The following is a 115,343-nucleotide window of genomic DNA, read 5'->3' as shown; positions in this document are numbered from 1 at the left end:
TGTATTTTGCTTGCCGATGTGCTCAGAGAGAGAATTATAGATATCTCACGTGTTTAGTTGGTAAGAGCCCTTGCTGAGGAACAACTGATTTTGAGAGTTCGCAGCTGACAGTGTGCTTCCTTGGTTTGTTTTACAGCTTTAGTAATTTCTTTTGCTTTGCTTTCCGATACACCAAGCATGCAAGAAAGTTTTAGAGGATTGTTTTCTTGTATAGCTCTATGCTCTTCTGAGGAGAGACGATTCTGTAGTTGGCGCGCAAAAGTATGGAGTTGTTTTTGCAGTGTAGGAGAATGAGACAGGACTTCTCTTTGTTGTTCTGGTGAGAGGGTAAAAAGCTGTTGCAAATCTCTTCCTGGTTTTTCCACAGAGTGTGCTATGCGTCTTTGTTCTCTTTGGTGCTGCTCTATGAGGTTCTCCATTGTATGTTGTGCCATATCAGCATAACTTTTAAGGGCTTCACAGAGCTGTGGAACAGCCTCTTCGGCACGCCTGCGACTTGGACTTCTTATGCCTAATATTTTCCTCCCCGCAAGTTTACAAAATGATTTAGGATTTTGAGCAATTTGATCGGCAAACTCTGCGCCTAAGCTTGGATCTATATTGATCGACTCTATCATTTCGTTGAGTGCTTGTGACTTGCCATAAACACGTTTTGATAAATGTTCGACTTCTTGGCGGTATGATTCAACACCGCAATTATCTGTGAACCTTTTGGCAAGTTCTTCATTGGTGAGAGGGGGCAAGGTCTCTTTTGGAATCAATATTTCTTTCAGATCGAGAACATTGCTTTTTTCAAAGACTATGCGATCACCGTTCTGTAATGTTTTGACTTGTTCTGGCGTAAGATCATCTTTGTGGCCGACAACAAAACCATCTTCTAATTCTATGACAAAACCTTCTGCAGCACAACCTTTATAGATGCCATCATACTTTACACCTTCTTTTGCTACGACAACAATATGTTCGTTGATTTCCTCAAGTCCGCTATTTCTCATTTGAGAGATGAATTCCTTTAAAAGAAGGAATTTTTGCGGGTGGGTGATATCCTCAAAAAGATCTTTCATGGGTTGTGTGTTGCCATGTTGCATTGCGGCAATACTAGCTTGGGTGAGGCGCTCTTTTGTGATAAAAGAAAAGTCAATCTTATAGCCTGCTGCTTGTCCAAGCTTTTCCATAAATATTCTTTGCGCGCGCCCATTGCCTTTTCTGAAAGGATGCGCGTGGTCGAGAGTCATAAAAACTTCCGCAGCACTTTCAGCAAACTCTTGGCGTGATAAGCCTTGTAAGTTATTCTTTGCGGTAAGTTTTCTCTCTAATTGTTTAAGTTCTTTTTGAATCTGTGGACCAACGGCAAAAGGAACCCTATGACCTTTTGGGCGCATAGCTGGCATACGGGCGGTGCTACCATCTTCAAATGTAAAGGGCTCATCACGAGTATGACCCGCCCATTCAAAACTCCTATGGAAGAGGGTCCAATGGATCAATTTCAAATAAGCGAGACCAAATCTTTGTGGGGGTGGTTCAAAGCGAAGATTCATAACCTCTCTGGCTGTATCATGGGCACAGCGCTCATACAGTCTTTGCGGGTCTTTTATGCCATATTTATTTTTCAGTGTGTTGCTGTTTTTATACAGATAATTATGCTCTAACATATATTTTCTCCTTGAGAGAGGTGTGTGGTTTATGAGAATGTTAAAATTTTCATGTGAAAAGTCCCCTTTCGCGTATTTTGTTGGGATTTCGAACATTTTTTTTCAGGGAAGAACGCTTCCTGAAAAACATGAAGACTGATAGATGATGAGAACATGTGTGCTGAAGGATGTATCAACCGTTTCATTGTGTTTTTTTAATTCTTCTGGTATAAAAACTGCAAAACAGTCCGTTTGGGTTTTTTCATGCAGATTTCTTTCCTTTTTTCATTTTGTGGAAAGCTTTTTTGGTATGTATTCCCCCTTTGTGTATCATTTTCATAAATGATAATTTTTCCTAGCTTTTAATAAAGTTGTTTTCATAAAGCCCGCCTTCTGGGTGTTTAAATAAGGGACTCTTCCATATGGACATGGTGCGTATCATTGTCATTGACCGCTTGTGCGTTTAGGGACTCTTTACGAAGAGTGCGCGTGTTGGTAAGCCCATGCAAAACAGCATTGCTCAAAGATCTTTTTTCATCTTATTTTTCTTGCTGGATCATGCGGAAATTCCTTGTTTATATGCTTTTATGAAACAGAACCTTTGCTTTTATCCTTTGATGTTGTTGTTTTTGTTTTGATACATGGTCTCCATAAGAGGATGGTTTTTAGTTTTTCTGTGCTTTGGGGGCAAAACAGTTCTTTTCAGCAGTTGCTAACATTTTTTTCCTTCTAAAATAGATCGTGCAACCACATCGTAAAGGGGGATGTTCTTGCATGAGAATAATTTATTCATTTTGGCGCGTTTTTCGGGGAGGTAAAATGAGCGCCCTTTTAAAATATTCCTATAACCATGAAGGTCCACTTCATCTAAGATAAACAACACACGCTTTTTGTAGTTTCCGTCAGCTGTAATCCTGGCGTTTAAAAAGGTACTCATAATCATCCGCCCAATTAATCTGGATATGATGTCTATGCTATTTGCAAAATTAGTAATAGGGCGCTTAAGTGCTCTGTTCTTTCATGGGTGTGGGAATATTAAAACATTTCTTCCACATGGGTGTTCAGATTAAGCAACAAGGCCTCATATTTTTTAGCTGGCAATAGCAAGCGTATTTGAGCGAGTGATTGCGTGTGTGTAGACTTGTTTATGTAACTCTCTGGCTTTTTGAACAGTATTGGTAATCTCTCGTGCTGTCTGTTCTGATACACCGATACTTTGAGCAAGTGTTTCATAATCTTTGTTTTTGATCGCACTCCACTCGTTTGATGAGAGACGATGCTCTACACAGCATATAAAAGTACGGAGCTCTTGGTATAATTGAGGAGATTGAGACAAGATTTCTCTTTGTTGTTCCGGTGATAAGGCAAAAAGGTTTTGCAAGTTTTGACTGGGCTTTTCTACTGTTTTACCAAGGCGTTCTTGTTCAATTTGATGTTTTTGAGTGATTACATGATATGTATGTTCTACAATATGTGCATAATTTGCAACTGTAGTAGCGAGTGCATCAAGATGATTTCGAGCGTTTGCACGTGCCGGATTTTGTAAACCGCATAGACTGAAACCTGCAAGAGGAGAAAGAGAGTGCGGTGTTTGTCTAATCTGATCGGCGAGCAGTTGACCTAATTCTGGATTTTTAGTAATCTCTTCTATTTGTTCGTTTAATGTGTTTGCATTGCCATAAACAATTTTTGAGTGTTGCCGGACTTTCTTTTGAGCTGTGAGGACATGGCTAGTTTGCGCAACCGTTCTGGCACATTCACTTTTTGTTAGAGGCGCTAATGTCTCTTTTGGAATGAGCGTGTTTTCAAGCTCTTTGTTTTTGGGGGCGATAAAGGTAATTGTATCACCAGGTTTTAATGATTTTAATCGTTCTGGTGTGAGATCATCTTTTTTGCCGATGATGTAAGTCCCTTGCATATCGAGCACAAAAGCTTCTGAATAACAACCTTGATAGGTTCCTCTGTAGGTTTCTCCTGCCTTTGTCACCATAACAAGGCAATCATTCACGTTGCGTCCTGTATTGTTGATGTTGTTCATAAAGTCTTTTAAAAGACGTATTTTTTCTGGATTGGAGATATCTTCAAAAAGATCTTTCATCAGTTGTGTATCGCCATATTGCATTGCTTCGCTACAGACTGCCATCATGCGTTTTTGTGTGACAAGCGAAAAGTCAAGTTGATGTCCGGCGGCTTTGGCGAGATTTTCAAAAAAGAATTGTTCTGTGTGTTCATTGCCATCTATGAATGGGTGGATTTTGTGAAGAGAATAAAATAGCTCCGTTGCTTGCTTGATAAACTCTTCGCGTGTTAAGCCTTGCAAATTGTCTTTTTCGGCAAGCTCTTGATCTAATTTTTGTAAAAGTTCGGGGATTTTTTCACTTTTTGCAAAATCTTTGCCCCATTCTGTTCTTTTCATTTCTGGCATGGCGGCAATGCTACCATCTGCAAATGTGAAGGGAGTGTGGCGGAGATGGCCAGCCCATTCAAAGGTTTTTTGAAACAATTGTTGGTGGATATAGCATAGATAAGCGCAATCAAAATATTCTGGTAGGGATTCTGCACGCAGATTCATCATTGCTTGTTCCCTATCATGTAAGCATTTTTCCAGAAGGAGTTTTAAATCTGTTTCTCCATATTTATTTTTGAGTATTTGGGTACCAGGATAGATATAATTATGGGGAGAAGCGGTGGAGATATTTTTTGCTTTTGCTTTTGGCATTGTTAACTCCTTATCATGTCGCACTGTCCATGAGAGTGTTAAATTCTTCTCATGAAATATTCCCCCTCGCATGTTCTTTTGAGATTTCAAGCTTTGAACGAGGGAAGAGGGATCCCTCAAATTCATGAGTGTTTTTGCTTGTACCAATCCTTATCTTGGTGCTTTTTTCTTTTTTTAAGAGAGAAGGATCGGTCTTTGTTGTTTTCATGAATGGTGTCTTTTTATTTTTTGTGAAAAATTTTTCTAGGCGATTTTCCTGTAAAAGAGCTTTCTTCAAAAGTTTCTTGAGAGGTATCTTAAGATAGATATGATTGGTACGCATTGTTTGGTGATGAGGAGAGCGCTTCATAAAGAGTGCTGGCATTGGTAAGCCCGTGAAAAACAACACTGCTCAAAGGTCTTTTTTCACCATGTTTTTCTTGTTGGGTCATGTGAAAATTCCTTTTTAAGACGTTTTTATAAAACAAGAATCTCTGATTTTTTTATTGTATGCTGTTCTTCTTGTTTTGAGGCTTAAGAGCAGCCGTCAGAGGGTGCTTTTTCAGCTTTTCTTTGCTTGTGGGGCAAAGCGGTTTTTTTCAGTAGCTGCTAACATCTCTTTCCTTCTAAAATAGATCGCTCGACCGCATCGTAAAGGGGGGTGCCCTTGCATAAGAATAATTTGTTCATCTTGGCGCATCTCTTGAATAATCTCGTGGGGTAAAATCAGTGCTCTTTGTTGATAGTTGATGTTTTGAGAACCTTTTGTTAAAGACAAACCTCTCGATTTGCTCGTTCCAGTTACTTCAATGGTCATTTGACCACAGCGTTCCGAAATGTCTTTGGCTGTTTGGAGATCTTTAATGGCGGCGTAACTCACAAAAGAGCAGCTTTCAAACCATGAACGCGCTCCTGCTTCTCCAAAGTGATTAACCAACTGACCAGAGGATTGATAAAAAAGCATCAAGGATGTGCCGTACTTACGCCCACGATCACGTGCTTCTTCTAAAATATTCATATAACCAAGAAGATCGACTTCATCCAAGACAAACAAAACACGCTTTTTATAGTTTCCATCTGCTGTAACCATCGCATTTAAAAAAGCGCCAATGATCACGCGGCCAATCGCTGGATAACTGTTCAAAATACTGGCAGGAAGATTAAGAAAAACATCTGTTTTTCCGTTTGCAATATCCGAGGATGCAAAATCATTCCCACAAACAAGATCAGCGTAATTTGACAAAGAAAGCCATTGGGTGTCTTTGGAGGCAGTTGTGTAGACCCCTGAAAAGGTTTGATCTGCCATTTCCGTGAAAATACCAACCATTTCACGAATAAAAGGAGACGGTGTTGTTTCTTGAATCATACGTAATTGATTGACAACAGCTGTTTCTGACTGAGAGAGGATCGCGCGTAATGTTTTGAGATTACGCTCACTGTCTTCATATTTATCAGAGAAGATTACATGTGCAAGAAGTGCGGTTAAAAGATTATGCGCTTGTGTTGAAAAATATTCTGCTGAAGAATTTTCTGATTTTTTCTCTGAGAGAAGCAGTTTGGAAAAGCTCACAATATTGGCTTCACGCCTTGTGCGCGGTATATTTTCGTCTAAAAGCCAATCGAGCACATTAAAATTTTTTGTTAAGAGCGAATTGGGATCGAGAATAATAACATTTCTATTGCCCATTTTTTTGCGCGCAAACTTGACCATGGGTGCAATTTCTGTTGAAGGATCAAGGCAAACAATAGGGCCTGTGTAGGTTAGACAGGTTGGAACCACTGTGCTTGTTGTTTTATATCCACCAGAACCGGCGAAAAAAATCATGTGCGTTGAACCAAAATCAAGATTAAAGGTCAGCAAAGGGGCTGTTCCACCCTTGCCCCATGTTGTTTTATTGCCTGGTGCAAAGGGAATGTTGCGAACATTATCTTGATCAACACGGTATCTTTCGCCAATAACAATTTGGCCATTGGAGGGAAAAATTCTTGCCGCTTCTTTTAAATTCATCCATGCGGCGTCACCAAAAATTCCTTTTTTGGCACGTTTGACATTGCTCGTGCGTGGAGAGGTGATTATGACTTGGATTGCTAAAAGAACAAAGCCTAAAATGACGCCGAAAACAACCATCGGATCCATGAATTTTAAAGCATAGCCCCAGGTTATCCCCTGTTGTCCAACATAGGGATTTAAGCGTTTTATTTCACTGCCGATATAGTAAAGAGCAGTGATGCAAAAAAAGGCCGTTGAGACGAATGTGATCGCTTTGCGCAAGTGCAGCTTTTGTGAGAGAGTATAAAATAATGATACAGCAGCAACCAGCATCAGCGTTAATAAGGGTTCTGAACGGACATACCAATAGATTTGGTTGGTTTTCAGATCATTTATCACAAATGACAACATATGAGGAACAAGAAATATCGTTAAAGCACCTGAAGCGATTGGCATGGAAATGAGTGCCAGTTGCGTCTTTGTATATTTCATCGTGTCTTACTTTCGGTTTTATCGGAATATGCCGTAAAGGCTTCTTGTTAAAATCGGTAATAAAGCGCTGAACGCTTTTTTATGGGCAGCACAGCATAACATTCCATTTCCCCTGAAGATTCAAAAGGAAGGTGCAAAAATTTGCAATTTTGAGCAAACTCTTTAGCTAGCCATGGCAAGCGTTTTTGAGTGACTGACTGTGCGTGTTTGCGATTTTTGCTGTACTTCTCTGGCTTTCATAACAGTTTTTGTAATTTCCTTTGCTTTCTGTTCTGAAACACCAAGATTTTTCGCCAGTGTCTCATGATTATTTTCTCTAAGTGCTCTTTGTTCACTTGAGGAGAGACGGCTATTGACTTTTTGTAAAAGACTCGTGAGCTCTTTTTGAAGCAGAGGAGAGACCCCTAAGGCTTTTTGCTGGAACTCTTTTGGCAGGGAAAGAAGATCTTGCAAACTTTGACTTGGCATAGGGACCTCTTGTCTAAGGCGGTTTTGTTCTGCTTGATGTTCTTTTGTGATTTCTTGTCTTGCATGTTTTACTGCATGGGTAAAATTTGCAACTGCACAACTGAGGAGTGCAACATGCTTTTCAGCACGTACCCGTGCCCCAGTTTTAAAGCAAATGAGGTCAAAACCTGCAAGACTATGAACAGAGTAAGGTGTTCTTTCAATTTGTGTGGCGAGTTGCTGACCCTTGCTTGGATTTTTAATGATTTCTATTATGTTTTTATTCAAAACACCTTGGCTGCCATAAACAATTTTTGATAGACTGCAAATTTGGTCTCGACATGTGTGGACAAAAGCATCTTCTGCAACCATTTCAGCTATTTCAAGTTTTGTCAAAGGAACTAATGTCTCTTTTGGGATGAGTGTTTTTTTTAATTCTTCGGCTTTTGGAGCTGTAAAGGTAATTTTATCACCAGGTTTTAATATTTTTAGTTGTTCTGGTGGGAGGTGGTCTATATTGCCGATAATGTAAGCACCTTTTACATTGAGTGCAAAACCTTCAAGACCAGCACCTCTATAGGTGCCCGTGTAAGTTTCCCCTTCCTTTGCAACCATAACAGGACGATCATTAACATTGCGCCCAGTATTTTTCATGGTGTGCATAAATTCTTTTAAAAGACGAATTTTTTCTGGATTGGAGATATCCTCAAACAAATGTTGCATAGGTTCTAGGTCACCATTTTCTGCTACCGCAACACTGGCAACCATCATGCGTTCTTTTGTGATAAGCGAGAAGTTAAGCTGATGTCCTGCTGCTTTGGCAAGATTTTCAAAAAATAGCCGTTGTGTTCGTCCATTCCCTTCTCTGAATGGGTGGAGTTGGTTGAGAGAATTAAACAGTTCTATTGCTTCAGAGTTAAATTCTTCGCGCGTTAAACCTTGTAAATTGTTTTTTTCGGCAAGTGTTTGATCTAATCTTTGCAAGCCTTCTTGGATCTCATCACCAATTGCAAAAGCATTTTTCCAACCCGTTCTTTTCATTTCTGGCATGGCGGCTGTGGTGCCATCTGCAAATGTGAAGGGGATATGGCGAAGGTATCCAGCCCATTCAAATGTATTTTTAAACAACTGTTGATGAATATGGCATAGATAGGCGGTATCAAAATATTCTGGTAAGGATTCTTCACGCAGATTGATCATTGCTTTGGCTGTATCATGCGAGCATTTTTCCAGAAAAGCATTTAAGTTTTTTATTCCATATTTATTTTTGAGTGTTGTGGTGTTAGGATAGACATAATGATGGGGGGAAATAATTTCTGTATTTTTCGTTTTTGCTTTTGCCTTTGGCATAACGACCTCCTTATAATTTAGCGTTGTCCATAAGCGTGTTAAATTCTTCTAGTGAGGTATTTCCTCTCGCATATCCTTCTAAAATTTTGAGCGTTTTGGGATGAAGCGCTATACCTTCAAGTGCATGGGTACTGATCACTGCATCAACCGCTTCACGGCGCTTTTTCAATTCTTCCAGTGTGATTGACAAAAGATTCTCCGTCGCCTCTACTGTCACTTATTTCTCCTTTTCTGCTTTTCAAGAGTTGCCTTAAAAAAGCCTTTTAGAGCAGGGGCATTTTCCTTTAATTCCCACCAAAGATGTTTCTTTGTTTAAAGGGATCATAATAAATTTCTGTGACCTTAAATTTTCCCTCAATCCGTTTACATTGAATGATGATATCAATCATTGAAATCAACAGCCCTCGAATATCGTCACGCTCTAAGTCTCCTCCACCCTCACTTTCTTTCACCAAAAGGGTCATTTGCTCAAAGGCAGCAAGTGCTGTTGAGGCATGAACCGTGGTAATTGAACCTGGATGTCCTGAATTAACATTGCGGATATAATAAAAGGCGGTACCATCTCGTAGCTCTTGTAAAAGAATGCGGTCAGGACGCATGCGTAAAGCAGATTCAAGCAGTTCTTTTGGACCAACAGAGGCTAAACCTTGACCATCTTTTGAATAGATCATAGAAACATAATTAGGCTGTGGAACGACCAATTCTGGTGTATCTTCAATGGTGATAATACGTTCATCATCGGGAATTTTGGCGATTAATGCCTTTGAAAGCGTTGTTTTACCCGAGCCGGTTTTTCCGGCAATCAAAATGTTTTTTTGGCATTGTACAGCCTGATTTAAAAAGAAGACAAAATCCTTCTTTGCATAAGCACGGACTAAGTCATGATCAATATGTTTGAGTTCACTCAAATGTGAGAGATAATTATTCAAGGGCGTGAAGGAAACTTGTTCACACACCGAAAAGAGCCCTTTATTTGCCAGATCTTCGAGGGAAAAACTCCGTGATGAGGGTTTGCGAATTGTCATACTGATGGTGTTTTTTTCTACCGCAGGGGGAATAACAATTTGAATACGCTCATTGCCTGGTAAGGTGGCTGATAATATTGGATTTTTTTCCGATATATTTTGCTTAGAATAAGACGCTACAACTTTAGCAATTCCCATAAGCTCATTAAATGACAGAGCTGGTGTTTCTATGGTTTTCCATCCCTCAACCCCTTCTGTCATTACTTGATAGGGACGATTGATGACAATTTCAAAAAGATTTTCATCTTTTAGAAAGGTACTGATAGGTTCTAGTTTTGTTAAAACAATCGCGACGGTTTCATCGCTCAATGTGTGCAAGTTTTGGTTCATTGCAAATTACCGCAGAATTTTTATAAAAGTTTCTCGAAAGAGCCCGATTGACAATCTGTTTTTTGTTTTCGATCACTTTCAATTTATAAACATTGGAAAAATCTAAATCGCGAGCCACAAAAACATTGACCATTTCCCCTTGGTTCTTGGACAGGGTAGGGGGAATATTGGCGTAATTTTCTACGGCAATATTTGCAATGTTTTGTCCTGAAGAAATTGTTTCAGAATTGTTCTTATCTTGGTCTTTTGGCAAGCGGCCTTTCACATAGTTTGTTGCATCTTTGACAATCGATACAAGAAGCGCAGAGCCAATTCTCTCTAACCAATGGTTATCAATATCTCCATCCATACCAGAACGTCCTAAGGCATCTGTTGCCGGTGAAGCTAAGGTGATAATGATACCATTTGGTGTTTTGGCTCTATTCCATAGAACAAAGAGACGCTTTTGTCCTTTTTTTAATCCAGCACGATACTCGCCAACGATTTGGGTGCCTTTATCAAGAAGAACAACGCGGCCATTATCAGACAAGATATCTCGTGAGACAATACAGCTGGCAAATCCTTGTTGGTCACTACTGATCGCGGTTTCTAAGATACACGGAATGGAAGCGCCCATTGCGATGATGTAATTTCGATTGCCAAGTTTTGCAGCACGAATGCCTTCAAGGGTTGTTGGTTTGAGAAGATGATTAAAGCGTTGCGCTGTTTCATCAGGCTTGGCTTCAGGTTGGTTCGCGCTTATGTCTTTGTTTTTTTCTGTGCTCCCTTGGCCTTTTTGTGTGTTGGCATAGGCTAAGACAGGAGCACGTTGTGCTGCTTCTAAGAGTGAATCATCAGAATTGGTTGTTTTTTTGGGGGGAGTTGGTAGTTCAACCTTAGGCAACAGAACGTTATTTTTTTCTATCGTTGGCTCCAGGGATACAGGTTTGGGTGGGGCTGGACGGAAAAGTTCCGTTTGCTTAATAATTCCTTCTTTTTGAACTTCAACCGGTTGTTGTTTCTCTGTGAAAAGCGTTGAATACGCTAAATAAAGACAAACACCAAAAAGAATAACAAGAGCAGCCGCTTTACTTGTATTGGGACGTTGCTTTTTTCCGTGACCGTCTTTTATCATATCGCGATCATTTAGCAGGTTGTTTTCATCCATTGGATCATTCATAACCGTTTCCTATGTTCACTTTACGTTGTACAGATGGTGATGTCGTACCAGTTTCAGGGTTAACCCCTGCAGGCACAAATCTTTTATTGAAGATACACAGCACGTCATTCCCGCGGCGCAGAGTGAATTGTGCAGCTGTGGCATGAACAATGACCTTATTTCCTTTAATCGTTTTGGGAACGAGAGCTTCTTGTCCATCTAATGAGACAAGATAAATGGCAGGGATTTCAGTATTGCCTAAAAATGTAAAGGTTGTTGTTTTTCCGTTATCATAGACAGAAGCAGGTTCAATGAGGGGTGAGCCTTGCGCTTCATAAGCCCAATTGCGTGGTCCAAAATCTTCATGCGTGTTAAAAATATCATTGACAAAATTTTCTTCACGTTGTGCCGCTTTCGCTGCTTCGGCTAATTTTTTACGCAAGGCTTCATCTTCTGGATAACGAAACTTTACCAGAAAATATGTATCATTGCCCGCTGAAACATCCCCTTCACGCACTTGTAGTTCAAATTGATAAGAGCGTTTTGTGCCGTCTTGGCGGCTTGTAACAATTTGTAAATTGGTAACAGGTTGAACTTCGCGTGGTTTTAGAAATACAAAGTGGCCAGCCGGTGCAACTTGCCAAGCAACGGAATTGCCAATCCCTACATAGGTTACTTCTTCATCATCGGCAAATTCAAGTTGAACAGAAGAACGAATGGAGCCAATGATTTTTGTCACATTATAGGGGTCATAATTGACAAATCTGATGCGATTGTCTTTGCGTGCACTCACAGGTGCTGTTTCAGCAAATGAGGGGGTCGTATAGCAACTTATTGCAGCTATGAAAGCTAAAAAGAGTGTTTTTAAAATCCTCATCATTGTATCACCTCTGGATCAGATCTATATTCCGACACTTGAAAGCCAAGCGGGTTAATTAATCGGTCCTGTGTTGAAATTTGTGCATTAATGTAGGAAAAATTTAAGATCGAAACCCAATGGGAAATATTTTCTTTGTCATTCAATTCTCTGACCGTCTTATAATAACGAACTTGAATAAGATCCTTGCTTAAAAAAGAGATTGATTTGATTGTGACTGTAGCAATCATGTTTTGGTAGATATTTTGTGGACTTTCTGGATTGTTGCCTGCATACCATTTCGCAAAACGGCTTTGTTCTTCTGGGGAAGATAAAAGAGAGACTAAGCGAAAATTATGTTCCGCCTCTGATAATTGAAAACCTTCACGGGCACGAACATATTTGCTGGCAAAATAGCGTGTTATCGCTTCATCATAGTCGTTTGGCGTTTCTTTTAAGGCACTCACAGTTTCAATAATGCCCGTTGAATTATCAACGCGGATCACAAAGGGCTCTACTGTTTTTAAGGGTGTTAAGGCTGCTACAGCTAAGGCCAAGGCGATTGTCATTAATCCAAAAAGTACCGTTAAAGCCATGGCAATTCTCATGCGTTGTCGCATGCCATGCATGCGATCAATATCAAAGGAACGTGCTTCTTTTATATATTCATTAAATTCATTAATTTTCACGCGCAATCTCCATAGTGTTCTCAGGGAGTGTTTCACGAGTTATGGAATTCAATGAATTTTCCTTCAACGTCACGGTCGCTGTTGCTTTTTCGTTTTCCAGCGTGTTGAGGATGATAGGAGTCCTGACAGGCTTTACATTTTTTTCTTGTAGGATGAGGTTTTTATTGTCCCAATCCCATTTATCTCTATTTAAAGCGCGGGTAACTTTGCCATTACATCTTGGTGGTTTTTTGGGGCCAGTAAGAGAGGCGCAGCCTGTAAGGGCAATTATCAGGATCATAACAAAAGTTATTTTTTGTTTCATTTTTTTAAACTCATAGATACTTTTAAATACAACGCATGAACTCATAGGGAGTGCATGGGGGATCTTGTTCTGAATACATCTTACAAAATGCACCATGAAACATTTTGATTGGTCTTGTGAAACGGTGGTATCAACTGTTTCATGCAATATACACGGTGTGTGCGCATAACAGCGCACACACCGTGAAGATAAGAACTAGGGTTCTTTTAGGAGGTGTCTGTCATTAAAATCGACCACGACCATTCCCTCCTATTTTTGCCGCTTTGGTTGCGGTTCCTGCTGCACCAGAAAGTGTTGATGCTGCACTTTTTGCCGCGTTTCTTCCCGTTTTAGCGCCGCTGGAGAGCATCGTGAAAATCTGTCCTCCTGAAGATATACCAGCGTTAAAGTATGGACCTCCACTGGAGAGTGCAGAGGCAATGCCAGGAAGCGCACGGAAAAGAATAGCGCCTACTATGGAGATAACGACGACAGGGGGAAACAGAAAATAAATTGACTCATATGTTCCATCGAGAACATACAGAATAATTTTGCACATAATCGTCCCAAGCATGATCACCAAAACTTGCAAAATGGTAAAATTGACCAGTGTCGTAATCCACGCATCGGTAAATTTTCTGGTTGCATTGAACAAATAGAGGCTAATGAAAAGAGGTCCAAGACCTATAATCATCACAAGTGCAACCTGTGCAAACATTTGCACGATAAAACCACCTATACAAAAGACAATAACGGCCATAATCATTAAAGATCCAAGAAGACCAACCATGATCTTTTCAAGGAACCAAGCCGCTGCCAAAACCTCTTGATAGCGGGCACTTGTCTTTAACAGAATATAATCAAAAACATTGGCACTAGAGGGATTACTGTTGAGGGCATTCCCAATAGCATTTGCTAAATCGCCAAAGAAAATATTTTTAACATAGGTATTAAATGTATCCGCGTTGGTTGCCATTGTCGTCACAATGACGATTTTTACAACATTGTTGAGAAGACTATTCATCGAAAGGGCAACGCGACCGGTCATAACATTATAACCATACAGAAAAATAAAAATGATCGAGGCAAGATTTAAAGGGGCTGAAATAGCAGAAGACAAACCACTCACTGTTGTGTTCATTACATTATTGAGTGGTTGTAAAATATATCCAGAAATGCTCTCAAACGGGGAAAAACTAAAGTCGGACATCAGATTTCTCAAGTTTTTCTTTTAATTGTTTTTGAAGATCTTCATGCTTTTTTTGTGTTTGCTCTTCACGCAATTCTTCTTTTGTTTTCGTATCTTTTGCTTGAATCATAGCAAGAGACTGGATTTTTAAAGTATCCGCTTGCAGCTGTGCCTGGAGAAGAGTCAGCTCTATTTGCAGGGCTTGCAATTGTTCAGGTTTAGTCTTTGTATCTGCTTTAAGATTTGCAAGTTGATTGTTTATGTCCTTAATTTTGTTTGCAGTTTGTGTTGCAGATTCATAAATAGACTCAGCTGTTTGTGATTTTGCAACGTCTAATTTTTGCGTGTTTTCTAAGGCTTTTTTATAATATTCATCAGTAAGGGTTGCTGTTTGTGCTTTTGCATGAGAGATGCAAAATAAAGATAACAATGTGACTAAGCTATATTTTTTCATTGATTTTCTCTCCTTTGATGAAATATAGGCAGCCATATGTCTGGGTCTGCTCCATATTCGCTGATAATTTGGTTCACCAGTTCAATATTCTTTGTTGTACCGCTTAAGACGGCGATCTCATCATTCATTCCACGTAAGTTAAGTTCTGCAACAACGGAACTTTGTCCCTGTTTGATGAGAAAACGACGGGATTCTCGACTTAATTCTGATTGTATCAGCTCAAATTCTCGCTCAGTCAGTTTGAAATCTTCAACATAATCTTTATAATTTGCTTTTTGATTTGGAAAAAATATTTGGGTGGGGCATTGCTCAATAATGGTGTGTGCAATTGTTGAATTTAAAGCATCTTTTGGGCTTTGTGTTGCAAAGAGCATCATACCATTTTGTTTACGGATCGTTTTAAGGCGATCTTGCGCAAACGCTTTGAAGGAATCATCTTCAAGCGCTTTCCAGAATTCATCAATGACAATAATAATACGTCGCCCATCAATAAGATCGAGAATTCGGTTAAACAGGTACATCATCAAGGGACGCCGAATTTCTTCATTGTCTAAGAAATCGGTCATGTCATAACCAATGAATTGAGAGTCTAAATTGAGATCGTCTTGATCGTTGTCAAAAACCCAGCCTAAGTCATTGCCTTTGAGCCAGCGTTGTAAGCGTATGGCAATGCCTTCTTTTGATGTGTTATCAAAAAACAATTGGAGGGCACTAAGAGAACGTTGTGCATGGGGGAGATTTCCCAAGGCATCAATGGCTTTGGCAATATCTTGTCGTTCTTCTTCTGTCACCGTTTGTCCTTCAGCTGTCACCAGCTTTAAGACCCAATTACGAAGAAAAACTTTGTTTTTTTCTGTGTATTCCATGCCCTTTAAGGGGGCAATGCCCGTAGGTTGTCCATTTTTCAAAGGCTTATATTTTCCTCCGCCAGCACGGACAAAAATTTCTGCACCCTGATCTTTGTCGAAAAAGACCATTGTCGGGTTGTGTTTTTGGAGTTGTGCAAGAAGAAAATTAACAATCACCGTTTTTCCAGATCCTGAGGGACCGCAAACAAAGGTATTGCCCAAGTCCCCATAATGAAAATTAAAATAATAAGGAGATCCCGCTTGTGTTTTTAGTAATGCCACAGCAGTTCCCCATACATTGCCTTCCAGTTTACCAATGGGAAAGGAATGAAAGGGAGATAAAGCTGCAAAATTTCTGCTGGTAATGGCTCCTGATCGCGCACGATAACTGAAATTGCCAGGAAGTTGCGCCCACCATGCTGCTTCCAATCCTAAATCTTCTCTCGCGATAACGGCTCCTCCATTGGTTAAGTGAGCACGTGCTTTTGAGAGATATTCAGCCAAGGCCTTTGGGTGGTTCGCAAAAACGGCTAGAGAAAGATGATGTTCGCCCAAAACAAAACGATTTGATTCTAAATCATCAAGTGCTTCATCAAGTGCTTCAATTTGTGAGCTGGCACGATCGGCCGCATTTATCATTTGATTTTGTTTGCGACCCATAATGACACTAGCCGCTGCTTTACTCTTAAAGACAAAGGATTGTGTTAAGATAAATTCAAACGGTGCTGTGAGTAAACCATCAGTCATCCCTGGTCGGGTTTTAGAGGGATATTCTTTCCAGCCAAACATGCCAGCAAAGCGTTCATTGCTTTCATGGCGAATTTCAATCGTTTCTTTGCCAAAAATGACACGGTCTGAGTAAATCGTTGAGGCAATAGTGCCAAATGTGAGAGGAATGCGTTCACGCCTTCCTCCCACTAACTGGTGGAGAAATTCACTTTGTTCGGAAAATAAAATGCCTCCATGTGCATAGACTGACAAAAGCCGCGCTCCATAGCTTTCCAATCCTTCTATAAGATCTTGGCTTAACTCTTCAATTTTACGAATGGCTTCCTGATCGGGTTCAGATTGTGTTTTCTTCGCTTTTGCTAAGCGCTGAAAAAATGAAGCAAGCTGTTCAGTCTTATCTGATGCCGGATTCCAAAGCAGTGAAACAAAGAGATCATTTCTATACAACTCTTGTGAAACCATTTTCTTTTTGTATTTTTCATCTAATGTTGCTGCAAAAGAGGAAAAAAACTGACTCTCTGGATAAATCGTTTCACGCCGACGGATGATGTGAGAATATAAAGCAACCCGTTCATCGGCGATATTTTTCAAAAGTGTGTTTAACTGGTTGTGTAAGGAATTTAACTGGTCGATATCTGCAGTGTCAAAATTTACACCTTCAACAACCATCACAGTCATTAAGCAGCGGGAGTTTAATGCAATAACATGTTGGTTGATGTGGCGTATGTAGGGAATATAGTCTTCAGGCAAAGATTCCCGTTTCATCATTGACATCTGTTTCACCTGTTTAGTTCCTCATAAGTACGGATAAGGCGGAGGGGGGACGTTGAACCACCCCCCCATCTGTTCAGATTTTTTTGTTTCCCTCGGGTATTGAGCCAAGCAAATAATACGCGAAATTGGTTATGGTCATGTTTGGTTATTTCACGCAAAACAAAGTGCAACCCAATACCAAGACCAATCATTGTAAAACCGCTGGTTAAAATAAAGAGAATGGATGTTGCCATGACATTAAACGCCATCGCTTCCATTGTAACACCGGCAAACATGGCCGGTCTTGTACAGGCAAGGAAAAGAGGATCTTCGTTCATTTATGATGCACTCGTTAATTTACTAACCAGAGCGGAAGCTCCAAAAACAATCCCAATGCCAATTAGACAGTAAGCGGCTTTGCGTAGATCAATAAAGCCGTACATCCAGCCAATACCTACAGCAGCAACACATATTGTCGCAATCAGCTTTGCCGTTGTTCCTGTCATCATCGTAACAATACTTTGTAAAACATTATCAACATTCCCCAGACCACTGGCACTACCCGTAGCAGCAGCAGCATAAGAAGGGTCTGATACAACGAGCGCTGTTAACAGCAGCATGATGATGATAAAAATGATGTTCCTGGATATAGTGTCTGTCATTTTACCTCTCTTTAAAAAGAATCTTTCTTACTCTTTTGAAATCTTTTTGCCTCTCAAGGACAAAAACCCCTCTGGTCTTAGACTTCACGCGCCTAAGTTCCCCTCGATTTTTCTGGTTTTCTTAAAAGTCTTGATCGTGGACTTTGCTGACCGTCAAAATTCTCTCTCCCAGAGAGCAGATTTTACAGTTGCGCTAATTTAATTAAGCAACTAATAGTTGTACTATTTTTATCAAAATGACAATATCTAAAATGTAAAAAAGAATATTTTCCTCGCAAAATGTGGTTAATTTGCAACACATCCTGCTTAGAACTTTCTCTTAAAAAGTAGGAGGTTGTTCATAAAAATACGAAAGGGCAATGAAACAATGAAGTTTTTAAGCAAATATGTTAAGCGAATGCGATTTAAATTGATTGTTATTCTCTACATTGTGGGTTCTATGTTATGGGGGGTAAGCCAATATAAAGATAAAATAGATTTCAGTTTTCTCACGCCATTGAGAATGCAAGATATCCAAGATATTGTTGAGATGCCTTTGGAAGAAAAAAAAACAACTGAATCTATCACTAAACAGCAATTCACAAAAAATGAACCGGTTTTCAATTTGCAAAAGAGTATTTCACCAAACAGTGTAGTTATTTTTCATGGGAGAGCGTCGGTGACGAGTGGTGTCACATTTAAATTGGTTACTCCTGTGGCGCAATCTTGGCGTAAGCATATCACGCGCAATATTCATCTTTATGGTGTGGATACGTGTGCACCACGTCAAAAAGCAAAATTAGACGATCAAGAATGGCCATGTGGCGCAGTTACAACAGCTTGGTTGGTTACCAAAACACTTGGTCAGGATTTATCGTGTAAACAGGCTCTTATGCGCAATGGTATTTATTATGCGCAATGTTTTGTTCAAGGTGTTGATTTAGCTGAAGCAGGCCTTGCAGAAGGGATGTTGGTGCTTTCACAAGGGGATAAAAATCCTGCTCCAGCACACTATCGTAGTGTTGAAGAAGTCGCGCGTAACAAAAAGGTTGGTTTGTGGTCAAGTGATTTTATCGAGCCTTTACAGTGGCGGAAGGATCATGGAGCTTACAATCCATTTGCAAACTTGTGATTGCTATTTGTGGATTTCTAATTTGTGTAACGGAGAGATCCACGCAATCTTTGGAGTGACCAATTCCTCAATAAAATTGAAAGGAATCAGAGAAATTTTTATGTATATTTTTGTATGGAGGGAGACTCATTGTACCATAAACGGCAGTGTGGACACTGCAGTGATGTTTAATTTTTGCGTCTTCAGAGGGCAGAGGGGCTTCTTTTGGTTTGGCAGTGAGCGGTATTGGCACTTGGAAATTTTGATGGCATGCATTGTAGGCATTAAGTGGTATTCCAAAAAGCGCTCGATTTAGTAAGCATCAGAAATAAGTCTGCTTTTATTTTAGCCTTTGAGCTGCATCCAAGAAGTTTTTTCAATGCTCAGTTCCCGTTGATCGCTTAACAGAGGCTTCCGAAAAAGCTGAAGTTTTTAAAATTCTTGGCTTTGTGCCATTATTATTGAGAATTCTCTAGTAGCGCATGCAAGTGGTTGATATCAAGCATGCGTATTCGGTCATATTTTGCATGAGGCTCATTTGTTTTCTCATCCTCTTTATCTAAGCATTTGGAAATCACTCATTTATCCATTTAAGCATGGTGTCATGTTAAGAGTTTTGCTCTGCTTTTCGTTTATTGCTGCTTGATGGTTCTCACAATTGTCGAGTTCTCTGTTATGAAGCATGGATTTATATTACTGTATGGGTTAGAGTTTCTTCATGGATGTGAGATATAACCACAAGGATATTCCGTTATGCTGTATCTCTTAGTGTAAAACTCTTCAATAATAAATAAGTCACTCATTTTGCAAATGTCGCAGTATAGGATATTTTCAGTCTTCTCTCGGCACATTACTAAGAGAATTTTATTGGAATTTATAGAAATTGGTTTGCTCAAAACTGTCTTCATTATAAAAGTTTATAGATATCATAGAATATGATGACATCATGGTTTTTTTTATTTTTCTAAGACTTTATCGGACATCATTGTTGGCATAAGCAAGAGTGGTCGTTCAGCTGTTGCAGTGATGGCGGGTACTGCGGTGCAGTCTCTGGAATAGCAGTTGGAGGAATGATTGGGAATGGTATTGGTTTATTGGTAGCGTAAGAGCTTTTGATTTGAAAACTATAGGAAGGATAGGTGATAGTTTGGGTCGTCGTATGAGAGATATATGCTTCTCAAATGACAGATAATCCTTTCATTAAGAGAGAGCGAGAGCACAAGTGAGTGAAAATTCATCTATAACTGGAGGGGGAAAGCTTTTACAGAGACTTGTGACTAAAGCGTCTTCTTCTTTTGTTCAAAAGAAAATATTGCCAATATTGGTTTAGACACTATAGGAATTATTGCCGCTCTTTCAAAGTCTAGAATAAAAATGCAATAAATCTTATTTCATGCTTCCTCCAACATCATCAGAAAATAAAGTTATACCGTTTTCTGGTGATTATCATTCCTCAATCTGAGGAAGTTGCAAGAAATAATATTCTTGCAAATCTCATTTTTAGAGCACTCTCTAAAATAGAAATAAGATGTTGATTTATAATGATAATTCATTATCCTTCAACCTGAAGGAGAGCATCGAATATCGTAAGATTCTCTCGTTTCAAATCTGTTTATGGTGAATCAATCAAAATCATTTTCTTGCACATCATGGGGGTGGCGTGTGGGTAAAAACTGTTAAGACAAGGAGGAAAAATGCCTCTTATGAATTGTCTTAAGTACCAAGGGTTATCGCAACATTTTGAGCTGGTATAAGAGTATGATGGTACTAGCTTGCTCCTTCTCAAGCGTAAAAATGATGATGCACAATGGTTATCGTTATACCATTTACGGATGCCGTCGTGAGAATGATGAATTTTTTTGATAAAAATGAAGAAAGAGGCTACAGAGATATCTCTTTACGTGGGGGAGTAATCTCTTCCTTTGATGATTTATAAATTACACTTTATTGGTTTAACAATAGTGTTTAACACTGCGTTTGTTAAAAACTATGTTCACGCTTTGTAGAGACAGGTTTTTGTGAGAAAAATATTTCATTATCGGCTTGTAGTAAATTTTGACAATTTTTTGATGACTTAATAGCGTTCTCAATTAAACATTTCTTTCCCCACGCGTCCCTCAATTTCTCATTTTTTTTGAATTCTTCTACGCTATGGATTTTTTCACAACCAGCGACGGTTAATGCAAGTAATGCAGCTCTGCATAATAAAATAATTTTTTTCATTTTTATCCTCTTTTAATCCCCCCCTAAGAGGGATTTTGATTTTCATCCTGTATCTAGGATACAGCTTTAGCTTTATGATTGCTTGCTCTTTCAATGAGTGCTATGAGTGGAATACTAAGAAGAATTTACGACAGACGCCGTATGAATTTTTTATCGTAGCATAATAGAATGAGAACAAAAGAACTAAAACTGATTACGAAAGAGAATATCATAAAGTATACCAATTCTTTTATCCAATTGTCCACTGAGATCGATGCTACAAGAGGTATTTTTATGCGTTCTAGAAAACCTATGATCCTTATGATTTCTCGTAGCATTCTGTATTGAGCAATACATTGATTTATAATAATTTACTATTATTCAATATACAAATAATAAATTATTGTTATAAGTCAGTACCTTTTACAATATGATATGAAGCCATGAAAGAAAAGCTTATCATGTTTTTTATCACTCAAGTGGTGAGAGATTTCACTGTATTATACTGTTTTGTGGCTAAAAGACTTTCCTCTTTTTATTTGTGGGTATTTTGGTCATTGATTTTCCCCCTTTCATATTATGGCTATTCTTCTCATGATTCCTTACGCTTTATTGTTTTCAGACTCTGTAAAAGATAATGAACCTTTTAAGTTATCAATTTGAGGAGTTATCCTGTGAAATCTTCAAATTCGATTTGGTCTCCATTATTTGGAAGCGCTGATTGGATAGAATATGATTTTAGATCACATTTTACTTATAAATCCTACAGATTAATCCTCTTTGAAGAACAGTGTGCTATTGATTTCATACTGCTTGCGCAACTTTGATTGCAAAAAAACTCTCGATACGGATTCTTTTAAGCTGTTAGGAAACCCCTTATTTATGCATATCACGCTTCATACTCTTTAAATCCTTATTACGCCAAATTAAGAGAATGTTTTTTGTTGATTAAATAAGGTCGTATATTCCTCAAACTTTAAAAAAATACGATATTTTATACGGCTTTAGATTAAAAATTGTTCGAATGTCATCTCAGAATGCTCTTTTAAGCTTAAAAATTAATGTACTATATAAGCAATGTTTTATATTTCCTGTGCTGCGTATTCTCTTTATTTCTCGGGAAGTGGGACTTTTTCTTCTCGTTTTTTTTTCATGAAAATATTTATTCGTACGTTTTCAAAATAAGAACTTGAATGATTCAGATGATAAACTGTATCAATACAATCGCTTTTAGAATTGAAGTTCTCATTATTGTAGTTTTATTCGTTTTTGATGGGAAACATTTTAGAATTTCGCATAGTTATAATAGCTTATTTATTTTATTATTTCTCATGGTTTATAGATGCAATATGAAGCGATGAAGGGATAAAAAACAATGTTGAAAAAGCGGATGACAGAAGACTACTCTTTCGATAAGTCGTTTTGAAGTAAAAGACAGTTTGAGAAATGGCAAAGATATAAATAGGTGTAACATGAATGAACTGACCCATATTGATACTGTTATAGAGGATTATGATGCTGTTTTTTGCGATGTGTGGGGTGTGGTGCATAACGGTGTACATGCATTTGAACCGGCTTTGAAAGTATTACACAAAATTCGAAAGATGGGAAAAAATGTCATTTTTTTGACCAATTCACCTCGTCCACGTGAAAATATCGTTGATCAATTACAAAGTATGAATGTACATAGCGATTGTTATGATGCCATTATCACTTCAGGGGATGTGACGCGTGATCTCATTCGGGCTGCACCGCGTAGAGTTTTTTTTATTGGTCAGCAACGTGATTTAGTTTTGTTTGAAGGGTTGGATTGTGAATTGGTTGAAGAGTGGGAGGCCTCGGTGGTGGTTTGCAGTGGCTTTCTTGAAGGTTTTGAGGAAAAACCTTCCGCTTATGAGGATATGTTTCACCGTATGCGAGCGCGGAATTTACCATTTATTTGTGCCAACCCCGATGTCATTGTTCATTATGGAAATCAGCAGTTTTGGTGTGCTGGTGCCCTAGCGCGTCTTTACCAACAATTAGGGGGTGAGGTGCGCATCGCCGGTAAACCTCATGCGCCTATTTATGAGTGTGCCTTTGAAAAACTTCAAAAAATTCGCGGTGCAGTAGAAAAAAGTCAAATTCTCGCTATTGGCGATGGTCTTTTGACCGATGTTAAAGGCGCTGTTCATTTTGGTCTTGATGTGCTTTATATCATGGGGGGGATTCATCGTTACGATTATTTGCAAAATGGTATGGTCGATAAGCAAGCTTTGCACTCTTTTCTTGAACATCATGGCTATAAGCCACAAGCGGTAATGTGGGCACTGCAGTAATGTCTGATTTTTTGCGTCTTCAAGGGATTGATATGCTTCCTTTGGTTTGGAAAGGGGCGGTATTGGCACTTGGAAATTTTGATGGTGTGCATTGTGGTCATCAGGTGGTACTTCAAAAAGCGCTCGATTTAGCACGCATGAGAAATAAGCCAGCTCTTGTTTTAACCTTTGAGCCGCATCCAAGAAGTTTTTTTCAACACTCAGCTCCCATTGATCGCTTAACAGAGGCTCCTGAAAAAGCTGAAATTTTTAAAATCCTCGGCTTTAATGGTGTGATTGAACAGCCTTTTGATGCACATTTTGCTGCTCTTTCAGCAGATGAATTTATCAATGTGATTTTAAAAAAAGCTTTCGAGGTTTCGGTTGTGGTAACGGGTGAAAATTTTCAATTTGGTCGTCAGAAAAGTGGAAATTCACGTCTTCTTTGTCAAAAGGGAGAAGAATGGGGATTTGAAGTTGTGCAAATTCCTTGTGTTTCGAGCGCACCAAATTCACAATCAGTGATCATTTCCTCTAGTGTTATTCGTAAGCTTCTCTCACAAGGTCAGGTGGAAAAAGCAGCCCGTTTATTGGGCTATCATTATCGGGTGCGCTCAAATATTATTCAGGGCGAACAACTTGGTCGCCTTCTAGGGTTTCCTACTGCTAACCAGATTCTTCCTCCTCAAGCCAGTTTAGCGTATGGTGTTTATGCAGTACGATTGCGTCGTGCTAACGGTGTTTTGTATGATGGAGTTGCAAGTTTTGGTTGTCGTCCAACAGTTGTGAAAAATGCAGCACCGTTTCTAGAAACCTATTTATTTGATTTTAACGGTGACCTTTATGGAGAAAACTGCACTGTTTCTTTCTTCCAGTTTTTACGAAAACAAGAAAAATTTGATGGGCTTGAGCCTTTAATTGCCCAAATGCATCATGACAAAAAAAAAGCAAAAGCCATTTTGGCGGCAGTACAGCCATTGTCGCAGCTTGATCAGCTGCTTACTTTTAAAAATAGGACTTAAATTGATCTGTAAAGGATATGAGAGCAGCAAAAATAGCGCTTAAATTGATGATAATGACAAAAATATATTCTAGAACATCGTGAAATATATGAAGTTTTCGTTGTTGGGAGGGTGAAATGAATGTTTGCAGATCTGATTTCATCATTGTCTTCTCTTTTGTGTTTTCATAGCCTTATGAAATCTTGCGGTTTTTATTATGATTTGAAAGTTTACCGCTTGTTCCTTTCTTGTTGGTTAAGATTAAGTGCTTAAAGACGCGCTAAACGATAAAGATGCATTGAGCGTGTGCCTTGGTGACAATAAGCGAGAAGGGGCAAAGATGCTGTTTTTAAAATTGTTTTCATGATTTCAATATCTGATTTTTTTATGGTCGGTGGCACGATAGGAATGTGATAGGCCTTTATGCCATATTTGCACGCTTCTCCTTGAATGATGGAAAAATCAGGTTGATGGGGATCTTCTTGATCAGGGCGGTTGCAAATGATCGTTTTAAAACCAGTTTGCGCCAATGTTTCGATGTTTTCAACGCTGATTTGGGTGCTGATAAAAATATCAGAGTCAATTTGTTGTAAATTCATCCTTGTTCATTTCCTATATGGTACATCTTCATGCTGTTTTTTGTTTGTTATCCAAAAGAGCAATTATGACAGTGAGGTTTTATAAGAGAATATCTTAACAGAAATGCTTCCTCTGTCGAGAAGAATGGATATGGTTAGAAAAATTGATATGCGCTATGCAAAATATCTTATGCGTAAGATTTATTCCTTGTTTTGTCTTATGATGTCGTTTCTTTCTGCTGCTGGTGGCAAAGTTTAATATGTTTGCATGATGTTGTTTGTGGGCGAGGGGATTACAAAGGAATTTTGTGATGCTGTTCAAGTAAGAGAGATTACTCATTTCTAAAGGATTCTTCTCACTTTCGGGGTTGTGATGTATTGGCTGAGTTTTTGCATCAAAGGCCTTGTTCGAGGGATTTGGAATCGCGAGTTTAAATGCACAGATCCCTTAGAGAGGGCTTTGCCCCATGAAAATTGCGCGGTGTTTCCTTTTTTGCTTTTCATGTTCTTTAATGGCATGGCGCTTTTCACGAAGAACAGCAGGCCATTGCATTGCTTATTTTATGCACTTGTTTTAAGAAGACATTTTACTTTGCTCCCAATTTTCTCTTCCGATAACCATTTGTGAAGAGGATAATGCATGATTTATTGCAATATCACAGCCTTTATGCTTTGAAGTATAGCTTGCTACCGTCTATTCTATTTACCAGTTTAGTTTCTATGGTTGGTTTTGATGGTTGATAAGAGGCATATACCATTCTTTTTCAAATGGTTTTTATTTATACATTGTTTTCTCTTATGATGTGCAGGCGAATGTTTTTTCTGTTTCTAAAATACGAGGGGATGATATATGAAAAACTTTCTGTCTTCTTTGTATTCATTCAATCTGAAAATGACGAACGCTTCTTATAAATAAGGTATGATCTCAATGAGATGGAACAAGTTTTTTTCTTTTGGTTGATTGTATCGGCTATGCAGAAGTGGGCATTTTAAGAACTCAATGGGGGTTGATCTATGCTACAACTTTTGTTGTGAAATGTAAGAGGGAATTGTTTTGAAACTCTCAGATGCTTCTTGTCTGCTTTGTTATTTTCTGTATAATCGTAAAAACGATAAAGCTGAAAGGCATCATGAATGATCATTGGACTTTTGAATCAAAAAGGGGGTGTAGGAAAAACCACTTTGAGTGTGAATCTTGCTGCTAGCTTTGCACGCACAGGAGCGCGTGTGTTGCTTATTGATGTTGATCCGCAAGGTAGTGCATTAGATTGGGCAGCTGCTCGAGAAGGTGCTCCTTTGTTTCCAGTCGTCGGTTTGCCGCGCGCAACGGTTCATAAAGAAATTACACAGATTGGTCATAACTATGATCATATCATTATCGACGGTCCTCCACGTGTAACTGATCTTGCACGCAGTGCTCTTATGGCTTCGGACTTCGTGCTTATTCCAGTGCAACCTAGCCCATATGATATTTGGGCGGCTGATGGGATTGTAAAGCTTATTGACGAAGCACGTGTTTATAAAGAAAATCTGAAATCTGCTTTTGTTATTAATCGTAAAATAGTCAATACAGCAATAGGGCGTGATGTAGGTGAAGCCCTTGGAGTGTATCCAGTGCATGTGCTTTCTGCTAATGTTGCCCAGCGCGTGATTTTTGCAGAAGCTGCAACACAGGGGAAGACTGTTTATGAAGTCGATAAGCAAGGGCTAGCAGCAGCAGAGATTGAAGCTGTTGCAGCAGAAATCAAGGAGTTAGCACAATGAACAAAAAAATTAAGATTGGTACGAAACCAACCAATAAATCAATTCCTTTAACAGCTGATGCATGGGTAGGAAACCATAAAGGGTGCAGAGATGGAGGTATGAAACGTCTCACAATTGATGTGCCGGAAAACTTGCATCGTTTAATTAAGATGAGTTGCGCAAGTCGTGGAACAAAAATAGCAGATGAGGTGCGCGAATTACTTTCACAGAAATACGGAAAAGTGTAAAAAATGATATACGATAATACGGTTTCATTGATTGAATTTCATCTTCTTTAAGAAGTTATCATAAATGTAAAACTTGGTGGGGCTGTATGTGATTGCGCATTATACCCGATTGCTCTGTTCCTTTGTATTCTTTCAAAAAGCTAGATTGAGTGAAATCTAAGAGGAGCTCGTCATTTCGATATTGGATGAAAATCGTCATATACCTACATGATCATGAGAGGATGAATTTTGGATCGTATGAATTAAAGTGTCTGCTCTCTTGTGTGATAGATATTACTGGTGAAAGTAAATAGGAAGGCGATTATGATATTGAAACAGATCAGGATGAGCATATCTGATTTCATCCGTCTAAAGTCCATCCGCGGAATTTTACTATCATATTTTCTGTAAGCTCCAAGTGCATCAACCCTCTCAAAAAATACTGCGATAATTGCAGAATGAATTTGTTTAATGATGTATTTGTTTGAAGGGGATATCGATTGCTTTTGACAGGATGCTATGGGATGATAAAAGCACCTGTCTTTTGTCACTCTGGCTGTTTAAATTCCATTGCGTGATGCAAATTGCCAGATTTTACAGTATTTAACATCATACAATTGACTATGACGAATAATTTTTTCTTCATCCTTCCTTTACAAGTATGATCAGTTTAAAAGTAAAATCGTTTGTTAATGGGATAGAATAGTAGGATTTCTTTATAGAATTGTATTTATAATGTTTCTCAATGTAAAGTTATTGCTTGTTTATTTTATTATAAAAATGCTCATCTTATATTTAAAAAATAACTTTCAGCTCTACAGTCTTTTATTAAAATTTGTTAAATTTCAGAGGAGGCTGAAGAGAAGTCATTATTTCACTGATATTAGTGCTTTGTAGAATTTACTCTTCCTCAAAAACACAAAAAATTGCTTTGTTATTCTCTTGATATGTTTTTTGCTTTTGTGCTGTTTTAGGGATTTACATTATTTGATGCAACTGTAATGGTTTTCGGGTGCATCGCTCAATTTCTTTGTTCTGTTGAGCTGTGTAAGATTGTTTTTGAGTATTTCTATCGGTATTGTTGTAAGTACATGGGAAGTTAAATTATATCAAAACTTTCTTTGCTTTCTGGCGATGTAAGAATGATGAGAGTGCAATCAGTAAATTGAAGAGATGTTGTTTTTGTTTGCTGGCAAATTGCAATGATTACAGGCATTGCAAATGCTTATAATGAAGATATTCGTGTTATTTTATATCTTATTGTAAAATGACTTTTGATAGAAAAAAAGCGATTAAAAATCTTCTTGAATAGTGCAAAGGTGTAACAATTGCTTCTCAATTATAAGAACTTCACACACAATGAGAAGCTGTGCAGACAATGTTACAAATGCAAGTTACTCTCTTGATTCAATATGTTTTTGCTTTGAAGCTGCAGATCTTCGTTAGAGGGATGTATTTCAAGCGCGATATGAAAGATTATGTGAAACAATTCTGTAGTTAAAAATATAAAATAAGAGAGGGATAAAATCGTGAATAAAGCCACAATACTGTTTCTTTGTATACTGGACTGTTACTGGTTGCGAAAAAACTTATAGCGTAGAAGAGTTTAAAAAAAATTGAAAATTATTCGATGAATGGGGGGAAAATGTGAAAAAAACAGAGCCATCTGTACGGTTGTTGCCTCAATCGAAAAATTTTCAGAACTTATTAAAAGCCGCTCGTGAACTTCTTAGAAGGATGAGATAAGGCATAAAAGAAATAAGATTCAAACTTTTCTGAAGTTGAAAAAGAGCAAGAGAGCAGTGACATTATAAACAAAAATAAGTGGACAATGTTGTTTTTCTTTTTCAAGTGAGAGATCATTTTAATTTGAATATGATATGGGTTTCAATAATTGAAAATTTCCTCTCTGTTGTGGAGGTTTTCTCTCTTGTAGATTTAAGAAGCAGCTCTTATGAAAAAAAACAGATTTGCATCTAAAAGAATATAAACACAAGCTGCACGACTTCATATATCTCATTGAAAGCCAACGGAGTTCAGGTTTTTTTGTTTTCTGCTTTTTAAGAGAGAGAAGATGACAAAATTATTCAGAACGGAATAATGATGATTCAAGGAAAAGTGAAACATTAAGCCTCATTGTTTAAAATGCATACAAAAAGTAAAGATCGACACAAAAAGAGTTGGGAACCCTTTGGAATTGATGCATGATTTAACGGCTGCTTTACAATCCTTTCTTGAGTTTACGAGAATCTACGGCACTTGTTTGCGCAAAGTCACAAAAAAACTAAGAGAAGTATACCTAATGCGTCTCTATTACGAGAGCTAAGACAACGACAAACGCATTGATGGTGATAATCAATGTTGAATAAAGCATAGCGGTTTTTATTATATCAGCCATAAGAACCTCTTTTTGTGCTTTGTGGTATCCATTTTTGAGTAACATATTATTACAGTTTGTAATATATGTTGATATAACATACTCGGCAAGCTTAAAATTTTTCTTTTAATTTTATGAGAAATAGAGAGATTTGCGAACTGTGGAGCATGAAAAAAGGAAAAGTTTGTTGTCTTTCTTTATTTTTTTGAATGTGCTGGTCTTGCGTGTCAAAAAACTTTTTTTCATCAAACCTTCTAATTCATGAAACCTTCTAATTCATGTTACACCACAAAGTGTTTAAAGCTGCTTTTTATGAAGGGGGGTGTGTTAATATCTTTTGTGGAAAGGGAAACACTAGATCACCTTTTAAGTTTCGTAAGCTGTGCTTCATTAGGGAAGGATGTGAGTATATTAAGCAGCTAGGGTGTTCGTTTTAGAAGAAGCTGGCATTAAAAAAAGCGGAATAGCGTTTGGGTTCCATAAAGGGCTCTGCGTTGAAGGTAATATCCAATAAGATCATAAATACTCTTGCAAGAGAAGAGTAACAGGAAAGTTCAATCCTCAATATTAGAAGTCAGGATGGGTTTCTCGGTAGAAGCTTTGTTTTTGCAGGGTGGATCATTTTTCCTATAATTTCTTGTCTGTATGGGGAGAAAAAGAAGCGGTCTCAAGAGCAAATTTTGCGTTATTTGAGGATATGTAAGAGAATTATTTTGCAAACAACAGTATGAAAACGTTTCTATGAGATAGATTTAAGAGTTTATGATATGGCGTTTTACGTTTTTTCAGGAACTCTTGAAAGGATTAAAAAAATCCTATAGTATAACTCTTGCAAAGAAAAGCGAATGATAATTGAAAAAGGGAAATCTTGAGCTATTTAGCTGTTTTCGACTATCTTTTTTGAGATTATTGTGTGGTTTATTCAGAGAGTGTTCTTCGTGTGTTCTGTGATCTGCAGAACAGGACATGTGAGGAGAGTGGGGCTTTCTGGAGTGTGCAAGCTGATCTTGTATGATGCCAAATAGTGTGCAGAGGGTGTGCCCAAATGGTGTGCAGAGTCAGATGCATAAGAAGCCAAAAGCTATGGAGGGTAAAATGCTGAAATCTTTAAAGAATCTCAATCTTTTTATGCGACAAATTTTTGTTAAACAGATTAGTCAACGTTTTATCGTTTTTTGTCAAAGATTGATAATTCATGATATCCGCAGCGTATTAGTTTGAGAATTTGTGACGTTTTATAGAATTGGTATTATACCAATGGCGGTTTTGGAGCGAATATGAAATAAGAAAAATAAAAAATATATTTCATATAATAGAATAATTTGAATAGATATACGCTTTTAAGGACCGTTTTGCTGTTGAGGCCAATATTCGCACAATAAACTCACTTGAGTGTATCAAAGCATTAACGCGAGTGTATCAGCATTAAAGAAAAGCTGTTTAATCTTCCTCATTTGAGATCGAGACTGAACAACAATACTGTTGAAGGGGAAATAAAATGTCTGTAGTGCAATATGGTGATGATAGTTTTGCATCAAAAGCAAAAGTCTTTAATAACGATCTTATTGATCGTGATTGGGCAATGACAAAATTTGTAGCTGCCGTTAAAAATTTGGCACAAGTGATTGATTATGAAAGCAACATGCTAGAAAATAGTGGTGTTCCAGATTATGAAGAAATAAATGTATGTAAAACACGTGGCTTAAGTGATCTTAATAAATCTATAGGCGATATAAAACGCTATATGAATGAAGATATTGAAAATGAGGTCGAAAGCTTGTTATCGGATTTACAGGAAAAATTACGTCGTAATAGTGAATTGCTTAAAATCCACTTGGATGCAGTGAATGATCTTTCGTACGCTATGCAAACAGCTTCTTGTACAAAAGAAATGGATGAAATAAGTGATCCCATTTTGCTCAATATTGGGCGTTCTAAGTGATTCATAAAATAAATGCCTAGGGTTGTGGATTTGTTTTGCAGCCTTGGGTCTTTAGACTTTGAATATTTTAATCTCTTGTGTGGCAATTTGTGCGCTTTTGATTTTCACATTGCAAAAAAAATCTGCTTCTTGAGAGAGTGTGCTCGTTGAGGGAAGGAGGCAGTGTCGTAATTCTTATTTAGGTTGTGGGATTGCTCTTTTGGTTGATTGAAGAGAATTTCTCCTTGGAAAAAAGAGAAGGTTGCTAGGAAGAGAAAGAGGCGGCTGCTTTGTTTTCCAGGAGGGAGATGGCTTTTTGTCTCATATGAGGTGTACATTCTTTTTTATGGAGTATTTTATACAAAATGCCGTTCTTTATGAGGAATGTTGTTTGTATTTGTGTATGATAGAGAAAATTTACGAGTAAACGATAGGGAAATTCGGTGGATGGATGATATCTTTATTATTGAGGGTGGATATTTTCTCTTATCTTTAGAATCATACTTAAAAGTTTTGGCGGTATTGAGTTATCTTTTGAAAGTATTTTTATATCGTGATAGGTGTGTTTGAGATAATCCCACGCAAGAGTCCTTGATGAGCTCTTTGCACACTGTAAGGGTACTACTTGCTTTCTTGACTACTCACTAAAGTTTGCAAGTTACGCTTAAGTGGGAAATCACGTCAGGGGGCTAAAACAATCAGAATGTTGGTTTAGAAGAAGCAACCCTGTAAGGAAAGCGTAACAGTTCACTGGTTTTAAGAAGAAAGCCTGCGTCCAAGAGCAAACAGCATGTCACTGGGTTTCTCATTCACTTATTTGCTTTAAAGAAACATCTTTCCTTGTTGTCAATCATATTTTACGAGGCTGATGGGTAATTGGTATAATGGGTAATCTATTGAAAACTACCATCTTTACATTTATGAAGGTATAAACTCGTCATTCTTTTTGTCAGCTCAAAATCTTACGACTGTTTTTGCATTGAGATGGTTCGTAAGAGCGTATTTACTTCTTATCTTAAAGGGTCTTTTATTCGCACGTTATTTTCTCTTGTGACATGCAAGAAAATGATTTTTTGATGATTTTGAATCAGAAAAGGAAAAATGACAAAAATTCCCTGTCTTTAGGGAGCTATTCGATATGCAAAAGGATGAATTATCTTTATACGTTCATTGAAAAGCTCTCTCTTTTTAAAGAGGGGGCCATGTGTGAGATATTGATAAACACGTTGCACTTATGGCTTAACACCTATTCCTTAACATCAACAGAATTTTCTGAAAGTACCTGATACGAAATCATCATTTTGAATACATTAATATAATATTTATTGTTTTTTCAAATTGTATAATACATTGATTTATAATGGATAATTTATCATTTTGCACTTTGAATCAGAGAGCTTAACATCGTAGAGTTTTCTCATTTCAAATCTGTTTATGTTGAATCAATGAACACCATCCCTTTGTATATGTCATCAGTGGGATGAGTGTGTGGAAAAAAACTCTTCAAGGAACGAGTAAAAATGCTTTTTATGAACGCTCTTAATGCAAGGATTACCGCAACATTGGATAGAGAGATCTTCTTTGGTTACTCAATTTTTAGAAGTAGATGTCAGTTTTTGAAGATTGATATTGGTTATATTCTTTGCACTAGCGGATCATTTTTTAGCATTTTTGTATCAAAATTTTTGTTGAGAAAGAAAGATTGCATAAACAAAAGGCAACACACCGTGCTGCCTTTTAACAAAATTATATATTGTTTTTTTTAAAAGTGATAACGTATTCCACCAGAAAAATTGGTGCCAGATACACCGGCTTTTTGGAGCTTATGTCGATAACTAATATCACCATGGAGTACAACTTTTTGAGCGATGTGCGCATTAACACCAACGCCTCCTTCAATTGAGGAACCAGTAGGATCAAGATAAAAACTCTCACCAATTTGTATTGCTCCACCGTCTCCAAAAGTTCTGAGAACATTCAACTTCCCATAGAAGGAAACAGCATGATCATTATCCTCCTCAGTGGTGGTGAGATTTTTTGTTAAACGTCCACCAATACGTACCAACCATTGATGCGGATTGTCCATATCAACTTTCAAACCATCAGCATCTGAAAGTACATCTAGCATGAGGTTTTGATAAATAAACTGTGCTTGTGGCTCAAACATGAGCCCTTGAAGACCGGTTGTTAATTTCTGACCAAGGGTCGCAGAGAGAGTTAATGTTTTAGTGCCATCTAATTTTGCAGCAGTTCCAATGAGAGCCGTGGTCACATTCCCTTTTAGGACTCCGTAGGAAAGGAGCGCGTTCATGTATAGACCCATGCTATGTTGGATGCCGCTATAAGCGGTGAGCGACCATTTATCAAGTTTTGTCTTTTCAGAATCTTGCATATCCTTTGGGGTAAAAGAAAGTTTTCCATATGTTCCTAAAAGACCAAATTGTGTGTTGATATTTTTACCTTCCAGAGCATTCATGATGATGCCTAATTGTACAGCATCATAGTTTATATCAGCTCCGTAGCCATAGTGCAGCGGATCACGATTGGAGGATAAAGTGACTTTTTCATTATAGTAGGATAAGAATATGCCATTCTTGTTATGATTTTCCGCTCCAAACATTGTTGTGCGCATATTGTTTAACAGCATGTTTTGATTATTCACCTCAGAAAATCCAGCAGAAAATACTGCATTGGGTATAACCAGATAGTTTGCTACCTGAGGCAAAAGTGCTCTGACCTTCTTATCACTATCTACATAGGCACTCTGCAACCGAAAATCCCAGAAATTTTGATCATTCTTACCAAAGAGGTTTTGGCTTGCATCGGATGTACCAGGTGCATAGGCAGTGAGCACATATTTATAAGGTGTTCCCCCCATTGTAAGATAGCCCTTCTCTAGTTTGAAAGAATTCTTATCAGCGTTCCCAGAAACCTGAATGAGTGAAATTCCATGTGCTGTTGAAGAGGTAGAAACCATCTCTTCTTTCCAAACAGCAGTGCTTTTGGTTCCTTTGTTACCACTTTCCAAGAAGTTGATATGAACGATTGTGCTGCCTGATACATCACCATTAATTATAACCCTATCAGTTTTCTGTTTATGCATTGGAGAATTGTTGCTCCACTCAGAGTTCAAATGGATCTCAGCGGCACCTGTTGCCTTATAAACTATCGGGTTATTAGGAGTTTGGTCTGCTTCCTGCGATTGAGACCCAACAAACAAGGTTTGATAATGTCCATCTGTTGACGTACCAAACACAATGCTACTTTCCGTGAGACTTATTCCCGAAAGGTTAGAGTGTAATTTTTCATCAATGTCATGTCCATGAGATGGGTCGTTATTGCTCTCTCTTTTTCTAGGAGCTGTTAACAACCATGTTGAATTGTTGTTTAAATTAAGGAATGTTTTGTTATCTGCTAATGTTTTTACGCCGCCTTCTAAAATAGAATGATCTGCATTTAATGTAAGGATATGTGCCGGAGCTTCAATATTTTTCTCATTTTTTGATAACATATCGGCACGGATCTCTGAATCTTTAAGGGTGACTTCACCGCTTGCGTGTGCTCCATAAACACCAATACCAATACCGTTTTGAACGAGAATTTTTGTATTGGTGAGCATAACTTTATTGCGCATATCTTTTTCGTGGTGAACATTTCCTTCTCTTCCAGCATTTTGTGCTTGTTGATTTCCAGAGGGATTTTGCATGCCTCTTAAAACGATACCATGTGTTTTGTCATTGCCCGTAACATTTACGGTCGAATCCTTAAGGATGATTGTGCCATTTGTGTTTAGCAAACCAACAGATGTTACTGTTGTAGTGATATTTGTTGCATCAATAGTTCCACCCGCTAGTGTACTCAGCCCAATAAAATTTGAACTCACCGATCCCCCTATAATCTTTACTTTCGAATTTGCTTCTTGTGCATGGACGGCAACATAATTATCGTGAATTTTAACATTCTGCTTTGTCACAGTTGTGCCGTTTTCAACCTCAATTTTTGTAGATTGATCCTCGTCAACTTGTGCTGAGTTCGCAGGTTTTATAGATGCTGGTGAACGAGAAGGGGATTCGCTGGTGGGATTTGTAGGAGAAGATTCTAAAATTGGACGTTTTCTCGATTTTGCAGATTTTACAGGGATTGAGAGGGAAGCTCCTGCAGAAGACTCTTCAGCTCCAGAGCGTTTTCTCTTCTTAGATACAAACGTTCGAGATGCAGGCTCTCCAAGTTGCTCAGCTTTTAAATTATTATTCTTATTTTTTTTCAGTGAATAATTTACAAAGAGAGGTTGTAAATCAGTGCTCGCAAGGGCATAAGATAGACTCGGGTAAGAGAAAAGGAGAACTCCAGAAACGGTGTATAGTAGAAAACTTTTTTTCATATGAATATATTCCTATACGCATTTCCCCTCTCATAAAGATAAAATTTTTTAATTCATTACGTTACTTTATAAATAACAAAACGAAACATAGAGGACGTTGCTTACATTTCAAGATATCAAGCAAAGTATTTTTATAAGCGGTAACCAATTATCGCTGGTAAAGTTTATTCCTGAGACTGCAGTTTTTTAAGTTTATATCGATAAGGCAAATCACTATAAAGCGCGATCTTTTGCAATAAGTGCGCGTGAAGACTAAGACCATCTTTGATCGAAGATCCTTCGAACCGAAAATCCTATAGATATAAGTTAAAAACTCTCACCAATTTGTATGGAATTATGATCAAAGTTTTGATCATATTCAGTTTAGCATAGAAAGAAATGGTATAGCTTTCGTTTTATGGTAAATGCTTACCAATTCCTCGTAACTCTTGAGAAGGATTGTTCATATTAACTTTAAAGCCAGCGATATCTCTTAAACTTCAAGTATGAGATGCTGATGATACAAGTTGTCCTTATGGTGCAAACGGTTACTTCTGTAACAGTGTTTGTCAATTGCTAACCAATGGTGATTGAGGTTGCCAGTATTTTTATCTCATTGATTTTTTCGGATGTTTTTGATGGAAGCTGTGATGGTATTTTCCTTGAAAATTCTATCAGAGAAGAATGATTTGCATACACGCTTCTGTTATGCTGGGTATTGTCAGATTTGGTGTATGATAATTTCTTTAAGCGTATTCTTTTGAGAGCTGTTTCTGTCTTTTGGGGTAAAAACTCATTGTGCTTCTGTATCCAAAAGAGTACAATTTCTAAGATTTTGCTCTTTTTGTGTTCCTTATTGACGCTGACTTGCAATGGAGTTGCGAATATTAGCATCAAAGCTATCTTGTAGTCGATGAAGACTTTCAAGATAATATGAACCTATTTCCGTAAGTAGGAGAGAAGGAATCCCTTTCTTTTTATGATCTTTTGATTCAAAAATTGTTATTCGCATATTGTTTAATATTCTATTTTAATTGTTCATATTAAAAAATCTAATGATCGAATATCGCGTTTGGCATTACCAAGTAGTCTTACCACTTGTAGTGTAAGAGCTTGATTTTGCCTCACACTCAAGAGTGGCATGTGATAAAATCGGGGTTTTTTTATCATCTGCAAATTTAGACGGTTTTCTTGTATCAACGGTAGTTTGTTCAGCAATATTAATCTTTAAAGGCAAATTCAGTTGAACTTTTGGTGATGTGTTCAAAGTCATTTTTGAGGCTGAGGCAATAGCATTGTGCGGTAGTTTATGCCTCTCAATCCAGGTTGTGAATTTACATGAACTTTACGCTGTAGAATAATTACACGGATTGTTATTGGTGATACATTCTCTTTACGTTGTGGTATAATGCGAGGCGTTTTGGTATAATATGAGCCAAGTGGGAGTGTCTCAACAGAATGTTCTTCCTCTTTTCTATGGGCAATGAGAGGGGGATAATTTCTAGAGGAAGAAGAAAATTCCTTCGAGGTTTTCCTTCTCTTTCCACTTTTGTTATCGCATTGGTGTCTCAAATATTTGGACGCTGTGTCTCAAGATTGAACTCCGCTTGTACAAGACTTTCGGAAAGTGTTTTGTCTTTTTAAGGCATGTTTGCTGTTTTCAAAAGGTTCTGATTGTATTGATCGAGGAGGGCATTGGAGTTTAACATGTATTGTGGCTACAATTATACGGATTAACTTATGATATGTTCGTGATTATCTTTATTCTTTAGCACTTTTGCGTTCTGTGTATAAAAATTATGACATTACTTGAAATGGAAGCTTTTACACGGTTTAAGCTTTTTTGAAGCGTTTTACTGAAATATGAATTCTTCTCTTTATTCTGTTACGAGAAGCCATCGTTTCAAAGGCTTTTACTTTTGCTCTTTTGATGTTGATGGAAACAGCACGATAGTATTCTTGAGTTTAAGATGTTTGCGTATATAAGGTTAAGTTTGTCCCTCAAGGCTTTTTGATATGCAGCAGATTCATCATGATTAATAACAGCAGAAATGCTGTTAACGCTCAATGCATATATGATTTAGGCTCTCTTCTAATTGTTTGATTGAAATATGGCTGCTATCCAAGCATCGCAATAGAATTCTCCATTCTAAGGTTATTTGCATTTGCCGTGGAGTTATTCGTGTAATTTACTTGCAAAAAGGGAATGAAGATTTGTGCGTTTGATAATTGAGATCAGAATTTCTGTTTAGAGTGAAGTTAAAATGAGAAAAAACAAAGCACAAGCAGAGATAGATAATACTAAATTCTTTTTATATATCGAAATGCTTCTTCATATATTTTTCTTTTTTGATAAAAATATACGCTTGATACATCACGTTTTTTGCAATGCACAAAAACAAGCAACGCTGCTTACATTTCAGCGTTGCTTAGATTTCAAAAAGAAAGATCAAAGACTCTTAAAATTGATAGCGTATTCCAGCAGAGAAGTTTATTCCAGATACACCTGCTTTTTGGAGCTTGTGTTGATAATTAATATCCGCATGAAGGGCAAAATTTTGAGAGAGTTGCGCATTCACACCAAGCCCGCCTTCAACAGAATCTCCCATAGCATCAAGATAGAAAGTATCTCCAATCTGTACTGTACTCTTGTTACTAAAAGCTTTCATAAGGTTCAGCTTACCGTAGAAAGAAGTGGCATAGCCTTTTTCATCAGAAGGTATCGTTTGTGTCAGACGCCCACCAATACGCAGCAACCATTGATGAGGCTTACCCATATTCACGTTAAAGCCATCGATATCTGAGAGGGTTCCAAGCATGAGGCGTTGATAAAGGAGTTGTGCTTGTGGTTCAAAGACCAATCCTTTAGCATCGGTTTCTAGTTTATGTCCGATGGTCGCTGATGCACTTACAGTATGAGAACCATCCAATTTTGCAGTGTTCCCAATGAGGGCTGTGGTGATATTTCCTTTGAAAGCTCCGTAGGAGAACAGTGCATTAACATAGATGCCATCGTTATGCTGGATGTTTCCATATGCAGCAAGTGACCATTTATCGAGTGTACTCTTATCAGCACCTTCCATGCCCTTTGGAGTGAAAGAGAGTTGTCCGTATGTCCCCAAAAGACCAAAATGTGTGGTGCTATTTTGACCTTCTAATGCTGCTAATGTCATGCCTGCTTGTATTGCAGTATAGTGAACATCAGCACCATAGCCATAGTGTAGAGGACTACGGTTAGAAGACAATGTGATCTTGTGGCCATAGGAGGATAAGAAGATCCCACTCTTTTTGTTATCTTCTTTTTTATCCTTTGCTTCAAAGAGTGTTGTCCGCATATTCTCTAACAGTATATTCTGATTATTCAGCTCAGCCAATCCAGCGGAAAATAAAGCGTTAGGCATGACCAAATAACTGGCTACTTGTGGTACAAGAGCTCGGATCTCCCCTTCATCGTCAAGGGTAGCACTTTGTAAACGGAAATCCCAAAAATTCTTATTTTCTCCTCCGAGACTTTGCTCAGCATTCGCTTTTCCACGGTTGGATGTTGGTCCATAGGCATTGAGCATATATTTATAAGGTAAGCCACCCATTGTGGTGTAGCCATTTGCTAGCTTGAAGGAGTTTTCCTCTGCTTTTCCAAAGACTTGAACGAGCGAGACACCACGCGTGTTTAAAGGAACAGCACTTTCTTCTTTTGTTTCCTCATTCTTTGAAAGATTCTTGAAATAGAGTGTTGTCGTACCGGATACATTCCCATGGACAAAAAGACGATCAGTTTTTTGCTGTTCTTTTTCTAGACCATCACTCCATTCGGTATTGAAATAAATTTTTGCATCGCCTATTGCATTGTAAACGGTTGCTAGATTGGAAGTCCTATTTTCCTGTAGTCTAGAATCCTCAGCTGTTTGTATCTTTCCTACATGCAAGGTTTGATAATGGCCATTTACCAATTTATGTGGTGCACTAAACACGATAGAGCTATTATGAAGGTTTAATACTGAAACGATAGATTGTGCCCGCTGCTTAATATCAAGCAGTTTGTAATCAAATAGGCTAAAATCATCCTCCATTTCAAATAGACTAATCTTTAGGTACCACTTGCTGTTATTATTCAGATTAAAAACCGTTTTATTTTGGGGGAATGTTTTTACTCTTCCTTCTATAATCGAATTGTCAGCGTTTAATGTAAAAGTTGCAGGTTCAGTATTGCCGGGTGCGGTTTTATTTTTTAACAACATATCAGAACGAATTTCTGAGTTTTTAAGGTGCACCTCATTACTAACAGCTTTTGAGTAGTAAGGCCCTACAATACCAACACCGTCTCTTACAAGAAGTTTTGTATTGTTAAGAATTGCCTTATTTACAACTTCTTCACCCTCTTTTATTTTGGAGCTAAGAATGTAATCAAAAATGATACCATAGCCTTTCCCGTGTTCTGTAACGTTTATGATTGAATCTTCAACATTAATTATACCGTTTGTAAGTGATAAACCACGCTCTTTCGTCTTTCCTATAATTCCTTTCGCATTAAGCCGTCCGCCTGCTACTCCAGCAAGCAAAGTGCCATCTGAGTGCATTATTGAGTTTGTAATGATAATACGACCTGTATTAGCGATCGCTGCATTATATTCACCGCGAACAAAAACATTATTAAGTTTTTTTTCTTCTCCATTAGTTGTACGAACGGTAGGGATTTCATGGTGTAATAGTGTCTTTGCATGAGTTGAACCGAAATGAGAGAAAATCAAAGTTCCAGCAATTGTACATAACAAAAAATTTTTCTTATTAGATTTTTTACACATAAATATGCCTTTAGTATTGGTATGCCTTTGATGCTTACTTCATTCCCCTGATGGCGCAAGTACCGGGGCGGTTTTATATCATTATGTTTTTTGTGTAAAGAACAAAACGAAATGATGCATAGTGCTTTCTATCGTTCGAAAAGTTGCGTCAAAAAAGTTTCTAAAAGGATCATGTAAACCAATGCATCATGCAAACCAGTTGCACATGGATTGCAGAAAAATGCGCTTGTTAAGTTGCTGTTTAGTCAACGTTATGAAACAGGATATTTTGAAAGATTATCTCTTGAGAAAAGCTTGTTGTTATGGATATTTCGACAGAGTTGGGGAAAAAGATAGTTATGCCCTTTTAAAAAGCTTTCAGTAGCTTTTCTTGTATAGAGAAGAATAAAGAATTCATGATGTTTTTTAATATAAGATAAAGGATTTAAATTATTTTTTTACATTGATAAAAGAGAGAAGGAGGTTGTGGTAAGATAATTCGATTTCATAAAACAAAAAGGCAACTTTCTTGAGAATTTGGCATTCATGGGGGTCATTCTCTTCACATGAAGAACAGAATGCTGTTGTGGTGCACATTTACGCGCTTGTTTTAAAGCGGCATCTCTTCATGCTTCCAATCCACTTTCACGACGGTGTTTGTGAAGGGGATAGGGTAAAAGCCATTGGGAACCACCCTCTTTACGCTTATGAAGGTGTAAGCTGGGATCATCATTTTCTTTGCCTGCTCACAATGTTGCGATAATCTTTTCATTGAGACTGTTGGGGCATTTTTACTTTTTTCTTGAAGAATTTTTATCTACAAGCCAACCTTGTTTATGAGAAGAAAATAACCTTGAAATGCGGGATTCTATTGCAATGCATGGACAGAAGCCATATTTCAATCATGTAAGGGAATGATTTTGATTGATTGAGTATAAGAAGATTTGAAATGAAAGAATCTTACGATATTAGGGACTTCATTTAGTATGCAAAACGATGAATTATTCTTATAAACCAATACGATGCCTCAATTTGGAGATGAAGCATTTTGTTACATTTGGTTTGAGAGAAATGAACTTTTTCAAAACCGTTTGTCTCAAGAGACAGTCCCCAGCAGTATAAATCAATAAATCTTTATAGATGACGTAGTGGGGGTATATACAAAAAGCAGTTCTTCGACCGATCTTTCTATGACAGAGTATCAAAAGTTAAAAGGCAGTGTACTGTGCTGCCTTTTTGTGAAAGTGAACGGAATAAAACAACGTTTGTTTTTATAGTCTTAAGTTACACTTTCATGATTTTATATTAAAATTGATAGCGCATTCCAGCAGAGAAGTTTATTCCAGATACACCTGCTTTTTGGAGCTTGTGTTGATAATTAATATCTGCATGAAGGGCAAAATTTTGAGAGAGTTGCGCATTCACACCAAGCCCGCCTTCAACAGAATCTCCCATAGCATCAAGATAGAAAGTATCTCCAATCTGTACTGTACTCTTGTTACTAAAAGCTTTCATAAGGTTCAGCTTACCGTAGAAAGAAGTGGCATAGCCTTTTTCATCAGAAGGTATCGTTTGTGTCAGACGCCCACCAATACGCAGCAACCATTGATGAGGCTTACCCATATTCACGTTAAAACCATCGATATCTGAGAGGGTGTCAAACATGAGGCGTTGATAAAGGAGTTGTGCTTGTGGTTCAAAGACCAATCCTTTAGCATCGGTTTCTAGTTTATGTCCGATGGTCGCTGATGCACTTACAGTATGAGAACCATCCAATTTTGCAGTGTTCCCAATGAGGGCTGTGGTGATATTTCCTTTGAAAGCTCCGTAGGAGAACAGTGCATTAACATAGATGCCATCGTTATGCTGGATGTTTCCATATGCAGCAAGTGACCATTTATCGAGTGTACTCTTATCAGCACCTTCCATGCCCTTTGGAGTGAAAGAGAGTTTTCCGTATGTCCCCAAAAGACCAAAATGTGTGGTGCTATTTTGACCTTCTAATGCTGCTAATGTCACGCCTGCTTGTATTGCAGTATAGTGAACATCAGCACCATAGCCATAGTGTAGAGGACTACGGTTAGAAGACAATGTGATCTTGTGGCCATAGGAGGATAAGAAGATCCCACTCTTTTTGTTATCTTCTTTTTTATCCTTTGCTTCAAAGAGTGTTGTCCGCATATTCTCTAACAGTATATTCTGATTATTCAGCTCAGCCAATCCAGCGGAAAATAAAGCGTTAGGCATGACCAAATAACTGGCTACTTGTGGTACAAGAGCTCGGATCTCCCCTTCATCGTCAAGGGTAGCACTTTGTAAACGGAAATCCCAAAAATTCTTATTTTCTCCTCCGAGACTTTGCTCAGCATTCGCTTTCCCACGGTTGGATGTTGGTTCACCTTTTATATCTTGCTCAATTTCCACAACCACGCCCCCTAATACAAGGTGGTTAGTGTTGGTTACAGGAGCATTTTCTTTTGATTCTTGAGATACTTCTCCCAAACGGCTTTGCTCAGCATTCGCTTTCCCACGGTTGGATGTTGGTCCATAGGCATTGAGCGTATATTTATAAGGTAAGCCACCTATTGTGGTGTAGCCATTTGCTAGTTTGAAGGAGTTTTCCTCTGCTTTTCCAGAGACTTGAACAATTGAGAGACCACGTGTATTTAAGGGAATAGAATCTTTTGATCTGGTTATTTCACCTTTTGAAAGATTATTGATATGGATTGTTGTGGTACCTGAAACATTCCCATGAATAAGCAAACGGTCAGCTTTTTGTTTTTCTTTTGGTAGACCATCACTCCATTCGGTATTGAAATAAATTTTTGCATTGCCTGTTGCATTGTAAACGGTTGCTAGACTGGAATCCCTATTTTCCTGTAGTCTAGAATCCTCAGCTGTTTGTATCTTTCCTACACTCAAGGTTTGATAATGGCCATTTGCCAGTGCATGTGGCGCATTAAACACGATAGAGCTATTATGAAGGTTTAATACTGAAACGGTAGAAAGTGCTCGTTGTTGAATATCATGAAGAGCATAGTTAAATACACTAGAGTCACGATCTACGTCGTATTGACTCACATTTAAATACCACTTACTGTTATTGCTTAAATTAAAAACTGTCGTATTTACTTGCAAGGTTCTTGCTCTTCCTTCCATAATCGAATTATCAGCGGTTAATATAAGAGTAACAGGATGAGGGTCTGAATCTGTTGCCTTTTTTAGATGATTTTTTAGTAATACATCGGAACGAATTTCCGAATTTCTAAGTTGAACTTCAGCAACAGATTTTGAAGACAAAGGTCCTACAATACCAACACCGTCTCTTACAAGAAGTTTTGTATTGTTAAGAATTGCCTTATTTACAACTTCTTCACCCTCTTTTACAAAAAAATCTAGAATTTTGTGAAAAATGATACCAGATTCTTTTTTAGCTTCTATGATTGAATCTTGAACATTAATTATACCGTTTGTAATTGATAGACCACCCTGCAGGACATTTGCTTCAATTTCCTTAGCATTAACGCGCCCACCTGTTGATACAGCAAGTGCAAACGAATTTGCGTGTATTGTTGCTTTTGTAACTGTAGCGACTGCTTTTTTAGTAGCATACACTCCAGAAGATCCAGTACGTATAAAAACATTATCAAAAGCCTTTTCTTTTCCATCTGTCACTTGAATCTCAGGAATTTCATGTATTGTTTCTTTTGTAACTGTAGCGACTGCTTTTTTAGTAGCATGCACTCCAGAAGATCCAGTGTGTATAAAAACATTATTAAGTTTTTTTTCTTCTCCATTAGTTGTACGAACGGTAGGGATTTCATGGTGTAATAGTGTCTTTGCATGAGTTGAACCGAAATGAGAGAAAATCAAAGTTCCAGCAATTGTACATAACAAAAAATTTTTCTTATTAGATTTTTTACACATAAATATGCCTTTAGTATTGGTATGCCTTTGATGCTTACTTCATTCCCCTGATGGCGCAAGTACCGGGGCGGTTTTATATCATTATGTTTTTTGTGTAAAGAACAAAACGAAATGATGCATAGTGCTTTCTATCGTTCGAAAAGTTGCGTCAAAAAAGTTTCTAAAAGGATCATGTAAACCAATGCATCATGCAAACCAGTTGCACATGGATTGCAGAAAAATGCGCTTGTTAAGTTGCTGTTTAGTCAACGTTATGAAACAGGATATTTTGAAAGATTATCTCTTGAGAAAAGCTTGTTGTTATGGATATTTCGACAGAGTTGGGGAAAAAGATAGTTATGCCCTTTTAAAAAGCTTTCAGTAGCTTTTCTTGTATAGAGAAGAATAAAGAATTCATGATGTTTTTTAATATAAGATAAAGGATTTAAATTATTTTTTTACATTGATAAAAGAGAGAAGGAGGTTGTGGTAAGATAATTCGATTTCATAAAACAAAAAGGCAACTTTCTTGAGAATTTGGCATTCATGGGGGTCATTCTCTTCACATGAAGAACAGAATGCTGTTGTGGTGCACATTTACGCGCTTGTTTTAAAGCGGCATCTCTTCATGCTTCCAAGCCACTTTCACGACGGTGTTTGTGAAGGGGATAGGGTAAAAGCCATTGGGCATCACCCTCTTTACGCTTATGAAGGTGTAAGCTGGGATCATCATTTTCTTTGCCCGCTCACAATGTTGCGATAATTTTTTCATTGAGACTGTTGGGGCATTTTTACTTTTTTCTTGAAGAATTTTTATCTACAAGCCAACCTTGTTTATGAGAAGAAAATAACCTTGAAATGCGGGATTCTATTGCAATGCATGGACAGAAGCCATATTTCAATCATGTAAGGGAATGATTTTGATTGATTGAGTATAAGAAGATTTGAAATGAAAGAATCTTACGATATTAGGGACTTCATTTAGTATGCAAAACGATGAATTATTCTTATAAACCAATACGATGCCTCAATTTGGAGATGAAGCATTTTGTTACATTTGGTTTGAGAGAAATGAACTTTTTCAAAACCGTTTGTCTCAAGAGACAGTCCCCAGCAGTATAAATCAATAAATCTTTATAGATGACGTAGTGGGGGTATACACAAAAAGCAGTTCTTCGACCGATCTTTCTATGACAGAGTATCAAAAGTTAAAAGGCAGTGTACTGTGCTGCCTTTTTGTGAAAGTGAACGGAATAAAACAACGTTTGTTTTTATAGTCTTAAGTTACACTTTCATGATTTTATATTAAAATTGATAGCGCATTCCAGCAGAGAAGTTTATTCCAGATACACCTGCTTTTTGGAGCTTGTGTTGATAATTAATATCCGCATGAAGGGCAAAATTTTGAGAGAGTTGCGCATTCACACCAAGCCCGCCTTCAACAGAATCTCCCATAGCATCAAGATAGAAAGTATCTCCAATCTGTACTGTACTCTTGTTACTAAAAGCTTTCATAAGGTTCAGCTTACCGTAGAAAGAAGTGGCATAGCCTTTTTCATCAGAAGGTATTGTTTGTGTCAGACGCCCACCAATACGCAGCAACCATTGATGAGGCTTACCCATATTCACGTTAAAGCCATCGATATCTGAGAGGGTTCCAAGCATGAGGCGTTGATAAAGGAGTTGTGCTTGTGGTTCAAAGACCAATCCTTTAGCATCGGTTTCTAGTTTATGTCCGATGGTCGCTGATGCACTTACAGTATGAGAACCATCCAATTTTGCAGTGTTCCCAATGAGGGCTGTGGTGATATTTCCTTTGAAAGCTCCGTAGGAGAACAGTGCATTAACATAGATGCCATCGTTATGCTGGATGTTTCCATATGCAGCAAGTGACCATTTATCGAGTGTACTCTTATCAGCACCTTCCATGCCCTTTGGAGTGAAAGAGAGTTGTCCGTATGTCCCCAAAAGACCAAAATGTGTGGTGCTATTTTGACCTTCTAATGCTGCTAATGTCATGCCTGCTTGTATTGCAGTATAGTGAACATCAGCACCATAGCCATAGTGTAGAGGACTACGGTTAGAAGACAATGTGATCTTGTGGCCATAGGAGGATAAGAAGATCCCACTCTTTTTGTTATCTTCTTTTTTATCCTTTGCTTCAAAGAGTGTTGTCCGCATATTCTCTAACAGTATATTCTGATTATTCAGCTCAGCCAATCCAGCGGAAAATAAAGCGTTAGGCATGACCAAATAACTGGCTACTTGTGGTACAAGAGCTCTTACTTTTCCTTTAGCATTAAGACAGGCAGCTTTTTTAGAATAAAGGGGAGTTGTTTCCCCATCATTAAGAGAGGCAGTTTCCTCAGTGTTAAGAGGGGTTATTTCTTCAGAATCAAAAAAGTTTGTTTCTTGAGTATCAGACGAGATAGTTTCTTCAGCATCAGGAGAGGCAGCTTTTTTAGAATAAAGGGGAGTTGTTTCCCCATCATTAAGAGAGGCAGTTTCCTCAGTGTTAAGAGGGGTTATTTCTTCAGAATCAAAAAAGTTTGTTTCTTGAGTATCAGGTGAGATAGTTTCTTCAGCATCAGGAGAGGCAGCTTTTTTAGAATAAAGGGGAGTTGTTTCCCCATCATTAAGAGAGGCAGTTTCCTCAGTATTAAGAGGGGTTATTTCTTCAGAATTAAAAAAGTTTGTTTCTTGAGTATCAGACGAGATAGTTTCTTCAGCATCAGGAGAGGCAGCTTTTTTAGAATAAAGGGGAGTTGTTTCCCCATCATTAAGAGAGGCAGTTTCCTCAGTATTAAGAGGGGTTATTTCTTCAGAATCAAAAAAGTTTGTTTCTTGAGTATCAGGTGAGATAGTTTCTTCAGCATCAGGAGAGGCAGCTTTTTTAGAATAAAGGGGAGTTGTTTCCCCATCATTAAGAGAGGCAGTTTCCTCAGTGTTAAGAGGGGTTATTTCTTCAGAATTAAAAAAGTTTGTTTCTTGAGTATCAGACGAGATAGTTTCTTCAGCATCAGGAGAGGCAGCTTTTTTAGAATAAAGGGGAGTTGTTTCCCCATCATTAAGAGAGGCAGTTTCCTCAGTGTTAAGAGGGGTTATTTCTTCAGAATTAAAAAAGTTTGTTTCTTGAGTATCAGACGAGATAGTTTCTTCAGCATCAGGAGAGGCAGCTTTTTTAGAATAAAGGGGAGTTGTTTCCCCATCATTAAGAGAGGCAGTTTCCTCAGTATTAAGAGGGGTTATTTCTTCAGAATTAAAAAAGTTTGTTTCTTGAGTATCAGGTGAGATAGTTTCTTCAGCATCAAGAATGGCATTTTGTAAGCGGAAATCCCAAAAATCTTCTTCTTCTCCCACGAAGCTTTGCTCAATACTCGCTTTCCCGCGGCTTGATGTTGGTCCATAGGCATTGAGTGTGTATTTATAAGGCAACCCCTTTATTGTAGTATAGCCATTTGCAAGTTTGAAGGAATTTTCCTCTGCTTTTCCAGAGACTTGAACGAGTGAGAGCCCACGCGTATTTACGGGACCAGTATTCTTTTCTTTTGTTTTTTTACCTTTTAAAAGATTCCTAAAATGGATTGTTGTGATGCCTGACACATCACCATGAATAAGAAGTCGATCAGTTTTTTGTTGTTCTTTTGGTACCTCATTATTCCATTCAGTATTGAAATAAATCTTTGCATCGCCTGTTGCATTGTAGACTGTTTTGTGCGTTGTGTTGTTGTTTGTGAGGTGAGGTGATTTATTGCCTATATGTAATGTTTGATATTGATCTTCTCTTGGTGTCCTAAAAACAATGGTACTATTGTTGAGATTAAGCTTAAAAACTTCAGAATGTAACTTTTTGATTAGATCAAGTTTTTGGATTTTATGGCTTTGCATATTCGCCTTTAAATACCACGTTGTGCCATTGATTAAACTAAAGATTATTTGGGTAGGTTTTCTTTCGGAATTTCTTGCTCCTCCTTCTAAGATAGAGTGGTCGGCAATCACGTTAGCTTCGCCATTATCATCTTCATCATTAGGCTTTCCTACTAATAGAATATTGGCACGTACTTCCGAATCTTTGAGCGTGATCTTTGATTCTCTGCCCCGTACTGCTAGCCCATTACTATCCGTATGTAATTGAGCATCCAGAAGATCAATCTGTCCGCCACATGTTACAAAGATGGCAGCTCGCGGTCCAGTTTTGATAAGTTTTCCTCCTCTCATGGTAATTTTTGATTGCTTATCCTGTGCTTGGAGCGCGATATCCTTAGTTTTAATAACAACATCATTGAGATCAATCTCTCCACCAGATCCAGCTAAAACTGCAGGATTCATACCCGTTGTAGTAATCGATCCTCTTGTCATAACAATTTTTGACTGTTCGGCTTGTGCTTGTAGTCCAACATTGTGCACTTTCATGGGAACATTAGTGAGATCGATTTGTCCGCCAGACCCAGCTAAAACTGCAGGATTCAAACCAGTTGTGGTAATCGATCCTCTTATCATGGTGATTTTTGATTGTGCATATTGTGCTTGTAGACCTTGTGTTGTTAATGGAGCCTCTTTCCTCTCTAATTCTAATTTTTGCGTTTGTGTTTCATTGTCATCAATGTGCATAACAATATCGGTAAGATCATCAATATGTACAACAACATTAATAAGGTTAATTTCTCCACCAGACCCGGCTAAGACGGCCGGTTGTAAACCAGCTGTAATCAGTTTCCCTCCTTGCATGGTAATTTTTGAGTGCAGACCGTTTGCAGAAAGTCCATGGTCATTCGATAAAACTTCAACATCATTTTTTAGAGTTATTACGCTCTCTTTTTCAACATTTATTCCCGTATGATTTCCTTGAATTAAGCCGCCTGATATTGTTATTTCAGAACTATCACTTGCATGTATGCTGGTTCTTGCGTGCCTAATGGTTACTTGATTCAAAGTGACTTTGCTTGTTTTGATGACTCTTATTCCTATGCTCTCTTTCGTGGCATTTGCAAGATTCGTGATGTTAATTTTTACATTTTCTAGTTTGTTTTTATCACTACTGCTCTCTTCTAAAGTAATGCCTAAATAGTTGGATTTAATGGAACCACCAGTCATACTCAATGTTCCACCACTCTTTAAGCTTGCTCCAGTTCCATCTCCTATTCCTGTTTCATCTATTGTCTTTATACTTTGCTCTTGATTGCTTGCGTCAATCTCTACATTATTTAAGATGATGGCACCATTTGATACGGCTGCTATACCGATTGGTGTTTGTATATGCACTTTTTTCACCTGAATGGAGCCGTCGTTCATTTTAATTGTACCGCTTTCTTTTGCCAACAAGCCGATTGAGACATTTTTTATCGTTGTGTCTCCCTCTAGTTCAATCATGCTTCCAAATTTTCTGGCTTCTACACCGCTTATGTCTGTTATGATTGATTCTTCTTGGGTTGAGGGGCCGATTATCTTGAGATCTTTGCCATGAATTTTACCACCATCTAGAGCATAAATATTTTCATAGCTTTCTTGAGTTGGAGCGGTTTTGTTTTCGCCTTCACCAGAAAAAAGGGATATAGCGTATGCGTTGGAATGGATATTGAACAATATTATAGCAGCTGTGGTTGTGTATGATAAAAGAATTTTTTTAGACATCTCATATCATCTTGACTTATAAGTTACGTATAAGTTTATATTTTATACTTCTTTCGAAAACTTAAAAAATAATATTTAACTTATATTAAATTTATGTAAACTATAAAATTAATATAAATATTAAAAATAAAATACTTTATTTAAATGAATTATGACGTTTTGTAAATATTAATATTTATTATATATTCTTAATGAATATTATTATTTGAATGTTATATTCTCTTTGAGAAATTATTTTCATAAAAGCTTTTTAGTTGAGATAAAAACGTTTTTTACTTTTAAATAAAGGAATATGAATTGATATTCGAGAAAATTTTATTTTTTCTGTTTTCTGAAGGTTCGGTACTACCATATAGTAACTGTAGAGGAGGAAGATTTTACTTTATCGTATTAATATTCATTATTTTTCCATTATAAAAATCTATGAAATGCTATAAAAATTCGTATTTATACTTTTTATTTTTTGGAAGAGATTTCTGATTTTGGTAAAAATCATGAAAAAATTAATTTTTAAAAGCTTCAGATTATAATATAAACTCGTAATATTTTTCTGATGTATTTCAATATAATCAATAAGAACATTATTGCCCGCTTTTTCTGTTCTAGAAACACAGAGTAATTTTTTTTGGTAAATGAGCGTTTAAAACATGTATTAAGGGCTGGATTCTGAGAGAGATTTAGAAATAAAATATATAATTTCTTGATTATGTTTATTTTTTTATAATACTAAAGTTCAGTTTAATATGTTAAAGCTTTATAATATAGTGAAATAAGAAAAGCTGTTTTTGATCAAAATTTTATTTTTTAGAGAAAACAGTATTACTTTCAGCTACGATAATTTATATAAGAGTGCTTTTTCTTTCTGCATTGAAAGTAAAAGAGGGGACTACGATTAAGAAATTTGAATTGATAAATCGAAAAGGCAACATCCTATGCTGCCTTTTGTTAAAATAGACGGGCTATTATAACGCGTGTTTTTATAGTTTTGTCTTAAAACTGATAGCGTATTCCACCTGAAAAACTCGCTCCCGATATACCGGTTTTTTGAAGCTTTTGTTGATAATTGACATCGCCATGAAGCGAGATATCTGGTGATAATTGCGCACTGATACCAAGCTCGCCTTCAAGGAAAGAGCCCATAGGATCAAGTTTATAGTCTTTATCAATATGGATTGTCTGATCTTCGCCAAAAGTTTTAGTTGCATTTACTTTTCCATAGAAGGAAAAAGAACGTCCATTTTCAGTGGTGGTAACGGTTTTGGTTAAACGCCCACCAACACGGATCATCCATTGATGAGGATTGTTCATATCAACTTTAAAGCCATCAGCATCTGCAAAAGTGTCAAACATATCAAATGTTGATAGGCAAGTTGTGCTTGTGGTTCGAATGTTACCTTTTCCATACCGGTTGCAAATTGTTTGCTAATGGTGGTAGAGATGCTCCATATCTTTGCATTTTTCACTTTTGCGGTTTTGCCAATGATGGCATTGTTGATATCTCCTTTTAGGATTCCATAGAACAACAACGTATCAAGATAGAAACCCCTGTCATCCTGCATACTGCCATAAGCTGTGAGGGACCACTTATCCACCGTGTTCTTACTTACATCTTGCATATCCTTTGGAATGAAGGACAGTTGTCCATAGGTTCCGATAAGGCCGAAATATGTGCTGGTATTTTGCCCTTCTAGCGCTGCGAAGTTAACACCTCCTTGGAGAGCAGTGTAGTGAAGATGAGTACCGCTATAACCATATTGACGAGGAGCACTTTCAGAGGAGAAGTTTCCTGTACTTCCATAGGTGTGTATAAGAAGAAACCGCTCTGTTTTTCTTGCTCTTTTCCCAAGAGAGATATTCTTCTATTGGCTAATAGCACATTCTGTTTAGCCATATCGGTCAATCCTGTATAGAAGAGGGCATTTGGCATAACAAAATAGCTTGCCATTTGTAGTGCAATGGCATGCACATGTAATCCAGGACTGGGGTTAGGACCAGGATTAGAGCCAGAGTTTGGATTAGAATTAAGAAATTCAGGTTGCAAACTGAAATTCCAGAAATTTTCATCATTGTTATCAAACAGGTTTTGTTCAATATTGGCTTTGCCATGGCTTGATTCTGGTCCATAGGCATGTAGCCATATACTTATCAGGTGATCCATTGATTGTGGTATAATCATTTACCAATTTGAAGGAGTCTTCTTCGGCTTTTCCAGAAACTTGAATCAATGAAATGCCGCGTGTATTTAAAGGATCAGAGGTATTTACAACACTATTTTTATCTCTGAAATCGCTTTTGATATAAACTGTTGTGGAACCTTTTAAATCTCCATGGATGAGAAGACAATCAGTTTTTTGATTGGCTATTGGCTTATCATCATTCCATGCAGTGTTGAAATAAATTTTTGCATCCCCAGAGGCATTATAAACTGCTGTGGTGTTTGGCTTTCCAGAGCCTATATGCAATGTTTGGATAATGATCCTCTGTTGGTGAATCAAAAATAATAGAGCTGTTATTGAGATTAAGTACAGACACTTCAGAGTGTGCTCTTTGAGCAATATCAAGCAAATTGCCATCATCATCTTTTTCTTTTGTGCTGGTTTTTAGGATCCATTGTGTGTCTTTTTCAGGTCAAAGAGTACGTTTCTTTCTTGTGCAATGTTTGCTCTGCCTTCTAAAATGGAATGATCTGCATTTAATGTAAAGGTGCCATTGGGTATTGCTTTTGTATCTATATGGTCCCATAACTCTTTGTCTCTCACAAAAGTACCGTTTCTTAATAAAACATCAGCATGGATTTCTAAATTTATGAGATTGGCTGTACCTATTGATAGATTTACAATATTTCTAATGGTATTATCAGTAAAAGTTTCAATGAGAATCCAGTACCATTGTCAACATGAATCTTCGTATTGGTTAAATTGATCTCACTGTTTTGATAATTTTGAGGATCATTTAATTCATCTGGAATAATATAAAGAAGGGACATGAACTGCAAACCACCGATTTTCGCTGTTGCGGAAACGTTTGTGATATCAATATCCTCACCATTGTCAGTGTATAATGCACCTTTTTTTGCATTTACTGTACCTTCTATCATTTTAATCTTAGATTGTCGACCATTTGCATGTAATCCACTCCCATTAGATGAGATAATTTCAGCTTTGTCTTTTACAGTAATGACGCTGCCACTCTCAGTATATACTCTTGTGGTTTTCGTAGAAACTAATCTTTTTGATACTGTTACTTGAGAATTACTCTTAGCGAATATGCCGTCCTCTGCTTGAGTAATGGTTACATTTTCCAAAGAGAGTTTGCTATTGTAGGCTACATACATCCTTTCGTGTAAGAGTGTATCGTCGTTATAGCTTGATATTATCACATCTTTCAGTTTATTTTCATCTTTTTTATTTCCACTGAAATTGGTTCCATTAATGTAAGCCATAATAGAACCTCCGGTCATTTTGATTATGCCATCTTTATTTACTACAAGACCGGTTGAAACATTTTTAATCGTTGTATTTCCATGTAATGTAATTATGCTGCCAGTACCATTGGAATATACGCTATATCCGTTATCATTTTCATCTATTGTTGTTATGGCAACATCCTTGATATCAATATGATCGCCGTTTTCTGCAGATAATGCAGAAAAAGCTCCACTTACTGTTCCTCCTGTCATTGTAATCTCGGATTGTGAACCATCTGCAAGTAACCCAATATCGATATATGTTGTAATTTTAGCATTATCTTTTATAGTGATGGTGCTACCATTCAAAACATATATTCCCTCGATTCCCCTATCAAATGATCCTCCTGATATCGTTATTTGAGAATGATCATCTGCTTCTAGAATAGAAAAAGCATGAAGGACTATGTTTTTTAAAGTAAGATTGCTTTCCTTGGTAACTATTCCTAAGGACATTTGCAGTTCATCATTTGCGTCTGATATGAATACATTTTTTAGGGTATTTCGTTGTCTTTACTGTTATTGAAAGAAGCACCAATGTGAGAAGTTATGATGGAACCTCCATTCATTTTGATTGTAGCACCGTCTTTTACGTCAAGACCTAAAAAAGGCTCAGATCCTTGATCTTTGTATTATCACCTAGTAATTCAATTGCACTGTTAAGCCCTTCAGCTATTATAGCACTGTTTGAGTCTCAATGTATTATTTCTAAATCTTTGCCAATAATTTTGCTACCTTTTTGCATGAAGTGTATCATAGGTTTTTCCAGATACGGTTACTGTTTCTCCCTCAGAAACTTTGAGAGTTTCAGCATGTACATTGAATTGAATATTAAACAGCACGATAGCTGCTGTTGCCATAGATGACAGAAGGAATTTTTATACACAAGCATTCTCATTTTAAAGCCCCCAATATTCATTTCCCCGCACTCTTCAAAAGAGGAATAGAAAATAGATACTGTTTTTATTTTTAACAGTTCAGCATTTTGATAATTTATTTTGCTTTCTCTGTCAAAATTAGACTTTAATTTTTAAAATATAAACTTAATTTCATAATGTGTTCATTTAATTTAAATATTATTTAAAGTAATATTATGATATATTAAGACATTGATAGAGAAAAGATGACGCTCATACTTTTCATTATTTCTGCATTATTTGTAAGAAGTCTTTTATTAAAGGTGCTTGATCTTTATGCAAAAAGGAGTCTGTTCTTTAAAACATATGGCAAAATGCTAGTTTTTTTACGCTTTTCTCTATTGGGGATATGTAGAATATATACAATACTTCCAAGATTTTTTATAAGAGAAAGGTTTTTGATAAATGGTTGTCTTATAGAGAGCATTTAAGATCGGTATATCTCAAATTAAAAAACTTAACCAATGAAATGCTTCAAGGTAAAAGTCTAAAACCAACAATGCTTTTCTATCATCAAATTGTGCCCTCATTGAAGCCTTTTTGTTTTCATTATTTTGAACTTTTGACACATTCTTGACAAAAAAGTTGAAAAGAATGATTCCGCGGGATTTATACAACACAAATATATAATCGTTTTTGGATGATGGGTCTATGGGATATAAGATTGAATATATGGCAGTTATTATGGCTGCTGTTGCTCTGTCTGGTTGCTTTAATTTTGATTCTGAAAGGACAAAAAGAGAAGAAAGGCTTCATAGTGCATTCATGGATTGGGCCATGAGAGAGAAGTCTCTTGCAAAAAATTATACTGCGATCATTATGGCTGATCCGCAACCATGGCGTTTGAACTCTGGTGATGCTAATGGACTGTCGAATAGGAAACCTTGGTTAAAGATAAATGAGCAAGTTGCCAGTGTTATAAAAGCGCATAAGGCTGCATTCCATATTGTTAATGGTGATTTGACAGAGTTTGGTCAACAAAAAAACTATGACGATTATAAAAGTGTTTATAAAAACCTTGGCTCTCCTGTTTATGAGGGGTTAGGTAATCATGATTATGCAAATAATGTTGGAAATTGTACAGAGCCTGAAACATTTAATTTTTATAAAGATGCGTGCGCTATAAGCGCGGTTTCAAGAATGGTCTCAGAAATCAAAAAATATCGTAGTCAATTATCTCATTTTAATGCGGATATTGCTGAAAGTTCAATTCCTATGCCAAGCGGAGATATGCACGTCATCGAAGGGAGTTTGAGTTATTCTTGGGATTATGGAGATATTCACTATGTGCAGCTTCACAATTATCCAAGCTATAGAGTTCGTTTGAAAGGACAGTCTATGGAGGTGCATATCAATGCATCTTTGGATTGGCTTAGAGAAGATTTAGCTGCTGCTGATGCGAGGGGTAAAATTACAATTATTAATTTTCATGATGGTCGTGCGGCTTCTATTGATGGTGAATCTTTCTTTATTCGTAAAAAGAATGCTAAAGATTTATCGCTGTTTAAGTCAATTATTACTTCTCATAATGTCAAAGCAATATTTGTGGGGCATACACATTATCAGTCCTATTGCCGTGCAAAAAATGATAAGGTCTTTGGAAATATTCCTGTTTATACAGCTGGTGCACTCTTTAATGGGGATTATTACTTTATAGATGTGAAGGGGAAGAGCATTCACGTTAAAGCCTATAATGGAGAGATAGGAAAACCTCTTTTGATTAAGGATCTTGGCATTATAGGAAAAGATACAGAATTCTCTGTAAATTGCAGTCATCTCTAATAGGATTTTTTCTTTTCTTAAAACATAAAAGAAAAAGTGAGTTGTGTGTGTGAATTTGAAGAGGGATAGGGGGTTTTGTTATCGTTTAAGGTGTGAATGAAAAGAATTGGACATTTTGTTTTTATCATTCTTAACAGTTTGATATTCAGTATATGTGCATTTTTTCTTTTGCAAGATATCCGCTATGAAGTATCTGTGAAGGGTATTTATATTGGCTTATAATTTTGTCCTCTACATTCTATGACTCGTACAGCATGTGTTGGGGAGTGCATTTGCTTTGAGAGCAGGGTAACGTAGCACTTTAAAAAATCTTTAAAATACTTACTTTTAAAAAGTTTTTTTGATACGCTATATTTTTCAACATGTGAGTGTTTTTTCTCATCGTAAAAGAAGAATTTCTTGACTTTTTATATGGGAAGAAGCTTTGGTTTTGATTAGCAGACAGGGCTTTTGTTGATGGCTTTGTTCTGTTTTTTTAATTATGAGGGTATTGTTAAAAAAATCAGCAAATGGTTTGGGACAATAGAAGAAACATTTGTAGCCGATGTATGCGCTATAGTTTTGAAAATGAAGGCGATTTAAAGATAAAAGAGTAATATAATACTTTTTGTCTCTTACGCTATTGTAGATTAAAAAATGCGACGTACCATCAAACAAAAATTTTCAAAGCGTTAAGGGTAAAATGAAATCAATCGAATAAACGGAATTCAAGTTTCCAAACTTGTTTTACATATATTGCGCAAGTTTTTTCTCATGTATTGATTGTAGTTTGACAGTAAGTTTTGTACTAAGTAGGAAAATGTGGGATTAGATGGGAATACGTGATAATTCTTTGTTTTTATAACTATTTTTATCATTAAGTGCGTGTCAAAATTCATTTTGACACCCAAAAGGACAAAAAAAGCAAAAAAGAGTTCCATATATACATGGAAATCTCTAAAAGTTGAGTAAAAAATATTTTTTATTAATATGTTATATAAATTATTTAATGTAAAAAGATTTCCACTTTCATTTTTTATTTTAAAGGGATATTAAGCCGTATCTTCTGTAGTTTCTAGATGTGCACTTTCAGTCTCTATTTGACGTTTTAAATGCAATTTTAAAAGAGGCAAGGTAAGCTAACTGCTTTGCTATTGTTGATGTTTTGAACAAGCTCTTATAGTTTTTCATAAAATTCCGCTGCGAGTTCCGCTATATCTTCAGGGGGAGTTTTATTTTTGCATCGCGATAGGTTGTATAAGCTATGCGACCAAGTTTTTTTATGAGTCCAGCAGCAATTGCTTGTGGTCTAAAACCTGCTGATTTCGCTTTTGCCATACACTAAACATTCCAGCTAACAAGCTATATTGATTGTGCTGAATTTGGCTGGGGAACTTGGATTCGAACCAAGATTGACGGAGTCAGAGTCCGCTGTTCTACCATTAAACTATTCCCCAGCATGCAGATGCCGCCATCTTTTAGCAGATTTTACGGTGCACACAAGGGCAAAAAAGGTTTTTTATAATGATTGATCAGTAAGAGCCGATTTATCGATAATAAAGGGCGATAGGGACATCATTAATTGTTTTGACTTGAATATCCACATTATAAATATCTTTAAGAAGTTTTGGTTGTATAATCTCTTTGGGGGTTCCACAGTAAGTTGTTTTACCATTTTTCAGTGCAACAATCATAAGAATAAGACGATGAAAATTAATATCATGTATAACAACAAGAATGGTTTTTTGAGTTCATCTGCTGTGCGGCGGCTTCATCATAGAAACAGCATGTTTCATATCCAGATTATTTAATGGTTCATCTAACAGAAGATAATCGGTATCTTGACAGATAATCATCGCAATAAAAGCACGCTGGCGTTGTCCGCCAGAGAGTTCATTCAAAAAGTAATCTTTTAAATCTTGTAGACCGAGATATCGGATTACACTGTCAATAAATTGTTTATCTTCTTTATTATACCAGCCTTTTGAGTAAAGATAGCGCTCAAAACTTACTAAATCATATACAATAAGATGAAAGGATAAAGGGTTATTTTGACGCAGGATTGAGATTTTTTGCACTAAAAGATCGTGGGGCGTTTTATCAATATCAAAGTTGTTGATATGAATTGTACCTTTGTGGCGCGGTAAAAGGCGTCTTATCAGCATCAAAAGTATTGATTTGCCAGAATCATTGGGGCCAATGAGAGCAATAATCCCTCCTTTGGAAGATGAAGGCATAAATTATCGATCATCAATTTTATTCTATAAGCCTTGGAAAGATAATTGATTTTAACCATTATCATTTTCCCTTTATCAGTAATGTTAAAAAGACAATTCCACCACAAAATTCAATAATAAAACTTAAGCGTCCTGCCATATGAAAAATTTGTTCTAAAATAAACTGCCCACCAACCAGATAAATAATAGCCAATAATATTGCAATCGGCACAACAATGCCATGTTTTGCCTGAGGAGAAAGTTCATAAGCAAGATTGGCAACTAACAAACCAAAAAAGGTGACAGGTCCTACTAGCGTTGTAGAAATGGATACGAGAATGGAAACAAATATAAGAATAGCTGTAGCACTTTTGTGATAATCCACCCCAAGGTTGAGCGCGTTTTCACGTCCTAGAGCAAAAATATCAAGCAGATGACGTGAACGCTAACCAATTAAATTCACAATGAAAACAACGATTGTGGCAAAGCTTATTCATAATGTATTGAATTTATTAAAACTTGCAAACATAATATCCGTTAAATTCATCATTTCGTTTGAATTGAGTTGCAATTGCAGGAACATGCGTAAACTAAAAAAAATCCGCCTAAAATAACATCAACCAAAAGTGTCAAATGAAGTCCCTTTAAGTCTCCTGAAAAGAACCAGCGGAAAAGGCTTATTGAAAAGAGAGTGAGGATCAAAGCTTCAAGAATTAACTGTTCTTCTTCATTTAAAAAGGGCAAAGCAAGAGATCTTAAAAAATAAATTGTGAGAGTTTTGATTAAAATATAAAGTTGATCAAACCCCATAAGTGAAGGGGTAAGCAGACGATTATTGACAACTGTTTGAAATAAAATAATAGAAACGGTAATTGTATAAGAAATGAGAAGAAGAGAGATAAGTTTTATAAGCCGAAAGAGCCACGTATAGATGTTGATGTTCCATGTCATGTAAAGACTGATGACGATGCACGCCATTATAATAAGCGTTGTCAGGATCAGTGTTGCTGTTTTCTTTTTATCCAAGACGCTTTCTCCAGCATAAAAGCAGTATCATAAAAATAAAACTGCCAATAACTCCCATTATCGTGTTGATAGGAATTTCAAGAGAAGGATGAATTATTCGTCTTAAAAAATCACAGATTAAGACCATCCCTGCACCACTCATTGCTATCCAAGGAGCAGTATGGCGCATATTGTCACCCATAAAATTTGAAACAAGATTAGGAATAATCAGTCCAACGAAAGGAATTCGACCAACTGTACAGAAGACGACAACAGCAGTGATTGAGGCGATAATAAAAAGACCAAAGAGCATAACAGTGCGATAATTCAGTCCAAGATTGTTGGTAAATCTTCTCCAAGACCCGCCACTGTAAAGCGATCAGCGGTCAAATAGGCAAGAATACAAAGAGGAAGAGAGAACCATAAAAGTTCGTATTTTCCCTCAAGAACCATCGAAAAACTGTCAAATAAATAGGCTTGAAGAGAGGGGCGGCAACATTTCATAATCAGCAATAGCGTTGGTTAAGGAGCCAATAACATAGCCAAACATAATCCTCGTGAGTGGTACAATGAGGGCAGACTTTAAAAGGATTCGGTGTAATAAAAACATAAAAATAGTGTGCCGATCATAGCAAAAATTATAGCGACGATCATTTTTACTAAGACAAGGATATTAGGCAGAAAAATCATCACAAAAAAATGCCAAGGGATGCTGCCTCAACGGTTTCAGCGGTTGATGGCTCAACAAAATGATTGCATGCCAACAGTTGCATAATCATACCTGGGAGTGCAAGTGCTGCGCCTACCAAAAGTACTGCAATTGTACGAGAAAGGCGTGTTTGCCAGAAAATAAGCCAGGCATGTGGATCGCCAGATAATAGATCAGAAGGTGTTACATCTGAGTAACCAATAAAAATGCTAAGGATAGATAGGAGAGCAAGAATTATTATGGTTATCCAGTAATTTTCACGTTGAATTATTTTCCAACAAAAAAGCAAACATAGCCTAAAGGCAGCCTTTGCTCTTAAATTTTATTTCTACAGCAAGCAAGCTATTTGTGTGCTTATTTACTTTTTAAAGGCTTCATTGATCTGTTGCGCTGTTTCATTAAGTCCAGTTAAACCATCACTTGTTGATACCAGCTTCAAGAGTCTAAATAAATAATTTGGCTTTTTTGCCAGCTGTTGTTTGTTGAATAAGTTCATTGTTGAGCAGTTATTGTACAGATTGTCCTTCTCGTTTGATCGTTGCATCTCGATCAATAACCAATAGCTAGTCAGGATTGGTTTCGAGAATAAACTCAAGAGAAATGAGCTGTCCATGTTTTTGCACGGTGATTTTATTGGTTGCAAGAGCAGTTCCAAATTCGGAATATAAAATATCAAAACGTGATTTTAGACCTAAAGCACTGATTTTTCCACCGAAGGTCATGAGTCTAAGCCTTGTACCTTTCCTTTGTGTATTTTTACGGAGTTTGTCTCAATTTTCATTAAGTTTCACAATTTCTTGTTCATTTTCCTTTCCTTTGCCGAAAAATTTCCTAAGAATAGACGCATTCCATTTAATATATTCAAGAGAGTTTTGATTGCCTATTGTTAGGTCAATAGTTGGAGCGACTTTGGATAAGCCTTTATACCTGGCTTGAGTGCATAAGGAAATAGTGATGAGATCGGGTTGAAGGGTAGCAATCTTCTCATAATTAGATTCGAAAAGAGTACCAATTTTTTCATATTCTGCATCATCAAATTGTTGCAAATAGATAGATTTTTTTCCTCCAGGAACACCGACAATTGCTTTGATTCCAAGGCGATTCATATTATCAAGCGACGCAAGGTCAAAGATAATGACCTTTTGGGGAGAGGTGGAAACAGTAGTGGTACCTGAAACATGATTGATGGTCACATTTGCATTTACACCTACCCATGAACATATTGCAAAGCTGATTGCAATAAGCAAGGTAGAAGTCACCCGCTTTAGATATTTTCAACATCATTTCATTCTTTTATCCTGTTAATTACCAAAAAAGTCTATCGCGTTTAAAAGCTTAATTTAGGCCTTTTTATGTACAATATGATAAATTAATAAAAAACATTATGTTGTAAATATATCTAACATATGTTAAAAATCAGCCGCTCATCTCATTTTTACTCAATTCTAGAACTTTTAAGTCTAGTTTTTTACAAAATGTCTTAATTTAGAAAGTTGGATATATGATTAATGTATTGAAAAATCGTACCCGTTTGTGTGCTCTTACAACAAGCGTTTTTTTCTTTTTACAAGGTATGGATGTTTCTATGGGAGCTTCTGCCGGTGTAGGTGATTCTTTGATATCAAACCCTTTTGTAGTTTCTGCTGGTGAGGGATTCCCTTCCTATAGATGTGAGGTTGGGACTTTTGGGCAGATTGATAGAGGCCCTATTTATTGTGATGATGGTGAATTTCACAAAATGAAACGTGGTTCCATTACAGTGCCCGTATATGGTAGTGCTGCGGTAACTGCAATAGGAAAAATTGAATCATTACCAGCTTCTGCAGATCTTCAAGACGATGATATTGATAATACATTTCATAAAATTAAAGAGACAACTGTTGAATTGGATGCTGTATTGCTCAAAAGCAAAGGTTTGTCGTATAGCGATGAGTTAGTTACTTTTGAAAATGGTATATTTACTCATAAATTTAGTGACAGTGATGAATTGGTGGGTTTTGGGAGTGCTGTATATTCAGTGCTGGATGCCAAAGTTGATTTGAAACGATCGAATATTAGGGGGTTTATTGTTGGGCTTAATGCTGAATCGGAAGGGATTATTGTCATGAGAGGTGGGGAAGTCCGACGTTCTTTTTTAGGTGCTGAAGCTTCTGACGCATCGTTTGTTGTTTTGGATAAGGTGGCTATTAATGTGGATGGAATCGGTTTGTATAGTGATGGATCCGGAATAAATATGGTTTCTGGATCTCTTGTCTTTCCAGAAGAGGGAATAGGGGGCATATCGACGAATTATGGATCTATCACACTAAAAAATGTTAACATTCAGATTAAGAAAGCAGGTAATGTAGAAGTAGATTCTGTTCAAGATTCTGATAATGATGGGCCTAAAAGTGTTGGCTTTTTATTACATGAGGGATTTGTTTCTTTTGATGACGTAACTTTTAATGATTCCGATGCTGCTGTTTTGTATATTCTTGGTGGTCTCGATAATGTTGTTAGGCAGAGCGTTGAATATGCTTCTGTCTTGAGTGTTGAAGATGTCTCTTCAGTTGAAGTTGCAGATGTCTCTCTAGAAGATCTTTTAAGACCGGAGTATGTAGTTCGAAATAATAATTTTATCACCCCATATAGAAAGGGACAGCCTGCTGATAACAACGCTTTTGCTAGTGCTGTTTCCACTATGAGTGCTGTTTTAAATGAAATTTATGATGATAAGGGTGCCTTTCAAGCTACGCGTGCTTTCAAGGTTAGCGCTAGTATAAAATCTTCGAATATTACATTGAATGGTAAAGAATCTTATGGGATATATTTTAAAGGGAGAGAGAGAGACGAAGAAAAATTACTATCCTCGTCAGGGGCAAATGAAGCAGCACGTGTTGTTTTGTTGGAAGATACTAAACTCAATGTTCCAGATGGTCTGGCTATTTATGGTGATGAAGGTTCGAAAAGCTACATTATTTTAGGTAAAAAATCAAGGCTTTCCGGTAATTTATCGTTGAAAGCTGAGCCTAATTCTATAATGTCAGTTTTTGCTCATGATTCTACGATATTAGGTGGAGTTGTTACTGATGAACATGCTAATACTGAGCTTTTTTTATCAGGTAACTCAAGCTGGCATTTAATAAAAAGTAAAGATAAAGGTTGGAAATGTTCGGAGGCTGATAATTATATAGATTCATGTATTTCAGCTATATCGCTTGTAGATAGTTCTATTAAGTTCGTCTCTTCACAAAGTGATCAAGCTCATGCTGGAGGTTATCAAACGCTTCGTATTGGGGATGAAAGCACTTTGAGTTATGGAGTTTATAATAGTTTAGGAGGTTCTGCTATTTACTTAAACGCGCATGTGATTTCTGATGATTCAGGTCATACTCAAATGGTATCTGATAAGCTTTTGATTTATGGTTTTGTTTCTGGAGAAACTACAGTGCATGTGAATGATGTGGTTAGAAGAGGAGGAAATTCTAATACAGTCCGATTAGAGGAAACACAAAATAAGTCTCACAGTGTTTCAATGATTCAAGTTTATGGATTGGCAAGGGAGGATTCTTTTCAGTTGAGCAGTCCATATGTCACAATGCAAGGTTCACCTTATCAATATACCCTTCGTGCTTATAAAATGGAAAATTCGGAAAAAACCTTTGAGGGGGATTTGGAATCAGATGATACAGCAGAATGGTGGGATTTCCGTTTGGAAAGTAAAGTACAAGATGGAGATACATCTACATATCTTCTTTATATTCCTGGAAGTCCAATAAATGGAGTAGAAGAAGTAGCGTACACTGTGGTAGATGGTGATGATGATCTTTCGAAACCTTCTGTGTTGGGGAGATCTGAAATAGCTGAGGATTTGATAGGAGATCTTTCACTCGTTGTAGTTCCTTCTACTTTACCTGAGAGATCTGCGTCTGTAGCATCTGCCGAACTTGAAAGATCTGAAACAGAAGATGAGGTTTCTGTAATTTTAAATCCTTCCTCCGTTGAAACTTCTATTCCTCCTACTGTGTCTGGTAATTCTGCAGGACCTGTAAGAGGTGGTCAGTCTGCTCCAGTAGCGAGATCTGAATCAGACGGTGGAGTTACTGTAGTTCTTAGCCCTTCTTCTGTTGAAACTTCTACTCCTCCTGCTGTGTCTGATAATTCTGCAGGACCTGTAGGAGGTGAGCAGTCTGCTTCAGTAGCGAGATCTGAATCAGACGGTGGAGTTACTGTAGTTCTTAGCCCTTCTTCTGTTGAAACTTCTACTCCTCCTGCTGTGTCTGATAATTCTGCAGGACCTGTAGGAGGTGAGCAGTCTGCTTCAGTAGCGAGATCTGAATCAGACGGTGGAGTTACTGTAGTTCTTAGCCCTTCTTCTGTTGAAACTTCTACTCCTCCTGCTGTGTCTGATAATTCTGCAGGACCTGTAGGAGGTGAGCAGTCTGCTTCAGTAGCGAGATCTGAAGAATCTGCAGCTACGCCTTATACTGTTTTTACTGCGCTTCAGGGGACGACGGAGTCTAGACCAGTAGGACGTATTCTACTTTCTACACCTGTTAAATCTACTGTTGTTTCTACTGAATCTAGGGATCCTGCACCTATTATATCAGCTGCTGCCTCACCGCAACCTAGTGTCATGCAGTCTATTGTCACCTCGAAGCCTTCTGCTTCTGTTGACAGTGCTGGTAAAGAAAGTGTTTCTTCTCAGTGTAATGATAGGGGCAGAAATGGTGCGGAGACATTGCAAAATTCCTATTTGTGCAATGATGGTCAGACACATACAGTGACAGATCTTACACTGAAGGCAAGTGGTGCACTTCAGCATCCTATGCATGCTAAGAGTCAGAATACGATTATTAAGCTAGAGGGTGCCACAATTATGGGGGCAGCTGATAGTGAAAATAATGTTGATCTCACTAAATTGCAACTTGTAAGTACTGTGCTTGCAGAGGATGGTGCAGAGGTTGTTTTAGATAAAAAATCAACAGTTAAAAATTCTTCAATTGGGCTTGAGGCGCAAAAAGGTGGAAAGGTTAAAATGACTGATGGAACGGTTAATGCTCGTTATGTGGGTGTTTTGGCGGGTTCTGGATCATCTGTTAATTTAAGTAATACGAAAATTAACGTGACGGGGGATTTGGCTATAGCTGGTCTGGCTAGTAATGCTGGTGAGGCAACCATGAATACTGGGGTGATTACTTTGACAAGCGGAGTGGCAGTGAGGTCAGAATCGGGGGGTAATGTTAAGTTAGATAACGTTAAAATTACTGCAAAAAAAGGACAACAGGACCAACCAGATTCCGCCGAGACTTTTGGGCGTGCGGCTTTCTTGGTGAGTGATCGTGGCTCTGTTGAATTCACTAATGGTTATGTTAGTACTGATGCTAATGGTTTGTGGATGAGGGATAGTAATGATTCCGTTGAAAACAGTACTTCTGACACCGGTACTTCCAGGAGAAAAAGATCTTCTGATGTTCGTCCTTCTCTGAATCGTGCTCATATCGAGCTTTCTGATGTTAAAGTAGAAGGTGATAAATCCTATGGTATATACTTTGATGGGACGGGGCGAAAAGAAGGTAGTCAGCAGAATCGAAATCGGGTTCTAGAGGAGGCTGTTACAGAATTGTCTGGGACAGGAAGTACTATTGAGAAAGTTAGTGTTGTTAAACGAAGTACTGTATCTCAAAAGGAGAAAACACCTATAGACATAACAGGGGCAGTTTCATTGAAAAAAACTAGATTTGAAGTTATAAATGGTATAGCTATTTATGGTAATAATTCTGGTGGTCAGATCTCCTTAGAAGAAAATACAATTCTTTCTGGTGATTTGCTGTTGAGTGCTGAGAATAATTCTCATATATCGGTTTCGGTTGATGATTCTATTATTGAAGGGTGGGCTCGTATTGATAAAAGTTCTTATGCCAAATTAGACTTGATCAATAAATCAGAGTGGATTCTAAAAAGAAGTGTAAAGAGAAATTTTGCAACTCCAGACTCAGGGTGTATAGATTCGTGTGTTTCTTCTATAAGACTTGTAAATAGTACTATTGATTTTGTACCTTCGGAATCTGAAGATCTGTATCAGACTCTCCATATTGGAACTGGGAACGCCAAGGTTTATGAGGCGCATGGTGATGTTGCAATTTTTCTTAATGCGCGTTTAAACCCCAGAGATCCAAGTGATCAGCAAGTAACTGATAGGCTTGTGATTCATGGTGATGTTGAGGGAAAGACAAGACTACATATACGAGGTGTTTCGGATATTGTAGGAGAAGGTAAAGATAACAACCAGATTGCTCACAGCGTTTCAATTATTCAGGTTTATGGACAAGCGGAGAAAGATTCTTTCCAATTGGATGGTAATTATGTTGCATTAGCGAATTCACCTTACAAATATGTTCTTCGTTCTTACGGTCCACAGCTAACTGCAAAACAGGAGCATATTGAACAGAAATTTATAAAGGACGGCGGAGCGTTTTGGAATTTCCGTCTAGAAAATCAGTATGTTAAGCCTTCTGTTCCTACTGATGGACTTGTTCTCGATGAACGAGCGGATGGATTTGTTCTCCCTGAACGAGTTGTCAGGTCTGTTGTACCGCAAGTACCCACTTATCTTCTTTTGCCAAATAACTTATTCCATGTTGGTTTGATGGATATCGGTGATCAAAATAAGCAGTTGGAGACGTTGCGGATGAGTGCCGGTGGAATGTTAGAAGTTCATGAGAACCCTGCTTTGTTCTTGCGTGGTTATGGTGGTCATTACCGTTATGCCTCAGATCTGTCTGCACTTGAATATGGCTATGGGGGACATCTTCGTTATAACGCTGTTAAGGCTGGCATTTTGCTGAAAACGATCGAGAGTGCAGATAATGTGGTATCTTTTGGGGTGATGGGCTCTTATGGAAAACTTTCTCTACAACCTAAAAATGTTGAACACAGTGAGGAAAGTACCTTTGATAAATGGTCTATAACGGCATATAGCACTCTGCAGCATGATGCGGGCTTTTATGTAGATGGTCTTTTATCCTATGGTCTGTTCAAAGGAGATGTGGTTACTCTTGCCCGTGGTAAGACAGCAACATTAAAGAGCAAACCTCTCAGTGTTTCCTTGACAGGTGGTCAGTCATTTGCAACAGGATATGAAGGTTTTGTTGTTGATCCTCAAGTTCAGGTTGTTTATCAAAATCTCCAATTTGATAAGGCCCGTGATATCGATAATTTTGATGTTGAGATGGGAAAACTTGATCAGTGGGTAGCACGTGTTGGTGGACGTTTGAGCAAGTCTCCGACAGGATCTGAGGGAATAAGCGCTACTTCCTTCTATGGTAAGCTTTATCTTGTCCATGGATTTAGAAAAAAACAATCTGTGCATTTCAAAGATGCTTTCCAGTTAGGTGCTTTTGGTTCTTCCCTAGAAGCTGGATTAGGCTTTAATACTTGGTTGTCTCCAAAGTTTGCGCTTCACGGTGATGTTGTTTATCAGCAGAAGCTTACGAAGGCTGGTTTTTCAGGGGCGAGTTTTTCTGGAGGATTGCGTTATCAGTTCTAGGCTACGAGATAATATAGACAATATGTACTTTGATATGAGAGGCAGCACAATGTGCTGCCTCTTTGATTTATAAAACTTACGTTGATTTCTCAAAAGATCCTTACTTTTTTGATATTCACTAAAAAATCATAATATTTTTGTTTTGCGCGTGAAAGCAGCTAAAGACCGTATCATTTTCTTTTCATGCTTCAGTGAGTGAATTTTCTTAAAATTTTTGTGATCATGATACGATAAGCGCCCGATTTTATTCCGGGGGCTTTTGAATGGGGGAACTCCCGTGTGGATTTACAATATCCTTCCTTATACGGCTTTGATGTCTCTGCTCTATAGTTAGTAAAGCTAGGTTTTCTAAAGTTTGTTTTTTTACTGATTTTGGCACTCTTTTTCATTTCATATCTTTGGTCACTCTTTTGAGTTACACAACGATAGATTGTTTATATAATTAATTACACCTAATGATTTTATTTTTGCTTTACACGAAATACGGAATGTATTATACACCTATAGATTGCGTATATAAATTATTCTCTTATGGGTAGTTTTTGTGTTGCAGGGAGGTTTTGTGGGGAGTTTATTTGAATAACGCATTGCGTCAGTCAAATGAGCTGTAGATGCATCCTTTTGGTTTAGCCTTTTGAGTGTTGAGGGAGTAAGCGGGATGTTTTTAGGAGTGCTTTTATTTTCCAATGAGAGGGGAAGAAAAGTTTCGAGGGAATTATGATTAAAGTATTTAGAAATCATGTGTGTTTATGTACTGTCACAACCGCTATTCTTTCTTTCCTACAAATTGGAGGAGTGGTTATTGCAAATGCAGAGGAGAGAAGTGGTGGTATGTCTTATACTATCACTGTTACTCCTGTGTCTCCTGGTATCTCACCTAACACTTCTACTATTTTGGGGATGAGAATTGGTAGCCTTAATGGTCTGAGCGGTGATAACCTTAGCGGTATTGGAGGGGATGGCGGATCTGGTGGTAGAGATGCTAGTAGACATCTTAGTGGGAGTAACGCTGGACGTATTCTTAGTGGTTCTGGCGGTGATAGGGATGATGGTCAGTATGTTTACAAATATGACCGTGCTAAGGGAAAGCTTGTGATGTATAATGGGTTATATTATCTGTGCGATGGTTGTGGAGAGAGTACAATCGATAATAAATCTTATGAGATTACGAATGACAACGCTTCTCGATATCCCTCTAATACTGCTATAACGGTGAAAGGGAAAGGTGCAAAAGTGAAAGGGGAGAAAGTTAATGTTTTTAGTAAAAATTCAGAAAAATCTTTTACACGGGGGGTGTCTGTATCAGAGGGGGGAAAAGTTACTTTGAATAATTTGACTCTCAAGAATGCAAAGGTAGCTCTTCATGCTAGCGATGGGATGATTGAGGTGGATGGAGGGACTATTATTGAAAGTCAAATGGCTGTCCAAACAATAGGGGGAAAAACGCATGTTGTTTTAAACAACACAAAGATTGAAACAAATAGTGGAAAGGCAAGCCTTTATAGTTATGGCAGTGCAGAAATTAAGATGAATGGTGGATCAGTTGATTTCAAGGACAGTCATGGGGTTTCTTCAACGCTAAACGGCAAGATAGCTTTTGATAATGTTACTATCACTGGAAAGAGTAGTAAAGATAAAAGTCATGCGGTTTTTCTTATGGATTTTGGTGGTTCTGTTGATTTTAAGGGCGGCACTATTAATGTTATTGATATTCACGGCATTTTGTCAGAAAATACAGTTAGTATTGTTAATTCGATTCCACTGTATGAGAATTTGTCTGAGCGTGATCGTATGACTGAGGTTAATCTCACATCTTCTTCTGTTACAGTGGAGGGTGAAAGATCTTACGGTATATATTTTCGGGGGGAAAAGCCAGGGGAGGAATTTGAGAATAGAGGAAAGCTAGAAGAGGAAAAAACGCTACCCAGATTGGAAGCTATTAATTTGAGGCAGACAATGTTTTCTGCTCCAGACAGTGTGGCTCTTTATAGTACCGATAGTACTTATGGTGTTGTTAATTTAATGCAAAGTACCCTTTCAGGGCGTTCATTGTTAAGAGCTGAGAGGGGAGCTTTGGTGAAAGTTTTAGCCAGTGCCTCTACCCTTGAAGGGAGCACTCATGTTGATGATCGTTCTACTGCTGAGCTCTATTTGGGTGCTGGTTCGACATGGATTTTGAAACAAAAGCAAGAGAGGGATTCACGTGAATCTGCTCGTATAAATGATTCATTTGTTTCATTCGTAAGTCTTATAAATGATAGTTCTATTAAGTTTCACAAACTGAAATCTGCTCCAACTTACGATTATCAAACGCTGCACATTGGAAATGGGACAGGTACCGTTTATAAAGCGCATGATGGTGCACATATTTATTTGAACACATATCTGAATGAGGGGGGAGACCTTAACAAGCAAAAGACTGACCGTGTTTTGATATATGGTGATGTTTCTGGAACAACGACAGTCCATGTGCGCAGTATGCCAGAAAGTCCAGGAGAACCTACGGGGAGTGGTGGAAATAACCAAGGGATTTCACTCATTCAGGTTTCTGGAAAGGCAGAAAAAGATTCTTTTCAGTTAGATGGCGGTTACGTTACGGTAGGGCATTCACCTTATCAGTATACGCTCTATGCTTATGGGCCAGAATCTGATTTAGGGAAGGCACATCCCAATCAAAGATTAGTTAAAGGTGAAGAAGCGTTTTGGGATTTTCGCCTCGAAAATAGATATACTAAGCCATCTCCTGAACCTGAGCCAGAACCGGGACCTCGTCCAGAGCCAACTCCGCCACCTCGTCCTGATCCGGGAGTTAAAGCGGTTGTACCACAAGTTCCCACATATCTGCTTTTGCCCAATGCCTTGTTTCATAGTGGTTTGATGCATGTTGGCAATCAAGCTAAGCGGTTAGAAGCTTTACGCACTGTTTCTGGTGGTTTCTTGCAAAGTGAGGAAAAGCCTGCCTTTTTTGTGCGCGGTTATGGGAGTGATTACCGTTATACCTCCAATCTTTCTGTGCTGGAATATGGTTATGGGGGCGAGCTTAGCTATAATGCAGTCGAAGCGGGTGTTTTACTGAAAACAATTGAAGGTGAATATAGTAACACCTCTTTTGGGGTTATAGGGACTTATGAGAGACTTTCTTTGCAACCTTTAGAGGTTGAACAAAGCGCCAAAAAAGTGCCTTTGATAAATGGTCAGTGACAGCTTATGGCGGTTTGCAGTGTGATACGGATTTTTATTTGGATGGTCTTTTATCCTATGGTTTGTTTAAGGGTGATGTGGTCACTCTTGCACGTGGCAAGACGACAACATTAAAGGGAAAACCTCTCAGTGCTTCAGTGACTGCTGGTAAAGCTTTTATGGTAGGAGAGGAAGGTTTTGTTCTTGATCCGCAGGTTCAGGCTATTTATCAGCATATTCAGTTTGATAAGGCTCGTGATATTGACGATTTTGAGATTGAATTGGGGAAATTGGATCAATGGACGATGCGTGTTGGTGGACGTTTAACAAAGACCTTTTCTGCAACCGATGAGCCACGTGTTGTTTCCTTGTATGGCAAGCTGCATCTTGCGCATAGTTTTGGAAAAAAGCAATCTGTGCATTTCAAAGATGCTTTCCAGTTGGGTGCTTTTGGTTCTTTTGTAGAAACTGGATTAGGTTTTAATGCTCGGTTGTCTTCAAACTTTACTCTTCACGGTGATCTGAGTTATCAGCAGAAGCTTACGAAGGCTGGTTTTTCTGGAACCAGTTTTTCGGGTGGAATGCGCTATCAGTTCTAGAATACAAGACAATCTGTATTTTGATATAGAAGGCAGCACAGTGTGATGCTTTATAATTTTTTTCTCTGTTGCTTTCTCTAAAGGGTTTTCCGTTTATTAATAATAAAACGCACACTCTGTGATTTCTTTGGTTTATGATTGAAAACGCCGATTAATTGGATGATTCTTTTGTATATTATAGTAGACTTTTAAAAGATTTTTGGTGTTTGTAATAGGGCATGGGATTGCCAATTCCATTGGGGTTTTGCCACATCTTACAAGATTGTATGCGTGATGTTCATAGTGTAATGTTGTAAAAGATTGTTTGTTTTGATATTTTTTCTGTCAAGATAAGTGATCAGAACTTCTTCTTAGGGAGCGCTTTTCCTGTTATTTTTTGTCTTTCTCTTTACCAGTTTTGGTGTAGGTCATAAGTTTTCGTTGTAAGCTTATTATTTATTGGTCTATTTTAATTTTTCCTTTATATAAAAAACAAAATGTGTTAACTTTTATAGACAGTCAATGCGTCATTTTACTTTCTTCTTTTATAAAATATTTCTTTGCATCTTTATTAAGAAATACCGATACTTTAAGGAAAGGAGAGGGGCGTTTGAGATAAAATAGTGACGAAGATATTTTAAAAATGTGCTTTACTATATTTCTAAAGTTATAATTTTTTTGTACATTATAGGTGCCAATGCACCTTTTGAAAAAGGGAGATCTCTACACAATTATCCTCATTACTACGGTAGCGTAAGAAGATATTAGGGCGATGCCTTTAGCGGGCAGGAGTGCTTCTTAAGTTTTTTAATAGGCTCACGCTCATTACACAAAGCAAACACGCCATTGTGGTGCACATTCACGCCCTTGTTTTTAAAGAGACATCCGTCAGTGCACAAAAGCCTCTTTTACAATGGCGTTCGTGAAGGGTGTAACGGTAAAGCCATTGTGCACTTCTTTCTTTACTCTTATGAAGGTGCAAGTTGGCACCCTCATTCTCCCAGCTCAAAATGTTGCAACAGCCTTTGCATTGAGACGGTTCATGAGAAGCGTTTTTACTCCTTTCTTGAGGTGTTTTTTTATCCATACGCTCATCCTCGCTTTTGATGTACAAGTGAAGGGTTTTGAGTGATTCACTATAAGAGGGATTGAGATGAGAGAATCTTACGATATTTGGGGCTCTCATTCAAGTTGCAAAAAGATGATTTATCATTATAAATCAATGTTTTATCATTCTCAATGAGAATGCAGAAAAGAGAAAGAGGGAATAATTAGAAAGCTTAAAAAAGTAGATGCTAGAGTTTTTTATAAAACAAGAATTATGTTTAAAATAGCATTTTGTTGGTTCGAGAGCTTTTTGCGAAAACGGTTTTACGCCGTTTTTGATTCAGTTTTTTCAAGTATGATCAGATTTTTTTTAAACCACTAAAAAAATTTAAGAAACAATTTTGAATTTCATTCTTCTGATATTTTGCGTATGGATATTACCAATGGTAAGGGTAAGACGTTTTTTTCGGAAGTTTTAAGGAGAAGTGCTTTTTATGAAGGTTTGTAGCATGCCACAGGTTTGTATAGGGTTGTGATGTTATTTTATGGTCTTTTGAAGGGGGATTCTTTCATCTAGGTAGAGGGCAAAACAGCACTGTTAAAAGGTCAATAGCTTAGACACTTTAAAGGTTTTTTCTTTTTTGAGGTGTTTGATTTTTTTTGAGAGAAGAAGGAGGTTTTTCTGTTTCATCATCTTTGGAGGATTGAGTGATCATTTTTATCTGCGACGATTGTTATTGCTAATGCTTTTCTTAAGCTGTGATGTTTATAATACCACATTCACCATTTTCACTCCCAAAGGCTAGGTTGTGTCCTTTTTGATCCCAATTTAGCGCTGAGATAGCGCTTTTTCCATAACCTTTTAGAAGGGCTTCTTTTCCATCGCGAAAATGTGCGCACAAAATCATTCCATCATTGAAGCCTATTGCTACAATTTCTTCGCTTGGGTGGCATGCGACGCTGCTGACAAGTACATTTGATCGTGTGCCAAGTTCCAATGGTGCTTTCCCCATGGGGCCATCTTTTGTATGAAATGGCCACACAATTGCTGCTGATGCACCTGATGTTGCTAACCATTTTCCTTTTTGGCTCCAGGACCAACTTTTGACTTTGCTTGGGTAGCCACTCATGCGTAAATGCTGATGATCTGTGAGACGCCAACCATGGAGAGCGTTCTCTTGCATAGTAGAAATGACATAGCGGTTGTCTGGTGAAAAAGTGACACCACAATGCGCTCCTTTCCATACTAATGTGGTGGGAGATGTTTGCGTTGATAACCAATGCAAGGTAACACCATTGTAATGAGCAACGGCAAGTCGTAAACCTTTGCGAGCGAAAGCAAGACCTTCTACACTACGTTCATGAACAAGCTCTTGGAATCCTTGGTTGGTGTTTGCCCATGCTATGCGTGAAGAGGCAAAGGCACAAACTTTTTGTGGTCCGAAAGCCACATTGCTTATCCATTTGCGTTCTTGTTTGCTTAGCACTTGTGTATGACCATCTGCTGTTGTTTGGCAAACTTTTCCATCTTCTCCACCTGTAATGAGAGCAGTGTTATCATAAGAAAAATGGCTAGAAATTATTCCTCGGTGAATTTCAATGGTTTGGGGAGGAGAGTTAAAAAAAACAATAAAACCTTCAACTGAAACGAAAACAGGTTTGTTGTCCATAAAACCGCAGGAAAGGCAATAACTTTGGAGATCGTAATTGGTAATGCTTGGCATTGTTACTCCCTTATGCACAATTTTCAAAACCAGTCTTAAGCTGTTTAGCATCAAGAGTGCGGCCAATAAAAACAAGTCGGCTTTCACGTTTTTCATCTTCACGCCATGGACGTTGGTGTTGTCCTTCCAGGATCATGTGTATGCCTTGAATAACATAACGATCATCATCTCCTTGAAAGGCGATAATCCCCTTTAAACGCAAAATATCAGGACCTTTTTGCTGAGTAATTTGTTGGATCCATGGAAAAAACTTTTCTGGTTGAAGGGCACCTGTTTTTAAACTTACAGAAGTTATCGTAATATCATGAAGGACAGATGTATGATGATGTGTATGATCATGATTGCAATCGGGACCACATACATGGTCGAAATGCTGGTGATCAAGAAAATGGTGATCATTCTCTAAAACACGTTGGAGGTCAAATGAACCACGATCGAGGAGTTTATCAAGAGGGATGTTCGTACGCTCTGTTGCATAAATCACAGCTCGTGGATTAATTGCCAGAATGAGTGATTCAGCCTGTGCACGTTCTTTTACACTTACAAGATCAATCTTATTTAAAAGAATGATATCAGCGAAGGCAATTTGCTCTTCAGCTTCTCGGCTTTTTTTAAGTTGGAGTGAAAGATGCTTTGCATCAACGACTGCTATGACACTGTCGAGAGCTGTTTTTGTATTCACCGTATCATCCATAAAAAAAGTTTGTGCAACAGGAACCGGATCAGCAAGCCCTGTTGTTTCTATAATGATAGCATCAAATCGGTGAGAGCGTCGCATCAGACTTTCTAGAATGCGAATAAGATCGCCGCGTACGGTACAGCAAACACAGCCATTATTCATTTCATAAATTTCTTCATCTGATTCAACGATAAGGTCATTATCAATGCCAATTTCACCAAATTCATTGACAATGACTGCATAACGTTTGCCGTGGTTTTCACTGAGAATGCGATTGAGAAGAGTGGTTTTTCCTGAGCCAAGATATCCTGTAAGAACTGTAACAGGAAGTTTATTGGGCGTATTTTGCGTCTTTTCCATGGTTGCGCCTTTTTATTATAATGCGTCTATTTTAAATCGATTAATATCATCAAGTAAACCACGAAGCCCACCAAGAACATGAGAAAAAATGGCTTTTCCTGCTTGTGATGTTGCTTCACGTGCCTTGCCTGCTGCTCCCTGTAGGTTAAGATCACGCATTGTCCATCCAAAGGCATGGGGACCATAAGCGCGTAAATACTGATAATTGGCAATCATATCAGCTTGCTTATTATAAAAATTTTTGGCCTTTTCCATATGCACTTTTTCTGGTGCTAAATAGAGCATTAAGGAGGTTTCAATAAACCCTCCATGGATATCAAGATGGTGTTGAGACGGATGCATTAAACCGTGCGGCAGCCCAAAACGTGTCCAGCTTGTCGCTACCGCTAGCATGGAAAAACGCTTTCGTAATTCGGTGATCACAATGCTCATTAAAGGTGAATTGCCTCCATGAGCGTTGAGAAGAAGAAAACGCTTGATACCTTTACGATAGCAGTCCTCACCAATGTTTATCCATCGTTCGATAGCCTCAGAAAAGGTGAGTGTTTGGGTGCCAGAGACATCCATATGTTCTATCGAATAGCCGATCTTTTCAACCGGTAAGAGCGCGATATGAAATTGCTTTTTCGTCTTTACAGTAAGCGCTTTTGCAAAAGCTTCTGCAATAATCCAGTCGGTTTCAAAGGGGAGATGATCTCCGTGATATTCATGTGCGCCCAAGGGTAAAAGAGCAAGGAAAGGTATATCAGATATCATGAATTTATTGCACAAAAAAGTCAAAAGATGCTGAATGGATAAAGATGGTGGAGTCCCCTTTATCGATTTTAATCTATATGACAGAGAAACGCAAATAAAAGCATTTTCACATCAAATATCTATGCGATAGACTAGGGAGGAAATATCTATGTAATGGATAAGGAAAGCTTTGTCAAAAAGAGTGGAAACATTCTTTAAAAAAATCACTTCAATTTTTGATATAATTTGAAATATTCAAAGAGTAGCTGTTTTTGTGAGACTTTTTGAATGAATGCTTTTGTTTTTGTAAAGTGAGCATTCAAGGTTACTAAAAATACTCTAGATTATAGCTTAAAAAATAAATTTTTCTCATTTGTCTCTTAAAAACTCAAGTTTAGATGAAAGTGCAAATATTTTTCTTTTTGTTCTATGGAGAGAATACTTAAAGTATTTTTGTTGAAGTATTTGAAGAAAAGAAGCAGATTGCTGCAAAGACTAGGGTGATACAGATTTTGTTTTTAATCAAGGTTCCTGTTCCCTTTACTAAGGCAATTGTATAAATGTGACAAAAGGATAGAAAGGTTTGTTGAGCAATTTTACTTTTGCCAATTTTATGTAGTGTATTAACAGATTTTGGTGTTTGTGAGGAAAAATGATTGTAAGGTAATGCATAGAACCTTTATCAGATGGAGTCGCGTAATTGGAGAGAGCTTGATGTGCTCATAACGCGATGAGGAGCAAACACCTTTGAACAGCTGATACAATGATTAAAATGGGGTTTAAGATGGGGACTAAAAGCATAGATGTTTTGCATTATTGTATGGTGCAATTTTTGCATATTCACGTGCTTGCTTTAGAAATATTTGTTAGTGCACAAAAGCCACTTTCACGACAGAGTCCGTGAAGGATATAATGGTAAATTATTGGGTATCTCCATCTTTAAGCTTATTAAGCGTGCGAGATGATAACATCATTCTTTTCGTCAATTCAAAATGTTGCCGAAAATCCTTGCTATTTGAGACACTTCATAAGGGACATTTTTACTTCTTTCTTGGAGAGTCTTTACCTACACGCGAACCACGCTTGTGATATGCAAATGAAGGATTTTGAGTGATTTACTATGAGAGAAGGTTAAATGAAAGAACCTTACAATAGTTTGAATTTTTATTCAAGTTAAAAAAACGATAAATTATCTTTATAAATCAATATCTTGTTTCCATTTTGATAACAGGTTGATCGGGGGATGTTACGAAGAATGATACGCTTTATTTGAAAGTGAGGGAGATTTTTCATTTTAGGTGATATTACACTTACCAAAATTAGTAAAATGTAAAGGATAAAAAAATGATGAAGAAACGCAAGCATAGTATACTTCTTTTATCTATAACAATCTCTTTTGTGTCATCATAAGGAAGATCGTCTTTTTAAGATTGAACAAAAAGAGTGAAGTATTGAGTTTTTTGATTTGCGTTTGAAAGTGCTTAATAATCTATTATTCTCTCTTATGCTGAAATGAATTTTCTCAAAGTTTTTAGTGATGATTCTTTGGTAGAGATGAGTGATAGTGCTTAATTTGAGCTTGTAGTCTTTTAATAAAATAATTGTGTGTTTTCTATCTATACGCAATGATTTTCAATATCGTTTTTCATAGTGAGCTGATATTTCAACGAGATTACTTAAGAGGAACCTTCAAAACGCAGTTTCCTGTTAGCTTCTTCTAGCACTTCTCCTTCATGTTTTTTATTTTGGAAATTGTAATTATGTCTTCATATTGCATACATAATGTATTTCCTTATGAAAGGGCATCTTTTGTGCACTATATCACATTGTATTTTGTGTATTGAAATAACTTTTTAAAGACGATTTTAGTTTTTATAAACGTGAATAGTCTTGCACTTTTTCGGTGAAGAAAAAGAGGAGCAAAAGAAGCTATGTTTAAAGTATTTAAAAATCATTTGTTTTTGTATATTTTTACAGCATTTATTCTTTTTTAACTGTAGAGATTCATGCAAAGATTGTGAAAGAGCTCTTTCTAAAGGAAATGTTTAGTATCGCTCCATGGGAAAATAGAGCTACTGAAATAATCGATATGCTTATGATCTGCACTATTGAAGAGAAGGAGGGCTTAACTTTTGTGAAAGTTAAGCAAAAAATTTCTTTTCAGCATTTTGGGGGATTATCTCATTTTTTATGATGCTCTTTTTTTCAGTTGCAAGCCGTTTGCCTAGCACTTTAATGTTTCTCATGGTGTTATTATAAATCTGATTAATCTCCTTATTTTATTGGTAAATTTTGTTATTTTTGAAAGCCAATCTCTTAAGCGGTTTATGTTATATCAAGTAAGAGTATTTGGCTGGATGACCTTACTGAAGTTATTACAGGATGTTTGTTCGATATGTATCGATGAAAGTTTAAAACCATTCAGTTGATGTCTTTTTTGTTTGAAAATAGAGATCTTGATTTTTCTTTTATAGTTTATTGCTGTTTTGCGGAAGAATAGTAGGCCATTGTTGATGTTTTTCATGGATATGGATTTGCTTTAGTGTGATGGTCTTTACTTGCTAGCAATTTCATTTCTCAGTTTTGACTATGAGTGATAGAATTAAAAACTCACTAAGCAGCATTCCAGTTTATGCTGATGAAATAACAGACAAGTGAAATAGCAGAAAAGCGCTATTATTATATTGACAGTTTTTAATATTATACTGCTTTTGTATTTAAAAAAATTGTAAGATAAGTCTTAATTCATTTCTTAAGCTGTCTTCCACGCCACATTACTTCCTTTTGTAATGTGTAAGCCAACAAATTTTTTTATAAATTTAAATCAGAGAGGTTAAAATGAGAAAAACTTTCTGTATTGTCTGATTTAATTGAATATGAAGAATGCTTAATGAGATTTGTAAGTCAATTTATGATTTTCTAAAAGGAATAGATTCTTTTGATATTAAGGAAAAGAGGAAAATTATGTTGTTCTTTAATTCTTCATTTGCATTTAAAATCGTTTGATAAGTGTATCATTACTTCTTGTGATAAAAGAGAGCTTTGTAAAGCTTTCTCTGATGTTAATGCGCTACAGATTAGCAATAGAATTTAATTTTTTTAGGTATGATTCTTAGTAATGTATGCTTAAATCTATAATAACGCATTTGGTTTATGATTAACTTTTTTACCAATATTATTATCTATGATAATGTGAATTTCATATAAGCTGTCTTACAGTACTCTTTAAAGCAAGACTCTTTCTGATGCATGTGTTAATTATTTGTAATTTCTATCATTGATGAATAAATTTTTTTTGAAAATTTTAATTATTTTATTTTTTATGTCTTTACATATAATACATTATGTATTATATTTATAACATAACATATCAAATTGTGTTATACATTAAAAGTAAATGATTAAATGCAAATTCTGTTTTTATATATTTGAATAGTTTTCACTTTTTCAGTGAAGAAAAAGAGGAGCAAAAGAAAGCTATGTTCGGAATATTTAAAAATTGTATATGTTCATGTTTTTATACAGTTTTTATTCTTTTTGCACAAACTGTGGGAAGTAATGCGCATATTCAAGAAAGAGGGGTTTTTGTTGCATTAGAAAAAAATACAGGTATGAGGACGTTAGATGTGCCTGTTTAGGGGATACTAGGGGACGTGAAAAATAAGACTAATTCGCTTTTAGGAAAGTTGAGAAAGTTTCTTTATTTAATATACTTTGGGGTGGTATTGGTCTTGTTTCATTGTTTGCTTCTTTGGTTACGGGAAATGTAGCATGGTATTGTGGTATCTATTATGGTTTTGTCCTGTTAAATTTGGTAGGAGATCTCCCTCTTTCGTTTGTTTGTGCATTCCGTCTATCATTTTATTATATTTGAAGGACCAATATCTAAAGTAGTTATGCTGAATCCTATTAAGGGGAGGAGATGTTGGTTGAGATTATTGAAAACAATATGAGACGTTTTCTTGATATGTCTCAGTGAATTCTAGTAATACTTTTCCTAAAAGGTAAGTTCCTGTGCCTTCTTTTAAAGCTTTTAGCTCTTTAAAAAGCTTTTTACTGTTTTTTCGTAATTGAAAGATAGTAAAAGGTGCAAATATTCTTCTCTTTTCACGGTTTCTTTTAAAGTTTAGCTTTATGGCTTGCAAAAGCATCGAGGGTACTGTTTAAAATCCTAGAAATTGTGCAGTTTCTCACAGCTTTCTTTGTGGTATTCTTTTAAGGCAATTATGGACGTCATGAAAAAGAATGCGCCATTGAATTGTTCAGACAAGATATTGATTTATAATGATAATTAATCTTTTTGCAATTTGAATGAGAGCACCGAATATCGTAAGATTCTCTCATTTCAAATTTTTTTATAGTGAATCAATCAAAATTATTCGTTTACACGTCACAAGCGGGGTTTGGTGTGTGGATGGATACAAAGGTTTAAAGAAAGAAGTAAAAATGCTTCTCATGAACCGTCTCAATGCAATGGTTGTTGTAATATTTGGAATTGGCAAAGAGAATGATGGTGCAGGCTTGGACTTTTATGACTTTTCTTAAGAGAACTATTTTATTTTGCTTTCAATCTTATTCTTTTGGTGACAACTGTGAAGAATATAAAGCGGGAACTTTTGGGTAGCCCACCTTTGCGCTTATGAAGTTACGTGAGCATCTTTCCAATGTGTCTGTTTGTTCTTGTCTTGAGACGGTCTGTAAGGGATGTCTTGAGTTCTTTTGCAAATAGTTTTATCATTTTGAACCAGAGGGATCAAATGGCAAAGATTTTTGCTCTTTGATGTTCTGATTTCAAGAGGAAAAATGATGAATTGTTCTTATCAGTCAATGTTTTGATTTATAAAGATAAGAAGATTTTGCTTATGCATGAGAGGGGAGAGAGGAGGCATTAAGCAAGAGGTCTTGTTTGGTGCGAAGACGTGCAATCCACTGATCTTCGCGAATAGCGGTATTATGCACCGTAATAAGTTCATTCTTTTTAATTTCAGCTGTAACTGTTGCATTTTCCAGTAGTCCACAAGGAATGGCTTGGTGCATGCGCGCTTCTGCAATATTCATTATCCAAGCACGATAACTATAAAGACCAATAAAGTCTAACTGATCACCAGGATACAAATCTTTCTTAGCAACGGCACAGACTTCCACTACAGGGTGGTTTAGTGGTGCCATATCTTTTTTACCATAAAGCATAATGCGTGCACAGGTGAGGGGAACTTCCATTGCTGTTAGATGATAAGGGCGATGAAAGGTAAAGTAAGGTCCCTGACCCATTTTTAAATCTTCCATACGTTCCCGTAGACGTGGGTGTGCTATTTCTGCAATGACAAAAACACCTGGGGAAACCCCTGGACCTATTGAATAATCCACAACGCCACATTGCTCTAAAATACCACCATCCTGTTTAGGAATAAGTATTTTGTTTAAATCTTTTAGCGCCGCTTGTGGGCCATGCATTCCTGGGCAATCAGGGAGAAGCCCCGTTGCATTTGCAATAGCTGCCATTTCAACCATCGTTTTGGAACCATCAATAAATTCAACCAACATACGCACATTCATGTTACGTCGTAGTGCTTCTTCTTCATAAGTATCAGGTGTGGCATCGAAGATAAGTGGATTGTTTTTGCCTTTTCCAGCTGCAACAATCTTATGTCCAAGGGCTGAAACAAATTCAATAAGTTCCATGCAAGAGGTAGGTTCATCACCAGCACCAAGTGTATAAATAAGACCTTGTTTTTCTGCTTCATGTTTTAGATAAGCACCAATGGTAACATCGGCTTCAACATTCATCATGACAAGGTTTTTGTTGTTTTCAAGCGCTTTAAAGCCAATTTCTGCTCCCGCTTCAGGATAGCCTGTTGCATCAACGATAATATCAATTTGCTCATGGCGTAAAACAAGATCAATATCATTTGTGGCTGCAATCAAACCTTTTTCGATAGTTCGGGTTAGAGCACTGGCATTTTCAACTTCACGCACATGTCCCTCTTCGCCATAGGCTAATCTAGCAGCATCAAAAATACGCGAGGGTGTTCGGGTAGCAACGGCTGCAACCGTTATGCCATCCATATGTGCAATGCTTGAGAGCAAATCTGTTCCCATTTCACCACACCCAATCAATCCAATACGGATGGGAGGGTGGTTTTCTGCACGCTGCTTTAAATCATGCGCCAAACCTGTTAGGCTCACATTGCTTGCCATTATTTTTTCCCATTTGAAAATTACTTTGCTAAAGAAGAGTTTTCTTATTCATAAGCCCCATTTTCTTTTAAGACAGTTCATCTTTTATTCTTGATGCTCTAATCAATGGGTTTTATAAAAGCAAGAGGTTTGGGGTAGTTTTACCAAATAAAACAGGAAAAGGCGTTATGCAACAAAAAATAGCAGTACAAGATGTAGCTAATTTTATTGGGAAAGAAATAGGATTATCGCGGTGGCGTCTTGTTACGCAGGATATGATTAATCAATTTGCATGCGCAACAGATGATCATCAATGGATCCACGTAGATGAGGAAAAGGCTAAAAAAACGCATTTCGGTGGCACTATTGCTCATGGGTTTTTAACATTATCACTTTTGTCTACGCTAGCTTATGAGGCACTACCGGAGTTGGAAGGTACAACAATGGGCATTAATTATGGTTTTGATAAAGTACGCTTTATGAGTCCCGTTAAAACAGGCACAAGGGTACGTGCGCGTTTTGTTTTAAATGATGCCGAGATTCGTCCTTCTGGACGGGTGGTTTTTCATTATGGAGCTACGATGGAAATTGAACAATTAAAAAAACCAGCTCTTACTGCCCAGTGGCTTGTGGTTGCTATGGTTGGAGAGAAGTACATAAATTCTTAAATTGTTTTAATGTTGTGTTTTATCCACTTTTTGTGCAATTGTTTCAGAAGACCCTTAAGGGAATAATATGAAGAGTGATCAAAAGGATATAACTATTGTCATAATGGAGATATTATAACGCTGCTAGTCATGGCAGATCGCCATATTCCCCCAATCTTCTCCGCTTAGATTCCAGCAAGTGATGTGGCTATGATTAAGAGAAAGACATTGATTTATAAAGATAATTTATCATTTTTAACTTGAATGAGAGCACCGAATATCGTAAGTTATTGCATCTCAAACTGTCTCATCGTGAGTCACTCAAAATCATTCGCATGCACATTATAAGCGGGATTGGTGTGTGGGTGAATAACTCTTTGGGAAAAGAGTAAAAATACACCTTATGAACCGTCTCAATGCAAGAGTTCTCGAAGCATTTTGCGCTTGCAAAGAGAATGACGGAGCTGACGTGTAGCTTCATAAGCATAAAGAGGGTGGTGCCCAATAGCTTTTACGGTATATCCTTCACGGATGCCATCGTAAAATGGGTTTGTGTGCGCTGACGGATATCTCTTTAAAACAAAGGCGTAAATGGGCAACACAATGATGTTCTGTTTTGCATGAGGAGCGTAATCCTATTAAAGAAAGTGAGAAACAAAAGCGTGAGACAATGCGCAATCTCCATTATTGAAAAGATACTGCTCCTAGATACTCTTGAAAGCTGTAAAGCCGAATTAAAGGGTGATGATAAGGCTGGGAGTTGATTTCTATATTTACAACTTCATATTATGCCCAAAGGAGGCTGTTTCCCTATTTCAGAGATTACGCAATGTTCTTGTCCCTATCTGGCAGACAAAAGCTGCAACAAAATGGAAAGCACTTATTTTTCAATCCTTTGTCTCAAACATGCAGCTGCATTAGAATTGGATGTTAATTTACAAGTAAGAGCAAAAACTTTATTGAGAAAACAACGTCATAAAGTTAAGAACATGCCCGCTATGGATTAGAAAGATATTCTGGCTTTTTATAAAATATTTTGCAAAATAACAAGCATAACTACAACTGGCTTTGTGTCTTCTTATCCTTCCAGTTGGGGGCGCGTACAAACCTTTTGCGTCATATTCATAAAAAGCAGATTGACGGTGCTATAATTGGGCAATTGCTGTTGAGACTATGAAAGGAAGGCGTGATGCTATAACAGAGTTTTACTTACCTTTATCATCAGAGGTTTTAAAAACTCCGGAACAAGCACATTTTTTTTATTTCGCAATGATTTCTTTTTTTGCTGCAACCGGGTGTGGTCCCTTTGCTGCGAATTGCCTGTCACAATTCATGCAACAGATTGATCTTGGTGGCATATTCTCATGGCTTTCGTTCTGATTTATGTAATTGGCTAGCTAAAATAACAGATGTCCCTTATGAGGTAGCAGAGATTATTTTGGGGCATGTGGTGGGGGATAAAGGAGAACGTGCTTCATTGTACAGACTATTTAGAACAGCACTATGTCTTTATGGAAAAATGGGCTTCTTATGTCACAGGTCAAAGCTAAGATATGGGGTGAAGTTCCCCATTATCTTTGGATAATTTTCTCTCTCTTTTATTTATTCTCTATAAGATTCATAAAAGAAGCCACCATAACAGTAAAACCGGTAATTAGAATAGAAGGAACGTTTCAGGGACGAGAACATGTCTGAAAAGCATGTTTAATAATTTGAAGTCGATTTTCTCCCATGGATGCGTAGCTTCAATCAAGCCATTCTCGAAAGTTTTAACAGAGAGTTCTATTATGCTTTCATAAAAAGAAATGGCTGAAATAGTAAGGATAACAATCACTTAAAGTATTTCCACATCTCTTTCTACAACCATAGAGATAAGGGGAGAAAATAAAATGCAAGACCAAGAAAGGAAGTTGCTATGGTTGGTGAGAAATATACAAATTCCTCAATTACTTTAATGCTTTTTTTTATCTAGTTTTTGTACAATTTTATCGGAAGACCATTGGGTAATAACATTTAGAATGATTAAAAGGATAATAACTATTGTCATAATGGAGGTATTATAACGCTGATAGCCATAGCGGATTGCCATATCTCCCAAACCACCTCCGCCGAGATATCCAGCAAGTGAAGTGGCTCCGATAAGAGAAATTACCATAACAGTAAAACCGTTAATCAGACTAGGGAGCGCTTCAGGGACAAGAACATGCCTGATAATTTGAAGTCGACTTGCTCCCATGGAACGCGCAGCTTCAATCAAGCCATTTTCGACAGTTTTAAAAGAGAGTTCTGCCATTCGTGCATAAAAAGGAATAGCTGAAATGGTGAGAACAAAAATCACCGAAGACATTCCTACACCTCTTCCTACAACTATACGGGTAAGAGGGAGAAGATAAAATGCGAGAATAATAAAGGGAATGGCACGAATACTATCAATCATGATACTCAGAGGGCGATTGATGAGATATGAGGCAAGAATTCCTCCACGTGCAGTTGTATAAAGAAGCAGACCAAGTGGAAGACCTATAATAAGTGCCATTAAAGAAGCGCTTATCGTCATCAATACTGTATCGAAAACGGCTTGGGGGAGTTCATAAGAGAGAACATTAAACATAACCTAAAACCTCACAATATCGTCCTTTTTCGGTCAACCATTGGACGGCTTTTTTTAAAGCTTCTTGATTTTGGGCAGGAAGACCTAAGAAAAGGCGCCCAATGGTTTCACCTTGGACTGTATCAATACCACCGTGCAAAATACGTGCTCTTAAACCAATTTCATCTTCCAGAAGATTGAGAAAAGGTTGTTGAGTGATTTCACCTGCAATATTGATTTCAATGATAGCTTCCTGACCTCTGGGTTTAAGATTTTTTGCAAATTTCTCAGGAAGTTGTGGAGTAACAAGTTTGAGCATGGCAATGGTTGTATCATCTTGCGGTGATGTAAAAATATCTTTTACACGCCCTTCTTCCACAATACGCCCTTGATTGAGGACAACAACACGATGCGCAATAGCGCGCACAACTTCCATTTCATGGGTAATGAGCACAATAGTAAGATTGAGGCGTTTGTTAATATCGGCAAGAAGTTCTAAAATAGATTGCGTTGTTTCAGGATCAAGGGCAGAAGTTGCTTCATCTGATAACAATATTTTGGGATTAGCGGCTAGAGAGCGTGCAATACCAACACGTTGTTTTTGTCCTCCTGAAAGTTCTGCTGGATAACAATATTCTTTACCACATAACCCTACTAGTTCAATCAGCTCAAGGGCACGTTTGTGGCGCTGTTTTTTATTTATACCGGTTAATTTAAGGGGTAAGGCAATATTATTAAGAATATTTTGCGATGATAAAAGATTGAAATGTTGAAAAATCATGCCAATGCGTTGACGATAAGGTGCCCATTCTGTTTCTGACAGATTTGAAACATTCACACCTTCAAAAAAAATGGACCCCGCGTCAATTCGTTCTAATCCATTTAAACAGCGAATAAGTGTTGATTTTCCTGCTCCACTACGCCCGATAATTCCAAGAATTTCACCTGCATGGATATTCAAAGATAAATTATCAAGAGCACAAATATCAGTTGTTGTGTTAAAACAACGGCTGATCTTTTTTAGAGAGATAAGGCTAGGATTCTCCATTCAAAATTACCAAGATATTTGGCACAATTACCAAGATGTTTGGGCTGCCATGCCAAAAACTTCTTTTATTTTTGCTCGGACAGCTTCACTATTGTAGGCAGAAACTAATTTTTTGACCCACGGTTCATCTTTGTCGATAGTGCGCACAACAATAATATTATTATAAGGGTTATTCTCTGCTTTTTCCCATGCAATAGCGTCTGTTTGTAAGTTTAATCCAGAGATCAAAGCCCAGTTTGTGTTTATAATCGCAATATCAAAATCATCGATTGCTCGCCCTAACATACCGGCATCTAATTCACGAATTTGCAAGTTTTTAGGGTTTTCAATAATATCAAGTGGAGATGCGAGAATGTCGTGAGAATCTTTTAACTTAATGAGATCTAAAGAACTGAGAAGCAATAAGGCTCTTCCACCATTTGAGGGGTCGTTAGGAATGCCAATATGTGCTCCATCGCGCAGTTCTTTTAACTCTTTGATTTTATGAGAATAGATACCTATTGGGGTAAGAAATGTATATCCAGCAATTGAAAGTTTGTAACCACGTTGTTTAATTTGATTATTAAGATAGGGTGTGTGCTGAAAAGCATTTGCATCAATCTCTCCAGCGTGAACAGCATCATTAGGTAGAGTGTAGTCAGAAAAATAGACAAGTTCAATATTTAAACCAACCTTTTTAGCTTGTTCTACAGCGACTTTCCAAATAGTTGCTTCCTGTCCTTCCATAACACCGAGCTTAATATTTGATTTGTCTGCTGCCATGGAAAAGATAGGAGACAAAAAAAGTGCAAAAAGAGAAAGAAGTAATCCAATCGTAGCATTTCGGGATAATTGCTTTAATTTCATGTGTTTTTATCTTTTTTTTCCAAGAGATTTTTCGAGAGAAGATTCAATATACCCTATGCTAATTTAGGCAGATTTCAAATTATAAAAGCTTTATAGAATATTCAATCATTTTTATTCAAAAAAATATTATTTTTTCTCATATTGTAGGCATTCTTGAAAAATAACATAATGAATATGCAGCATTTCTTCAAAATTTAGGCAATAAATTCTTCTGTTGTAATTCTTTTTTGGGGAACCAAAGGTAATTTCAAAACTTCTTTAAAGTGACGATTGACTAAATCGCTAAGCAATCAAATGAGTTGTTAGTAATAAATTCCATAAGGGTAATATTGCGCAATCAAGATAATAGGTCGTGTTTATGTCCGGTAGGGATAGAGTTAAGAGATCTTTTCTCGAAATGTGTTGAATCTCTTTAAGAAGATCAAAAATCGATCACCATTTGATTGAAACAAGGCAAAATTGAAACAGGGCATATTTTTGCAAAAGTCTATATTTTGCTCTTCATACTTTTGAGAGGGAGAAAATAATGTTAAAAAAGGATTTTTTATCAATCACAATGATTTTATTGGCTTTGGGAGGATCGGGGCTTGGAATGACTGTTTCTCATGCGGCAGTTACAAAAATTGCTCGTGTAGCATCAGGTCAGGTAGTTTTACGCATAGGTCCAGCGACAGCTTACAGAGCTATCGCAATTGCTCCAACAGGAGCGAAAGTGCAAATTAATGGTTGTCTTTCCAATAAAGCTTGGTGTTCACTTTCCTATAATGGAAAGGTTGGTTGGGCATCTGCACGTTATTTAAATATTAATAATGTTCCTACAATCTCTTTTACACATATGCGCGTGAAGCCAAATTCTACGATAAAAGTACAAAAGCAAAAAGTGAAACAGGTTGTTTCCAGTTTTAAAAATCTTACTGTGCCTCAAAAAATACGAAAAAATCTACAAAAATTGTACAGAAAAGATGTGGTTATTGATTCTACAACTGTCAAAAAAAGGGATGAAAGAACAGTTTTGAATCCCTCACCAAAAGCACAAAATATATCTGTAAAGCGTGTGAACGCTTATAATCCTTTTTTTCCGTATGATGTCAATTACAGAAATTTTGAACGCAATGAAACGCGTTACCGTGTTGTGACCTATCCTGCTCCATAAGGATATGGAAAATCCCATGGTTATTGCGATGATCGGAAGGAAATACAGCAGCATAAGGCATTTTTGTTTCATGCTGCCGTTTTTATTTATTTTGCTGATTCCTACTTTATCAAATTACGAGAGATGAGTAATTCAGCGATTTGAACTGCGTTCAATGCTGCTCCCTTTCTTAAATTGTCAGCCACAACCCAGAAAGCTAAGCCATTTTCAACGGTGATGTCTTCACGAACACGGCTAATAAAGGTGGCATCTTCGCCAGTACTTTCATAAGGGGTTATAGTGCCGCCATTTTTGTGTTTATCGATAAGCTGACAGCTTGGTGCGTTGCGTAAAAACGTTTTTGCTTCGTATTGTCCTTTTTATTTATTTTGCTGATTCCTACTTTATCAAATTACGAGAGATGAGTAATTCAGCGATTTGAACTGCGTTCAATGCTGCTCCCTTTCTTAAATTGTCAGCCACAACCCAGAAAGCTAAGCCATTTTCAACGGTGATGTCTTCACGAACACGGCTAATAAAGGTGGCATCTTCGCCAGTACTTTCATAAGGGGTTATATAGCCGCCATCTTTGTGTTTATCGATAAGCTGACAGCCTGGTGCATCGCGTAGAAGTGTTTGTGCTTCATGGGCGCTTAGTGGTTTTTCAAATTCAACATGAACAGCTTCCGCATGACCAATAAAGACAGGAACCCGAACAGCTGTGGCTGTTAATTTGATCTTAGGATCAAGAATCTTCTTTGTCTCAACGGCCATTTTCCATTCTTCTTTTGTATACCCATCTTCCATGAAGACATCGATATGGGGAATAATGTTGAAGGCAATGCGTTTGGTAAATTTTTTTGATGTGATTGGATCTGCAACAAAAACTGCTCGTGATTGTTCAAAGAGTTCATCCATCCCTTCTTTACCCGCTCCAGAAACCGATTGGTAAGTAGACACAACAACACGTTTAATGCACGCTGCCTCATGGAGAGGTTTTAAAGCTAAGACAAGTTGAATTGTTGAACAATTGGGGTTGGCTATAATATTGCGCTTGGAAAATTGATCAATGGCTTGTGCATTGACTTCAGGTACAATCAACGGAATATTGCTATCATAGCGCCAAGTGGATGAGTTGTCGATTACCACACAGCCAGCAGCAGCGATTTTAGGGGCATATTCTTTAGAAATACTTCCTCCAGCAGACATGAGGCAGAGGTCCGTATCGGAAAAATCGTATGTATCAAGCGCTTTGACTTTTAAAGTTTTGTCACCATAGGAAACGCTTTGCCCTAGAGAGCGGCGTGATGCTAAAGGAACAATTTCATGAGTAGGAAAACCACGTTCTTCAAGAATTGTAAGCATTTCACGACCAACATTTCCGGTTGCTCCGACAACTGCAACTTTAAAGCTCATTTTTCCATACTCCTGTCCTTTTCCGTTTTGCTTCCCTGGGCTATACCCAGGAGAGGGTGAGTTGGCCAGGAATTAAATCATAATATTGTAGGGTTTTTAAAAGGTCTTATTTTGTGTACGCCAATTACGATTTACAATAACACAGGTTGATTCATTTCGAATGTACCATCCTGTTAATTTTAAACAGCTGAGAAAGCCTGAAGTTTTATGCCAAGCTGTGTGAATTATCTCCTTGGCAGCGCTGCAATCTAGAGAATTGCTTATCTTCTGTCAATTGTTTAGCATGAGAAGTTTGCATTTTATAACGATTGTGTCATGAATAATAAAGCGCGTGCTTTTGCTTTCGCCTGTAAATCAACGTCTAAACTTAGCGCAACAGCATGTTTGAGACAAAGATTGAGACGGGTAAGGGCGTTCTCTGCTGTTGCAGCTTTTGTATGCCAAAGTGAAGAGTATTGTGTATTTTTGTTTAGGTAATCTCTAAAACGGATAGATAGCCTCATTTGGGGAGAATATGAAGTTGTAAAGGTCAAAAGCTGTTTTCATCTTTATCTTCTACCTTTAATTTGGCTTTACGGCTTTCAAAAGTATCTAGAGTAATATCTTTTCAATAATGGAGGCTAAGCATTGCTTCACGCTTTATATTTCTCACATTCTTAATAGGGGGCACGTTCCTCATGCAAAACAAAACGCTATTGTGTTGGACATTCACGCGCTTGTTTTAGAGAGACATCTGTTAATGCACAAAAGCCTATTTCATGACACTGTTCATGAAGGATATAATGGAAGGCATTGGGTATCACCATTTTTATGCTTATTGAGCGTGCAAGCTGGCACCATTCTCCTTCTTTATCAGCTCAAAATGTTGCTGACAGCTCTTGCATTAAGGCAGTTCATGAAAAGCGTTTTTACGCTTTTCTTTAAGTATTTTTTTATCCACACGCCAGCTCCGCTTATGACATGCAAGCAAGTATTTTAATTAATTGATTATGAGAGGATTTTACGATATTTGGGATTCTGATTCAAGTTGAAAAATGATTATTTATTATTATAAATCAATGTTTTATATGCATTATGCTGATAAAATTTTTTATATTGCCTTATGATAAATGTTTTTTATGTGTAAGTTAAGGTAGAGGCTTGTGATGTGATTTTCTTCTTGTGCTGTTTTCCATTTTATTTTGTTGTTTTATTCTTACCTCATAAGTTCTTTTCACATGATAAAGGCGTTTATTGAAGAAATGTTCATAGAAATCACGGAAATAGGAAGATGTCTTCTTAATCAGAAATCAACCGCAAGATTGCCCTCTGTTTTTTGGGGTTAAGTCCTCTGAAATTTTTTAAAAGTAAGTGTTCTGCTTTGTTTGATATTCTGTCGTTATCAGGGTAGAGGGTATCTTCTTTTTTTGAGATATCAGCATAAAAGAAAGAAACAGGAACATCCAGTCTGTCGGCAATTTCCTGTAAACGTCCTGCACTCACGCGATTTATTCCTTTTTCATACTTTTGGATTTGTTGGAAAGTTATGCCTAAATGGGAGCCTAATTGTTTTTGAGAAAGCCCCATGATGCTTCTTCTGAAGCGAATTTTTTTGCCTACAGAGATATCATTAAAATGTGGATTTTTGGTTCGCACTTTGAAAGATTCCCCACCGGGTGCGAGCGCCCTCGCGTTGGTATTCCGGGGTCTGGAAGCACTGACATCGAATCAGTCTCTTGCTTTTAGTGCTGAGAAGCACTTGGACATAACAAGAGCCCCCGGAAATTCCGGGATACCCGCAAAGCGGATTTATTCTGTGTTCGATGTTAGAGCTTCCAGGCCCTATTGATCGTTGCGTATACGACCAACATCACAAGCTCATTCATAGGATAATTTCCTTAAATCGTCAACCAGAGTTACAACAGTTGTTTTGGTTGCTTTTTTCAAAATTTAAACGCAACCCTTGCAATGTGTCTTTCTGTTTTGATGAGATTTTGATCAATTTTCTATGCATTGTTTTTAATCAAAAAAACATTTTAGAATAAAACCTGTAATGGCGTTTTCAAAAATTTTGCAGAGCAAGATATTTTCGGGGACGATTCAAATGTGTTTTAACAAATTAGAAAAATCGAGCTGCGAAAAAAGGAAAAAAAGTGGGTTTAAGCATAAATGCCGTTTTCGTCTGTGAAAGTTATGCATGCCGAAATGATTTTGATTTTAAAAGGGAGACAATTTAAAATTTTAACTCGTGGTTTTATTTATTTTTCTAGAAATTTTCTGTTAAAGCTTTCAGTTTTTTTAATTTGTTTATCGCTATCTGGTGTACTTACGGGCTTCATTTACATCGATAGAGGAGTGTTCTTGAGATCTTGTTTTTTGATGTGCGTTTTCAGGAGAGTTTGAGAGCCTGAATGGCTCTCAATTTGTTTTTTCAAAGGAATAAAGAGCTTTCATTATTTTTGTGATATTCTTTTCGTGTTTTTTATAGTGCTTCGTTGGTTTCAAAAATACTACGAAGAACAGCGGTTTTGAGGCGGTATTTGAGATTACTTTTAAGTGCTTATTTGGGGGATACTGCCTTTTGGTTAAGGTGGTAAGTTTTATTGATACCACAATGCATAAAACTTTACATAGATTTTCCAAAAACCTATCCATAGTAATTAAACGCTTTATGTTGTGATGAAAATGTTGCTTGGGGTATATTCTTTTTTTGCAAATTCTGTTTGATTGACAAAATATAAATTTTAAAAATCAAGATGAGATTCTCAGAAATGCTTTGTAGTTTATCGATTTAAACTACTTGTTACCAAGATTGCCATCGCATTTTGAACGATACCAATGGATTTCTTTTCAAAAACAGGATCGGTAGTGTTGTAAACATTGTCTTGTCGTACGGTCATATAAAGCACATTTCCGTATATTAAAAAGACAATGTCATCTCTTTGTTTTAATTTTTTTGCCTCAACTTAAAATGTAGAAGTCTAAATTTGAACGAAATATTTAATGCAGGGCTTGCCCAATTTGTCTATGAATTGAGTGACATAAGCGGTCCTCAAGTGCAATCTGTCGAGAGAATTAATCTATAACCAAATTGGGTGAGGATTAAGAATTTTTATCCTTAAAAGTGAGAAGGAGATTAAGCCTTACGACATGGGTAATAAAGCTCTCTTTAACCACTCCTGTTGATGATCAATGTTATATCATTTCCTGTTTATAATTAATTTTCTATACGCATCTTCGCTATATTATCAAATTCCTATGATTTTATTTCGTTTTTTATCCTTTATTCTGTCTAAGAACTCTCTTCTTTATAAAGAATGAGGATATCTCTCCACATTTAGAATCAAAAAAGTTGATAAAGGATTCAATATGCTTTTTTATGAACTGTCTTCATGTAAAAGCAGCGTAACATTGGTGGTAAATGGAATGATGTTGTCGATTTGTTATGGAATTGCTTTTTTAAAAGTGCCAACTATTGAAAAAGTTACGTCCATAAAGAATATTTCTTTATGGAGAACTGACTGATAACAGTTTATTGCAAAAGGAAAATTGAATGGAACTCTCTCATTTTTTATGAAGTTCTTTTCCATTATTTTGCAAAGGGCGAGCTTCGGAGGCAAGCATAATGGGAACACCATCGCGAATAGGATAGGCGAGTTTTGCTTCAAGCGAAATTAATTCCTGTGTTTTTCGGTTCAAAGAGAGGGTTCCCCCTGTAATAGGGCAAACCAGTAATTCGAGCATTTTAGGATCGGTGATCATTTTTTTCATGTTTTAACATTCATTAGTTTAAATAGTGATATGCTCCTGTTTGTTTCATGAGAGAGCGTTCAGTTAAAGCAAGAAGAGTCTGGGCACGGCTTCCAATATCAGGAGCTTCTAAGAGAGCTTGTTTTTCTGCGGGTGTAAAAGGAATAAGCGATGAGAAAGCATTCACCAATATAGGCGTAGGCGTTTGTATGATATTGCTCCAATTATATTCTATTTCATGTATGGTGAGATATTGCTCAACAATGTTGAGTAAATTTTCTCGATTAATGCTTTCTGAAAATTCTACTTCTTGTAGGTCTTTTATGTTTGATCGGATAAGAGCAATCCGATAGGATTTTGTGTTGACGAGTTCTTGTTCTAAGGTAAAGCGGCAAACGCCTTGTAAGATAATGAAAAGCTGCCCATTTCCTGTTTCGTTGTAGTGTGTGATACGACCTATACAGCCCATTTTATAAAGCTGTATGGGCAAATAGTCTGTTCCCGAAGAAAGTGGTTGAATAATGCCTAACAAACGGTTGGATACCATAGCGTCTTCAACCATTTCGAGAGCTTCTGGTTCAAAAATGTTGAGCGATAAAAAACCGCCTGGTAGTAAAAGCGCACCTTCTAAAGGAAAAAGAGCAATTTTCTTTGGGAGATCATTTTCGCAATTATAATGGATATTGCCAGCTTTCATTCGTATTTTTGAACCCTTTGTATGGTGAGGTTTGGTGCATAAGGAGCCACAGTTTATGGTACTACCTATCCATAAGAAAGACCAACCCCCTTGAGTGTTAAGATCATATTTCCTGATACTCTTAGAATATGTAGTGTTAGAGAGAATAAACTTTGTGGTTATAATGAGACCATACAAGAGAGAACACTCTTTTTAGTCTGTCAAATTTTACATTGTTTTCAATTTGTTTTTTTAGTTTTTGATTGGTATTTTTGCTTTTGGCCTTTCGCAATTTCCTTTTTATGTTGGTAGCTCATGCCGGTAATATATAAGCTGATCCTCCTTATTTTACTAAACTGTAAACACCTACGATTTTTAGAATGCTCGAGATCTAATATTATAAGCTTTTTAAAACAACCTATGCAAGTGTAAAATGAGGGCACACTAGTCATTTTGCTGATGACAGTGTGACAGAGATGAGCTATAGACTTTAAATATGTCGGAAAGAACGTTATTATTTCTTTCATTCTTTTGCGGGAGAGTGCAGGCTGCAAGTTTTTGGGTCTGCCGCCGAAGGGGAAAATAGCCCGTAATCTCTCAGGCTCTAAGGACCGTAAAAGAAGAGAGGCAGATCTGGAAAGTCGGGAGGGGCCGCGCCGAAGGTGTAAGCGAAAACTTTTTTCGCGAGTCTCTCAGGTTTGTAACAGAGGGGTGCAGAGACGAACACATTGTGTGAGTGTTGGCGCGACTTTGGAGATATTATGGGTACATCACAAGAATTTGAAACATCTTCTTTAAAAACACTTCCTTTATATGAATTGCATGAAAAAGCCGGAGCAAAATTTGGTGCTTTTGCCGGTTGGCGAATGCCTTTGACTTATCCTCTTGGGGTTTTGAAAGAGCATCTTCATACGCGTGCGCATGCAGGCCTTTTTGATATTTCTCATATGAAATTGATTGCTGTTGAGGGGCCGAAAGCAGTGGAATTTTTATCTTATGCTCTTCCTGTTGATGCGGCACTGTTAAAGATTGGTCAATCGCGCTATAGCTATTTGCTTAATGAGCGGGCTGGCATTCTTGATGATCTTATCCTTACTCGTTTGGCAGAGTGCCGCTTTATGCTGGTCGCTAATGCTGGTAATGCACAAGCCGACTTTGCTGAACTTGAAAAACGTGCTTTTGGCTTTGAATGTCAAGTGATTGCTCTTGAAAGGGTCTTACTTGCTCTTCAAGGGCCACAAGCGGCTGCTGTTCTAGCTGATGCTGGTTTGCCGGGAAATGAACTGTTGTTTATGCAAGGATTTGAACCACAACAAGATTGGTTTATCACCCGTTCTGGTTATACAGGAGAAGATGGTTTTGAAATTGCTCTTCCTATAGGTTGTGCACGCGCATTGGCTGAAAAGCTGCTCGGCGATTCTCGTGTTGAGTGGGTTGGTCTTGCAGCGCGTGACAGTCTTCGATTGGAGGCAGGGTTATGCTTGCATGGCAATGATATTACCCCTGATACTACGCCCATTGATGCTGCACTGACATGGGCTGTTCCCAAAAATGTTCGAGAAAAAGCGCAATTTTATGGAGCAAAGGCTTTTCTGGAATCTCTTCAGAAAGGTCCCTCTCGTTGTCGTGTTGGTTTAAAACCACAAACACGCCAACCTATTCGTGCTGGTGCTGTGCTTTTCGATAATGAAGGCAATCGGATTGGGGTGGTAACGTCAGGTGGTTTTGGCCCTTCTTTTGATGGTCCTGTCGCGATGGGGTATGTTCCTGTTGCTTGGAAAGTGGAAGGAACAGAAGTATTTACAGAGCTGCGTGGCAAAAAGATTGCACTGTCTGTTCATTCACTCCCTTTTGTTGAACAACGTTATTTTAAAGGATAATTTTTTTATGTCTAAAACTTATTTTACACAAGATCATGAATGGCTTAGCGTTGAAGGACAAGTGGTTACTGTTGGGATCACAGATTATGCTCAAGAGCAATTAGGGGATTTGGTTTTTATTGATTTGCCACAAAATGGAACAAAACTTTCTAAGGGAGATGCTGCTGCTGTTGTTGAATCGGTGAAAGCGGCTTCAGATGTTTATGCACCTCTTGATGGTGAAGTGGTCGAAATAAATGCAGCTTTGGCAGAGAGTCCTGAACTGGTAAACCAAAAAGCTGAAACAGAAGGTTGGCTCTGGAAAATGACTGTACAGGATGAAACGCAACTTGAAAGGCTGCTGGATGAAGCTGCTTATAAAGAACTGATTGGATGAGTCCTATGTTAGAGCGTCCTTTTTTTTCTCGCCATATTGGGCTTCGTCCTGATGAAAAACAAAAAATGCTTGATATTGTAGCAGTCGATTCTATTGATACATTAGTTTCTCAAGCTCTTCCTCACTCTATTCATTTGGGACGACCGCTTAATCTTCCAAAGGCAGTGAGTGAAGGGCAAGCTTTGGAAGAACTCTCCAAGATGATGGAGCGTAATTATCTGCACAAAAGCTTTATTGGGCAGGGATATCATGGAACTTATGTTCCTCCCGTTATTTTGCGGAATCTTTTTGAAAATCCAGCTTGGTATACTGCTTATACGCCTTATCAGGCAGAAATTAGTCAGGGTCGTTTAGAGCTTTTATTTTATTTTCAGACATTGATTAGTGAACTCACAGGTTTGCCTGTTGCAGCTGCTTCACTTCTTGATGAAGCAACCGCTTTAGCTGAAGCTATTACAGTGGCTTTCCGCTTTACGCGTGAGAAAAAAATGAAGATTTCTCTTCAGAGTCTTTTACATCCGCAGATCTTAAGCGTTGTACAAACGCGTGCTGAAACACAAGGTCTTCAAGTTAGCAAAAATAGCGAAATTTGTTCTGATACAGCTGCGATTGTTTTGTCTTGGCCAGATACAAAAGGCTCTTTTAATGATTATAGTGAAGTCATTAAAGAAGCAAAAGCAAAAGGAGCACTGGTGATTGTGGTTGCTGATCCTTTGGCACTTACCCTTATGGAAGCACCAGCAAAATGGGGAGCTGATATTGTTGTCGGCTCTATGCAGCGTTATGGCGTTCCAATGGGATTTGGGGGGCCGCATGCTGGTTACCTTGCTGTCAGTGATGCGCTCACACGTCTCATTCCAGGACGCATTGTTGGTCAATCTGTGGATACGAAAGGACGTGTTGGTTTTCGTTTAGCATTGCAAACACGTGAACAACATATCCGGCGCGATAAAGCGACGTCAAATATTTGTACAGCACAGGCTCTGTTAGCAAATATGGCAACGGCTTATGCTGTTTGGCATGGTCCACAAGGTTTACAGGAAATTGCTCAGCGCGTTCATCATTTAACATGTCGTTTCGTTGGTGGTTTAGAGGCAGTAGGTATCTCTTGTGAAGGGGAATATTTTTTTGATTGTGTCAGCATTGTTGTGAAGGGAAAAGCACGGGAGATTGCTTGTCAGGCAAAAGCTGGTGGGCGTCTTATCCGTGTTCTTGATGATGATAGGGTTGTTATCAATTTTGATGAATTATCAACACAAGAAGATGCCCATGCTTTAGCACAGCTTTTTGGTGCAGGGTTAGTTGATCAGGCTTCTCCAAGACTTATGGGAAAGGGGCGGGATACTACTTTTCTTTCGCAGCCCTTTTTCCATGCGGTTCATTCAGAGACGGATATGATGCGCTTTTTGCGTCGTTTGTCAGATAAGGATTTGGCATTAGATCGGGCAATGATTCCTCTTGGCTCTTGTACAATGAAGCTTAATGCGGCAGCTGAACTGATGCCTGTGAGTTGGCCTACGGTAGCCAATATACACCCTTTTGCTTCGCGAGAAGATGCGGTGGGTTATCAGGAAATGATTCATCAGTTAAATGCGTGGTTGTGTGAAATTACAGGGTTTGCACAAGTTTCTTTTCAGCCAAACTCTGGTGCTCAAGGGGAATATGCTGGGCTTTTGGCAATTCGTAGGTATCACCAATCGCGGGGTGAACATCAACGCACGCTTTGTCTTATTCCTGCATCTGCGCATGGTACCAATCCAGCTTCAGCACATATGGCCGGTATGGAAGTTGTTGTGGTGAAATGCTTGAACGATGGTGATGTGGATCTTGATGATCTCAAAATGAAAGCACAATTGTATAAGGAGCGTTTAGCTGCTCTCATGATCACTTATCCTTCAACACACGGTGTTTATGAGGAAAGTATTAAGGATATTTGTTCTCTTATCCATGAAAATGGAGGGCAAGTTTATTTTGATGGTGCCAATTTAAATGCACTTGTTGGCCTTGCTCGTCCGGCAGATATTGGGGCGGATGTTTGTCATATGAACCTTCATAAAACATTTGCTATTCCTCATGGTGGCGGTGGTCCTGGTGTGGGGCCAATTGGAGTGGTAGAGCATCTCAAACCATTTTTGCCAGGTCATGAACAAGAGGGGACAACACATGCAGTTTCTGCAGCTCCTTATGGAAGCGCATCTATTCTCGTTATTACTTGGATGTATATTCGGATGATGGGCGCTGAGGGTTTGAAATATGCAACACAAACAGCAATTTTGAATGCCAATTATATTGCTGCACGTCTTTCACAGGTTTATTCCATTCTTTATCGAGGCAAACATGGACGTGTTGCTCACGAATGTATCGTGGATACACGTGTGTTGAAAGAGCAGTATGGGGTGAGTGTTGATGATATTGCAAAACGTCTCATTGATTATGGGTTTCATGCGCCCACGATGTCTTTTCCTGTTCCTGGAACTTTGATGATTGAGCCAACTGAATCAGAGCCAAAAGCAGAGATTGATCGTTTTTGTGATGCTTTGCTCTCTATTGCTGAGGAAGCTAAGAAAATCGGTAGTGGTGTTTGGCCAAAAGATGATAATCCATTGGTTCATGCACCACATACATTGGTCGATACATTAGATGATACTTGGGCGCGGCCTTATTCACGACAAGAAGCTGCTTTTCCCAATTGCTCTCTTGATCCAGCGAATAAATATTGGCCTCCTGTTTCACGTATTGATAATGTTGCAGGAGACAGAATGCTTATTTGTTCTTGTCCGCCCTTGGGAAACACTTATTAAAGTTTTTTTTACATTAATGAAAAAAGCTTACACAAAAACAAAATGTGTGGGCTTTTTTGTCATCTATTCATGAATTGAATCATACTGTTTTCCTTGGTGCGTATTGGTTTTCGTTTTTCTGGTAGTTATCTAAAATAATCTTAAAGTAAATTGATGATTTCCATTGTCATTATTCGCTTAAGCATTTTGATGAAAATATTGATGAACAGGATGTGGAAGAAGGCGTATTGATGGATAGCCCGTATATTTGGCTGTTTAAAATCATGTTTGGAAGCTCTGAGAAATTCTTTTACTGAGAGAGTCATTTCCCTCACTTTATTTCTCGAGAGGGTTTTAAATGTAAATGCGCTTATAGCGTTTTCCTAGAGAAGTGAGAATTTCATGAGGAATGGTATTGGTATCTGTAGATACTTTTTCAAGGGGTTGATGAGGGCCAATGAGCTCTACCCAATCACCTCTTTGAGGTTTTTTATCGAGATCAGTAGCATCGACTATGATAGAATCCATAGAAATATGTCCAACAATAGGGAGTTTGTGCCCATTGAAATAAACGGTACCTTTATTCGAAAGAATCCGTGGCCAACCATCTGCATAGCCAATAGAAATGGTTGCAAGAGTGCTTGGTCTGCGGGTCATAAAGCTTTCTCGATAACCAACAGGTATTCCTGCGTCAATAAAGCGGCTTTGAAGAACTTGGGCTTCAACTTTTACAACAGCTTTAAGAGGTGTTGGATGTTTGCCATGGGGATCAACACCGTAAAGTGCAATACCGGGGCGAACAAGATCAAAATAAAAATCTGAACCAAGAAAAATGCCTCCAGAATTGGCAAATGAGACTTTACAGGTAGGTAACTGTGCAAGTACTCTCTTGAAAGCAGCTAATTGTTTATTATTGGATGAATGAGAGGCGTCCTCTCCATTCGCAAGGTGACTGAGAATATATTTTATTTCTGCTTTTTCAAAAATTGTAGGGTTTTTGATGAGTTTTTGTAATTCTTTTTTATCAAGCCCTAATCGGCTCATATTGGTATCGACTTGAATGATTGCGGGAAATTTTTTATTCTTTTTTTGGCAAAGTGTTTGCCAATCTTCGATAGTAGACCAAGAGTTCAAAAGAGGGATAATACCCGATTGTGCGACAAATTCTTCCGCTTTATGTGGAAAACCATTCAGAAGAGCAATCATGACATTTTCTGGTAAAACGGCTTTTAATTGAAGCGCTTCTTCGATTTGGGCAACAAAAAAAGTGCGGCAACCAGCTTGATAAAGTGCCGGGGCAATTTTATGTGCCCCTAACCCATAGGCATTAGCTTTCACTACCGCTGAACACTCAGTTGGAGCAACATGTTGGGCTAAAGTTCTATAATTTGCAACAATAGCACGCACGTCGATGGTTGCTATAGCTGTAGCAGGAAATAATGGGTTTGCTGTATCCTTAGCGGATTTGTTCATTTTAAAAAATCCTCTCTCGAGTCAGTGAGACAAGAAGTTTACTTTGGTTCTTTCATATAGTTTTCTATGATATATGAAAAGGATGCGTGTGCTGTTTGTTCTTATCAAAATCATGAGCAGTTCATACTGAATTATGTGTTATCAAAGCAACCTTTTAAGGTAAAAGGCATATTTTGAGTATCATCAATAGAGTATTTTACTCTCTTTGTATTTTTATGAACACGTAATTTACACAGTTGCGAAGGCATAGACTTCATTCTCCTTGGATAAAGCATATTAAAAAAACAAAGGCTCACTGGCAATGTTGTAGCATTTTTCATGGTGAAAACAGAAAAACTTTAGGATCAATAGCTCATCATATTGATTATAAGGACAATTCATTGTTTTTATATTGAATGAGAGGCCCTAATACCGTAAGATTTTCTTATGCCAATCTTGTTGATGTTGAATCAATCAAAACTATTCGCTTACACATTACAAGCGGGACTAGAGTGTGGATAAAATTGTTTAAAGACAAAGATCCAAAATGCTCCCTTATGGATCATTTCAGGTGCCAAGGGCTGTAGCAACATTGGAGGCTGCTGGCAAATAGTATGATGGGTACAGGTTTTCTCCTTCATAAGTGTAAAGGTGGTATTATACTATTCACGGGCAGGATTGCGAAATGGGCTTAAGTGCACTTACGGATGTCTCTTTAAAGAAAGCGCGTGAATTGGCAACCCAATGGTGTTCTGTTTTGCATAAGGGGTGTGACCTCTTGAAAGAACGCGACAAATAAAAACGTGAAGCAATACTCTCCATGATTTAAAAGATATTGCTTTAGATGCTTTTGAAAGTCGTAAAGCCGAATTTAAAGGGAGATGACAACACTGGAAACTGGTTTTTACCTTTACAACTTTATGTTCTCTCCAAATTAAGCTGTCTACCTGTTTCAGAGATTACCCAAACAGAGATACGCAATACTCTTACTCTATATTTAGTATACAAAAGCGGATTAAAGTTTGCGCGATATTCATTATGATATTAAGTATAGAGTGTAATTCTGATAAAATCAATCTTATCTGTAGTGAATTAATGGGGGATGAATTACAGAATCCCAAAAATATTATTCATTTTTTCTGGTTTTTAGTGAGTTCGGCAAGTTACGCTGTTGTTGCTGGTGGTATTATTTTTATTCAACATGCATGGTCTGCTCATTCAGAGGTTAGATCAATTAACGTTTTTCCAGAAGATTAGTAACGATGGTGGAATGAACTCTCATTATTACTGGGCAAATCAGTTTTTCTTTAAAAACGGTGATGTTGGGTATATTGGTTTACAAAACAGTGGAGGTGATCATTTCGTTAATTACTCTATCTGGAATGCTGTTGGTTGGAAGAGTGATTAGTATCATTATTTTGATCATGAAGGTTCTGGAGTGCAATGTCGTATTAAAATACCATGGAAGACGGGGCATCAGTATGAATTTGATGTTTCAAAAAAGGAAAATTTAGTTACTGGCACCATAACAGATTTAATGGATGGTACAAAAACAACTGTGGGTGTTATTGAAGTTCCAAAAACATTTGGCAAATTTTATGCTTCTCTTGGCTTTGTTGAAGAGTATTCTCAAGGAGATGGGCAACTTTTATCTTTTTTTGTGATGGGTATGCAAAGTTCAATCTTTAGAGCTCCTATCGGTGATAATACAGTCAAGGCTAAGCAAAGTACCTATACTTACGGAAATTGCAATGATCCTTATGTGGTTTAAGCTGCCTGTAATGATGATGCTTGCATTAATACTGTAAGTAATTTTGGAGCAGTAGCCTCACCTCATGCACCTGAAGTTTCTCTTGTTAATGGGAAAAATTTGAGTGCACAAACCATTTCTGATGCGTTGAAAGCAGCTGATTTGATCGTTACTCGTTCCTAAGATGTTTTTTGGGCATCTCCTATCTATTTTCCACAAGCTCGTTTATTTAAATGGAAATCAATTTTTGTTGATCACAGAGCAACTTACAGCTTATCTCTTCATGTAAATAATGATGTGAAGGAGGTCAAGAGGGGAATACAATTGATATATATGTCTGATAGTGATTGCTGGAAAATTATAGAAACGCATTATTGATCTGTTTTTTCATACCGCTAACATTTGCGCTTCCCAGAAGATAACAAGCATAAATTGAACGGTATGATTATCAATAATTTGAAAATTTTTTATGAAATGTTCTCTCTTGCTTTGATAAAAATACGAATGACAGCGGCTATTCTGTGTTGTGTAGAACGTTGTCAAATTGCTGTTCCATTTTCATGGATGTAATTGCATTTCAGATTTGATTAAGTTGGAAACCATTCAATGAATATTGTATTTACTGTTTGAATGATCTTTTAAAAATGCTTGTGTTGCATTTTCATATTTTCGCTAACAATGAGAATGCAGTAGGGTGTTCTGTTGCCGTTTTTTTCTTTGGCTTTTGTTTAGATTATGAAGGCCCTTCTTTTTTCATTTATGATACAGATATCGTTAAGAGGGATATTTTTATAGTTTTTGATTATAAAAATTCTTGGGGGAAGAGGTATAGTGTTTATGGTGATAGATTAACTGTTAAAACAGTGACACTATAGAGATTTTTCTAAAGGACTGTTGAGTGATTGTTTATTAATCATCAGAAAAGCTAATTCGTTGGGGATTTTGTGGAGAAATTGTAAGATTATTGTTAGATAGACATAAGTTTTATCTCTCTTAAGGTTTTTGATTATAAGTTTTGAAAAATTAGAGAGCATTTCTTTGTTTATAGGTAATACTTATTACCTGTTACAACTGGTCAGATTAATAAGCTTTTTTAAGTTTAAATGTTTTGATTTTTCTTTTGTAGAATATGCATGAACATCAAACAAAATCCTTCATGTTTTTTCGTCAATTTTTATCACCAGCTTCAAGATAAATTTCATCTGTCTGGTAATTAATATCCTCTATAAGATAAGATCTTTATAAATCTTCTTCGCTGATTTTAAGTATCTTTAAACCTTTTTTTGCCACAGCCTTTGTTGCACGAACCGTTATTTTTTACCAGCTTCTGCAACAATTTCACCACTGTCGGCATTTATAAGGTTAGAAACAAACTTCATACCTTTAAAGCGATCACTAGAATAAAGAATACGCTGTCCATCTCTATCTCGTTCATAGGTAACTTTAATATAAAAAATCGACAAAATATCTGATGTATACATCCTTAATGCCATCAAAAGACTTGTAACAAGAATTTTACGTTGCCGCTCAATACGAGTATAAATGAGATGTCTTTAACATCAAACTCAATATCAAGCCAAGAACCACGATAAGGAATAACACGAGCAGCAAAAAGAAGCTTTCCTGATGAATGCGATTTTCCTTTATCATGTTTTTCAGTTTTTTCTTCGACTAATTTTGATATAAAAGTGTTAATCTCGTGGTTTGCATTTTAAGAAAAATATTGGCAGATGATGACGCGCGTATTATATCACTTTGAAGGTTTAACGTTGAATGAAGATAAGGGAAGAATTTTATGAATACGTCTGCTAGCAATGTTCAGTCAAACATCAGCAGCGTTGCATCAGATTTTCCTATTCCTGAAAATGTATTCGCGCTTACTGTACAGGAAGTTTATCACTATACAGACCGTTTGTTTAAATTTCGCTTGAATCGTCCTGAAAGTTTTCGTTTTCGTTCTGGTGAATTTGTTATGATTGGTTTGCCAAATGCAGAAAAGCCAATTTATCGTGCTTATTCGATTGCAAGTCCATTTTGGGATGAGCAGCTTGAATTTTTTTCGATCAAAGTTCCAGGAGGGCCATTAACCGAACATCTCCAAAAAATTAAAATTGGTGATACCGTTCTTATGCGTAAAAAATCTACTGGAACGCTGGTTCTTGATGCCCTTATTCCTGGAAAACGCCTTTATCTTTTGTCAACAGGGACAGGAGTTGCTCCCTTTGCAAGTCTTATCCGTGATCCTGAAACTTATGAAAAATTTTCAGAAGTCGTTCTTATTCAAACAACTCGTGAGTGCGATGAACTTAATTATGCAAAAGATTTGGTTGTCTCTCTACAACAAGATCCACTAATTGGTGAATACGCACCACAGCTGAAATTTTATCCTATGACTACGCGCGAATCTTCTGAGCATATGGGGCGCATTACGACTGTTATGGAGAGTGGCGCTTTTTTTGAAATGACTGGTTTGCCGAAGATTCATGCTGATGAAGATCGGGTGATGATTTGTGGTTCCATGGCGATGCTGAAAGATTGTGCGAGAATGTGTGAAGTCTTTGGTCTTGTTGAAGGTGCCAATAATGCACCGGCTACATATGTTGTGGAGCGTGCCTTTGTAGGGTGAGAGGATAGATACTCTGTATTATAAAGCATGAAAATCTAAAGGACAGTGATCCTTTTGGCACTTTTGTTTCTGAAATGTGTCTTTATCTGCTCTCAATAGTGACAGGAGTTTCTCCCTTTGCAAGTCTTATCCGTGATCCTGAAATTTATGAAAATTTTCAGAAGTCGTTCTTATTCAAACACCCCGTAAATGGGATGAGTTTAATTATGCGAAAGATCTTGTCATCTCTTTACGAGAAGATCCACTAATTGGTGAATACACACTACAGTTGAAATTTTATTCCATGACGACTCGGAAAACTTCTGAGCATATGGGGTGCATTACGATTGTTATGGAGAGTGGTATTTTTTTGAAATGACTGGTTTGCTGAAAATTCATGCTGATGAGGACCTTGTGATGATTTGTAATTCCATGGCAATGCTGAAAGATTGTGCAAGAATGTGTGAAGCTTTTGGTCTTGTTGAAGGCGCCAATGATGATGCACTGGAATCTTATATTGTGGAACACACTTTTGTAGGATAAGAGGAAAGTTGTGCTGCAGTTTGTGCTAATGCGCTAATCGCATGCCAATTTTTTGCTGTGATAAGATTTCGAGGAGCTATCCAAGAACCACCAATACAGAAGACATTAGAAAGCTGGAGCCATTGAGCAGCATTTTTTTGTTTTATGCCGCCTGTCGGGCAAAATCGGATTTCAGAGAAGGGGGCGGCTAAAGCTTTTACAAAGGTAATACCTCCTGCTGCTTCAGCAGGAAAAAATTTAAGATATGAATAGCCTTTGTCCAGTGCTTTCATTACTTCACTTGGTGTAAGAGCACTTGGGAGAAGGGGGATTTCACTGTTTTTTGCATAATCAATCAATTTGTTTGAAAATCCAGGACTTACGATAAATTTTGCTCCTGCATGTTCTGCTTGTTTATAGTGTATAGTGCTAAGAATTGTTCCTGCTCCAACGATTGATTCGGGTACTTCTTGTGTAATGGCTTTAATCGCGTCGAGTGCATTTGCTGTTCGCAAGGTGACTTCAATTGTTCTTAAGCCTCCTTTGACAAGGGCACGTGCTAAAGGCACGGCATTTTGTAGAGTATCAATATGCAAAACAGGTATAATGGTTTGTTCCTGGAGCAGTGATAACAGCTTCTCTATTTTTTGGCACATGGTGTTTTTTCTCCAAGAAATGATGGGTAAGGATAGTTTGATTAAGCACAATATCTTAAAGAGTAAATGAATAAGTCTTGAAATTGAATGAAACCCACGTTATGCCAAAACTATGGAAAAGAATTTTAAAGTTGCTGCTCTTTATTGCTTTGCGGATTTGAAGCATTACCGTCAATTACAAAAGCCTTTGCTGGATTTATGTCAAGCAAAGGATATCAAAGGTACCCTCCTTTTAGCACAAGAGGGAATTAATGGAACTGTTGCGGGATCTTGTGCTGCTATTGAGACATTAGTGGATTTTATTACAGCTGAACCAGCATTTCAAATGCCTGAGATTAAATATTCATGGGCATCAAAAATGCCTTTTCATCGTATGAAAGTACGATTGAAAAAAGAAATTGTGACAATGGGAGTTGACGGTGTTAACCCGTTAAAAGCCGTTGGTACTTATGTGGACCCTAAAGATTGGAATGCCCTTATTCAAGATGAAGAAACGCTTCTCATTGATACACGTAATGATTACGAATATGCAATTGGCAGTTTTCAAGGAGCGGTTGATCCGCGTATCAAAACATTTCGTGAATTTCCCGCATGGGTGCTTAAGCATGAAGCTGATTTAAAAAAGAAAAAGAAAATTGCTATGTTTTGTACAGGTGGTATTAGGTGTGAAAAATCAACAGCTTATGTTCGTGAACTTGGTTATGAACAGGTTTACCATTTAAAAGGTGGGATTCTTAAATATTTGGAAACAATTCCAAAAGAAGATAGTCTGTGGTGGGGGGAGTGTTTCGTTTTTGATGAACGTGTTTCTGTTAAACATGGTCTTGAAGAATGTGGGCGCGAATTATGTCGCGCATGTCGTTCTCCTCTTAATACTGAAAGCAAATTATCGCCTCATTATGAGGAAGGTGTCTCGTGTGATGCTTGTTATAATACGCGCAGTGAAGATGATAGGGAGCGCTTTCGCGAACGTCATAGGCAGTTCCAATTATCAAAATTGCGTGCAATGCATTCTCATCAAGAGTGATACAAGCTATTGTACTTTAGCGTTTAAGGATTTTGCTTTTTTCGGTTGTTTCAAGAAAAGAATTTCGTTTTGAGCAGACAAGTATTTTATAAGACTGGCCATTACCCAGTCTTTTGTTGGTTGTGAAAATGAAGCTCTTGATTTAAAAATATAAATCAGAGCTACACATTTTGAATGAGATATCTTTGATTGTGTAATCTTTGGTTTGTTTCAATTTTTAATTCTCAATTATTAAAAATTACTTCATGATATATTTCAATCGAGGAGACAGCTCAATGGAAGAGTGTGTGACTTGAAAAGCAGTTTTGGAATGGATGTAACAGGCCGATTGATAAACTGTTTAAATGCGAGAGTTTATGTATTGGGGTCGATAAAGACATGATGGTCATGGCGTATGATTTCATAAACATAGAAATGGTGTTTCTTGTGGCTGTTACTTGTAAATTAACATCCTATTCTAATGCAGCAGCATGTTTGAGACAAAGGATTGAAAGATAAGTGCTTTCCATTTTGTTGCAGCTTTTGTATGCCAGATAGGGGCAAGAACATTGCGTGTATCTGTGTGTAATCTCTGAAACAGGGAAATAACCTCATTTGGGGATGTAAAGGTAAAAACCAGCCTCCAGCCTTACTATCACTCTTTAATTCAGCTTTACGGCTTTTAAGAGTATCTAGGAACAGTATCCTTTCAATAATGGAGATTGCGTATTGTCTCACGTTTTTGTTTTTCACGTTCTTTAATAGGGTAACACTCTTCACGAAGAACAGAACGCCATAATATTGCTCATTCACGTGTTTATTTTAAGGGGATATCCGTTAGTGCACAAAAGCCCTTTCACGATTATGACGGCATCTGTTAAGGGTATAACGGGAAATCTATTGAGCACGACCCTCTTGATGCTTATGAAGATACACGCCGGTTCTGTCATTCTCTTTTCCAGCTCAAAATGTTGCAACAATCCTTTCATTGAGATGGTTCATAAAGGGTATTTTTACTCCTTTCTTGAGGAGTTTTCATCCACACGCCAACCTCGCTTATGATATGCAGGCGAATGATTTTGAGTGATTCACTATGAGAGGGTTTGGAGGGTTTGAGATGAGAGAATCTTATGATATTCAATGTTCTCATTCAAGTTGCAAAATGATAAATTATCTTTATAAATCAATTTCTTGTAGCGTCATATCTTCCATGAGTGAGTGTGGACACAGGGGATTAAAAAGCCAAGCAAAGAGGCTCTTTTAAAGAAAATATTATGCATTTGTATCACGATGGTATGGTTTTTTTCGTGAAAGCTACAATTCTATTAAAGGGAATATGTGACTTATTTGCTTGAGAGAACTGTTGCTTTTTTGCATCAACTTTTCTTTAAAGGTTAAAAAATATTTAAAATAAAAAAAATGATTGAAATAAATCAGAATTCGTTCTATATGAGTTTTGCCCAAAGTCGCACGTGCCTGTGGGTGTCCGCTGGTTCTCAAATGGTGAGATTAACCGGTACGGTACCTGGAACTAACCGCTCCAGTCATTCTTACGGCCAACCGAAAGAATGAGGACATCTTGAAGCAACGACGGTGCGGGCCTTTCTGGTGTCTTCCAGCTGTCCAAATGCTGGGATAACTATAGAGGCACACCTCATTGCCTTCAGTGCGGAAGTGGTTTTCTCAACTCCAATCAAAAAGGCAGAAAAAGTAAAGCAACGCGATTTTCGCGCTGTTTTTTCGCTGCATGCAATGCTGCTTTCTTCCTGGTTATTAGGGAATCAGGGTGTAGAGCGTTTTTGTGTGTGTTTTGTCCTTTGGCTATAAGCAGCTTTGTGCTGTCCAGTCGTAGGGTGGGTTTATCCCCTGGGAGAATTGACAGATGGCGACGCAACGTATTCGCGATTTTCTTGCAAAACATCGTTCTGAAGGTCCCTGCTTAATTGTTGACCTTGATATTATTCGTGAAAATTATTTAAACTTTGAAAAAGCTCTTCCGCAGTCCCGGATCTTTTACGCGATAAAGGCGAATCCAGCTCCTGAAATTTTAAATTTGCTTGCCTCTTTAGGGTCTTCTTTTGATGCTGCTTCTGTTGCGGAAATTGAAATGGCTTTAAAGGCAGGAGCAACCTCTGATCGTATTTCTTTTGGTAATACTATTAAAAAAGAGCGTGATATTGCACAGGCGTACGCATTGGGTATTTCGCTTTATGCGGTTGATTGTGTTGAAGAAGTGGAAAAGATTGCTCGAGCTGCTCCAGGAGTTCGCGTGTTTTGTCGGGTTCTTACGGATGGAAAGGGTGCAGAATGGCCATTGTCACGTAAGTTTGGTTGTGTTCCTGCTATGGCGGTTGATGTGTTGCGTCGCGCACATCAATTAGGTTTGCAAGCATATGGTGTTTCCTTTCATGTTGGTTCTCAGCAGACAGATCTTAGTGCATGGGATCGCGCTTTGTCAGATGCGGCTACGGTTTTTCGGCACTTGGAGCATGAAGGAATTTCGTTGAAATTAGTGAATATGGGGGGTGGTTTTCCAACCCGTTATTTGAAAGATGTTCCTACAACACAAGCTTATGGCACAGTTGTCTTTGATTCATTAAAAAAATATTTTGGTAATCGTATTCCTGAAACGATCATTGAGCCAGGGCGCGGGATGGTTGGCAATGCTGGTGTTATTCGTACAGAGGTTGTTCTTATATCCAAAAAAGCAGACAATGATAATATCCGATGGGTTTATCTGGATGTTGGCAAATTTAACGGTCTTACCGAGACCATGGATGAAGCTATTCGTTATCCCATTGAGACCCCTCATGATGATAAGGCAATGGAGCCTTGTATTTTAGCTGGGCCAACTTGTGATTCGGCAGATGTTCTCTATGAAAAAACACCTTATCTGTTACCTTTATCCCTCACAGTAGGGGATGAGTTATTAATTCATGGGACTGGTGCTTATACGGCGACTTACGCGTCTGTTGCATTTAATGGTTTTGAGCCTTTACCATCCTATGTGATTTGAATTTTTCCTTTATAAGATGGTATAAAGAGCTACAAGTGGGGGTGGTGACAAACATGAATATGATTTATTTTCAAACAAAAGATGATGCATTTTTTACACTCGCATCGGAGCAAGAAGCTGATAAACCTCATCGGGAGCATTTACTTGATTTGACACTAGGAAAGGGACGTAAGCGTAAATCCTCAGAAGTTTTACGTCGTGGGCGGTTGGCTGCTTGTGGACTTTCCTTTGTCGTTAAAAATACGCTTGGAGAACTTGTGGGCAGTGTGCGTCTTTGGCATGTTCAATTTAATAAAGGACATAATGAAATACAGCATGCTTTACTTTTGGGACCTCTTGCTGTTGCAGCGGAATGCTCCGGTATTGGGATAGGGTCTGCTCTTATGCGGCATGCGATTGCAACAGCAAAAAAAATGGGGTACGGTGCTATTTTTCTTGTCGGTGATTGTGCATTTTATCAGCGTTTTGGTTTTTCAAGCAGTCTCACAAAAAATTTAGCAATGCCTGGTCCTTATGAAAAACATCGTTTTCAAGCGCTGGAATTAATTCCTCATTATCTCACTTCGTGTCATGGTATTTTGACACCAAGCGGAGAGTTAGAAGATTGGAATTCTTTTCAGCACCATAAAGTTGCTTAAAGAAGCTGTTCATTTAACTTTCTTTTTTCCGCGATGTCTTCTTTGGGAAGTTTAAGCGTTGAGTGTGTTGGTGGTGGTCTATTATTTTTTTCAAGTGCAATGTTTGAGACAATTTTATTTCGGAGTATGGTTTTTTCTTTCCTATAAACTTTATCTTCTTTAATCATTTTTGTTGATCAATGGGTAATATACAGAAGATTTTGCATAGTTCTAAAATGGCTTTGAGCAAAATTTGTGATGGATAATCATTGGAAGTGTACTCATGTTTTATGCTGAGTAAGGTGTCATTTGCGATAATCATTCAGTATAAGGTTTTGAGCATGCAAACATTTTTACAGGATATATGTATTGAAAGAGGAAAAAATACTTTTTGCACTTCATGCTGTTTTGCTTAGACTTTGCGTACTTCAGGAAGATTTGAGAAAAAAAGTGCGATTGGTGATGTTCTATTAGTAAAAGAGCAGGTGCGTTACTAGGAAGAAATATGCTCTTAAGTGTAGAGATTGGAGAAAGATTGACCGTTTGTGGAGGATAAGTTTATTCGATGCGCGTGAGGACTGAAAATCTTACTCGTCATTTTTTTAAAGAAATTTATGTTATTTTTAATAGTGACTCAATGGTGAGAGTTTTGTTGCTCTTAGACATTATGTAACATTTATCCATAAAAGTTATGAATAAAGACCATTGGCATCAAGTTTTAGAAGAGCTTTTTAAGGACGTAATTGTGCACCTGTGAGGATCGCTTTAACTTTTATTTACGTTTACCTCTGTGATGCGAATTCTGAATTATGCTGGAAGCTATAGATTGTGCAGCAGACTGTAGATAAGGCCAGAATGAAAGGGAGGTTTTGGCAAAAGTAAGCCAAAATTTGATGCTGAAGAGTCATAGTAAGGTATGCGTGGGACTCAACTTTGTGTTTTCTCTTCATTCCAGAGGCTGGAATACTTTTATCCACATCACTTAGCATCTTGATGGGGGAATGAAAATACACCAATTATTGCTGATAAGAGTTATATTGAGATGCACAAAAAACGGATAAAGAAATAAGACTGCATTTCTCTTATTTCTTTCTGCTCAACGAAGAAAACATCACACGACAATAATGAACATCTTTATAAAGAATAAAAACGTGAAAGCTTTTTTAATAAATTCAAAAGTTTTAGATATTTCTTAAGCATTGGATAAAAAATCTTTTTTATAGGATTTCTGATCTATGACTCATGTTCCTTTGGTTTAAAAAGTGAGGTATGCACAACTTAGTGACTGGGAGGGATATCAGTGGATGGTGGTATTTTTTTGAGAAAAATGGTTAAGAATGTCAAGATGCAAAAAATAATGGTTATTATAAAGAAGATATCGCTAAAAGCCATCACCATTGCTTGTGTACGAACCATATTTAAAAATTGGAAGAGTGCAAGAGCTTGTGGATCAAAAGTCGCAAATTTGAAGTACATAGTGAGCTTTGAAAGCATTTCAGTTGCTTGGGTACTTCCTTGTTGGATAGTCTCGGCTATCCGTTCATAATGGAAGTCTGCGCGCTTTGTTATAAGCGTACTTATAATAGCAAGTCCTACTGCACCACCAAGATTGCGTGTAAGATTAAAAAGTCCGGAAGCATTTTTCATATGTTCTTGTGAGAGTGATCCGAAAGCAATATCATTAATAGGCACCATGCATAACATAATCGAGACACCACGAAGAACTTGAGGCCAAAAGAGTTCCCAAAAATCCCAATCATCTGTGATAGAACTGGCCAACCAGGTTCCTAATGCAAAGCCAGAAAAACCTATCGCTATCATAAGACGTGCATCAATTCGTGCTGAAAGGAAACCCGCAAGAGGAGCAGCCAAAAACATAGCAAGACCTGAAATAAATAATGTTTCGCCAATCATGAGAGCATCATAATGGCGGATTTGGCTTAAATAGACAGGATAAAGGTAGGTGAGTCCATAAAGACCTATTCCAAGCATAAAAGAAAAAATTGCTGCGGTTGAAAAATTAAAATTAGAAAAAGCAGAGAGATCAACAATTGGCTCTTTTGTTGTTAAAACGCGCCAGAAGAATACTCCAGCAGACAAAATCATGATAATAAAAAAATTAAAGACTAGAGTATCCTGTAGCCAATCATGACGTGCACCTTCTTCTAGAATATATTCCAAAGTTCCTAGAAAAGTTGCCATGGAAATAAGACCTAACCAATCAAATTTAGCCATTAAAGAGAAGTCAGCTTTATCAAAATCAATCAATTTCCAAGCGAGAATTGAGATAATTATTCCGCAGGGCACATTAATAAGAAAGAGCCAATGCCATGATAGGATATTACAAAGATAGCCTCCCACAGTTGGACCGATGGTGGGTGCTAATGTTGCTACCAGTCCAACGATAGGGGTAACAATGGGGCGTTTTGAAGGGGGAAAAAGTGTATAAGAAGCGACAAAAACACTGGGGATGATACCACCACCAATAAAACCCTGAAGTGCTCGGTAAAGAATCATCTCTTCAATAGATGTCGCTGTTGCACAAAGAATAGATGTAACAGTAAAACCGATAGCTGAAATGCTAAAGAAAATTCGTGTTGAAAGCAACCTTCCCAAAAATCCGGAAAGGGGTAACATGATGACTTCAGCAATGAGATAGGAGGTTTGAACCCATGAAATTTCTTCAGAACTTGCTGAAAGACCAGCTTGAATTTCAGCCAAAGATGAGGAAACGATTTGGATATCCAAAATAGCCATGAACATACCAAAAGCCATAGCAATAAAGACCACGATTTCACGGATTCCTACGTGTTTTTGAGAATGATCAACTTCTGGTATAGGAGATGTCATGAACAGATCATTTTTCTTCTGAATTATAAGGGGTGATTATGCAATTTTGTACGTGTATCAATTTGTACTGAAACACTCATTCCCGCTCGGATACGCTTGTCTTTTAATGCTTCTTCTGGAATAGAGATACGTACTGGAATGCGTTGGACAATTTTGGTGAAATTACCAGTGGCATTTTGTGGTGGTAGGAGAGAAAAAACAGCTCCTGTTGCCGGTGCAATAGAAAGTACTCTCCCTGTAAAAACCTCTTTTTTGAAGGCGTCAAAAGTAATATAAGCCGTTTGTCCAGCGTGAATATTTTGTAACTGTGTTTCTTTATAGTTGGCTTCAATATAAAGCGCCTGTATGGGGACGAGTGCTGCAAGACGTTGACCATTCACAACAAAATCCCCAGTTTTCGCTGTTAAATTTCCAATGATTCCATCGAATGGAGCCCGTATAATGGTTGAATCAAGATCACGTTTTGCTTTATCACGTGTGAGTTCTAGGCTCTTTGTCTGGCTTTCTGTTTCACTGCGTTGTGCTTCTAGCACTTGGATGTTTGCGCGTGCTGCGGCTATTTGTGCATCTGCACGGTTTACATTAGCAATGGCTTGTTCATAAGCTGATTTAGCATCATCAACATCGGATTGAGGAGCATAACGATCAGCTTTAAGTTCTGTAGTGCGTTTTAAGGTTAGTTGTGCATTGGTTGCTATGGCTGAAGCAGCTGCTTTTTGTGCTTGCGCATCATCTAAAGCACTGTGAGCGGCTACAATTTGCGCATCAATACGTAGAAGGGTTTTTTGTTGTGTGTTGAGACGCGCTTCTGTCTGATCTAAGGCTATTTGATAATCACCATTGTCTAAACAGAATAAAACATCGTCTTTTTTAACAACTTGATTGGCTTTAATAGCAATTTTCTTAATATATCCGTTTAATTTAGGGGCAATGGCAGCAATATCTCCTTGCACATAGGCATCTTCGGTGGAGAGAATATAACGCCAATGTGTTATCCACTTATAGCCAAACCATAGCATAAAAAGCGCAAGAATAACGAGGATAGGACGAATTATTTTTATCTGTTTTATTTTTTTTAAATACATATCTTTTCTTTTGGAAGAGCTGTTTCGGGCGCGGACATAGATTTTATACTTTCAGTTCAAGCATATTTTAATGTGTAAGCAAATAAAATAAATCAGCATGCCACCAGAAAATAAAATGATCTTTTCAAATAACAATAAATTAAGTCACCATGATATTATATAAATGACATAATATTCAATATATGAGTTTGCAAGTGCAGACAAATTATTTTGCCATACATTTTTCGCAGATACCTCGCACTTCTATAGTACTCTTGTTGGCATGAAAACCAATTTCTTGTGTCATTTGTTTAACACCATATATCATGAGTGGGCTCTGTATTTCATTTACTTTACCACAGTTATCACAAATTATGAAAGTCGTTAGTTCATGTTGACAATTTTCAGGATATGAGCAGGCCATAAAAGCATTTGCACTTTCAAGGCGATGAATACACTTTAATTGAAGAAGTCCTTCTAGTGCACGATACACCTGTAAAGGAGCGCGAAGTCCCTCTTCGCGCAAACGGTCAAGAATTGCATAGGCACTCAAAGGCCCTTGTTCGTTTTTTAGAATGTTCAAAACTAGGGTTTGATTGCGCGTAAGCTTAGATGGCATTGTTCCTTTCCTTTTTACAGCATAAAGAAGCGTAAAGTGTGTAAGATATTTGTGCAATGGTGATTATAGTTTCGCATAGATATTTCGTAAATAAAGTATTTTCTTGCTTAAATTGAGATGGTTTTTATTTTTTTCTTCATCTCACCCTCTATGATTGTAATATTAACTGCAATCTTGTATAAGATGTATTCATTTATTTTTAGGAAAGCTATAGAAATGATATTGACTCTTTAGAGGAAAGAGTACTATATAGCGATTGTGACGAGGGCGTTTTCTTTTTGCGAAGATTTGTTACGCTCTTGTTTT

The 115,343-nt window shown here is 37.5% G+C and carries 57 protein-coding genes, 1 tRNA gene, 16 pseudogenes and 1 riboswitch; of the genes and pseudogenes, 26 read left to right on the top strand and 48 right to left on the bottom strand.

Translation table 11 applies throughout. The annotated features are described in order from the left end of the window. Positions 1-53: 53 nt before the first annotated feature. From bepC to virB2, 16 genes and pseudogenes are all read right to left on the bottom strand, one after another. Entirely contained in the window at positions 54-1,652 is a 1,599-nt protein-coding gene (bepC, locus tag AYT27_RS06840; protein ID WP_011181141.1) for a T4SS effector Fic domain-containing protein BepC, read from the bottom strand. A 644-nt stretch (positions 1,653-2,296) separates the two neighbouring features. After that, positions 2,297-2,583 (bottom strand): annotated as a pseudogene (locus tag AYT27_RS08830) (hypothetical protein); the annotation flags it as partial. 138 nt (positions 2,584-2,721) lie between these two features. Continuing rightward, positions 2,722-4,350: a T4SS effector adenylyltransferase BepB gene (gene bepB, locus AYT27_RS06835; protein ID WP_011181140.1), complete on the bottom strand. Its 1,629-nt coding sequence runs from the start codon at positions 4,348-4,350 to the stop codon at positions 2,722-2,724. A gap of 541 nt (positions 4,351-4,891) precedes the next feature. After that, positions 4,892-6,811 (bottom strand): Ti-type conjugative transfer system protein TraG, encoded by a 1,920-nt coding sequence (gene traG / locus AYT27_RS06825; protein ID WP_011181139.1) that lies wholly within the window; start codon positions 6,809-6,811, stop codon positions 4,892-4,894. 162 nt (positions 6,812-6,973) lie between these two features. Continuing rightward, positions 6,974-8,608 carry a T4SS effector adenylyltransferase BepA gene (bepA, locus tag AYT27_RS06820; protein WP_011181138.1) on the bottom strand — a complete coding sequence of 545 codons (1,635 nt, stop codon included), beginning with the start codon at positions 8,606-8,608 and terminating at the stop codon, positions 6,974-6,976. Positions 8,609-8,618: 10 nt separating this feature from the next. Further along, positions 8,619-8,825 (bottom strand): antitoxin VbhA family protein, encoded by a 207-nt coding sequence (locus AYT27_RS06815; RefSeq protein ID WP_011181137.1) that lies wholly within the window; start codon positions 8,823-8,825, stop codon positions 8,619-8,621. Positions 8,826-8,892: 67 nt separating this feature from the next. After that, the gene (gene virB11, locus AYT27_RS06810; RefSeq protein ID WP_011181136.1) at positions 8,893-9,963 is read right to left on the bottom strand and encodes a P-type DNA transfer ATPase VirB11; all 1,071 of its coding nucleotides are present in this window, start codon (positions 9,961-9,963) and stop codon (positions 8,893-8,895) included. Further along, on the bottom strand, positions 9,932-11,122 hold the full coding sequence (virB10, locus tag AYT27_RS06805; protein WP_011181135.1) for a type IV secretion system protein VirB10: 1,191 nt from the start codon (positions 11,120-11,122) through the stop codon (positions 9,932-9,934). Before virB10 ends, virB11 begins: the two co-directional genes overlap by 32 nt. Next, positions 11,115-11,981 carry a P-type conjugative transfer protein VirB9 gene (gene virB9 / locus AYT27_RS06800; RefSeq protein WP_034448090.1) on the bottom strand — a complete coding sequence of 289 codons (867 nt, stop codon included), beginning with the start codon at positions 11,979-11,981 and terminating at the stop codon, positions 11,115-11,117. Before virB9 ends, virB10 begins: the two co-directional genes overlap by 8 nt. Continuing rightward, positions 11,978-12,682, bottom strand: a complete 705-nt coding sequence (virB8, locus tag AYT27_RS06795; protein WP_193581815.1) for a type IV secretion system protein VirB8 — start codon at positions 12,680-12,682, stop codon at positions 11,978-11,980. The genes virB9 and virB8 overlap by 4 nt, the downstream gene beginning before the upstream one ends. Further along, complete coding sequence (locus tag AYT27_RS06790; RefSeq protein WP_034448084.1) at positions 12,636-12,950, bottom strand: hypothetical protein; 315 nt, start codon at positions 12,948-12,950, stop codon at positions 12,636-12,638. Before AYT27_RS06790 ends, virB8 begins: the two co-directional genes overlap by 47 nt. A gap of 223 nt (positions 12,951-13,173) precedes the next feature. Continuing rightward, positions 13,174-14,139, bottom strand: a complete 966-nt coding sequence (gene virB6, locus AYT27_RS06785; RefSeq protein WP_011181131.1) for a type IV secretion system protein VirB6 — start codon at positions 14,137-14,139, stop codon at positions 13,174-13,176. Then, the gene (locus AYT27_RS06780; RefSeq protein WP_011181130.1) at positions 14,126-14,572 is read right to left on the bottom strand and encodes a hypothetical protein; all 447 of its coding nucleotides are present in this window, start codon (positions 14,570-14,572) and stop codon (positions 14,126-14,128) included. Before AYT27_RS06780 ends, virB6 begins: the two co-directional genes overlap by 14 nt. After that, complete coding sequence (locus AYT27_RS06775) at positions 14,569-16,923, bottom strand: VirB4 family type IV secretion/conjugal transfer ATPase (protein WP_011181129.1); 2,355 nt, start codon at positions 16,921-16,923, stop codon at positions 14,569-14,571. Before AYT27_RS06775 ends, AYT27_RS06780 begins: the two co-directional genes overlap by 4 nt. Before the next feature lie 5 nt (positions 16,924-16,928). Beyond that, complete coding sequence (locus AYT27_RS06770; protein ID WP_011181128.1) at positions 16,929-17,240, bottom strand: VirB3 family type IV secretion system protein; 312 nt, start codon at positions 17,238-17,240, stop codon at positions 16,929-16,931. Then, positions 17,241-17,564, bottom strand: a complete 324-nt coding sequence (virB2, locus tag AYT27_RS06765; protein WP_011181127.1) for a type IV secretion system protein VirB2 — start codon at positions 17,562-17,564, stop codon at positions 17,241-17,243. It lies immediately after the preceding gene. Between the two features lie 367 nt (positions 17,565-17,931). On the opposite strand from virB2, the gene AYT27_RS06760 reads away from it, so the two are divergent. Beyond that, on the top strand, positions 17,932-18,675 hold the full coding sequence (locus AYT27_RS06760) for a thermonuclease family protein (protein WP_011181126.1): 744 nt from the start codon (positions 17,932-17,934) through the stop codon (positions 18,673-18,675). Between the two features lie 249 nt (positions 18,676-18,924). After that, positions 18,925-19,103 (top strand): annotated as a pseudogene (locus AYT27_RS09375) (bifunctional riboflavin kinase/FAD synthetase); the annotation flags it as partial. A gap of 1,531 nt (positions 19,104-20,634) precedes the next feature. Here AYT27_RS09375 and AYT27_RS06750 read toward each other — a convergent pair. Then, on the bottom strand, positions 20,635-20,877 hold the full coding sequence (locus tag AYT27_RS06750; RefSeq protein WP_034448081.1) for an EexN family lipoprotein: 243 nt from the start codon (positions 20,875-20,877) through the stop codon (positions 20,635-20,637). Between the two features lie 1,451 nt (positions 20,878-22,328). On the opposite strand from AYT27_RS06750, the gene AYT27_RS06745 reads away from it, so the two are divergent. Continuing rightward, a complete protein-coding gene (locus tag AYT27_RS06745) occupies positions 22,329-23,174 on the top strand; it encodes a TIGR01459 family HAD-type hydrolase (protein WP_011181125.1) in 846 nt (281 codons plus the stop codon). Further along, positions 23,174-24,175, top strand: a complete 1,002-nt coding sequence (locus tag AYT27_RS06740) for a bifunctional riboflavin kinase/FAD synthetase (protein ID WP_034448079.1) — start codon at positions 23,174-23,176, stop codon at positions 24,173-24,175. Before AYT27_RS06745 ends, AYT27_RS06740 begins: the two co-directional genes overlap by 1 nt. Before the next feature lie 248 nt (positions 24,176-24,423). Here the strand turns inward: AYT27_RS06740 and AYT27_RS06735 are convergent, their stop codons facing one another. Continuing rightward, positions 24,424-24,753: a TIGR01244 family sulfur transferase gene (locus AYT27_RS06735; protein ID WP_011181123.1), complete on the bottom strand. Its 330-nt coding sequence runs from the start codon at positions 24,751-24,753 to the stop codon at positions 24,424-24,426. A 1,113-nt stretch (positions 24,754-25,866) separates the two neighbouring features. Between AYT27_RS06735 and parA the strand changes: the two genes are divergently transcribed. From parA to AYT27_RS06715, 3 genes are all read left to right on the top strand, one after another. After that, positions 25,867-26,496: a ParA family partition ATPase gene (gene parA, locus AYT27_RS06730; protein WP_011181122.1), complete on the top strand. Its 630-nt coding sequence runs from the start codon at positions 25,867-25,869 to the stop codon at positions 26,494-26,496. Continuing rightward, on the top strand, positions 26,493-26,723 hold the full coding sequence (locus AYT27_RS06725) for a hypothetical protein (protein ID WP_034448077.1): 231 nt from the start codon (positions 26,493-26,495) through the stop codon (positions 26,721-26,723). The genes parA and AYT27_RS06725 overlap by 4 nt, the downstream gene beginning before the upstream one ends. 3,854 nt (positions 26,724-30,577) lie before the next feature. After that, entirely contained in the window at positions 30,578-31,021 is a 444-nt protein-coding gene (locus AYT27_RS06715; RefSeq protein ID WP_011181121.1) for a hypothetical protein, read from the top strand. A 1,741-nt stretch (positions 31,022-32,762) separates the two neighbouring features. On the opposite strand, the gene AYT27_RS06705 is transcribed toward AYT27_RS06715, so the two are convergent. From AYT27_RS06705 to AYT27_RS09705, 5 genes and pseudogenes are all read right to left on the bottom strand, one after another. Continuing rightward, positions 32,763-35,381 (bottom strand): autotransporter outer membrane beta-barrel domain-containing protein, encoded by a 2,619-nt coding sequence (locus tag AYT27_RS06705; protein WP_011181120.1) that lies wholly within the window; start codon positions 35,379-35,381, stop codon positions 32,763-32,765. A gap of 2,438 nt (positions 35,382-37,819) precedes the next feature. After that, entirely contained in the window at positions 37,820-40,162 is a 2,343-nt protein-coding gene (locus tag AYT27_RS06700) for an autotransporter family protein (protein ID WP_011181118.1), read from the bottom strand. Positions 40,163-41,446: 1,284 nt separating this feature from the next. After that, positions 41,447-44,068, bottom strand: coding sequence for an autotransporter family protein (locus AYT27_RS06695; RefSeq protein ID WP_011181117.1), 2,622 nt, complete (start codon positions 44,066-44,068; stop codon positions 41,447-41,449). Between the two features lie 1,284 nt (positions 44,069-45,352). Beyond that, positions 45,353-49,678, bottom strand: a complete 4,326-nt coding sequence (locus AYT27_RS09370) for an autotransporter outer membrane beta-barrel domain-containing protein (protein ID WP_011181116.1) — start codon at positions 49,676-49,678, stop codon at positions 45,353-45,355. Between the two features lie 990 nt (positions 49,679-50,668). After that, positions 50,669-54,004 (bottom strand): annotated as a pseudogene (locus AYT27_RS09705) (autotransporter outer membrane beta-barrel domain-containing protein). A 708-nt stretch (positions 54,005-54,712) separates the two neighbouring features. Here AYT27_RS09705 and AYT27_RS06675 point away from each other — a divergent pair. Then, a complete protein-coding gene (locus AYT27_RS06675; RefSeq protein WP_034448060.1) occupies positions 54,713-55,843 on the top strand; it encodes a metallophosphoesterase in 1,131 nt (376 codons plus the stop codon). Between the two features lie 1,031 nt (positions 55,844-56,874). On the opposite strand, the pseudogene AYT27_RS06670 reads toward AYT27_RS06675, so the two are convergent. The 6 genes and pseudogenes from AYT27_RS06670 to AYT27_RS06645 all read right to left on the bottom strand — a co-directional run. Further along, positions 56,875-57,160: pseudogene (locus AYT27_RS06670) on the bottom strand (helix-turn-helix domain-containing protein); the annotation flags it as partial. 45 nt (positions 57,161-57,205) lie between these two features. Then, a tRNA-Gln gene (locus tag AYT27_RS06665) sits at positions 57,206-57,279 on the bottom strand. Positions 57,280-57,369: 90 nt separating this feature from the next. Continuing rightward, positions 57,370-58,118, bottom strand: a pseudogene (locus AYT27_RS06660) (ATP-binding cassette domain-containing protein). A gap of 2 nt (positions 58,119-58,120) precedes the next feature. Beyond that, positions 58,121-59,064: pseudogene (locus tag AYT27_RS06655) on the bottom strand (iron chelate uptake ABC transporter family permease subunit). Further along, positions 59,057-60,020: pseudogene (locus AYT27_RS06650) on the bottom strand (ABC transporter permease). Before AYT27_RS06650 ends, AYT27_RS06655 begins: the two co-directional pseudogenes overlap by 8 nt. Positions 60,021-60,110: 90 nt before the next feature. Beyond that, positions 60,111-61,011: pseudogene (locus AYT27_RS06645) on the bottom strand (siderophore ABC transporter substrate-binding protein). Between the two features lie 242 nt (positions 61,012-61,253). On the opposite strand from AYT27_RS06645, the gene AYT27_RS08815 reads away from it, so the two are divergent. Together AYT27_RS08815 and AYT27_RS06630 are read left to right on the top strand one after the other, a co-directional pair. After that, a complete protein-coding gene (locus tag AYT27_RS08815; RefSeq protein WP_011181114.1) occupies positions 61,254-67,280 on the top strand; it encodes an autotransporter outer membrane beta-barrel domain-containing protein in 6,027 nt (2,008 codons plus the stop codon). 717 nt (positions 67,281-67,997) lie between these two features. Next, positions 67,998-71,059 (top strand): annotated as a pseudogene (locus tag AYT27_RS06630) (autotransporter family protein). Between the two features lie 1,778 nt (positions 71,060-72,837). Here AYT27_RS06630 and AYT27_RS06620 read toward each other — a convergent pair. Genes AYT27_RS06620 through AYT27_RS06610 form a run of 3 tightly spaced genes read right to left on the bottom strand, consistent with a single transcriptional unit; the run spans position 72,838 to position 75,604 of the window. Then, entirely contained in the window at positions 72,838-73,809 is a 972-nt protein-coding gene (locus tag AYT27_RS06620; protein ID WP_011181111.1) for a WD40 repeat domain-containing protein, read from the bottom strand. Positions 73,810-73,819: 10 nt separating this feature from the next. Beyond that, positions 73,820-74,848: a CobW family GTP-binding protein gene (locus AYT27_RS06615; RefSeq protein ID WP_011181110.1), complete on the bottom strand. Its 1,029-nt coding sequence runs from the start codon at positions 74,846-74,848 to the stop codon at positions 73,820-73,822. A gap of 15 nt (positions 74,849-74,863) precedes the next feature. After that, complete coding sequence (locus tag AYT27_RS06610) at positions 74,864-75,604, bottom strand: creatininase family protein (RefSeq protein WP_011181109.1); 741 nt, start codon at positions 75,602-75,604, stop codon at positions 74,864-74,866. Between the two features lie 4,389 nt (positions 75,605-79,993). Between AYT27_RS06610 and AYT27_RS09580 the strand changes: the two genes are divergently transcribed. Then, positions 79,994-80,128 carry a hypothetical protein gene (locus AYT27_RS09580; protein WP_263283914.1) on the top strand — a complete coding sequence of 45 codons (135 nt, stop codon included), beginning with the start codon at positions 79,994-79,996 and terminating at the stop codon, positions 80,126-80,128. A 315-nt stretch (positions 80,129-80,443) separates the two neighbouring features. Here AYT27_RS09580 and AYT27_RS06590 read toward each other — a convergent pair whose 3' ends face one another. Continuing rightward, entirely contained in the window at positions 80,444-81,781 is a 1,338-nt protein-coding gene (locus AYT27_RS06590; protein WP_011181108.1) for an NAD(P)H-dependent oxidoreductase, read from the bottom strand. Between the two features lie 167 nt (positions 81,782-81,948). On the opposite strand from AYT27_RS06590, the gene AYT27_RS06585 reads away from it, so the two are divergent. Both AYT27_RS06585 and AYT27_RS06580 read left to right on the top strand, forming a co-directional pair. Then, positions 81,949-82,428: a MaoC family dehydratase gene (locus tag AYT27_RS06585; RefSeq protein ID WP_011181107.1), complete on the top strand. Its 480-nt coding sequence runs from the start codon at positions 81,949-81,951 to the stop codon at positions 82,426-82,428. 373 nt (positions 82,429-82,801) lie between these two features. After that, positions 82,802-83,957, top strand: a pseudogene (locus AYT27_RS06580) (tyrosine-type recombinase/integrase). A gap of 401 nt (positions 83,958-84,358) precedes the next feature. Here AYT27_RS06580 and AYT27_RS06575 read toward each other — a convergent pair. Genes AYT27_RS06575 through AYT27_RS06565 form a run of 3 tightly spaced genes read right to left on the bottom strand, consistent with a single transcriptional unit; the run spans position 84,359 to position 86,891 of the window. Continuing rightward, positions 84,359-85,018, bottom strand: a complete 660-nt coding sequence (locus tag AYT27_RS06575; RefSeq protein WP_011181106.1) for a methionine ABC transporter permease — start codon at positions 85,016-85,018, stop codon at positions 84,359-84,361. After that, positions 85,011-86,045 (bottom strand): methionine ABC transporter ATP-binding protein, encoded by a 1,035-nt coding sequence (locus AYT27_RS06570; protein ID WP_011181105.1) that lies wholly within the window; start codon positions 86,043-86,045, stop codon positions 85,011-85,013. Before AYT27_RS06570 ends, AYT27_RS06575 begins: the two co-directional genes overlap by 8 nt. A 27-nt stretch (positions 86,046-86,072) precedes the next feature. Further along, the gene (locus AYT27_RS06565) at positions 86,073-86,891 is read right to left on the bottom strand and encodes a MetQ/NlpA family ABC transporter substrate-binding protein (RefSeq protein ID WP_011181104.1); all 819 of its coding nucleotides are present in this window, start codon (positions 86,889-86,891) and stop codon (positions 86,073-86,075) included. 526 nt (positions 86,892-87,417) lie between these two features. Here AYT27_RS06565 and AYT27_RS06560 point away from each other — a divergent pair. Continuing rightward, positions 87,418-88,044: an SH3 domain-containing protein gene (locus AYT27_RS06560; protein ID WP_011181103.1), complete on the top strand. Its 627-nt coding sequence runs from the start codon at positions 87,418-87,420 to the stop codon at positions 88,042-88,044. Positions 88,045-88,145: 101 nt separating this feature from the next. Here the strand turns inward: AYT27_RS06560 and AYT27_RS06555 are convergent. The 5 genes and pseudogenes from AYT27_RS06555 to AYT27_RS06525 all read right to left on the bottom strand — a co-directional run. Next, a pseudogene (locus AYT27_RS06555) lies at positions 88,146-88,376 on the bottom strand (Asd/ArgC dimerization domain-containing protein); the annotation flags it as partial. Positions 88,377-88,422: 46 nt separating this feature from the next. After that, positions 88,423-89,439 (bottom strand): aspartate-semialdehyde dehydrogenase, encoded by a 1,017-nt coding sequence (locus tag AYT27_RS06550; RefSeq protein ID WP_011181102.1) that lies wholly within the window; start codon positions 89,437-89,439, stop codon positions 88,423-88,425. A 1,278-nt stretch (positions 89,440-90,717) separates the two neighbouring features. Beyond that, positions 90,718-91,074 (bottom strand): helix-turn-helix domain-containing protein, encoded by a 357-nt coding sequence (locus AYT27_RS06540; protein ID WP_011181101.1) that lies wholly within the window; start codon positions 91,072-91,074, stop codon positions 90,718-90,720. 1,908 nt (positions 91,075-92,982) lie between these two features. Then, entirely contained in the window at positions 92,983-93,189 is a 207-nt protein-coding gene (locus tag AYT27_RS06530) for a Trm112 family protein (protein ID WP_034448038.1), read from the bottom strand. A gap of 13 nt (positions 93,190-93,202) precedes the next feature. Continuing rightward, positions 93,203-93,865 (bottom strand): LON peptidase substrate-binding domain-containing protein, encoded by a 663-nt coding sequence (locus AYT27_RS06525; RefSeq protein WP_011181099.1) that lies wholly within the window; start codon positions 93,863-93,865, stop codon positions 93,203-93,205. A gap of 503 nt (positions 93,866-94,368) precedes the next feature. Next, positions 94,369-94,468, top strand: a riboswitch (glycine riboswitch). 137 nt (positions 94,469-94,605) lie between these two features. Between AYT27_RS06525 and gcvT the strand changes: the two genes are divergently transcribed. The 3 genes from gcvT to gcvP are packed head-to-tail and all read left to right on the top strand — an operon-like array spanning position 94,606 to position 98,901. Further along, the gene (gcvT, locus tag AYT27_RS06520; RefSeq protein ID WP_011181098.1) at positions 94,606-95,724 is read left to right on the top strand and encodes a glycine cleavage system aminomethyltransferase GcvT; all 1,119 of its coding nucleotides are present in this window, start codon (positions 94,606-94,608) and stop codon (positions 95,722-95,724) included. Positions 95,725-95,731: 7 nt separating this feature from the next. After that, on the top strand, positions 95,732-96,100 hold the full coding sequence (gene gcvH / locus AYT27_RS06515; RefSeq protein WP_011181097.1) for a glycine cleavage system protein GcvH: 369 nt from the start codon (positions 95,732-95,734) through the stop codon (positions 96,098-96,100). A gap of 5 nt (positions 96,101-96,105) precedes the next feature. Beyond that, positions 96,106-98,901, top strand: coding sequence for an aminomethyl-transferring glycine dehydrogenase (gene gcvP, locus AYT27_RS06510; protein ID WP_011181096.1), 2,796 nt, complete (start codon positions 96,106-96,108; stop codon positions 98,899-98,901). 333 nt (positions 98,902-99,234) lie between these two features. Here gcvP and alr read toward each other — a convergent pair whose 3' ends face one another. Beyond that, positions 99,235-100,353 carry an alanine racemase gene (gene alr / locus AYT27_RS06505; protein ID WP_011181095.1) on the bottom strand — a complete coding sequence of 373 codons (1,119 nt, stop codon included), beginning with the start codon at positions 100,351-100,353 and terminating at the stop codon, positions 99,235-99,237. A 637-nt stretch (positions 100,354-100,990) separates the two neighbouring features. Here alr and AYT27_RS06500 point away from each other — a divergent pair. The 3 genes and pseudogenes from AYT27_RS06500 to AYT27_RS09345 all read left to right on the top strand — a co-directional run. Next, positions 100,991-101,320, top strand: a pseudogene (locus AYT27_RS06500) (integrase); the annotation flags it as partial. A gap of 50 nt (positions 101,321-101,370) precedes the next feature. Beyond that, a complete protein-coding gene (locus tag AYT27_RS09350; RefSeq protein ID WP_034448031.1) occupies positions 101,371-101,589 on the top strand; it encodes a hypothetical protein in 219 nt (72 codons plus the stop codon). A 172-nt stretch (positions 101,590-101,761) separates the two neighbouring features. Further along, positions 101,762-102,103, top strand: a pseudogene (locus tag AYT27_RS09345) (DUF3472 domain-containing protein); the annotation flags it as partial. Positions 102,104-103,239: 1,136 nt separating this feature from the next. Here the strand turns inward: AYT27_RS09345 and AYT27_RS06480 are convergent. After that, positions 103,240-103,733, bottom strand: a pseudogene (locus AYT27_RS06480) (DNA-directed RNA polymerase subunit beta); the annotation flags it as partial. Between the two features lie 144 nt (positions 103,734-103,877). On the opposite strand from AYT27_RS06480, the gene AYT27_RS06475 reads away from it, so the two are divergent. After that, positions 103,878-104,708, top strand: a complete 831-nt coding sequence (locus AYT27_RS06475; protein WP_011181094.1) for a ferredoxin--NADP reductase — start codon at positions 103,878-103,880, stop codon at positions 104,706-104,708. 80 nt (positions 104,709-104,788) lie between these two features. Next, positions 104,789-105,230: pseudogene (locus AYT27_RS06470) on the top strand (ferredoxin--NADP reductase); the annotation flags it as partial. On the opposite strand, the gene eda reads toward AYT27_RS06470, so the two are convergent. Further along, positions 105,200-105,865 (bottom strand): bifunctional 4-hydroxy-2-oxoglutarate aldolase/2-dehydro-3-deoxy-phosphogluconate aldolase, encoded by a 666-nt coding sequence (gene eda / locus AYT27_RS06465; RefSeq protein ID WP_011181093.1) that lies wholly within the window; start codon positions 105,863-105,865, stop codon positions 105,200-105,202. The pseudogene AYT27_RS06470 and the gene eda overlap by 31 nt on opposite strands. A 112-nt stretch (positions 105,866-105,977) precedes the next feature. Here eda and trhO point away from each other — a divergent pair, with 112 nt between their 5' ends. Then, on the top strand, positions 105,978-106,892 hold the full coding sequence (trhO, locus tag AYT27_RS06460; protein WP_011181092.1) for an oxygen-dependent tRNA uridine(34) hydroxylase TrhO: 915 nt from the start codon (positions 105,978-105,980) through the stop codon (positions 106,890-106,892). Positions 106,893-107,347: 455 nt separating this feature from the next. On the opposite strand, the pseudogene AYT27_RS09340 reads toward trhO, so the two are convergent. Beyond that, positions 107,348-107,807 (bottom strand): annotated as a pseudogene (locus AYT27_RS09340) (integrase); the annotation flags it as partial. 657 nt (positions 107,808-108,464) lie between these two features. On the opposite strand from AYT27_RS09340, the gene AYT27_RS06450 reads away from it, so the two are divergent. The 3 genes from AYT27_RS06450 to AYT27_RS06440 are packed head-to-tail and all read left to right on the top strand — an operon-like array spanning position 108,465 to position 110,525. Next, on the top strand, positions 108,465-108,698 hold the full coding sequence (locus AYT27_RS06450; RefSeq protein WP_034448025.1) for a hypothetical protein: 234 nt from the start codon (positions 108,465-108,467) through the stop codon (positions 108,696-108,698). 55 nt (positions 108,699-108,753) lie between these two features. Then, the gene (locus AYT27_RS06445; protein WP_011181090.1) at positions 108,754-109,887 is read left to right on the top strand and encodes a type III PLP-dependent enzyme; all 1,134 of its coding nucleotides are present in this window, start codon (positions 108,754-108,756) and stop codon (positions 109,885-109,887) included. A 53-nt stretch (positions 109,888-109,940) separates the two neighbouring features. Continuing rightward, positions 109,941-110,525, top strand: a complete 585-nt coding sequence (locus AYT27_RS06440; protein ID WP_034448172.1) for a GNAT family N-acetyltransferase — start codon at positions 109,941-109,943, stop codon at positions 110,523-110,525. A 1,257-nt stretch (positions 110,526-111,782) separates the two neighbouring features. Here AYT27_RS06440 and AYT27_RS06435 read toward each other — a convergent pair. The 3 genes from AYT27_RS06435 to AYT27_RS06425 form a co-directional block, all read right to left on the bottom strand. Next, a complete protein-coding gene (locus AYT27_RS06435) occupies positions 111,783-113,354 on the bottom strand; it encodes a DHA2 family efflux MFS transporter permease subunit (protein WP_011181088.1) in 1,572 nt (523 codons plus the stop codon). Positions 113,355-113,377: 23 nt separating this feature from the next. Continuing rightward, positions 113,378-114,439 carry an HlyD family secretion protein gene (locus tag AYT27_RS06430; RefSeq protein WP_011181087.1) on the bottom strand — a complete coding sequence of 354 codons (1,062 nt, stop codon included), beginning with the start codon at positions 114,437-114,439 and terminating at the stop codon, positions 113,378-113,380. A gap of 205 nt (positions 114,440-114,644) precedes the next feature. Next, positions 114,645-115,037 (bottom strand): Fur family transcriptional regulator, encoded by a 393-nt coding sequence (locus AYT27_RS06425; protein WP_011181086.1) that lies wholly within the window; start codon positions 115,035-115,037, stop codon positions 114,645-114,647. Between the last annotated feature and the right edge of the window lie 306 nt (positions 115,038-115,343).

Origin of the sequence: Bartonella henselae str. Houston-1 (assembly GCF_000046705.1) — a bacterium.
Taxonomy (GTDB): domain Bacteria; phylum Pseudomonadota; class Alphaproteobacteria; order Rhizobiales; family Rhizobiaceae; genus Bartonella; species Bartonella henselae.
This window is presented reverse-complemented; position numbering and strand designations above follow the sequence as displayed.

Bases quoted from the DNA above. Each gene is read 5' to 3' on its own strand.
- bepC (WP_011181141.1), bottom strand. From the start codon at position 1,652: ATGTTAGAGCATAATTATCTGTATAAAAACAGCAACACACTGAAAAAT.
- bepB (WP_011181140.1), bottom strand. From the start codon at position 4,350: ATGCCAAAAGCAAAAGCAAAAAATATCTCCACCGCTTCTCCCCATAAT.
- traG (WP_011181139.1), bottom strand. From the start codon at position 6,811: ATGAAATATACAAAGACGCAACTGGCACTCATTTCCATGCCAATCGCT.
- bepA (WP_011181138.1), bottom strand. From the start codon at position 8,608: ATGCCAAAGGCAAAAGCAAAAACGAAAAATACAGAAATTATTTCCCCC.
- virB11 (WP_011181136.1), bottom strand. From the start codon at position 9,963: ATGAACCAAAACTTGCACACATTGAGCGATGAAACCGTCGCGATTGTT.
- virB10 (WP_011181135.1), bottom strand. From the start codon at position 11,122: ATGAATGATCCAATGGATGAAAACAACCTGCTAAATGATCGCGATATG.
- virB9 (WP_034448090.1), bottom strand. From the start codon at position 11,981: ATGATGAGGATTTTAAAAACACTCTTTTTAGCTTTCATAGCTGCAATA.
- AYT27_RS06790 (WP_034448084.1), bottom strand. From the start codon at position 12,950: ATGAAACAAAAAATAACTTTTGTTATGATCCTGATAATTGCCCTTACA.
- virB6 (WP_011181131.1), bottom strand. From the start codon at position 14,139: ATGTCCGACTTTAGTTTTTCCCCGTTTGAGAGCATTTCTGGATATATT.
- AYT27_RS06780 (WP_011181130.1), bottom strand. From the start codon at position 14,572: ATGAAAAAATATAGCTTAGTCACATTGTTATCTTTATTTTGCATCTCT.
- AYT27_RS06775 (WP_011181129.1), bottom strand. From the start codon at position 16,923: ATGTCAATGATGAAACGGGAATCTTTGCCTGAAGACTATATTCCCTAC.
- AYT27_RS06770 (WP_011181128.1), bottom strand. From the start codon at position 17,240: ATGAACGAAGATCCTCTTTTCCTTGCCTGTACAAGACCGGCCATGTTT.
- virB2 (WP_011181127.1), bottom strand. From the start codon at position 17,564: ATGACAGACACTATATCCAGGAACATCATTTTTATCATCATCATGCTG.
- AYT27_RS06760 (WP_011181126.1), top strand. From the start codon at position 17,932: ATGAAGTTTTTAAGCAAATATGTTAAGCGAATGCGATTTAAATTGATT.
- AYT27_RS06750 (WP_034448081.1), bottom strand. From the start codon at position 20,877: ATGAAAAAAATTATTTTATTATGCAGAGCTGCATTACTTGCATTAACC.
- AYT27_RS06745 (WP_011181125.1), top strand. From the start codon at position 22,329: ATGAATGAACTGACCCATATTGATACTGTTATAGAGGATTATGATGCT.
- AYT27_RS06740 (WP_034448079.1), top strand. From the start codon at position 23,174: ATGTCTGATTTTTTGCGTCTTCAAGGGATTGATATGCTTCCTTTGGTT.
- AYT27_RS06735 (WP_011181123.1), bottom strand. From the start codon at position 24,753: ATGAATTTACAACAAATTGACTCTGATATTTTTATCAGCACCCAAATC.
- parA (WP_011181122.1), top strand. From the start codon at position 25,867: ATGATCATTGGACTTTTGAATCAAAAAGGGGGTGTAGGAAAAACCACT.
- AYT27_RS06725 (WP_034448077.1), top strand. From the start codon at position 26,493: ATGAACAAAAAAATTAAGATTGGTACGAAACCAACCAATAAATCAATT.
- AYT27_RS06715 (WP_011181121.1), top strand. From the start codon at position 30,578: ATGTCTGTAGTGCAATATGGTGATGATAGTTTTGCATCAAAAGCAAAA.
- AYT27_RS06705 (WP_011181120.1), bottom strand. From the start codon at position 35,381: ATGAAAAAAAGTTTTCTACTATACACCGTTTCTGGAGTTCTCCTTTTC.
- AYT27_RS06700 (WP_011181118.1), bottom strand. From the start codon at position 40,162: ATGTGTAAAAAATCTAATAAGAAAAATTTTTTGTTATGTACAATTGCT.
- AYT27_RS06695 (WP_011181117.1), bottom strand. From the start codon at position 44,068: ATGTGTAAAAAATCTAATAAGAAAAATTTTTTGTTATGTACAATTGCT.
- AYT27_RS09370 (WP_011181116.1), bottom strand. From the start codon at position 49,678: ATGTCTAAAAAAATTCTTTTATCATACACAACCACAGCTGCTATAATA.
- AYT27_RS06675 (WP_034448060.1), top strand. From the start codon at position 54,713: ATGGGATATAAGATTGAATATATGGCAGTTATTATGGCTGCTGTTGCT.
- AYT27_RS08815 (WP_011181114.1), top strand. From the start codon at position 61,254: ATGATTAATGTATTGAAAAATCGTACCCGTTTGTGTGCTCTTACAACA.
- AYT27_RS06620 (WP_011181111.1), bottom strand. From the start codon at position 73,809: ATGCCAAGCATTACCAATTACGATCTCCAAAGTTATTGCCTTTCCTGC.
- AYT27_RS06615 (WP_011181110.1), bottom strand. From the start codon at position 74,848: ATGGAAAAGACGCAAAATACGCCCAATAAACTTCCTGTTACAGTTCTT.
- AYT27_RS06610 (WP_011181109.1), bottom strand. From the start codon at position 75,604: ATGATATCTGATATACCTTTCCTTGCTCTTTTACCCTTGGGCGCACAT.
- AYT27_RS06590 (WP_011181108.1), bottom strand. From the start codon at position 81,781: ATGGCAAGCAATGTGAGCCTAACAGGTTTGGCGCATGATTTAAAGCAG.
- AYT27_RS06585 (WP_011181107.1), top strand. From the start codon at position 81,949: ATGCAACAAAAAATAGCAGTACAAGATGTAGCTAATTTTATTGGGAAA.
- AYT27_RS06575 (WP_011181106.1), bottom strand. From the start codon at position 85,018: ATGTTTAATGTTCTCTCTTATGAACTCCCCCAAGCCGTTTTCGATACA.
- AYT27_RS06570 (WP_011181105.1), bottom strand. From the start codon at position 86,045: ATGGAGAATCCTAGCCTTATCTCTCTAAAAAAGATCAGCCGTTGTTTT.
- AYT27_RS06565 (WP_011181104.1), bottom strand. From the start codon at position 86,891: ATGAAATTAAAGCAATTATCCCGAAATGCTACGATTGGATTACTTCTT.
- AYT27_RS06560 (WP_011181103.1), top strand. From the start codon at position 87,418: ATGTTAAAAAAGGATTTTTTATCAATCACAATGATTTTATTGGCTTTG.
- AYT27_RS06550 (WP_011181102.1), bottom strand. From the start codon at position 89,439: ATGAGCTTTAAAGTTGCAGTTGTCGGAGCAACCGGAAATGTTGGTCGT.
- AYT27_RS06530 (WP_034448038.1), bottom strand. From the start codon at position 93,189: ATGAAAAAAATGATCACCGATCCTAAAATGCTCGAATTACTGGTTTGC.
- AYT27_RS06525 (WP_011181099.1), bottom strand. From the start codon at position 93,865: ATGAAAGCTGGCAATATCCATTATAATTGCGAAAATGATCTCCCAAAG.
- gcvT (WP_011181098.1), top strand. From the start codon at position 94,606: ATGGGTACATCACAAGAATTTGAAACATCTTCTTTAAAAACACTTCCT.
- gcvH (WP_011181097.1), top strand. From the start codon at position 95,732: ATGTCTAAAACTTATTTTACACAAGATCATGAATGGCTTAGCGTTGAA.
- gcvP (WP_011181096.1), top strand. From the start codon at position 96,106: ATGTTAGAGCGTCCTTTTTTTTCTCGCCATATTGGGCTTCGTCCTGAT.
- alr (WP_011181095.1), bottom strand. From the start codon at position 100,353: ATGAACAAATCCGCTAAGGATACAGCAAACCCATTATTTCCTGCTACA.
- AYT27_RS09350 (WP_034448031.1), top strand. From the start codon at position 101,371: ATGATATTAAGTATAGAGTGTAATTCTGATAAAATCAATCTTATCTGT.
- AYT27_RS06475 (WP_011181094.1), top strand. From the start codon at position 103,878: ATGAATACGTCTGCTAGCAATGTTCAGTCAAACATCAGCAGCGTTGCA.
- eda (WP_011181093.1), bottom strand. From the start codon at position 105,865: ATGTGCCAAAAAATAGAGAAGCTGTTATCACTGCTCCAGGAACAAACC.
- trhO (WP_011181092.1), top strand. From the start codon at position 105,978: ATGGAAAAGAATTTTAAAGTTGCTGCTCTTTATTGCTTTGCGGATTTG.
- AYT27_RS06445 (WP_011181090.1), top strand. From the start codon at position 108,754: ATGGCGACGCAACGTATTCGCGATTTTCTTGCAAAACATCGTTCTGAA.
- AYT27_RS06440 (WP_034448172.1), top strand. From the start codon at position 109,941: ATGAATATGATTTATTTTCAAACAAAAGATGATGCATTTTTTACACTC.
- AYT27_RS06435 (WP_011181088.1), bottom strand. From the start codon at position 113,354: ATGACATCTCCTATACCAGAAGTTGATCATTCTCAAAAACACGTAGGA.
- AYT27_RS06430 (WP_011181087.1), bottom strand. From the start codon at position 114,439: ATGTATTTAAAAAAAATAAAACAGATAAAAATAATTCGTCCTATCCTC.
- AYT27_RS06425 (WP_011181086.1), bottom strand. From the start codon at position 115,037: ATGCCATCTAAGCTTACGCGCAATCAAACCCTAGTTTTGAACATTCTA.